Raw genomic sequence first — 115343 nt, forward strand, 5'->3', positions numbered from 1 at the left:
GGCGGTGTTCTGGGAGAGGCCGGCCAGCGCCGAGGAGAGGATGTAGATCACCAGCGCGATCTGGACCAGCAGCTTCTTGCTGACCAGGTCGGAGAGCTTGCCCCAGATCGGGGTCGAGGCGGTGAGCGACAGCAGCGCGGCCGTGATCACCCAGGTGTAGGCGGACTCGCCGCCGTGCAGGTCGGTGAGGATGCGCGGCAGGGCGTTGGAGACGACCGTCGAGGACAGCACGGCCACGAAGAGGCCGAGCAGCAGCCCGGACAGGGCTTCGAGAACCTGGCGGTGCGTCATCGGGGTGGCGTCGGCGGCGGCTCCGGGCGGGGCGGTGGAGGTGACGGTCATCGGGGTCCTTCGGCACTGGTGCGAGAGTTCGTTGCCTTGAGCAACCATAAGGAGGATGGTTGACTAAGGCAACCTTCTTCAAGCCCGGGTCAAGGCGGCCGTCCGCACACCGATCAGTTCCGGCCGGGCTCCTCGGCCAGCTCGTTGAAGCGCCCCAGCAGCTCGGCGAAGCACTCGACATCCGCCTGCGGCCAGGTCTCCATCAGCTCCCGGTAGCGCTCCATCCGGGCGGCCCGCACCCGCAGGTACCGCGCGGCGCCGTCCTCGGTCAGTGACACCAGCGCCGACCTGCGGTCCAGCGGATCCACCTCACGGGCCACCAGCCCGAGCTCCTCCAGCGCCTTGATCTGGCGGCTCACCGTGGCCTTGCCGACCGCGAAGTGCGCGCCGACGTCCGTCACCCGGACCCGGCCGGCCTGCTCGATGTACGCCAGCATGCTGTACGCCGTGCCCTCCAGCTGCGGGTGCACCCGGCGCGACAGCTCCGCCACCCTCGCCCGCCCCCGCCGGAACAGCAGCGCCACCTCCCGCTCGACCGCCAGCAGGGCCTTCTCCTCATTCACCGCGCCAGTATCCCGCAGGCCACGGCGCGGCCGGCCGGGCGCCCGCCCCGGACCGGGACGACGGCTCGTCAGTCACGCGCCTGGGCGTAGCGGCCCGGGTCGGCGAGGACGGCCCGGACCACACCCACCGCCGCACCCAGCAGCGGCCCGCGCCGGCCGAACCGGGACGCCGTCAGCCACTCCTGCGACCAGGGGCGCACCGCCACCCGCGCGGCCAGTTCGGCGCGCATCGCGGGCAGCAGCCAGGGCGCCAGCTCGGCGTAGCCGCCGCCCAGCACCACCTCGGCCGGATCCAGCAGGTTCACCGCGCCGGCCACCGCGACGGCGAGCATCTGCCCGGCCCCGGCGAGCGCGGCCCGGACCTTCTCGTCCCCGGCCACCGCCCGCCCGGCCAGCAGCGCCACCCAGTCCCCCGGGGCGCCCGCCAGGCCCGCCGCCCGCAGCACCGCCCGCTCCCCTGCGTACTGCTCCAGGCAGCCGCGCGCCCCGCAGGAGCACGGCGGACCGTCCGGCCGCACGGGTACGTGGCCCAGCTCGCCGGCGTAGCCGCGGGCGCCGCGCAGCAGCCGCCCGCCGACCACCACGGCCGCGCCGATGCCGGCCTCGGCCGACACATGGAGGAAGTCCTCGGCCCGCCCGCCGAGCCAGAGCTCCGCGAGGCCGCCGAGGTTGGCGTCGTTGTCCACGTCGATCGCCAGCGCGGAGAGCTCGTGCGCCCCGGTGGCGCGCAGCGAGCTTCGCAGCTCGGCCGCGGCCGGCACCCCCTCCCAGCCGAGGTTGGAGGCCCGCTCCACCACCCCCTCGGCGGCGCCCACCAGGCCGGGTACGGCGAGGGCGAGCCCGGCCGGGTGCAGGGCGGCCTCCCCGGCGGCGCGGCGCACCAGCTCGGCGAGGTCGGCCAGCACCGCGGCGGGCAGCCGGCCCCGGTTGCGGATCTCCATCCGGTGCCAGCTGCGGACCTCGCCGCGCAGGTCCACCACGCAGGCGGCCAGGTGATCGACGCCGACCTCGGCGCCGATTCCGCCGGGCCCCTGCGGGTCGAGGGCCAGCGCCGTCCCGGGGCGGCCGACCTTGCCGCTGGGCGCGGCCGGGCCGCTCTCGGTGAGGAGCCCGGTGTTGAGCAGCTCCTCGGCCAGGGAGGAGACGGCCGCGCGGGTGAGGCCGGTGGCCGCGGCGAGCTCGGCCCGGGAGCGCGGCTCGCGGGCCACGTGCCCGAGCACCAGGGCGAGGTTGGCACGTCGCATGCCCTGCTGGCTGGCGGGCCCGCCCCGCGTCACGTCCGTGTCCCGCATGACCGTCACCCTGCTCCTCGACCGGCGTCGAACGTTTGCAGGGTAACCGCGATCATCCGGTGCGGCCCGGCTCAGTAGGCCTCTTGCCGCTCCTGCTCGGGCCGGGCGGCGGCGCGCTGGACGAACACCCACTGCCGCATCGCCCAGAAGCGGAAGAGCATCGCCAGGAAGGTCCCGACGATCATGCCGCTGAAGAAGTCGGCGAACTCCTGGGTGAGCGCGCTGACCTCGGGCTCGCGCAGGTTCAGGGCGTAGCGCGAGATGATCAGCGGCAGGTCGTTGACGGCGATCGCGACGGCACTGACCCCGAAGAAGAGGACCATCTCGCGCTGGCGGCCCTTCGCCCGGAAGGACCACTGCCGGTTCAGGACGTACGACAGCGCGGTGGCGATCACGGTGGCGACGGTCAGTGCCACCACGGGCTTGTGCTCCAGCACGGTGAGCTTCAGCGACAGGTTGATCACCATCGTCAGCGCGAAGCAGGTGCCCCCGACCAGCAGGAACTTCACGAGTTCGCGGTGCCGCACCAGGAACGGTCGCACTCCGGCCGGGACTCTGGCCAGGACTCGCTGGGTGGGGGACGGCATCTTGGCAGTGTCGCACGACGGGGGCTTGTTCCTTCTTTGGGCGCCCGCTCGCCTCCGGGGCGCTCTTGTCCGGCGCCGACACTCGGCGCTCCGGCACTCGCTTCGCTCGCTTGTCGCTCCTCCCTTTCGGCACCGGCGCGCCCCTTCGGCTCGGGGCGCGATCGGCGGGGGTGGGCGTCAAGGCGCCGGGGCGCTCGGGGCGCGGCCGGCGGCGTGAGCGTCAAGACGTGGGAGCGGGGCGAGGCGGGGCTGACGGTCGTCGCTCCGGCACTCGCTTGGCTCGCTTGTCGCTCCTCCCTTTCGGCACCCGGGCGCGGCGGCGCCCGGCGGGGTCCGCTGGGATCCCGCCGGGCGCCGTTGTGCGCCGCCGCGGGCGCTACGCCGCGACCAGCATGTCCGCCGGTTCCAGAGCCAGCGTCAGCACCTCGCGCACGTCGGCCACCGGATGGACCGTCAGCCGCTCCAGCACCTCGGCCGGGACGTCGTCGAGGTCCGGCTCGTTGCGCTTGGGGATGATCACCGTGGTGACCCCGGCGCGGTCGGCGGCGAGCAGCTTCTGCTTCACCCCGCCTATCGGCAGCACCCGGCCGGTCAGCGACACCTCACCCGTCATCGCGACGTCCGTGCGCACCTTGCGCCCGGAGAGCAGCGAGGCCAGCGCGGTGGTCATGGTGATTCCGGCACTCGGCCCGTCCTTGGGCACGGCCCCGGCCGGTACGTGCAGGTGCACGCCCCGGTCGCGCAGCGAGGTGACCGGCAGCTCCAGCTCGGCGCCGCGCGAGCGCAGGTAGGAGAGCGCGATGTGCGCGGACTCCTTCATCACGTCGCCCAGCTGCCCGGTCAGGGTGAGCCCGGTGCCGCCGGTCTCGGCGTCGGCGAGCGAGGCCTCGATGTAGAGGACGTCGCCGCCGGCGCCCGTCACCGCCAGGCCGGTGGCCACGCCGGGGACGGCGGTGCGCCGCTCGGCGGGTTCCTGGGCCGCCTCCGGTACGTGGTGCGGGCGGCCGATCAGGGCCCGCAGGTCGTCGGGGCCGATCACCACCGGCAGCTCGCGCTCACCGAGCTCGCTCTGCGCGGCGATCTTCCGCAGCACCCGGGCGATCGAGCGCTCCAGACTGCGTACGCCCGCCTCCCGGGTGTACTCGCCCGCCAGCCGGCGCAGCGCCGCCTCGTCGAGCGTGACCTCCTCGGGTTTCAGGCCGGCCCGCTCCAGCTGCCGGCCCAGCAGGTGGTCCCGGGCGATGACGATCTTGTCGTCCTCGGTGTAGCCGTCCAGGCGGACCAGCTCCATCCGGTCGAGCAGCGGCTCGGGGATGGCCTCCAGCACGTTGGCGGTGGCGAGGAAGACCACGTCGGAGAGGTCCAGCTCGACCTCCAGGTAGTGATCGCGGAAGGTGTGGTTCTGCGCCGGGTCCAGCACCTCCAGCAGGGCGGCCGCAGGGTCTCCCCGGTAGTCGGAGCCGACCTTGTCGATCTCGTCGAGCAGCACCACCGGGTTCATCGAGCCGGCCTCCCGGATCGCCCGGACGACGCGGCCGGGCAGGGCCCCGACGTAGGTGCGCCGGTGGCCGCGGATCTCCGCCTCGTCCCGGACGCCGCCGAGCGCGACCCGGACGAACTTGCGGCCCATCGCCCGGGCCACGGACTCGCCGAGCGAGGTCTTGCCGACGCCCGGCGGGCCGACCAGCGCCAGCACCGCACCGCCGCGCCGCCCGCCGACCAGGCCGAGGCCCTGCTCCTCGCGCCGCTTGCGCACGGCCAGGTACTCGACGATGCGGTCCTTGACGTCGTCCAGGCCCGCGTGGTCGGCGTCCAGCACCGCGCGGGCGCCGGCGATGTCGTACGCGTCCTCGGTGCGCTCGTTCCAGGGCAGTTCGAGGACGGTGTCCAGCCAGGTGCGGATCCAGCTGCCCTCGGGCGACTGGTCGGAGGCGCGCTCCAGCTTGTCGACCTCCTTGAGGGCGGCCTCGCGGACCTTCCCGGGCAGGTCGGCGGCCTCGACCCGGGCGCGGTAGTCGCCCTCCTCGTCGGCCGGCTCGCCGTTCAGCTCGGCCAGCTCCTTGCGGACGGCCTCCAGCTGGCGGCGGAGCAGGAACTCCTTCTGCTGCTTGGCGACCCCCTCCTCGACGTCCTTGCGGATGGTGTCGTTGACCTCCTCCTCCGCGAGGTGGTCGCGCAGCAGGGTCAGCGCGTACTCCAGGCGGGCGATCTGGTCCGCCTCCAGGAGCACCTTGAGCTTCTGCTCGGCGGTCGCGAACGGCGCGTAGCCGATGTTGTCGGCGAGCTCGCCGACGCCCTCGATCTGGGCCACCCGGTCGACGATCTGCCAGGCGCCGCGCTTGCGCAGCCACTGGGTGGAGAGGGTCTTGTACTCCTTGACCAGCTCGGCGGCCCTGGCGGGCAGCGGCTGGCCGACGGCGGACTCCCGGAACGGGGCCGTCTCCACCCAGAGCGCGGCGCCGGGGCCCGTGGTGCCGACCCCGATCCTGACCCGGCGCACGGCGCGGACCAGCGCGGCCGGATCCCCGTCGGCGAGCCGGCCGACCTGCTCGATGGTGGCCAGCGTGCCGGCCGCCGCGTACGAGCCGTCCACCCGCGGGACCAGCAGGACCTGGGGCTTGGCCGAGCCGGCCGCAGCCGACCTGGCGGCCTCGACGGCGGCGCGCACCTCGGTGTCGGACAGGTCCAGCGGGACGACCATGCCCGGCAGGACGACCTCGTCGTCCAGCGGCAGTACGGGCAGGGTGAGCGGTGTGGACGTCGATGCCATGATCTCTCCCCAGTCAGCGAACTTGAGTTGACCTGACTAAGGTTTGGCGGGCACCGGTTGTTCCCCGGCAATTGTTCGCCGTGAGCGAAAGGACGAATGCGCAGGCGAGAGGGCCTCTGAAGGCTCCCTGGACGGACCTTCGAGGGGGGCCGGGAGCAGGCCCGAGGGGCGAGGCGCCGGGCAACGCCCGACGAGGCGTGCGACGGAGACCACCGGACCCGGCGAGCCCATGGCGCCCGGTGCGCCGGGCCTGACCGGCAGGCCGCCGCACCGGACGTGTCCGGCGTGCCCGCTACGCCCGGTCGAGGACCGCCGCCCGCCCGCGCCGCGCGGACTGCACCCGCTTCGGCCCGCGCGCCCGGGTGGGCCGGCCGGGCCCCCGCCGCAGCCAGCGCCAGAGCGAGATCCCGACCAGCAGCGCGGCGGGGTGCCCCACCCCGGTGACCAGATCCTGGTCGGAGACGATCTGGTCGACGATCATCAGGCCCGCGCCACCCAGCGCCAGCAGCCGCCCGCGCGGACCGAGCAGCCCCGCGAGCGCGCCGAGGCTCGCCAGCACGCCGTAGCTGACGCCGATGTCGAGGGAGTCCAGCGCCTGCGGGTCCAGTCGCCCGGTGCACACCGCGACCAGCACCACCGCCTGCGAGAGCAGGGTGGCGGCCACGTGCCCGGCCGCGAAGACCGCAGCCGCCCGGGCCGACCCCACCCGCCGCTCCAGCGGGGCGACGGTGAAGGCGAACGCCCACAGGTACGGCATCCAGACCGGCCCGGCCACCCAGAAGCCGCTCAGCAGCAGCGCGCGCACCGGGTGGTGCAGCAGGTTGTGCCCGTCCGAGCTGGAGAGCTGCTGGAGGTGGCGCACCAGCTCGGGGTCGGCGAGGCAGGAGAAGCAGGTGGTGGCCGCGAGCACGGCCAGGTATCCGAGGGCGAAGGGGTTGCGGCGTGGCGTCGGCACCCGGCTCAGCACCCAGCCGACCACGCCGATGCGCAGCCCGTACCGCAGCGCGCCGTACGGCGGCCCGGCCGGCGCGGCACCGTCGGGTCCGGGGGCGCGCCCTGGAACCGCCATGCCGCCTCCACTCCGCACCCGTCGCGCGCCGCGCACGATGCGTCCGGTGCCCTGCTCCGCGCCCTCTGACGCCGCCCGCATGGCCGCCGGGATGCCCGGCGGCGAGCTTGTCGTGCTCACGATACGTCCACTACCTGGGAGATACCTGTGTATTGCCCGTGAGGATCACCGGGCGCATGCCCGGAACACGGGCCCGAAGTTGGTCCGGACCAGCGGTCTGTTTACGCACGAGTAGCAATACTTCACGTGAGTCTGCCATCAACTCGACGGCATACGCACAGTTCCAGGGGATATTTTCGCCGGGTAAGGTATCGGCCCGTGCCCTCTCCCGAGCGGCGCGGATCCGGCCACGAGGCCGGTCCACGGGTCGGAAATGTCCGGTCCACCTGCCGGGAAGCACCCGCTGTCCGTACGCTGCGATGTGCGTGAGAGGTGAGCAGCCCACACCTGCGCACCTGTCACGCCGGGCAGGGACGGCGGGCGGCCCGGCACAGTCCACGACGGAACAAGACTACGAGCGGAGCCCCGCCATCCCCACAGATGGCCGGCCCGCAGCCCTGGGGGCGGTGGCGTGACCGTGACAGAAATACAGCAGGACAACAGCAACACCAGCAGCGCGGTGAGCAGCCAGCGCAGAGTGCTGGTCGTGGAGGACGAGCCCACGATCGCCGAGTCGATCGCGGCCCGGCTGGGCGCGGAGGGCTTCAAGGTCGCCGTGGCCCACGACGGCCCGGGCGCCGTCGACGGCTTCCACACCTGGCAGCCCGACCTCGTGGTGCTCGACATCATGCTGCCCGGCTTCGACGGCCTGGAGGTGTGCCGCCGGATCCAGGCGCAGCGCCCGGTCCCGGTGCTGATGCTGACCGCCCGCGACGACGAGACGGACCTGCTGGTCGGCCTCGGGGTCGGCGCGGACGACTACATGACCAAGCCGTTCTCGATGCGCGAGCTGGCGGCCCGGGTGAACGTGCTGCTGCGCCGCGTCGAGCGCGCCCAGCAGGCGGCCAGGACGCCCACGCTCGGCTCGCTGCGCTTCGGCGAACTGGAGATCGACCACGTCCAGCGCCGGGTACGGCTCGCCTCCGGCGACGTCCACCTGACGCCGACCGAGTTCGATCTGCTGGCGTGCCTCGCCGCGCAGCCGCGGGCGGTGCTCACCCGTGAGCAGCTCCTGGCCGAGGTCTGGGACTGGACGGACGCCTCCGGCACCCGCACGGTCGACAGCCACGTGAAGGCGCTGCGCCGGAAGATCGGCGCGAGCTGGATCCGCACCGTGCACGGCGTCGGCTACGCACTGGAGGCACCGGTCGCCTAGCGGCCCGCAACGCACGACCGGCTGGGCCACCGGGGGGCCCATGCCGTCGCACCGCTCGCTCCGAGCACCGCTCGCCGGGCGCCGCTCATCCTGGGCACCACGCGCCCTGAACGCCACGCGTCCCGAGCACCGCTCGTCCCGAGCACCACGGGGGATCAGTCAGAGGACACATGACCTTTCCACAGCAGCGCAACGGGGACACCGAGGGCGCCCGCCCACCGAGCCTGGCCAGTCGGGCCGCGAGCCGCGTCTGGGCCGACATCCGGCCACTGGACCCGGTGCGGTCGATCAAGGGCAAGCTCGCCCTGCTGGTGATCGTCTCGGTCTTCCTGGCCACCGGCATGGTGGTCGTCGCGATCCGGTCGGAGACCCAGATCCGGATCATCATGATCTTCTCGATGATCGCCTCCCTGCTCTTCATGCAGTTCCTCGCCCACGGGCTGACCGCCCCGCTGCGCGACATGACCGCCGCCGCCCGCGCGATGGCCGGCGGCGACTACAGCCGCCGGGTCGAGGTCTCCTCCCGCGACGAGATCGGCGAGCTGGCCGCGACCTTCAACAAGATGGCCGCCGACCTGGAGGCCGCCGACCGTCACCGCCGTGAGCTGGTCGCCAACGTCTCGCACGAGCTGCGCACACCGATCGCCGCGCTGCGCGCCGTGCTGGAGAACGTGGTCGACGGCGTCGTCCAGCCCAATCCGGCCACCCTGGGTGCCGCGCTGGAGCAGACCGAGCGCCTGGGCCGGCTGGTCACGCACCTGCTCGACCTCTCCAAGCTGGACGGCGGCGTCGTGCCGCTGGACGCCCGCCCCTTCGAGGTACGGCCCTTCCTGGACGGCGTGCTGCGCGGTGTGACCGTGGACGGCGCGACGGCCGGCGGGGCGTTCTCCCGGCGCGGCGACGTCCGCCTGGCACTGGAGGTCAGCCCGGTCGGGCTGAGCGCCGTCGCCGACCCCGAGCGGTTGCACCAGGTGGTCGCCAACCTGGTCGACAACGCCTGCAAGCACTCCCCGCCCGGTGGCACCGTGACGGTCCGGGCCCGGCCCGGCACGGAGCCCGAGGGCCTGCTGTTGGAGGTCGAGGACCAGGGGCCCGGCATCCCGCTCCAGGACCGCGACCGGGTCTTCGAGCGGTTCAGCCGCAGCGGCACCGCGACCGCGCAGGGACCGGGCAGCGACGGCGGCACCGGCCTGGGGCTGGCGATCGCGCGCTGGGCGGTGGACCTGCACGGCGGGCAGATCGAGGTGGCCGAGGCCGCCCGGGGCTGCCGGATCGAGGTCCGGCTTCCCGGCCCGCGCTGAGCGGGCCCGGAGACCGGCCGGGCCGGGCGCGGATCACGCACCCGGCCATCCAATGTCACAAACGTGGGACAAAGGGCGGCGGACCCTGGAATCCTGACCCCAGGGCGACAAGGGTAGGCTTTGTCCTAGTTTGAAGGGGAAATAGCCTTGATCAGACTCGATCGCTTCCCCACCTGTGGAACTTTCTAACGTTCAATTTCGGCCAAACTGCAGGTCGGGACTGTGATCTGGACGACGCCTGGCCCCCGGGGACTGCGCGATCACTGGTCAGGGGCGTAGCCTTAATCCCCGCTGTCCAACCATCCCAAAAGGAAGCGGAAGAGGGCGGTTGCCGCCGTGTCGCCACAGTCCCCTGAAACCCCCAACAGCTCGGCCCCACGCACCAGGCCGGAGCCCACCGGCTTCGGACCCAATGAGTGGCTCGTCGACGAGATCTACCAGCAGTACCTCCAGGATCCCGACTCGGTCGACCGAGCCTGGTGGGACTTTTTCGCCGACTACAAGCCCGGTACCGAGGTGACTCCAGTGACCCAGGCCGCGACCCAGGTCGGCCCCACGCCGACCACCGTTGCCGCCCCTGCCCCTGCCGCCGCTGCGACGGCGGCCCCGGCCGCCGCTGCGCCCGCCGCACCCGCGGCCGCGCCGGCCGCCGCCGCACCGCTCGCCGCGGTGCCGGCCGCGCCCCCGGCCCCGAAGGCAGCGGCCCCCGCCGCCGCGCCCGCGGCTGCCGAGGCCGGCCCGGAGCTCGTCCCGCTGCGCGGCCCCTCCAAGGCCGTCGCCACCAACATGGACGCCTCGCTGGAGGTCCCCACCGCGACGTCCGTGCGGGCCGTGCCGGCCAAGCTGCTGATCGACAACCGCATTGTCATCAACAACCACCTGCAGCGCGCCCGCGGCGGCAAGGTCTCCTTCACCCACCTGATCGGGTACGCCCTGGTACAGGCCATCAAGGCCAGCCCGGGCATGAACCACAGCTACGTGGTCAAGGACGGCAAGTCCTTCCTGGTGAAGCCGGACCACGTCAACCTCGGTCTGGCGATCGACCTGGTGAAGCCCAACGGCGACCGCCAGCTCGTGGTCGCGGCCATCAAGAAGGCCGAGACGCTCGACTTCTTCGGCTTCTGGCAGGCCTACGAGGACATCGTCCGCCGGGCCCGCGCCAACAAGCTGACCATGGACGACTTCACCGGCGTCACGGTCTCGCTGACCAACCCCGGCGGCATCGGCACCGTGCACTCCGTGCCGCGCCTGATGCAGAACCAGGGCACCATCGTCGGCGTCGGCGCGATGGAGTACCCGGCCGAGTTCCAGGGCTCCGCCCCGGACACCCTGGCCAAGCTCGGCATCTCCAAGATCATGACGCTCACCTCGACCTACGACCACCGGGTCATCCAGGGCGCGGCGTCGGGCGAGTTCCTGCGCACCATCCACCAGCTGCTGCTGGGCGACCACGGGTTCTACGACGAGATCTTCGAGTCGCTGCGGATCCCGTACGAGCCGGTCCGCTGGGCCACCGACGTCGCCGCCACCCACGAGGACGAGGTCAACAAGACCGCCCGCGTGATGGAGCTCATCCACGCGTACCGCGTGCGCGGCCACCTGATGGCCGACACCGACCCGCTGGAGTACAAGCAGCGCAAGCACCCCGACCTGGACGTCGTCCAGCACGGGCTGACGCTGTGGGACCTGGAGCGCGAGTTCGCGGTCGGCGGCTTCGGCGGCCAGCGGATGATGAAGCTGCGCGACATCCTCGGGCTGCTGCGCAACACCTACTGCCGCACGGTCGGCATCGAGTACATGCACATCCAGGACCCCAAGCAGCGCAAGTGGCTGCAGGAGCGCCTGGAGAAGCCGTACACCAAGCCGGAGCGCGAGGAGCAGCTGCGCATCCTGCGCCGGCTGAACTCCGCCGAGGCCTTCGAGACCTTCCTGCAGACCAAGTACGTCGGCCAGAAGCGCTTCTCGCTGGAGGGCGGCGAGTCGCTCATCCCGCTGCTGGACGCGACGATCGACGCCGCCGCCGAGCACCGCCTGGACGAGGCCGTCATCGGCATGGCCCACCGCGGCCGCCTCAACGTGCTGGCCAACATCGTCGGCAAGCCGTACGGCAAGATCTTCGGCGAGTTCGAGGGCAACCTCGACCCGAAGTCGATGCACGGCTCGGGCGACGTCAAGTACCACCTCGGCTCCGAGGGCACCTTCACCGGCCTGGACGGCGAGACCATCAAGGTCTCGCTCGCCGCGAACCCCTCCCACCTGGAGACGGTCGACCCGGTCGTCGAGGGCATCGCCCGCGCCAAGCAGGACATCCTGGACCAGGGCGGCACCACCTTCCCGGTGCTGCCGATCCAGATCCACGGCGACGCGGCCTTCGCCGGCCAGGGCGTCGTCGCGGAGACCCTGAACATGTCGCAGCTGCGCGGCTACCGCACCGGCGGCACCGTGCACATCGTGGTGAACAACCAGGTCGGCTTCACCGCCGCCCCGGCGTCCTCGCGCTCCTCGATGTACTGCACCGACGTGGCCCGCATGATCGAGGCCCCGATCTTCCACGTGAACGGCGACGACCCGGAGGCCGTGGTCCGCGTCGCGCGGCTCGCCTTCGAGTTCCGCCAGGCGTTCCACAAGGACGTCGTGATCGACCTCATCTGCTACCGCCGCCGCGGTCACAACGAGGCCGACAACCCCTCGTTCACCCAGCCGCTGATGTACGACCTGATCGACAAGAAGCGCTCGGTGCGCAAGCTCTACACCGAGGGTCTGATCGGTCGCGGCGACATCACCATGGAAGAGGCGGAGCAGGCGCTCCAGGACTTCCAGGGCCAGCTGGAGAAGGTCTTCTCCGAGGTCCGCGACGCGGCCCAGACGCCGGCCACCGCGGCCGGCGGCAAGCCGCAGGCGGACTTCCCGGTCAACATCCAGACCGGCATCTCCCAGGAGATGGTCAAGCGGATCGCCGCCTCGCAGGTCAACCTGCCGGACTGGCTGACCGTCCACCCGCGTCTGCTGCCGCAGCTCCAGCGCCGCTCGGCCTCGGTCGAGGACAACACCATCGACTGGGCCATGGGCGAGACGCTCGCCATCGGCTCGCTGCTGATGGAGGGCCACCCCGTCCGGCTGGCCGGCCAGGACAGCCGCCGCGGCACCTTCGGCCAGCGCCACGCGGTGCTGATCGACCGGGTCACCGGCGAGGACTACACCCCGCTGCTGTACCTGACCGAGGACCAGGCCCGCTACACCGTCTACGACAGCCTGCTGTCGGAGTACGCGGCGATGGGCTTCGAGTACGGCTACTCGCTGACCCGGCCGAACGCGCTGGTCATGTGGGAGGCGCAGTTCGGTGACTTCGTCAACGGCGCGCAGACCGTCGTCGACGAGTACATCGCCTCCGCCGAGCAGAAGTGGGGCCAGCACTCCGGCGTCACCCTGCTGCTGCCGCACGGCTACGAGGGCCAGGGGCCGGACCACTCGTCCGCCCGCCCCGAGCGCTTCCTGCAGCTGTGCGCGCAGAACAACATGACGGTCGCGATGCCGACCCTGCCGTCGAACTACTTCCACCTGCTGCGCTGGCAGACGCACAACCCGCACCACAAGCCGCTGATCGTCTTCACCCCGAAGTCGATGCTGCGTCTGAAGGCCGCGGCGAGTGCCACGGAGGAGTTCACCTCCGGCTCGTTCCGCCCGGTCATCGGTGACACCACCGTCGACCCGGCGAACGTGCGCAAGGTGGTCATCACCGCCGGCAAGTTCTACTACGACGTGGCGGCGGCCCGCGCCGAGCGCGGTGTCACCGACACGGCGATCGTCCGGGTCGAGCGGCTCTACCCGCTGCCGGTGGCCGAGCTCCAGGAGGAGCTGGCCAAGTACGGCAACGACGTCCAGTTCGTCTGGGCGCAGGAGGAGCCGGCCAACCAGGGTGCCTGGCCGTTCATCGCGATGAACCTGGTCGACCACCTCCAGGTCGTCGTCGGCCGCGCCGGCGGCGAGTCCCGGCTGCGCCGGGTGGCCCGCACCGCGTCCTCCGCCCCGGCGGTCGGCTCGGCCAAGCGGCACGCCGCCGAGCAGCAGGCGCTGCTGGAGGAGATCTTCACCCTCTGACGTTCCGTCAGTCATCTCGGCCCCCGGCCCGGGTTCCGCTCAGCGGAGCCCGGGCCGGGGCGTTTCGTTTCGCCCCTCCCCCGCCCCCCGGCGCCCGCGTGCCCCAGGTGCCCCCAGGTGCTCCCGGGCGCTTCCGGGCGCTTCCGGGCGCACGGATCCGGCCGCGGCGGCCGGCAAGGTCGCAGCTCTGCAACCAAATGACCGGCGGCATGCGGCGACGCACGACGGATCGATAGGTTATGGGGCGTCACACCGCTGCTGACGTGCGCTCACCCGCTCGCCGGTGGCCGTACCTCACCACATCCAGGGGGAACACCCGCATGACCGCCGACACGCCCAGGGACTCCGCCTCCCCGCCGCTGCCTCCCGTATTCCAGCCCCTGCTGCCCGAGGATCCGCGCGAGGTGGGCGGGTACCGGCTGTTCGCCCGGCTGGGTGCGGGCGGGATGGGCCGGGTCTATCTCTCGTACACGCCGGGCGGGCGCCCGGTGGCGCTCAAGGTGGTGCGTCCGGAGTTCGCCGAGGACCCGGAGTTCCGGCGGCGCTTCGGCCAGGAGGTCAGGAACGCCCAGCGTATCCACGGGCTGTACACCGCGCAGGTGATCGACTCCGGGCTGGACGCGGACGCGCCCTGGCTGGTCACCGCGTACGTACCGGGCCCCTCCCTGCAGCAGGTGATCCGGGAGCACGGCGCGCTGCCGATCCGTACCGTGCTGCTGTTGATGGGCGGTATCGCCGAGGCGCTCCAGGCCATCCACAGCGTCGAGGTGGTGCACCGAGACCTCAAGCCCGCCAACGTCCTGGTGGCCGGCGACGGCCCGCGCGTGATCGACTTCGGCATCGCCAGGGCCGCCGACGCCACCGCCCTGACCGGCACCGGGTTCCGGATCGGCTCGCCCGCCTTCATGGCCCCCGAGCAGGCCCAGGGCCGGTCGGTCACCCCGGCCACCGACGTCTTCGCGCTCGGCGCGCTGGCGGCGTACGTCGCGGGCGGCGCCCCGCCGTTCGGTGAGGGGCCGGAGACGGCCGTGCTCTACCGGGTGGTGCACGAGCCGCCGGAGCTCGACGGTGTCCCGGCCGACCTGCGCGAACTGCTGCTGCGCTGCCTGGCCAAGTCCCCGGAGGACCGGCCCAAGCCCGCCGAGATCATCGAGATCGCCCGCAACCACCCCTCGGTCGGCGGCCAGCTGCGGTTCGGCGACGACTGGCTGCCGCGGCAGATCAACACCGAGATCACCCGCCGCTCGGACCTCCCCAAGACCCCGCCGACCCCGCTGCCGGTGCCCCCGGCCGGCCCGCCGACCACCCCGCCGGCACCGGCCGGCCCGCCGACCGCACCGGCCACCGCGCCGTCGTTCGCGGCCCCGCCGCAGCACCCCGGGCAGCCCCCGGCCGGTTTCGTCCCCCCGCCGCTCGGCGCGTACGGCGTGCCGCAGCCCGCCAACGAGGCCCCGACCGGCCCGGTGCTGTCGGCGCCGCCCACCGTGCAGCTGCGCCAGGACCCGCCGAACTTCGACACCCCGCCGCCCGGCCCGGTGGTCGCCACCGTGCCCGCCGCGGCGCCGGAGCCGAGGCGCAAGGGCGTCTCCTGGAAGGTACTGCTGACCGTCGCCCTGGTGATGGCGGTCGGCGGCACGGCCGGTGGCGTGGTGCTGGTCAAGAAGCTGGACGACAAGAAGGACAGCTCCTCCTCCGCCTCCGCGGGCACCCCGGCCGCCAACACGTCCAACCCCCAGGCCGCCCCCACCCAGAGCCAGGCCGCCGACGGCCCCGCACCGAGCAGCCCCTCCCCGAGCAGCAGTCCTTCGGCGAGCACCGGCAAGACCGGGTCCAGCCCGAAGGCCACCGCCTCGCACTCGCCGAGTGCGACCGCGAGCACGCCCCGGACCGCGGTCTACACCAAGGTCTACGCCGACGTGGAGCTCTTCGCCCCCAGCACCAGCTACAACTTCGACCTGATGGCCGGGAAGGTCGTGTCGAACTCGATCAACCCGCCGTGGTCGCTGAACCCCGGCTACAGCGGGTTCGACTGGGACGGCGCCTCGGACGCCTTCATCAGCCACGACACCACGCTCACCCCCGAGCAGTGCTCCGCGGCCATCGACACCGAGCCGGTGGCCGATCTGAAGTACGCCAACCTGCCGCCCGGCAAGCCGTTCTGCCTGCGCAACCGCGCCAACCTCGGAGTGCTGATCGGCAAGATCGTCGAGCGGGGCAACACCAGCACCGGCGAGGTGAAGGTCTCCCTGACCTACTACCGCAACGACGGCTGATCCTTCCGGTCTATCCTGACCTGGTCGAAATCCCTTCGGACCGGAGCGCACCGTGTACTTCACCGACCGCGGCATCGAGGAGCTGGAGAGCCGGCGCGGCGACGAGGAGGTCACCTTCGAGTGGCTGGCCGAGCGTCTGCGTGAGTTCGTCGACCTCAACCCGGACTTCGAGATCCCGGTCGAGCGGCTGGCCACCTGGCTGGCCAGGCTCGACGACGAGGACGACGAGTAGGCGACCGGGCCACAGCTGGGCCGCAGCCGAGCCGAAAGGTCCGGGAGGCAACCGCCTCCCGGACCTTTCGCGTACCCGGCGGCCGGTGCGGTACCCGACGCCGGTGCGTACCGGGCCCACGCGACCGCTTGACTTCCCCGGCACGCGATATATCGTGTTAATCGAGAGAACGCGATACATCGCGAATTCCAACGGGAGGCGGCACACCATGAGCCAGTGGACGATCAGCGGGCCCGACAGGATCACCATCGACGAACCGGTCAGCGCGCTGCACGTGCGAGTCGTCGCCGGCGCCGTGAACGTGGTCGCCGCCGAGGGCCCGGCCCGGCTGGAGGTCACCGAGCTGGAGGGCGAGCCGCTGCACGTGACCCTGGTGGACGGCGTTCTGACGGTCACCTACAAGGACTTCAGCTGGGGCGAGTTCACCGAGTCGGTGAAGTCCGTGGAGTCGGTCAAGTCGCTCTTCTCCTCGCTGCGGCGCAAGCACCGCGCGGTGGTCTCGCTGGCCGTCCCGGCCGGCTCCGAGGTCAAGGTCGGCACCGTCTCGGCGGGCACCACCATCTCCGGGATCGCCGGTCCCGTCTCCGTGCACGGCGCGAGCGGCGGGGCGACCCTGGTCGGCCTCTCCGGCCGGATCGAGGCCCACACCGTCTCCGGCGACATCGACGCCCAGTCCGTCTCCGGCGAACTGCGGGTCAAGACCGTCTCCGGGCCGCTCACCGTCGTCGCCGGCACCGCCGACAAGGTGCAGGCCCACACCGTCAGCGGGGCCATCACCCTGGACCTCGACGTCGAGACCCCGACGGACATCAAGGTCAACACCGTCAGCGGCGCGGTCGGCATCCGGCTGCCCTCCCTCGCCGACGCCAAGGTCGAGGCGGGTACCAACAGCGGCGACGTGTCCAGCACCTTCGAGGAGCTCGCGGTCGGCGGCAGCTGGGGATCCAAGCGGCTCTCCGGCCAGCTCGGCTCCGGCAAGGGCAGCCTGGTCGTCACCACCGTCTCCGGCGCCATCACGGTGCTGCGCCGCCCGGACACCGACGAGGACGGCCCGGCCGTCGTCAAGGAGCTCCCGGCCGGCCCCGACCTCACCAAGGAGGCCTGACATGAGCCCCGTCTTCGGTCACGGCCGGCTGCGCCTCTACCTGCTGAAGCTGCTGGACGAGGCACCCCGGCACGGCTACGAGGTGATCCGCCTGCTGGAGGAGCGCTTCGAGGGCCTGTACGCGCCGTCCGCCGGCACCGTGTACCCGCGGCTCGCCAAGCTGGAGAAGGAGGGCCTGGTCACGCACAGCACCGAGGGCGGGCGCAAGATCTACCGGCTCACCGACGCCGGGCGCACCGAACTGGCCGAGCGTCAGGGTGAGATCGCCGAGCTGGAGGTGGAGATCCGGGACTCGGTGGCCCAGCTGGCCGGGGCGATCCGCGAGGACGTCCGGGACAGCGCCAAGGACCTGCGCGAGGAGCTCTGGGGCGCGGCCAGGCAGGCCCCGCGGGCCGAGCCCGCCGGCGGCGGGGATCCCTGGGCCGGGCCGTGGGGCGACAAGGACGCCTGGCAGCGGGCCAAGGAGGAGTTCGCCCAGTTCAAGGCGCAGGCCAAGGAGCAGGCCAAGCGGGCCAAGGAGCAAGAGAAGGCCGCCAAGGCCAAGGCGAAGGCCGCCGAGGAGGAGGCCCGCCGGCTGCGCGAGCAGTCCCGGGCGGCGCGTACCGCGGCGCAGGCCGAGGCGCTGCGGATCAAGCGCCGGGTGGAGCAGCAGGTACGCGAGCACGCCGCGAAGGGCGACTGGCCGACGGGTCTGGCCGAGGGCCTGTCGGAGCTGACCAAGGGGCTGTCGGGCCTCGCGGACGCCGCCAGGTGGGGCCACCACCCGCAGGCTCCGGCCGAGCCGGGTGCGGCCCCGGCCGGATCCGCCGCCGCGGGCGAGGAGATCACGGTCACCCGGATCGACCTGGACAAGGACGAGAGTCCGGCGCCCGCCGACCTTCCGGCGTGGACGGCCACCGACCCCGCGGGCGACCCGGCCCGCGAGCTGGAGCGGCTGCTGGACCGCTTCCGCGACCAGGTCAGGGACGCGGCCCGGGACGGCGGCGTGACGGCCGCTCAGCTGGCGCAGTCCCGGTCGGTGCTGGGCACCGCCGCCGAGCGGCTGCGCGGCCTGCTGGGCTAGCCGCCCGGCCGGGCGCACTTCCGGGCCCGTCGCTCCCCTCGGGGCGGCGGGCCCGGAAGTGTGTCCCGGGGATTCCGGAGGTCAGGAGGTCCGGAGGTCCGGAGGTCAGGGAGCCACGGGGTCACGGGGTCACGGGGTCACGGGGTCAGGACGATCTTCCCGAAGACGTCGCCCTTGGCCAGCCGTGCGAAGCCCTCCCTCGCCTCGGTCAGCGGCAGCACGGAGTCGATCACCGGCCGGATGCCGCTGTTGGCGCAGAGCGCGAGCAGCCCGGCCAGCTCGTCCTTGCTGCCCATGGTCGAGCCGACCACCTTGAGCTCCAGGAAGAAGATCCGGTTGAGCTCGGTGGCGCTCGGGTTGGCACCCGAGGTGGCGCCGGAGATGACGATCGTCCCGCCGGGGCGCAGCGACTTGACGGAGTGGGACCAGGTGGCGGCGCCGACGGTCTCCATCACCGCGTCCACCCGTTCGGGCAGCCGGGCGCCGCTCTCGAAGGCCGCGTCGGCGCCGAGCTCGACGGCCCGGGCCCGCTTGACCTCGTCCCGGCCGGTGACCCACACCCGCAGCCCGGCGGCCTTGGCGAGCACCACCAGCGCGGTCGACACCCCGCCGCCGGCGCCCTGCACCAGCACGGTGTCACCCGGGCGCACCCCGGCGTTGGTGAAGAGCATCCGGTACGCCGTCAGCCAGGCGGTGGGCAGGCAGGCGGCCTCGGCGAAGGAGAGTTCGGCGGGCTTGGGCAGCAGGTTCCAGGTCGGCACGGCGACGCGCTCGGCGAAGGTGCCCTGGTAACGCTCGGTCAGGATGGAGCGCGGCTCGTCGGGGCCCACGCCGTGCCCGCTCTGGCCGATCACCGAGTGGATGACCACCTCGTTGCCGTGCTCGTCGATGCCGGCGGCGTCGCAGCCGAGGATCATCGGCAGCCGCTCCGCGGGCAGCCCGACGCCGCGCAGGGACCACAGGTCGTGGTGGTTGAGGCTGGCGGCCCGGACGGTGACCACGCTCCAGCCGGGGCGGGCCTGCGGCTCGGGGAGCTCGCCCAGCTCCAGCGCGCTCAGCGGGTCGGTGGCGTCGATGCGGGCGGCATAGGCAGCAAACATGGTCCGGACGATAGCGGCGCGGGCCGCGGCCCGGAACCACGCGGCGGTGTGACCTCCACCGCGTGTCCGGGCCACGGCCCGCCTGCCCGCACGCGTGCGACCGCGTACGAACGCGGGTACTACCGCCGGGCGACGCCCTCGGCGCGGGCGGCCTCGGCGACGGCCTTGGTCACGGCCGGGGCGACGCGCTCGTCGAACGGCGAGGGGATGACCTTCTGCGCCGTCAGCTCGTCGGCGACGACGCCGGCCAGCGCCTGGGCGGCGGCCAGCTTCATGCCCTCGGTGATCCGGGTGGCCCGGACCTGGAGCGCGCCGGCGAAGATGCCGGGGAACGCCAGCACGTTGTTGATCTGGTTCGGGAAGTCGCTGCGCCCGGTGGCGACCACGGCGGCGTACTTGTGCGCGACCTCGGGGTGGATCTCCGGGTTGGGGTTGGCCATCGCGAAGATGAAGCAGCCCTCGGCCATGGTGGCGACGGCCTCCTCGGGCACGGTGCCGCCCGAGACGCCGATGAAGACGTCGGCGCCGTTCAGGGCGTCGGCCAGCGAGCCCTTGAGGCCGGCCCGGTTGGTGATCGCGGCGATCTCGGCCTTGACGTCGGTGAGGTCGCCCCGGCCCTCGTACACCACGCCGCGGCGGTCGCAGACGGCCACGTCGCCGATGCCGGCGGCGACCAGCATCTTGGCGATGGCGATGCCGGCGGCGCCGGCGCCGGAGATGACGGCGCGCAGGTCGCCGATCTCCCGGCCGGTGACCTTGGCGGCGTTCCACAGCGCGGCGGTGGAGACGATCGCGGTGCCGTGCTGGTCGTCGTGGAAGATCGGGATGTCCAGGGCGTCCTGGAGCCGGCGCTCGATCTCGAAGCAGCGCGGGGCGGAGATGTCCTCCAGGTTGACGCCGCCGAAGGAGGGCGCCATCCGGACCACGGTCTCGACGATCTCGTCCACGTCGGTGCAGGCCAGCGCGATCGGCACGGCGTCGACGCCGCCGAACTGCTTGAACAGGATCGCCTTGCCCTCCATCACGGGCAGCGAGGCCTCCGGGCCGATGTCGCCGAGGCCCAGCACCGCGGTGCCGTCGGTGACGACCGCCACCACGTTGGACTTCCAGGTGTAGTCGTTCACCAGCTCGGGCTGCTCGGCGATCGCGGTGCAGACCCGGGCCACGCCGGGCGTGTAGGCGAGGGACAGGTCGTCCGCGTCGCGGACCGGCACCGTGGCCCGGACCTCCATCTTGCCGCCGCGGTGGAGCGCGAACACGGCGTCGACGGGGTCGTCGGTGTCCTGGGTGTTGGTCTGGATGATCTCCGCTGCCACGATGACCTCTTCGTCATGATCAGCGAGAGCGCGCGGCCGACGGGCGGACGACCCCGCCGGGGATGCAGAAGCCGGGTACGCGCGAGCGGACCCGGGGCGGGATCGGGGCGCTGCCGTCGGGCGGCGCCCTCGGGGTGAGGGTAGTTGAGTTCTGTCTGCGCTGTGCTTCCGGGCCGAGCGTAGGTCGGACGAAGGCATCGCACCTATGCCTTTTTGTCCTCGTCGCGCACTCTTCATCCCTTTGTCGGCCACTTGACGAAAGCTCCAGGTTTTGGAAACACCCAGGTCCGGCGCCGGCGAGGGGATGCGAGCACACGTACTCGCAGGAGTGAACGCAGACCCGAAGGGGAGCTGGTGCTTCGGCTACGGAGTCGGCGTTCGGACTTCCGGTCCATACGCACCCCGGGTCCGACCCCTGCGCACGGTGGAAGGGGGGATCCGGCGGTCTGTGTTCGGCATCGGGGGTCACCCGCTACCAGATTCTGACACACCCGCCGCCCGGCCCATCAGAGCGGGATGGGAGGATCCAACTTCGCCACCGCCCACCCAACCACGCGTCGGCCAGGTGGCACGACCTCTCCCACAGGAGGAGCACCACCATGCACCGCCGTACCACCCCGCAGGCCTCCGGGCACCGTCGCGGGCACCGCAGCATGCCCACCGTCGCCGCACTCACCACCGCAACCGCCCTGCTCCTGAGCGCCTGCGGCGGCAACGGCGGCGAGGCCAAGAAGGACCCGGCCGAGGAGGTCCGCGGCAAGGTGCCGCAGGCCATGCGCGCCGCCGGAGTACTGAAGATCGGCTCGGACCTCAACTACGCGCCCGTGGAGTTCCGCGGCTCCGACGGCAAGCCGCAGGGCCTGGACCCGGACATCGCCGAGGCGCTCGGCAAGGTCCTGAACCTGCGCATCGAGATCGTCGACACGCCCTTCGACAAGCTGCTCCCGAGCCTGGAGAACAAGCAGTTCGACGTCGCGATGTCGGCCATCAGCGACACCCGCCAGCGCCGCGAGGGCACCGACGACAAGGGCAAGCCGGTCACCAAGGGCGTCGACTTCGTGGACTACTTCATCGCCGGCACCTCGATGCTGGTGCAGAAGGGCAACCCCAAGAACATCAGGACCCTGGACGACCTCTGCGGGATGACCGTCTCGCTCCAGCAGGGCACCACCCAGGACGAGATCATCGACCGCCAGGTCGGCGCCTGCACCCGGCTCGGCAAGCCGCTCCAGGTGCACAAGTTCGACAGCGACGGCAAGGCGATGGCCGATGTCGTCTCCGGCGCCGCCGTGGCCGTGTTCAACGACTTCCCGGTGGCCGCGTACGCCGCCAAGACCGTCGAGAACGGCAACCGGTTCCAGGTGACCGGCTCGCAGTCGGCGTCCAGCCCGTACGGGATCGCCGTCTCCAAGACCAACACCGAGGTCCGGGACATGATGGCCAAGGCCGTCGACCAGCTCATCCGCAGCGGCGAGTACGACAAGATCCTGGCCAAGTGGAACGTCAGCGCCGGCGCGGCCCAGGCGGCGGTGATCAACGGGGGCATCTGAGGCATCCGCGCGGGCATGCCTCCGGGCGCGACGGCAGAGGGTCTGCATACTTATACAAAGGGTGACAGGGGAACGGAATTCGTCCGAATAGCGGATAGCTAGGCCCCCCGTTATCCGATTTTGATCTGGATAGGGGCCATCCGACCGTCATCAGATGGCAGGATTCCCCCCAACTCGGAACGACTCGGCCACCGGTCGGTGCGGTCCGGTCCAGGCCCACCTCGGCGGAGGGTGGAGGACGCACTACCAGGCACCACCCCCTGCACCTGCAGACCCCTGCACGACCCGCTCGGCCCGTACGACACAGCCCGTACAGCGCTGTACGGGCTGCCGGACCCGGTGCGCCGCTCCCCCGGCGGCGTGCTCCGCCCGATGCTCTCCCTCCAGGAGGAGAACCCCCTCATGACGTCTCGCACCCCGCGCACCCGCCTCCTCGCAGCCTGTGCCGTCCTCGCGACCGCTTCCCTGGCCCTGACCGCGTGCGGCAGCAGCGGCGGCTCCACCTCCAGCAGCGCCCCGAACCCGAGCACCTCGGTGGCCTCGGTCAAGGCCGACGAGAAGCTCACCTCGCTCGTACCGGCCGACGTGAAGTCGAGCGGCAAGGTGATCATCGGCTCTGACGCCTCGTACGCGCCCAACGAGTTCCAGGACGACAAGGGCAACATCGTCGGCATGGACGTCGACCTGGCCAACGCCGTCGCGGCCAAGCTCGGCCTCAAGGCCGAGGTCCAGAACGCCGGCTTCACCGCGATCATCCCCGGCATCGGCGCCAACAAGTACCAGCTCGGCATGAGCTCCTTCACGGACACCAAGGAGCGCGAGCAGCAGGTCGACATGGTCACCTACTTCATCGCGGGCACCGGTGCCGCCGTCAAGAAGGGCAACCCGGACAAGATCTCCGCGGACGACCTGTGCGGCAAGAAGGTCGCCGTGCAGACCGGCACCACCCAGGCCACCCAGATCACCGAGGTGATCAACCCGGCCTGCGCCAAGGCCGGCAAGCCGCCCGTCCCCAACGACGGCGACAAGTTCGACCTCCAGACGGACGTCACCAACGCCGTGGTCTCCGGCCGCGACCAGGTGATGCTGGCCGACTCCCCGGTCATCGACTACGCGCTGAAGCAGACCGGCGGCCAGCTGGAGAAGCTCGGCGCCACCACCGACTCGGCCCCGTACGGCATCGCGCTGGCCAAGGGCTCGGCGCTCACCCCGGCGGTCCAGGGCGCGGTGCAGTCGCTGATGGACGACGGCACCTACAAGCAGATCCTGCAGAAGTGGGGTGTCGAGGCGGGCGCGATCGACAAGGCGCAGCTCAACGGCGCCACCAGCTGATCCTCGCCCTCGTCCTGCAGCGACCCCGTTCTGAGGCCACAAAGTGAACTCTCTCCACAAGGGGCCGGCGACCACGGGACGGCCTGAAGCCATCAAGGCCGTCCCGGTCCGCCACCCCGGACGCTGGGTCGGAGCCGCCGTCATCGGCGTGCTCGCGGCCATGCTGATCCACGCCGTCTTCACCAATCCCGCCTTCAAGTGGGACGTCGTCGGCCAATACCTCTTCGACGACCGCATCACCCACGGTCTGGTGGTCACGCTCGAGCTGACCGCGCTGGCCATGGTCATGGGTGTGGCCGGCGGCATCCTGCTCGCGGTGATGCGGCTGTCCCCCAACCCGCTGCTCTCCGGCACCGCCTGGGTCTACATCTGGGTCTTCCGCGGTACGCCGGTCCTGGTGCAGCTGGTGTTCTGGAACTTCCTCGGCGTGCTCTGGGCCAAGCTCTCGATCGGCATCCCGTTCGGCCCGGAGTTCTGGTCCGAGCAGACCAACGTCCTGATCCCCACCTTCGTGGCGGCGCTGCTGGGCCTGGGCCTCAACGAGGCCGCCTACATGGCGGAGATCGTCCGCGGCGGCATCCAGTCGGTGGACGAGGGCCAGCAGGAGGCCTCGCACGCGCTGGGCATGAGCCGGTTCGCGACCATGCGGCGGATCATCCTGCCGCAGGCGATGCGGGTGATCATCCCGCCGACCGGCAACGAGACCATCTCGATGCTCAAGACCACCTCGCTGGTCAGCGTCATCGCCCTGGAGGAACTCTTCCGGGCCGGGCAGAACATCTACTCCCGCAACTTCCAGAGCATCCCGCTGCTGATCGTGGTGAGCCTCTGGTACCTGTTCCTGACCTCGATCCTCACCATCGGCCAGTACTACGTCGAGCGGTACTACGCCCGCGGCTCCAACCGCGCCCTGCCGCCCACCCCGCTGCAGCGGATCCGAGGCCTCTTCCGGGGCAACCCCACTCCGCCGGCCGCGCCCGTCGTCATCCCCGGTGCGCCCAATACTGGAGACACGGGAGGCACCCACTCATGAGCGATCTGACCAAGACCCCGGCCGACCAGACCCCCACCGGCGAACACCCGATGGTCAAGGCCGAGGGCGTCCACAAGTCCTTCGGCCTGCTCCAGGTGCTCAAGGGCATCGACCTGGAGGTCAAGCAGGGCGAGGTGTTCTGCCTGATCGGCCCGTCCGGCTCCGGCAAGTCGACCTTCCTGCGCTGCATCAACCACCTGGAGAAGATCAACGCCGGCCGCCTGTGGGTCGACGGCGAGCTGGTCGGCTACCGCCAGAAGGGCGACCGGCTCTACGAGCTCAAGGACCGCGAGGTCGCGCTCAAGCGCCGCGACATCGGCATGGTGTTCCAGCGCTTCAACCTCTTCCCGCACATGACCGCACTGGAGAACGTGGTCGAGGCCCCGGTGCAGGTCAAGGGCGAGAGCAAGGGCGACGCCCGGGAGCGGGCGATGGCCCTGCTGGAGCGCGTCGGGCTGGCCGACAAGGCCAAGAACTACCCCTCACAGCTCTCCGGCGGCCAGCAGCAGCGCGTGGCGATCGCCCGGGCACTGGCCATGAAGCCCAAGCTGATGCTCTTCGACGAGCCCACCTCGGCGCTGGACCCCGAGCTGGTCGGCGACGTGCTGGACGTCATGCGCGGCCTGGCCGAGGACGGCATGACGATGGTCGTGGTCACCCACGAGATGGGCTTCGCCCGCGAGGTCGGCGACGCGCTGGTGTTCATGGACGGCGGCGTGGTCGTCGAGTCCGGCAACCCGCGCGAGGTGCTCACCAACCCGCAGCACGAACGCACCAGGGCGTTCCTCTCCAAGGTGCTCTGAGGCACGGCAAGGTGCTCTGAGGCACGGCAGGACCCGCGCGGGCTCCCGGCACACCGACCCGGTGTGTGCCGGGAGCCCGCGCGTGTGCGCCCAGGCGGGCCCACCCGGCCGACCGCAGCGGGAGGGCGGCCGGAGGTAATACCCTGGGGGCAGCTCGTCTCGTTACCGGCCCTTCGGAAGGACCTTCGTGGAGCTCGCCCTGTACGCCGACTTCGCCGTTCGCCTGGTGAACAGCGAGGAGCCCGAGCGCGGCACCGACGCCCTGACCTCGGTCGAGGCCGTACGGGGCCTGTTCGGCGCCTCCACCCGGGCCGCGTCGCTCGCCGACGAGTCCGACCTGCCGCGACTGCGGGCCGTACGCACCCGGCTGCGCGGGGTCTTCGAGGCCGCCGCCGAGGGCGACGAGGTCCGCGGCATCGACCTGCTCAACAGCCTGATGATCGAGTACCCGGTCAGCCCGCTGGTCTCCGGGCACGACGACCTCGACGAGCACGGCCGCCCGCGCTGGCACATGCACCTCGCCGACAACGCGCCCACCGCCACGGCCAACTACACCGCCGTCGCCTGCATGGGCCTGGCCATCCACCTCACCGAGCTGGGCGCCGACCGGCTCGGCATCTGCCAGGCCGCGCCCTGCCGCAACGCCTACCTGGACACCTCCACCAACCGATCCCGCCGCTACTGCTCCGACCGCTGCGCCACCCGCGCCAACGTCGCCGCGTACCGGGCCCGCAAGCGGCAGGAGGCGCTGAGCGCCGCCGCTACCGCTCAGGGCTGAGCCAGACCCCCAGCCTGCGGGCCAGCCCGGGCACCCGGGCCAGCGGCGTGGCGAGCAGCGCGCGCTCCAGCGCGCGCGCCGGCGCCAGCCAGGCCGGGCGGGGCCGCAGCCGCAACAGCACCCGGCCGAGTACCAGATCGTCCGGGACCACACCGAACTGACGGCTGTCGCTGTCCACCAGCCTGTTGTCCGACAGCAGCCACCAGCCGCCCGGGCGGCGCCCGTCGGCCCGCTTCACCACCAGCAGGTCCTGCTGGAACGGGTGCCGGACCACCACCACCGCCCCGGGCCGGATGCGAGCGCCGTACCGGACGACCAGCCGGTCGCCCTCCGCCAGCGTCGGCACCATCGAGGCGCCCGCCACATCGATCAGACCGAACGGAAGTACCCCGCCACCAGGGGTACCGCCCTCCGGCTCCACCGTCCGAGCCACCGCTGCCTCCTGAAAGTCGCCGCGTCCAGTGTCGCGTACGGGCGCCCGACCGACCGTGTCCGGATTCGGGTGGTTCCGGCTCCACCTTTTGTCCTAGGCGCCCGGCCCAACCGCGAAACCCGGCGCCCGGCGAGGTAACCTCAGCCGCGGGAAGACGATCTAAGGAAGGACTCCCATGTTCTCTCGTCTGTTTGCACCGCGCGCCACCGCCCACGCCCACTGCGACCTGCCCTGTGGTGTCTACGACCCCGCTCAGGCCCGCATCGAGGCCGAGTCCGTGAAGGGCACTCAGGAGAAGTACCAGGCCAACGAGGACCCGGCCTTCCGTACTCGCGCCCTGATCATCAAGGAGCAGCGCGCCGAGGCCGTCAAGCACCACATCTCGGTGCTCTGGAGCGACTACTTCAAGGCCCCGCACTTCGAGAAGTACCCGCAGCTGCACCAGCTGATCAACGACACCCTGAAGGCCGCCTCGGCCGCCAAGGCGTCGACCGACCCGGCCACCGGCCAGGCCCTGCTCGACCTGATCGCCGAGGTCGACAAGATCTTCTGGGAGACCAAGGCGGCCTGATCGCCGGTCTCCTCCCGCTCCGGCTCCGGCCGGACGGCCCCGATGCCCCCCGCTCAGCCCGAGCGGGGGGCATCGTGCGCTCCGCGGGCCGGGCCGGCGGCGCCGTCGCCCGCAAGCGCCTGGCGGTCGGTCACGTCCATCATGTGCGCCCTGAGTTCCGGTCGGCCCGCCGCCCCGTGGCCCGGGCGGGCGGCCGGTGGGCCGGCGGGGCGAGCACAGGCGGAGCGGGCTGTGAGCGCCGAGGGTCCGGGGGTGCGCGGGACCGCGGATTCGGCGGCGACCGGCCGACCCGGCGGGCGTAGGCTCGAAGGTACGGACCGCACCATCGAGGGAGACGCATCATGACCACCATGGCGGCACCGTCCGCCTTCGACACCAAGACGCTGCGCGAGGGGATCGAGCACCGCGACGCCGATGCCCTGCTCGCGCTCTACGCGGACGACGCCGAGATCCGCATGGTCGACCACAAGACGCAGCCGAGCCACCCGTTGGTGATGCACGGGCGGCCGGAGATCAGCGCGATGCTGAACGACGTCTACGGCCGGGAGATGACCCACAAGCTGGAGCAGGTCGTGGTCCAGGGCGATCATGTGGCCTTCATGGAGTCCTGCGTGTACCCGGACGGGGTCAAGGTGCTCTGCACCTCGATCGCGGATCTGCGGGACGGCCGGATCGTCGGCCAGACGTCCATCCAGGCGTGGGACGAACAGTGACCCTGGCACCGGCCCGGCGGCCCCGCCGGCGCCGGTGGCGAAATCGCCTTTCCGCCCGGTCGGCGCCTCCGAGTACGCTCGACACATGATCCGTACAGCCGAAATCACCGATGTCCCGGTCATCCACGCGTTGATCCGCGAACTGGCGGACTACGAGAAGGCGCTGCACGAGGCCCAGGCGACCGAGGAGCAGCTGCGGGCGGCGCTGTTCGGGGCGAACCCAGCCCTGTTCGGGCTGATCGCGCAGGACGACAGCACCGGTGAGGTGGTCGGTTTCGCGCTCTGGTTCCTCAACTTCTCCACCTGGCGCGGCACTCACGGGATCTACCTGGAGGACCTGTACGTCCGCCCGGAGGCCCGCGGCGGCGGCCACGGCAAGGCGCTGCTACTGGAGCTGGCGCGGATCGCGGTCGAGCGCGGCTACTCGCGGGTCGAGTGGTCGGTGCTGGACTGGAACGAGCCCTCGATCAACTTCTACAAGGCGCTGGGCGCGGTCCCGATGGACGAGTGGACGGTGTACCGGCTCACCGGCGAGGCGCTGACCACCGCCGGCACCCGCTGACGACCACCGGGTAACTTCGGTCGGGCCTCTGCCACCCTGCGTCGCGAGGACCTACCATGAGTGACCCCCGGTACCGCAGTCGCTCGTTCCCGTGACGACGGACGGAGATCGCGACATCCGCCCGCTGATCGCGGTAACGTCTCGGGCGGATGCGCGGCGTTCGGCCACCCCCGGCGGGGTATGACCGGTACGTACCGCACCACCCCTCTGGACAGTTGGGGCGAAGCAGTTGAGCCAAGCAACAGACAGTGCCGCGGCCCCGGGGCCGGAAGCACAGCGCGTCACCCAGGAGGTGAGGGTGTCCCAGATCGACGGCGAGCCCGAAGTGAAGGACTTCGTCGAAGTCCGGCTGCCCGCGGCGGGAGCCTACCTCTCGGTGCTGCGAACAGCGACGGCCGGCCTCGCGGCCCGGCTGGACTTCACTCTGGACGAGATCGAGGACCTGCGGATCGCGGTGGACGAGGCCTGCGCCATCCTGCTCCAGCAGGCCGTGCCGGGTTCGATCCTGTCCTGCGAGTTCCGTCTGGTCGGCGACTCGCTCAGGGTCACCGTCTCGGCGCCGACCACCGACGGCCGGGCCCCCGAGCGGGACACCTTCGCCTGGACGGTGCTCTCCGCACTGGCCGGCGAGGTGGACTCCTCGGTCGGCGCGGACCGCACGGTCTCGATCAGCCTGCACAAGAAGCGTGGCGGGTCCCCGGCCCAGCCGTAGCCGCGGACGAGGACGCAGCACCACCGAGCAAGGGCCGTACGCCCGGCACGACCGGGCCGAGCGTACGGCTCCCGGTACCGCCCACCGCGGTACGACCAACGAGATGACTCCGGGGCCGTGCCCGCGGCTCCGGTGCTCCCGGAACGGAACGGGGGAATGGCCGTGAGTGATCTGGACCGTACCGGTGCCGACCGACGCCCGGCCGGCTCTGCCGACGTGCCCGCCACCGCGGGCGCGGGGGCGGCGGGCCTCGCGACAACCGCACCGGCCGTACCGCCCCAGGCGAGCGTTCCCGGCCTCGCCGCCCACGACGACGCGCACCCGAAGGACGCCCACCGGATGAGCCAGCCGACCGAGCCGACGTCTGATCCGTCGCCCGTGCAGCCGCCCTCGGATCCGCCCGCCGCCCCGGCGGAGGAGGCCGCCGCCGAGGCGGTACGCGGTGTGGTGCCGGCCCAGGCACCGCACCGCTCGGGGGCGCCGGACCGGGAGGCGGCGCGAGCGCTGTTCGTCCGGCTCTCGGCGCTGCCCGAGGGCTCGGCCGAGCGCGTCGAGCTGCGCAACCAGCTGGTACGGATGCACATCCCGCTGGTCGAGCACCTCGCCCGGCGCTTCCGCAACCGCGGCGAGCCGCTGGACGACCTGACCCAGGTCGCCACCATCGGCCTGATCAAGTCGGTGGACCGCTTCGACCACGAGCGCGGGGTCGAGTTCTCCACCTATGCCACGCCCACCATCGTCGGTGAGATCAAGCGGCACTTCCGGGACAAGGGCTGGGCGGTGCGGGTGCCGCGCCGGCTCCAGGAGCTGCGGCTGTCGCTGACCACGGCGACCAGCGAGCTCTCCCAGCGGCACGGCCGCTCCCCAACCGTGCACGAGCTGGCGGAGCATCTCGGGATCTCCGAGGAGGACGTGCTGGAGGGCCTGGAGTCCGCCAACGCGTACAGCACGCTCTCGCTGGACGTCCCGGACAGCGACGACGAGTCGCCGGCCGTGGCGGACACCCTTGGCACCACGGACGAGGCGCTGGAGGGCGTGGAGTACCGCGAGTCGCTCAAGCCGCTGCTCGCCCAGCTCCCGCCGCGCGAGCAGAAGATCCTGGTCCTGCGGTTCTTCCGGAACATGACCCAGTCGCAGATCGCCGCCGAGGTGGGGATCTCACAGATGCACGTCTCACGGCTGCTCGCCCGCACGCTGGCACAGCTGCGGGAGAAGCTGCTGGTGGAGGAGTAGCGCTGAGGCGCCGTCAGGTGCTTCTGAAGCATTGAGGGGCGCGCAGCCTTGGCTGCGAGCCCCTCAATGTTGTTTCCTCGTGGCCTCAGGCCCCCCGGGTCGACGGCGCCACCTGCGCCGGTACCGGCACCCCGGGTCCGGCTTCCTCAGCCCTCGGCCGGCGCGTAGAGCGCGGCCGTCACCCTCGGGTTGAGCAGGGCGCCGATACCGGCGAGGCCGAGCAGCGCGACGGCCACCGCGGCGGCGGCCAGCGCGCCCCCGCCCGGCCACATGTAGTACGCGACCGGCAGGCAGATCGAGTTGGTCAGCACGGCGGGGCTGCGGCCCCACCGGCGCAGCCCGAGCAGGGCCCGGCCGGCCAGCAGCGGCAGCACGCCCAGCAGCACGATGAGCAGCCCGCCGAACTCCGTCAGCCCGCGGTCGATCGGATCGCCCACCAGACCGGCGACCATGTCGTAGAGGCCCCAGGCGACCAGCGCGGCACCCTCCAGGGCCGTGATCGCGGCGCCGACGAGCAGCGCGGTGGGCCGTCCGGCGGCGGCCCCGGCGGGCCCGGCGGCGGAGTCGGTGTCGTCGGCGGTGGTGCGCACTGCGCCTGCGCGGCGGGCGGCGGCGGGCTTCGGGCGGGATTCTGCGGTCACTCAAGCAGGGTAGCCGCCGCTCCCCCTGTACCGACCCGTAGGCTGAGCCCATGCGCGCTCTCCTGGTCGTGAACCCGAAGGCGACCACCACCAGTGGCCGCACCAGGGACGTGCTCACCCACGCCCTGCGCAGCGACCTCAAGCTGGAGGTCGCCCACACCGAATACCGGGGCCATGCCCGCGATCTGGCCCGGCAGGCCGCCGACGACGGCTCGGTGGACCTCGTGGTGGCCCTGGGCGGCGACGGCACGGTGAACGAGGTCGTGAACGGTCTGCTGGCGCACGGCCCGGGCGAGAAGGTGCCCCGGCTGGCCGTGGTGCCCGGCGGCAGCACCAACGTCTTCGCCCGCGCACTGGGCCTTCCCAACGACCCGGTGGAGGCCACCGGCGCCCTGCTGGACGCGCTGGATCGCCGCAGTGAGCGCCCGGTCGGCCTGGGAAAGGCGATGACGGAGGGGCTGCCGGACCGCTGGTTCACCTTCACCGCGGGCCTCGGCTTCGACGCCGGCGTGGTGGGCCGGGTGGAGGAGCAGCGCAGAGCGGGGCGCAAGTCGACCCACGCGCTGTACGTCAACCAGGCGCTCCGGCACTACGTCACCGAGCGTGAGCACCGCCGGAGCGGGCAGGTGACCCTGGAAATTCCGGGCCGCGCACCGGTTTCGGGCCTGGTGCTGACCATAGTCAGCAACACCTCGCCGTGGACGTTCCTGGGCAACCGCCCGGTGTACCCCTCGCCGCTCGCTTCCTTCGAGACGGACCTTGACATCTTCGGCGTCACCCGGATGACGGCGTTCGGCACGGCTCGAACGGTCCGTCAGATCCTGCGGTCGCACACCCCTTCGAGCGAGGATGCCCCGGCCACCGGCCCGGGCGGCAAGCACGTCGTCTCCTACCACGACCTCCGCCACTTCACCTTGGTTTCACAGGAACCGGCCCCGTTTCAGGTCGATGGGGACCACCTTGGAGACAGGAGTCGCGTCAGTTTCACAGGCGTACGGCGGGCACTGCGTGTGATTGTGTGACCAGAAGGGGGTCTTGCCCTTCTTCTCGAACGCACAAGCCCCCTTCACTCCATAGAAGTACGGGCTGTGAGCTAGGCGACACCGAAGAATCAAAAATTCCTCGCCGAAGGGGGTTGTATCCGAGCCCGAGGTTTGCGAACCTCTACATGGCGATCGGGACGCATCGCAGCGGCAACAACGTCAGAACCTGACAAGCGTGGCCGTGGCGCTTCCCCTGAGTCGCCCGAACCCCACCCCAGCACAGACCACCCGGGCCCGATGGGCCTTTGGTCCCTTTTGCTGTTGCGGGATTCGTGAAAGCGTTCACATTCACAAGCCATCGATTATGCCGATCGGGTCACCACCTGCCGGCAGGAGGAGTTGGACGACCATGGACTGGCGCCACCGCGCTGTCTGCCGCGAAGAGGACCCCGAGCTGTTCTTCCCGATCGGGAACACCGGTCCTGCTCTGCTGCAGATCGAGGAAGCCAAGGCCGTGTGCCGCCGCTGCCCCGTCATGGAGCAGTGCCTCCAGTGGGCACTCGAGACCGGCCAGGACGCCGGCGTCTGGGGCGGTATGAGTGAGGACGAGCGTCGCGCGATGAAGCGCCGTGCTGCCCGCAACCGCGCCCGCACCGCCTGATCTTCCGCAGTACGCAGTACAGGCAGCAGCATCCGCTACATCCGATCAACACATGATCAAGGGCTTCCCTGCCACTCCTGGTGAAGCCTTCCGTATGACGGACCGCGCTCAGTACGGTTCAGCGACGCCGACCGGCCCAGGCACTTGATACTGTTCACTTAGAGCAATATTGTGGTCCTAGGGCGCTCACCGTGTGCAACACATCGGTGGGGCGTCGCACCACCCAGAGCCCCCGTTCCGGCCGACTCCCCCCGACGGCCGGAGCGGGTTGAGAGGCCCTGTCGACCCACCCCCCCGGTCGACAGGGCCTCGTTTCTTTGCCCGCGTACTTTCCGCCCCCGTCCCCCGGCCGCCGGCCGCCGGGTCAGGGCCGGACGCCCCGGTGCTAGCGCACCGGGATCTCCAGGACGACCTTCGTACCGCCGTCCGGCGCGGCCACCATGTCGAAGGTCCCGCCCAGCTCCCCCGTGGCCAGGGTCCGGACGATCTGCAGCCCCAGATTGCCGGCCTGCTGGGGGTCGAACCCCTCGGGCATGCCACGGCCGTCGTCCTGAACGGTGATCAGCAGGTACTCCTCCGGCTTGGCCCCGCCGTTCCAGCTGTCCGACCAGCCGATGCCGGTGGCCGGCGCCCGCCCGCGCAGCGCGCTGACCTCCAGGTTTCCGGCGTCCTTGCCGCCGAACGCGTGCTCCAGCGCGTTCTGCAGCAGTTCGGTCAGCACCATCGCCAGCGGTGTCGCCACCTCCGCCGAGAGGATGCCGAAGCTGCCGCTGCGCCGGGTCGCCACCCGGCCGTCCTGGGACAGCTCCATCACCATCGCCAGCACCCGGTCGGCGATCTCGTCGAAGGCCACCTGCTCGTCCAGCGTCTGCGACAGCGTCTCGTGCACGATCGCGATCGAGCCGACCCGGCGGACGGCCTCGTCCAGCGCGGCCCGCCCGGACTCCGACTCCATCCGCCGCGCCTGAAGACGCAGCAGCGCGGCGACGGTCTGCAGGTTGTTCTTCACCCGGTGGTGGATCTCCCGGATGGTGGCGTCCTTGGTCATCAGCTCGCGGTCCCGCCGGCGCAGCTCGGTGACGTCGCGGGCCAGCACCAGCGAGCCGGTGAGCACGCCCTTGGGCTTGAGCGGGATGGCCCGCAGGGTCACCACCCCGCCCTGCGCCTCGACCTCGGTCTGCCGCGGGGCCCACCCGCTGGCCAGCTTCACCAGAGCCTCGTGGACGGCGCCGCGCGAGGGCGGGGCCAGCTCGGCGGTGCTCCGGCCGAGGTGGCTGCCGACCAGGTCGGTGGTGAGGCCCAGGCGGTGGTAGGCGGAGAGCGCGTTGGGGCTGGCGTAGGTGACGATGCCGTCCGCGTCGAGGCGGATCAGGCCGTCGCCCACCCGGGGCGCGGCGTCCATGTCGGTCTGCTCGACGCCCGGGTAGGGAAACGTTCCGGCAGCGATCATCTGGGCCAGGTCGGAGGCGCTCTGCAGGTAGGTCAGCTCCAGCCTGCTGGGGGTGCGCACGGTGAGCAGGTTGGTGTTGCGGGCGATGACTCCGAGCACCCGGCCCTCCCTCCGGACGGGGATCGACTCGACCCGTACCGGCACCTCCTCGCGCCACTCCGGGTCGCCCTCGCGCACGATCCGGCCCTCGTCGAAGGCCGCGTCCAGCAGCGGCCGGCGGCCGCGCGGGACGAGGTGGCCGACCATGTCGTCCTGGTAGGAGGTGGGGCCGGTGTTGGGCCGCATCTGGGCCACCGAGACGTAGCGGATGCCGTCCCAGGTGGGGATCCAGAGCACCAGGTCGGCGAAGGAGAGGTCGGAGAGCAGCTGCCACTCCGAGACCAGCATGTGGAGCCACTCCACATCGGCACCGGTCAGGGTGGTGTGGCGGCGGACGAGTTCGTTCAGCGAGGGCACAGGGCGAGCGTATCCGCAGCACCGGCCGGTGGGCCTGCCGGAGGGGCCTGCGCCGGGCAACCGAGCGGCGCCCGTCAGATTGTCCAGACCAATTCTCGGACACCCCTGGACAGCCCAGATTGGTCTAGTCCACAATGAAGGAGCACCAAGGAGAAGCCTCCGCGCAACTGCCCTGACCGCGCGCGGGCACTCCGCGGTCGGGCACCACCGGGCGAGGACCCCGCACAGTCCTCGGCCGGGCAAGGCGTCCGACGACAGCTCCGGGCTGCGGTGCCGCACGGGTTGAGGGTCCCGTGCCGGCGCCGTGGCCCGTAGTGCTCTCCGGGCCGCGAGCGCGGCTCCCCGGAACCAGCCGCTCAGAGAACCGCGAACCCCCGTCCACAGCCTGTGGACGGGGGTTCGCCGCTCCGTCCGCCGACGGGCGGCGGGCCGGAGCGGCGGGCGGCGAGCTCAATGCGTCTCGGTGACCTTCGCCAGCGCGCGCGGCGCGTCCGGGTCCTGGCCGCGGGCGATGGTGACCTCGTACGCCAGCAGCTGGAGCGGCAGGATCTCCAGGATCGGCTGGACCTCCTCGGGCACGCCGGCCGGCAGCGCGAAGCCCGCCGAGGCAGCGTCGACCTGCTCCTGCTGGCCGATCACCACCAGGTCCGCGCCACGCCCGCGCAGCCGGTCCAGCACGGGCTGGAGGGCTTCGCCGCCCTTGCCCTCGGGCACGATCGCGATGACCGGGGAGACGTTGTCCACCATGGCCAGCGGGCCGTGCAGCAGGTCGGCGCCGGAGAACGGCGAGGCCGGGATGTAGGTGGTCTCCATCAGCTTGAGCGCCGCCTCGCGGGCGGTCGGGTAGCCGTAGCCGCGCGAGGTGATCACCAGACGCTGGGCAAAGCGGTAGCGCTCGGCCAGCACCCTGACCTCGTCCCGGCGGGCGAGCACCCCGGCCGCCAGCTCGGGCAGCCCCTTGGCGGCCGCGCCGTCGCCCCCGCGCAGGCCCTCGACCAGCAGGTACAGCGCCAGCAGCTCGGCGGTGTAGGTCTTGGTGGCGGGCAGCGCCTTCTCCGCGCCGGCCAGGACGTCGATGTGGAACTCGGAGACCTCGGCCAGCGGGGAGTCCGCGTTGTTGGTCACCGACAGCGTGATGGCGCCGGCCTCCCGGGCCGCCTTGGTGGAGGCCACCAGGTCGGGCGAGCCGCCGGACTGGCTGACGGTGATCACCAGCACGTCGGTCAGGTCCGGCTTGGCGCCGTAGGCCGTGGTGGTCGACATCGAGGTCAGGCCGGCCGGCTTGCCGAGCAGGATCTCGACCAGGTACTTGGCGTACAGCGCCGCGTTGTCCGATGTGCCGCGCGCGGTGAGCAGGACGAAGCGCGGCTTGCGGGAGGCGATCTCGGCCGCGATGTCACGGATCCTCGGGGCGCCCTCGTCGAGGATCCGCTGCAGGACGGCCGGCTGCTCGGCCATCTCCGCCGCCATGATCCGGCCGGGCACGGAACCGGTCTGAGTGTCGGACATCTGAATGTGCCTCCGATGAGATGGTTCCACCCGCGCGCGGGCGGCTGCCCGGCGGGGACCTCTACGGCGGCGAGTCCGCACACTCGCTGCGGTGATTCCTGCGGCAATCCTAAGCGGGGCGCCCCGGCCGGGCACATCCGTTCGTCAGGACGGCCTGTTGATCAACTGATCGATCCGGGCGTCCGCCTCCTTGGCCGCCTGCTCCACCGGCTCGCCCTTGAAGACCGCCGTCAGCATGTCGGCCAGGACGTTCTGCTTCTCCACCGCGCCCCAGCCGGGAGCCAGCGGGGTGAACCAGGCGTCGGGGACGGCGTTGGCGGCGGCCGCGGTGGCGGGCTTGGACTTGAGCGGGTTCAGCTGGGCCAGGTTGTTCGGCAGGATGTCCCGGTCGGCCAGGTACTGCTCCGACCTGCTGCTGGTGAACATCCGGATCCAGTCCGTGGCCAGCCCGGTGACCTGCGACTTCGCGGTGACGGCGAGGTCCGAGCCGCCGATGAAGGAGGGCAGCGGCTTGCCGCCGGGGCCGGGCATGGTGGCGACCTTGACGACGTCCTTCAGGCCCGGGTCGCCGGTGACCGGGGCGACGATCCCGGCGGCCTCCCAGCCGTTGCCGTAGACCATCGCCGCCCTCTGCCCGGCCAGCACGGCGGCCTGGTCCTTCTCGTTGACCGAGAGGTCGCCCCGGTTGTACCTGCGCACCAGCTCGGCGAAGTGCGTGATGCCCTGGACGGACTTGGGATCGCTCAGCGCGCCGTGCCAGTTGCCGGAGCCGTCGAACCTGGCGATGTTGCCGCCGTACGCGTGGACGTAGGACATCGCCGCGTACCAGTACGGGCCGGGCAGGTAGAAGGGCGAGAAGGTCTTGTCCGCCCTGTACTTGTCCTGGACCTTGTCGAGGGCCGCGCGCAGCTCGTCCTCGGTCTTCGGGAAGTCGGCACTGCCGGTGGCCTGCCGGAGCACCGCCGAGTTGTAGATGCCGACCCGGGCGCCCGCGTAGTAGGGGACGCAGTACATCGTGTCCTGGTAGCTGCAGGTGTTGACCAGGCCGCGGATCCAACTGTCGGAGTTGTCGAAGGTGGTGCGGTCCACCGGCGCGAGCGCGCCGTTGAGGATGTACTTCATCGTCTCGCTGTTGCCGAGCTCGACCACGTCCGGGGCGCCGCCCTGTTCGAGTGCGGTGTCCAGTTTGGTGATCTTGTCGGACCAGTCCCGGTAGGCGAGCTTCAGCGTGACCTTCGGGTACTTGGCCGCGAACTCGTCGTTCACCCGCTGCACCAGCTCCGGCCAGTTGGCCTGGGCGTCCCGCATCAGCCAGACGGTGACGGTACCGCTGACGGATCGGGGGTCGGCGGTGGCGGATTCACCGCCGTGCCCGGGGGCGCCGGATCCGCACCCCGACAGCGCCGCGGCCAGTGCCGCGATCCCGACCGCCGCCATCAGCTTGCGCTTCACGCCATCCTCCCGAGGGGTGCCTGAGGGTCTCCAGCGGGCGCTGCTGGGGCCATGAGTGGTTCAGACCAGAAGTGGTCCAGACCAGACTCCCGGAGCGTGGCCCAGACCAAATCGGCTGTCAACGAGCGGGCGACGGCTACCCGCCAGTCGTTGCAGACCCGTTGTCAGGCGACTTCGGAGTGTCGCCGGGCGATCACCCCTGGTGCATTTAAGGCCCTGTTCAGACCGACTTGAGGGTCCGTTAGGCCTCGGTGCGGACAGCGCGGCGAATGTCCGGTATTGCTGGGGTTGCTCCACCCGCCGGAGGGCGGTTTCGGCTGGTCAGAAGCCCAGTCGCGGCCTGTAGTACACGTTCGTGTCAAGCGTTGATAACGGCTTGTGCAGACCGGCCGAGAACCCTTGACGCTCTTCATTGGTCCATGCCAATCTCCAACCGTTGGTCTACACCAATGGTCTAATCCGCCCTCCTGGCCCCCGCCCGGCAGGAGGGGCACACGGCAGGTTGCGGCAGCACCCAGGGACACCTCGCAACCCCGCCTTTTCCGGTGACATTCCCCCCAGGCACAACGACGCTCAGGGCCTCGGCCCAGCAGCCCGGTGCCACACCTTGCTCATCCCTCTGGAGGATGGTTTGAACCGCAAGATCGCCGCCGTGGCCGCCGTCGCCACCGTGCTCGTCGCCTCGGCCTGTTCCTCGTCCGGCTCCTCCGGCGGTGACAGCGCCAAGGCCGCCACCCTCAGCAAGGACGGCAAGGGCAAGACCGTCACCGTCTGGCTGATGGACGACGCGCAGAAGGGCTGGCCGGGCGTGGTCGACGCTGCCAAGAAGCAGTTCGAGGAGGAGACCGGCGCCACCCTGAAGATCGAGTGGCAGACCTGGACCAACTACACCACCAAGCTCGACACCGCGCTGCTCTCCGGCAACGCCCCCGACGCTCTCGAGGTCGGCAACACCCAGTCCGCCAAGTACATCGACGCCGGCTCCTTCGTCGACCTCACCCCGGTCAAGGCCCGGTTCGACAACTCGGACAAGTACCTGGACTCGCTCGCCGCCTCCGGCATGACCGGCGACGGCAGCAAGACCTACGCCATCCCGTACTACGCCGGCGCCCGCGTCCTGATCTACCGCAAGGACCTCTTCGCCGCGGCCGGTGTGACCACCCCGCCGACCACCCTCGCCGAGCTGAACGACGCGCTGACCAAGGTCAAGGCCGCCAACGCCGCCACCCCGGACTTCTCCGCGCTCTACCTCCCGGGCCAGAACTGGTACACCGCCGCCTCCTTCGGCGCCGGCACCTACGGCGTGAAGAACGTCTTCGCCGCCAAGAGCGGCGACAAGTGGACGGGCACGCTGACCGACCCGAAGTTCATCGAGGGCGTCAAGACCTGGAACGAGCTCCAGAAGAACTTCTCCGTCGGCGCCACCACCACCGACGAGGCCACCCAGGACGCCCAGATGGCCAAGGGCAACATCGCCGCCGTCATCGGCGCCGGCTGGGAGCTCGCCTCGGTCATCGACCCCAAGCTGGGCAACCCGGCGCTCGCCGACAAGCTCGCCACCATCGCCGTCCCCGGCACCACGGCCGGCAAGCCCACCCCGGCGTTCCTCGGCGGCTCCAACCTGGCCGTGCCGAGCAAGGCCGCCAACGCGGGCCTCGGCGCGACCTTCGTGCAGATCTACACCAACTCCAAGCAGCAGACCGAACTGGCCAAGTTCGCCATCCCGAACAACAAGGCCCTGGTCAGCGCCTACAAGGCCGCCAAGCCGGAGAACAAGGCCGCCGGCGACGCCGCCGAGGGCGAGACCTGGTACATCCCGAACTCGCCGATGTGGTCCGGCGCCGACGAGACCACGCTGAAGACCGCCTTCGGCGCCATCGCGGCGGGCGGCGACCCGGCCGCCGAGCTGAAGAAGGCCCAGGACCTCGTGGTCAAGGACCTGAACGGCTGATCAGGCCGAGCGCGCCGGCCCGCCCGCAGCGGGCCCGCCGGCACCGAGTGCACGCGCCGGTGGGCAGTCCGCACAGCGCGGACTGCCCACCCGCACGCGCCGGCCACCGACCAGTTCCGCGGGCCCGGGAAGGACCCTGATGAGTGTGACAACCAACGACACGTTGGCCGAGGCGGCCGCGCCCGCGCCCGCCCCCGCGCCGCCCCGGCGCCGAGGCCTGAGCGCCGGCGACCGCTACATCCCGTACGTCATGATCCTTCCGGCGGCGGCCGCCCTGGTCGCCGTCATGGGCTACCCGCTGTTCAAGCTGCTCGACCTGGCGCTCCAGAACATCAACCGGTACGCCGCGTTGGTCAACCCCGACCTGGCCCGGTACATCGGCCTGGAGGGCTTCACCAAGGTCTTCTCCGACGACCAGTTCTGGGAGGTCGTACTCCGCAGCTTCGTCTTCACCGGCGAGCTCGTCGCCCTGTCGATGGGCCTGGGCATGACCTTCGCGCTGATCCTGGGCCGGGTCTCCGCCTGGGTGAAGATCGTCGTCGTCACGGTGCTGATGTTCGTCTGGGCCGTCCCCGCGCTGGTCTCCGGCACGATCTTCCGGTGGATCTTCGCCGGCCGCGGCGGCATCGCCGACTACGTGCTCTACCTGTTCGGCGCCGACGGCATGAAGAACTACGAGTGGGTCGCGCACCCGGCCGTCGGGCTGTACGTGGTGGGCGCCGCCGTCATCGTCTGGGGCGCGCTGCCGTTCCTGGTGATCGGCCTGCACGCCGCGCTGACCCAGGTGCCCAAGGAGCTCGTCGAGGCGTCAAAGCTGGACGGCGCCAACGTCCTGCAGACCTTCTGGCACGTGGTGATCCCGGTCATCAAGCCGTTCCTGCTGGTCTCCGCCTCACTCAGCTTCATCTGGGACTTCCAGGTGTTCGCGCAGATCTACTCGCTGCGCAACAGCGCCCCCGAGCCGGAGTACTGGACCATCGGCACCTACCTCTACCAGAACGGTGTCGTCTCCTCGCACTACAGCAACAGTGCCGTGATCTCGATCTCGATGATCGTCCTCATGCTGGCGGTGCTGGTCTTCTACATCCGCCAGGTCATCAAGATCGGAGCGCAGGACTGATGACTGCCGTCGACACCGCCCCCCGCACCAGCGCCGCCCCCGGCGTCCCCAAGGTCAGGAAGAAGGCCCGGGCCGCCGGCCGCAACCCGGTGATGACCTGGGTCTGGAACACCGTCGCGCTGCTCTTCGCCGCCGTGATGGGCTTCCCGGTCTACTGGATGGTCATCACCACCTTCAAGACCAACAAGGACCTGCTCAGCAAGGACCCGACCTTCTGGCCGAGCACCTTCTCCTTCGAGAGCTACAAGGTCGTCTTCGACGACCCCGCGTTCGTGCCGGCCCTCCGGAACACCCTGCTGATCACCGTCGGCGCGGTCATCCTCGGCCTGATCGTCGGCTTCCTCGCCGCCGTCGCCGTCGCCCGCTTCAACTTCCGCGGCCGGAACTTCTTCATCGTCACCATGCTGATCATCCAGATGGTGCCGCTGCTGGCGATCATCATCCCGCTGTTCATCGTGATGAACAACGCCAACATGACCGGCACCGTCTTCGGCGTGATCCTGGCCTACCTGGTCTTCACCATCCCGTACGTGGTCTGGACGCTGCGCTCGTTCATCGTCAACATCCCGGCCGAGCTGGACGAGGCCGCGATGGTCGACGGCTGCACCAAGTGGGGCGCGTTCTTCCGGATCATCCTGCCGCTGACCATGCCCGGCCTGGTCACCACCGGCGTCTACACCTGGATCCAGGCCTGGAACGAGTTCATCGTCGCCAACACCCTGCTCAGCAGCGGCGGCAAGCAGACCTCGATGATCTGGCTGACCTTCTACTCCACCACCCCGACCCGGGGCGCCGACTACGGCGCCCAGATGGCCGGCGCGCTGCTCGTCTCGCTGCCCGTGATCATCCTGTTCGTGATCTTCCAGAAGAAGGTGTCGGCGGGTCTCACCGCAGGTGCGGTCAAGGGCTGACACCCTCCGTACCCCAGACCCACCTCCAGCACCACACCCCAGGGAAGGAACCATGGCGACTCCCGGCACGGAAAGCGTCGAACTCCTCAGCGACGCCGGAGCGGTCCTCCAGCCCGGTTTCGGCGGTCTGACGCCTCCCGACTGGCTGCGCCGCAGACTCGGCTCGGGCGAACTCGGCGGGGTCGCGCTGTTCGGCCGCAACATCCGCACGCCGCAGCAGGTCGCCGAGCTGACCGGGCAGATGTACGCGCTCAACCCCGAGCTGCTGATCGCCACCGACGAGGAGGGCGGCGACGTCACCCGCCTGGAGGTCGTCAGCGGGTCCTCCTACCCCGGCAACCTCGCCCTCGGCGAGGTGGACGACCTCGACCTCACCGAGCGGGTCGCCCGCTCGATCGGCTTCGACCTCGCCAGTGTCGGGATCAACCTCAACTACGCGCCCGACGCGGACGTCAACTCCAACCCCGACAACCCGGTCATCGGGGTGCGCTCCTTCGGCGGCGACGGCGAACTCGCCGCCCGGCACACCGCCGCGTACGTCCGGGGCCTGCAGTCGGCCGGCGTCGCCGCCTGCGCCAAGCACTTCCCCGGCCACGGCGACACCGCCGGCGACTCCCACCTCGGACTGCCCCGGATCGACCTGACGCCCGAGCAGTTCGCCGAGCACCTCAAGCCCTTCCGGGCCGCCGTCGCCGCCGGGGCCAAGGCCGTCATGACGGCCCACATCCTCTTCTCCGCGTACGACCGCGAGCTGCCCGCCACCATGTCGCAGCGGATCCTGACCGGCCTGCTGCGCGAGGAGCTCGGCTTCCAGGGCCTGATCGTCACCGACGGCATCGAGATGGGCGCCATCTCCGGCACCCACGGCGTCGCCGCCGGCTCGGTCAAGGCGATCGCGGCCGGCGCCGACACCATCTGTGTCGGCGGCGGACTCCAGGACGAAGCGGCCTTCCTCTACCTGCGCGACGCCCTGGTCTGGGCCGTGCGCGAGGGCCGGCTGCCCGCCGAGCGGCTGCACGAGGCCGCCGAGCGCAACCGCGCCGTCGCCCGCTGGTCCGCCGGCGTACGCCGGTCCCAGGTCGGCGCACACGGCGAGGTGGGCATCGGCCTCACCGCCGCCCGGCGAGCCCTGCGGGTGCACGGCGAGCTGGTGCCCGTCACCGGGGTGCCGCACGTGGTCGAGTTCTCCCCCGGCGCGAACATCGCGGTCGGCGAGGAGACCCCGTGGGGTGTCGCCGGGCCGCTCGCCGAACTCGTCCCCGGCACCACGCTGACCCGGATCGGCGCCCCCGCCACCCGCCGCGAGGGCTCCGGCCTGCTGCACATCGAGGTCGCCGCCGACGGCGCCGAGGTGGACGTCGCCCCGGTGCTCGGCGCCGCGGTCGGCCGCCCGCTGGTGATCGTGGTCCGCGACCCGCACCGCCACGCGTGGATGAAGCGCGCCGCGCTGGCACTGGTCACGGCACGCCCGGACGCGGTGCTGGTGGAGATCGGCACGGCCCACGCCGTCGCCGAGACCTTCCACTCCCGCGGGGTCACCGTCCTCGCCACCCACGGTGGAGCCCGGGTCTGCGGCATCGCCGCCGCCGAGGCGCTGGCCGGGCTGCGCCGGGGCGCGGCCAGGGTCGGCTGAAGCAGGCGGCCGGGGCCGCCCGGATTCCACGGGCCGCCCCGGCCGCCGCCACACCCCCGCGGCGCGGGCCGCGAGCCCGGCCCGCCCGGCACCTGCCGCATCACGGCCGGCGCTCACACCTGCGGGCCCGCGCATGCAACCATGTGCTGATACAAGACGGAGGAGCCGGTGACGGCTGCACGGCGAGGAGTGAGAGCGGCCATGAGCGGCGACAGGGGCACGGCGGCCATTGGGGAGGGCACCACGGCGGTGCAGACCGGTCCGGCCGCGGCGGGCGGGGCGGGCGCCCGCGTCCCGAAGTACTACGGCCTCAAGCGCCATCTGCTCCAGCTCACCGAGACCCAGCCGGCCGGCACCCCGGTGCCGCCCGAGCGGGCGCTCGCCGCCCAGTTCGACACCTCCCGCACCACCGTCCGCCAGGCCCTGCAGGAGCTGGTGGTCGAGGGCCGTTTGGAGCGCATCCAGGGCAAGGGCACCTTCGTGGCCAAGCCCAAGGTCGCCCAGGCCCTCCAACTCACCTCCTACACCGAGGACATGCGCGCCCAGGGGCTGGAGCCCACCTCGCGGCTGATCGAGGTCGGCTACATCACCGCCGACGACCACCTCGCCCCGCTGCTGGACATCAAGCCCGGCGGGCGGGTGCTGCGTATCGAGCGCCTGCGGCTGGCCAACGGCGACCCGATGGCCATCGAGGTCGCCCACCTCTCCGCCAAGCGCTTCCCCGCGCTGCGCCGCAACCTGGTCAAGCACAACTCGCTCTACACCGCGCTGCGCGAGGTGTACGGGGTCACCGTGGCCGAGGCCGAGGAGACCATCGAGACCACCCTGGCCGACCCGCGGGAGGCCGGCCTGCTCGGCTCGGACCTCGGCCTGCCGATGCTCCAGCTCTCCCGGCACTCCTTCGACGCCGAGGGCAACCCGGTGGAGTGGGTCCGCTCGATCTACCGCGGCGACCGGTACAAGTTCATCACCCGCCTCCAGCGGCCCGAGTAGTTCACCCGCAGGCGTCCGATATCCGGGACGTTGCGCGCTACCTAGTGACACGGGCCACACGGCGCACTACATTTCGCAGCCGTAGTGACTGCCGATCACCAGTGGTGCTGCTCGGCGGGCTCGCGCGGGGCCGACCCCTCGCGGGCTGCGGCGCCGACGGGGTGACCCCACTTCAGCCGGAGCCGCAATGTCCTCAGATGTCGCAGTGTCAGAACAGGCGGGCGAGCAACCACCGGGCCCGCTCCCCACGGTGACCCCGGAGCGGGTACTGGCCGTGCTCGCCCTCGTCGTGCCGATCGTCGCCATGATCTGGGTCTCCTCCTACGCCAAGGCCGGCCCCGAGGTCGGCGGAGTGCCGTTCTTCTACTGGTACCAGCTGCTCTGGGTGCCGGTCTCGGCCGTCTTCACCGTCGCCGCGTACCTGCTGATCAACCGTGACGAGAAGGCCCGCCGGGCCGCGAAGGCGGGTGGGCCGCGATGAACCACGGCGTGAACGTACCGGCCCTGACGGTCTTCGTGCTCTTCTTCGTCCTGGTCACCGTGATGGGCTTCCTCGCCTCCCGCTGGCGGCGGGCGGAGAACGCGCTGCACCTGGACGAGTGGGGCCTGGGCGGGCGCAGCTTCGGCACCTGGGTGACGTGGTTCCTGCTCGGCGGGGACCTCTACACCGCGTACACCTTCGTCGCCGTTCCCGCGGCGGTGTACGCCACCGGCGCGGCGGGCTTCTTCGCGGTGCCGTACACGATCATCGCGTACCCGCTGGTCTTCCTCTTCCTGCCGCGGCTCTGGTCGGTCTCCCGGGTGCACGGGTACGTCACCCCGGCGGACTTCGTGCGCGGGCGGTACGGCTCCAAGGCGCTGTCGCTGGTGGTCGCGCTGACCGGCATCCTGGCCACCATGCCGTACATCGCGCTCCAGCTGGTCGGCATCCAGGCGGTGCTGGACGTGCTGGGGATCGGCGGCGGGGCGGACTCCAACTGGTTCGTCAAGGACCTGCCGCTGTTCCTGGCCTTCGGCGTGCTGGCCGCGTACACCTACTCCTCCGGGCTGCGGGCGCCGGCGCTGATCGCCTTCGTCAAGGACACCCTGATCTACATCGTGATCATCGTCGCGGTGATCTACATCCCGCTGCGGCTCGGCGGCTACGGGCACATCTTCGACGCGGCGGCGCAGAAGTTCAGCGCGCCCAAGTCGGCCGGGGCGCTGGTCAGCCCGGAGAGCAAGCACTGGACGTACGCCACGCTGGCGCTCGGCTCGGCGATGGCGCTGTTCATGTACCCGCACTCGGTGACGGGCGTGCTGGCCTCCAAGTCCCGCAACACCGTGCGCCGCAACATGGCGATCATGCCGGCGTACTCGCTGATGCTGGGGCTGCTGGCGCTGCTCGGCTTCATGGCGATCGCGGCCGGGGTCGGCAGCGGGGTCAAGGGGTTCAACGCGCAGCTGTCCGTGCCGCAGCTGTTCGAGGACATGTTCCCGGACTGGTTCACCGGGGTGGCGTTCGCCGCGATCGGGATCGGTGCGCTGGTACCGGCCGCGATCATGTCGATCGCGGCGGCCAACCTGTTCACCCGCAACGTCTACAAGGAGTTCATCAAGCCGGCGGCGACCCCGGCGGACGAGACCAGGGTCGCCAAGATCGCCTCGCTGCTGGTGAAGGTCGGCGCCCTGCTGTTCGTGCTCAAGATGGACAAGCAGGCGGCGATCAACCTCCAGCTGCTCGGCGGCCTGTGGATCCTGCAGACCTTCGTGTCGATCGTCGGCGGCCTGTTCACCCGCTGGTTCCACCACTGGGCGCTGTTCGCAGGCTGGGCGGCCGGGATGATCTACGGCACCTGGCAGGCGTACGGCATCGCGAGCCCCGCCACCAAGCACTTCGGCGGCAACGCGGCCGAGATCCCCTGGATCGGCGAGATCGGCTACATCGGCCTGACCGCGTTCGTGCTGAACCTGGGTGTGTCCGTCCTGCTGACGCTGGTCCTGCGGGCCGTGAAGGCGCCGGAGAACCCGGACGAGACCCGGCCCGGCGACTACAGCGCCGAGGCGGGCGACCAGGAGCTGGAGAACGCGCCGGTGCCGGTGGCGGCGCACTGATACGCCCTGCGCGCGCCCTGTGATCGCGCCGTCCTCTCCGTGAACACTGGAGGGGGCGGCGCGATCATATGTATGAAGCGTTCATCCAGAGAACGACCGCCGCCCGGATCGGCCAGCATCGATCATCGATCGGATCAGTCGAACGATCAGGACAGCGACGACGGGGAGAAGCGGCCATGGCAGAACTCGGCACCACCCTCAACGGCCAGCACCACCGGACCGCCGCCACCCGGCTGCCGTCCCTGCTTATCGCCACCCGGCACGGCGAGTCCACCGCCAACGTGGAGTTCCAGCTGGCCGAGGCGGCGGGCGCGCTGAGCGTGCCGATCAACTGCCGGGACGCCGACATCCCGCTCTCGCTGCACGGCCGGCAGCAGGCGCACGCACTGGGCCGCTGGTGGGCCGGCCTGCCGGCGGCCGACCGCCCGCGCAGCGTCTGGTGCTCCCCGTACGTCCGCACCGCCGAGACGGCCCGGATCGCGCTCGCCCAGGCCGCCGGACTCGGCGCCGTACCCGTCTCGCTCCCGGTGCGCTACGACGAACGGCTGCGCGACCGCGAGCTCGGCATCCTGGAGATGCTGCCCAAGGCGGCGATCGAGGCCAAGCACCCGGAGGAGGCGGCCAGACGCCGCAAGATGGGCGAGCTGTACTACCGGCCACCCGGCGGGGAGTCCTGGTCGGATGTCGCGCTGCGGGTGCGCAGCCTGCTGCGCGACCTGTGCGCGGAGGAGGCCGGGCGCCCGGTGCTGCTGGTCGCGCACGACTGCACGGTGCTGATGCTCCGCTACGCGCTGGAGCGGCTGACGGAGCAGCAGCTGACGGCGCTGGAGCCGGTCCGCAACTGCGCGGCCAGTGTCTGGCGGGCGGCCGACGGACGGCTGCGGAGCGAGCGGTGGAACGACGTCGGCCACCTCACGACGGGCGGCTGAACACGCCGCCGGCCGCGTCAGGTGTCCGGGTAGGAACGCGCCGGGTGGGGCCCACAAGGCCCGTGAGGCAAGTGAGGCCCGTGAGGCGCCCGCCGAAGTCCGTCAGGTGCCGGCGAAGCAGCGGCGGTAGGCCTGCGGGGTGGTACCCAGCCATCTGCCGAAGTGGTGGCGCAGGGTGGCCGCGTTGCCGAAGCCGCAGCGGGCGGCGATGACGTCGACCGGCTCGGTGGTGCCCTCCAGCAGGCGCTGGGCGAAGAGCAGCCGTTGGCCGGTGAGCCAGCGGTGCGGGGTGGTGCCGGTCTCCTGCTGGAAGCGGCGGGCGAAGGTACGCGGCGCCATGTGCACCCGGGCGGCGAGCTGCTCGACCGTCAACTCCTGGTCCAGGTGGTGGCGCATCCAGTCGAGGAGGCCGGCGAGCGAGTCCCCGCCCTCCTGCGGCAGCGGCCGGGCGACGAACTGGGCCTGCCCGCCCTCCCGGTGCGGGGCGACCACCATCCGCCGGGCGATCCCGCGGGCCACCTCGGCGCCCTGGAGCTTGCGGACGAGGTGCAGGCAGGCGTCGATGCCGGCCGCCGTGCCGGCCGAGGTGATCACCGGGTCCTCGTCCACGTAGAGCACGTCCGGCTCGACGCTGGTGAGCGGGAAGCGGCGGGCGAGTTCGGCGGCGTGCCGCCAGTGGGTGCTGGAGCGGCGCCCGTCCAGCAGACCTGCCGCGCCCAGCAGGAACGCGCCGCTGCAGATGGAGAGCACCCGGGCGCCCCGCTCGGCGGCGGCGCGAAGCGCCTCGATGATCCGCGGCGGGTACTCGTCGCGGATGTCGGTGGCGGTGGCGATCACCAGGTCCGCCTCGGCGAGCCGCTCGGGGCCGTGCGGGACGTCGACGGTGAAGCCAGCGTGGGTGCGGTGCGGGCCCGGGGCGGCGCCGGCGATGGCGAAGTCGTAGACCGGCAGCCCCTCCTCACTGCGGTCGAGGCCGAACACCTCGCAGGCCACGCCGAGTTCGAACGGGTGGACCTCCTCCAGCACGATCGTCACGACGTTCTTCAGCATGCCCACCAGCATGGCGCGCCGCCCGACGGACCGCCAGAGCCCCAGTGGCAGCATTTCGATGCAAGAGGGCATTCCTGCCACTCGTCCGGCCGTCGCGGCCGGACGAGAGTGGAGGCATGAACTCCTCCACCATCTCCGCCTTCTCCGGCGCGCTGGGCGTGCTCGGTACCGTCGCCGGCTTCGGTCTGCTCGGTCTGCTGATCGGCCGCGACCTCTCCCGCACCCGTGGCCACGGCCGGGACAACTGGCACCGCCCGACCGGGTACCCCGCCGACCCCGACACCGCGGACCGCTTGCACCGCCACCCCGACCGGCCCGACCCCGCGGCCCTCCCCACGTCCCTCCCCGCGGCCGACCGCCTCTACGGCACCCTTCCGGCCGCCTCCGCCGGGCCGTCCGGCACACTTGGCGGATGGACATCATCATTCGCCGGGCCCGCGAGGAGGACCTCGAAGCCGCAGGTGAAGTCACCGTCGAAGCCTTCGTCGGGGACGGCCACACCGCACCGGGCGCCGCGTACATCACCCTCCTGCGCGATGCCGCCCGCCGGGCCAGGGAAGCCGAACTCCTCGTCGCGGTGGACGCGGGAGACGAATCGGTCCTCGGCTGCGTGACCCTCGCCGTCGGGGGTACCGAGTGGGCCGACATAGCCCTGCCGCACGAGAGCGAGATACGGATGCTCGCGGCCGGCGCCACGGCCCGCGGCCGCGGCGTCGGCGAGGCGCTGGTCCGGGCCTCGGTCGCCCGCAGCCGCGAACTCGGCCTGACGGGGATGGCGTTCTCCACCCGCCCGGCCATGAAGGCCGCTCACCGCATCTACGAGCGGGTGGGCTTCAGCCGGGCCCCCGAGCGGGACTGGGCCCCCCGCCCGGGGATCGACCTGCTGGTCTACGCCATGGAGCTCTGACCCGGGCCCGCCCGGCCGCGGCTCAGCCGCCGCCCGGCCGCCCTCAGCCCTTCGGCTTGGCGGGGGTGCGCTCCAGCAGGACCAGCCGCAGGTTGGGCAGCCGGTCGGTGCGGACCGTCTTGAACTGCTTCAGCTCCTTGGACACCTTGTCGGAGACGGCGCCGTACGGCCGCTTGTCCCCGGTGCCCAGCAGCAGCCAGACCCGCTGGACCTTCGCCAGGCAGGGCGCCGGCTCGAAGCACTCGATCGCACCGAAGCCCTTGGCCTCCTGCGGCGTACGGGACATCAGGGCGTCCAGCGGGGCCGTCCTTCCCCTGAACTCGTAGGCCATCGCCCGGCGCAGCGAGGTGCCGGGCTCGAACACCATGGCGTCGCCGGGGCGCTGACCGGCGTCGATCACCCGGGCTGCGGCGCGGCTGTCCATCTCCCAGTTCAGGTCCTTCCTGACCTCGCCCTGGTCCGGCCAGGCCACCCCGACGGCCAGCAGGAAGACCAGCAGCAGCGGAACGGGACCGACCACCCAGCGGGGCGGCGTCCGGGAGACGGTCGTCAGCGAGGCCAGGCCCGGCACCCGGCCGATCGCGGCCGCCACCAGCAGCGTCCAGGCGGGCACCGTGAAGAGCAGGTACCGGTCGAGGAACAGGTGCAGCCACGGCGCCGTCGTTGCGGTCGCGGCGACCGGCAGCAGGGCCCAGCAGGCCAGCAGGCCCACCGGCTGGCGCAGCGACAGCAGGGCCGCGATACCGAGGACGCCGAGTACCAGCAGCACCCAGCCGAGCGACTCCGAGCCGGCGAGCTTGGACGGGAGCTCGCCGAGGTCCTTCCAGTCCTTGTGGTTCCAGCCGATCTGGTCGCTCTGGCCGGCCCCCAGCACCACCACGGGGGCGAGCAGCAGCAGCGCGCCTGCGGTGGCCAGCGACCACCGTCCGAGCGGGGCCGGGAAGCGCAGCAGCGGGCCGGTGCGCCGGGCGGTGTGCGCGATCATCAACAGGTGTCCGGCGAGGATCGAGAGCGTCACCAGGTGGGTGAGGCCCATCGCCACGACGGTCGCCGCGTAGCCCGCCCAGGAGAGCACCAGCGGGCCGTTCCACCGCACCCGCCGGGCGCTCGCCGCGGCCACCGCGTGCCGGCGCACGGGCTCGGCCCGCTGGAGGATCCGGGTCAGTACGAGGGTGCTGACCACGGCGGCGAGGACGGCGAAGGCGTAGGGCCGGGCGTCCTGGCCGTACCAGGTGATGGCCGGGCAGATCGCGAACAGGAGGCCGGCCAGGACGCCCAGGCGGGGCGTCAGCAGCCGGCGGCCGAGCAGGGCGACGGCGGCGGCGGCACCGGTCATGGCCAGCGCGGTGGGCACCCGGAGGGCGGCCTCCGAGTCGCCGAACAGGTCGATCCAGAGGTGCATCAGCACGTAGTAGGGCGCCAGCACCAGGTCCATGTGGCCGATCAGGTCACCGAGCTGGCTCCAGCTGAGCTCGGAGGCCCACCAGGTCGCGTGCTCGTCCCGCCAGAGCTGGCGCCTGCCTATGCCGTACAGGCAGAGCACCAGGGTCAGCGCGGCCGGGGGCAGCGCGACCGCGAGGGTGGCGAGCAGGGCCCGGGTGGGCGGCTCGGGCTCGGCGGGCAGCGGGCGGACGGGCGGCGGACCGGCGAACGGCAGTGTGGTCGGCGACAGCGCGCCGGGCGGCATCCCCGTGGGCGGCATCCCGGCGGTCGGCATCGCGGGCGGCCCGGCCGGAGGCGGCGGCGGCACCGCGCCCCGGGCCCCGAGCGGCTGGGCGGGCAGCTGGAAGGCCGGCTGGACCGGAGCCTGGGCGGGCTGCTGGACGGGCTGCGGCGGCGGTCCGGGCGGCCAGGGCGCCGGCGAGTGCAGGTCGTTCGCGGAGGTCGTCACTGCTTCACCCAAATCCGGTAGTGGCCGGTCCCACCCGTGGTGGTGAACGGCACGGTGCCGAGGAGGCGGTAGCGCGGGCTCTGGGCGACGGCCGCGGCGACCACCCTGTCCATGTCCGGCGTGGCGACACCGTCCAACACGATCATGTCGAACCAGCCGTCGGCGATGGCGGTGCGGTAGCCGTCCTCCGCCGAGTGCAGCGTCCCCGCCTTGTCCAGGTAGCCGATCCCGTACGTCGAGGTCCACTGGTCCTGGCGGGTGAGGTCGCGCAGGTAGTAGCTCGGCACGTTGGAGGCCGAGGCCAGGTACCGGCCGTGGTCGTTGACGTACGGCCGCAGGGCGCCGATCAGCCGCGTGGAATCGGGCCAGGTCTCGAAGCGCCAGGCGGACTGGGAGAGCCCGAAGGACAGCATCACCACCCAGAGCAGGATGCCCAGCTGGGGGTGGCGGAAGTGCGGACCGATCAGCCGGGCCATCCCGATGCCCGCCATCGGCGCCGCGAAGAGCAGCCCGAAGCCGACGTGCTTGTAGAGCGCCACCGAGGTGTTCAGGTGCATCTGGTACGCCGGCGCCAGCGACGCCGTCCCCACCAGCAGCAGCCCGAGCAGGACCCGGCGCCGGCGGCCGGGGCCGGTCATCGAGCGCACCAGCGGCGACTCGTTCATCCGCCCGCGCATCGCGTACGCCACCGCGCCGCCGCAGGCGGTGACGAACACCAGCCCGCCGTACTCGACGCACTCGCGCAGCAGGTCCAGCGCCGGCTCGCTGCCGTGGGCGCGCGCGGTGGTGGTGGCCCGGACCCCCGCGAGGACGCTGGTGAAGCTCAGCCCCGCCCAGAGCAGCCCGCCCATCGCGCCGCCCAGCAGGACACCGCGAAGCAGCGGTTGCCGGAGCCGGTTGCGGCGCCCGGTGAGGACGGCCAGCAGGACGAGGGTGGGCAGGTAGAGCGCGGCCGCGTACTTGAGCCCGACGGCCAGCACGCCGACCGGCGCGGCCAGCAGCACCACCGCGGCGGGCGCGCGGTCGGTGCGGACCACGATCCAGGCCGCGAGGGCCAGCAGCAGGACGGCCGGTGCGTCGTAGGTCGCGAAGAAGCCGAGCACCACGGTGGACTGGGTGACGGCGAATATCGCGGCAGCGCCCAGGGCCACCCGCTCGTTGAACAGCCGGCGGCTGAAGGCGTACAGCAGCGAGGTCGCGCCGAGCATGCAGAGCAGGCTGAAGACCCGTACCCCGAGCACGCCGAAGTGGTTCTCCAGCACGGCCGCGGCGATCGGGTAGAGCAGCGGGGAGCCGGAGAAGTAGCTGTTGTAGTCCTTGGGCAGCGGGATGTCCCACAGGAAGTGCGCCAGCTCCGCGTGCCCGGCGTACATGTAGAGCGCCTCGTCCTGGAACGCGCTGTTGGACAGCCGCAGGGACAGCGCTGCCTGGAGCCCGAGGATCAGCAGCAGCAGGGCGCGGCTGAGCCAGGCCCGGCGGCGGCCCGGGTCCAGCGTCCAGCTGGCCTCCGGGGTGGGCGCGAGGGTGTAGCCGGGGGACGTGTCCGCCGGGTCCTCGGCGGCGGGCGCCGTCCGGGCCGCGAACCAGGAGCCGCCCGGGTCGGGGTTGCGCACCGGAGCATCGATCGGGTCCGGGTCCTCGATCGGGTCCGGGTCCTCGGCCGGGTGCGGGGCCACCGCCCGGTGCGGAGCCTCGGCCTCGTCCGGCTCCCGGAACGGCCTCGGCTGTTCGGCCGGGTCCGGCTCCGGGCCGGGGAGGGTGCCGACGAGCTCGGCCGGTTCTTCCGGACGCGGCGCGGGGATACGGCCACGGCGACGGCCGCTGTGCGCGGGGGAGGAGGTCATCAGGGGCTCTTCACATCGAAGCCGAAGCGGCTGTCGGCCGCGATTTGCTTGAAGGCGGCCAGCGCCTGCGGGTCACTGTCGATCCGCCAGTCGGCCTCCTTCCTGATGTTGAACCAGACGAAGCCCAGACAGTCGGGGCGCGCGAGGACACCGCCGGCGAGGTTGAGGATGTCGTTGCGCTTGCGCGCGCCCGGCTCGGCGCCGGTCTCGGCGATCAGGAACGGCTTGTCGGTGAAGGCGCGGATCTGGGTCAGCGTCGGGGTGTAGAGGGTGTCGAAGGTGCCGGCCTCAAGATGCGTGTAGTACGCCACGATGCCGACCCAGTCCACGTAGTTGTCACCCGGGTAGTAGGGCTGGAGCTGCACGCCCTTGGTCGGGTTGACGCTGTTCGGACTCCACACCCAGATCACCGACGCGGCGCCGATCTCGGAGAAGAGGTCGTGGATGTGGCGGTACGCCGCCACGAACTCCTCGGCGGTGGCGTGCTTGGTGCCCCACTCGTACCAGAAGCCGTTCATCTCGTGCGCGAAGCTGATCGCCACCGGGGCGTTGAAGTCCCGGACGGCCCAGGCGTAGCGCTTGATGTAGTCGTCGCCCTTGCCGGCCGCGATGTCGGCCAGCGTCATGGTGTACGGCTCCCAGGCGACCAGCGGGATCGCGCCGGACTCCCAGGCGTTGCGGGCGCCCTTGGTGTCGAAGTCGTCGCCCCAGCCCGAGTAGTACTCGATCAGGTTGGGCGTCTTGCCCGCCTTGGCGGTGAAGTCCGCCACCGCCGTCATCGAGTTGGGCGCGCCCTCGGCCGCGATCCCGAGGATCTTCTTCGCCGGCCGGAGCAGCGGCCGCACGTCGTACGGGCTGAAGGCGTCGGAGGTGCCCGCGGCGGCCGGCCTGGCGGCCGTGGAGGGCTTTGTGGAGGAGGAGGCCGAGGGCAGCGCCACCCCGGGGCCGATCCGCTGTTCGCCCAGCAGCGCGGCGCAGCCCGTCAGGGGCAGCACCAGCGCGACCGCCGCCAGCAGCCGGCCCACCGCGCCCGCCCGGGCCCGCCCGGGGCCGGTCCGCGGGTTCGATCGGATCATGGTGCGACGTCCTGGGTTCGGGGTTGGATGAGGATGCGGCCGACGGTGACGGCGTAGAACAGGCCGGACGAGAGCACCAGCGCGAAGTCCGGCGGGTGCAGGGTGAACATCCGGTACACCGCGGCGAAGACCCAGAGCAGCGCGGTGCCGCCGCCCCAGACGACGACCCCGATCCAGAACCGGCGCTGCTTGTTGCGCGCGCTGCTCGACCCGGTCGGCTGCCAGGTCTGCTGCCTGCCTCGCAGCAGGTCCCAGACGGCGAAGAAGTGCGCCCAGCCGTACATCATCCGCCCGGCCCACGCCTCCAGGCGGTACGGCGCCCGGTGCCAGAGCGGGAAGATGACGGTCGCGTAGAGGATGCTGGGCACCACCAGGACGAGGTGCTTGACCTGGAGCAGGTCCGGCTCGGCCAGCAGCAGCATGATCGGCAGCACCGGCAGCGCGAAGGTCATCAGCGCGGTGTGGACGTAGTAGAGGAAGCCGGAGACGTAGCAGAGCCTGGTCACGAACGGCAGCTTCGCCTGCCAGAACTTCTTGCTGGTCAGCAGCGACATCGAGCCCATGCACCAGCGGTACTGCTGGTTCTGGAAGGCCGCGGCGGTGTCCGGGCAGACACCCGTGGAGAGCGCGACCGGCACGTACTGCAGGTTCCAGCCGAGCGAGCGCAGGTCGAAGCCGGTGTGCACGTCCTCGGAGTGCGCGATCAGCGTGGTGCCGCCGTTCTCCTCCAGCGCCGCGCGCCGGTAGACCGCGCAGCTGCCGACACAGATCGCCCCGTCGTTGCGCTGCCGGGCGACCTGGACCGAGCGGTAGAACAGCTCCTGGATGGCGCCCGCGCCACGCTCGATCCAGTTCTGCGAGTCCAGCACCCGGAAGAACTGCGGGGACTGCACGATGCCCAGCTTCGGGTCCTGCTCCAGGTACGGCAGTACCTCGTCCAGCAGGTCGTGGCGTGGTGCGAAGTCTGCGTCCAGGATCAGGATGTATGAACCGTCGGAGCGGCTGAATCCGTAGTGAAGATTGCCGGCCTTCTTGAACCACCCGCGGTTCTCCCGTACGCCGTAGCGAAAGCCGAAGTCCCCGGCCATCGCTTCGACCTCGGGAGAGGCCGCGTCGTCCAGGACGTACGGCATGACCAGGCCCGGATAGTGCTCGGTCAGCCTGCGCACATGCGTCCAGGTGTTGTGCAGGACCTCGATCGGCTCACCGCAGACGGGCAGGAAGACGTCCACGGTCGGGTAGCGGCCGGGCTGCCACTGCCGCACGAGCCGGCGGTGCGCCTTGACGTCGAAGTTGGGCGTGAAGCTGTTCACCCGAAGTGAGACGAGGTAGTAGATCACGGTGAAGAGCAGGAACGGCAGGCAGGCCCAGAACCAGGGGGACGCGCGGTACAGCTGGATCTGACTGACGACCAGGCATCCGAAGCTGACGACCGAGCAGAGGGTCAGGATCCACTGACGGCGGATCGTGTAGCTGTACTTCTCCTGGGCGTTGGGCGGAGCCGGCAGCAGCAGGGTGTGGGTGTCCTCGACCGGGTTGCTGCGCCGCCGCCCCGCCGCCCTGCGCCGTCGGCCGGTGGCACTGGTGGCAGCGCTCACGGCGCGGCACCTCCTGAATGGGGTCGTTCACGGCCTTCAGGGGTGAACTGGCAAGCCAGAGCCGCCCCCGGGTCGGCCATCTTATCGGACGCTTACTTGCGCGCTGAGGCGCCTGGAAGCCGGACCGGGCAGGCCCGGGGCCGGGCGGGCCGACGGCCCGGCAGGACCGCCACCGCCCACCCCGGATGACACCGGCTCAGTGTCCGGCGCCGGTGCCCTTCGCCCTCGACAGCAGGGCGTCCTTGGCGTAGTCGGAGAGCGCGGGCGCGGCCGCCGCCGCCAGCGGGTCCGCCAGGCCCGCGCCCTGCTTGAGCGTGCCGGCCACCGTGAAGTAGCCGTACCGCCCGACGTAGCCGTGCGTCTCCGAACAGCCGGACTCGGTGCAGAACGGGCCCACGCCCTGACCGGGCAGGCCCTGGATGGCACCGATGTGCTTGGCGAGGGCCACGTCGGCGGTCGCCTTGTTGTCGAAGACGGCGATCCCGATGGTGACGGCGCTGTCGCCCGAGACGTACGTCGCCCGGACGAGTGAGCGGCAGGCCTCGTCGCTGATCGCCTTGCCCAGACCGCCGGTGGTGGCCTTGGAGCACGGCGTGGTGATGCCGGTGCCCTTGCGGGTCCAGACCTTCCCGTCGATGGTGCGGGTCTGGTCCGCGAAGAGCACCGCGGGGTCGACCGGCGCCTTGTCGGTGCCGGCGTCCGAGATGAACGTCACCGGGTCGGCGGACGGCGTGCCCGGGCTGCTGGCCGCGGTGGTCGGCTTGGTGTCGCCGCCCTTGTCGCCCTTGTCGGTCATCATCAGGCCGGCCGCCACCCCGCCGCCGACCAGCACCAGAGCCAGCGCCGTGGCGCCGATCCAGAGCTTGCGGCGCTTACGGGACTCGCTCTCGTGCCGGTCCGCCAGCGCGGCCCAGTCCGGCTCGCCCAGCGCCGGCGCGGGCGGGCCCGGCTGCCACTGCTGCGGCTGCGGCTGGACGGGCTGCGGCACCGTCGGCGGGATCTGCTGCTGCGGCGGGACCTGCTGCCCCGGCGCCGTCTGCCCGTACGGCACCGGCGGCGGCCCGAAGCCCCCGACCGGCGGCGGCGCAGGCTGCTGACCGCCCTGCCCGGCCACCGGAGGGGCGGGCTGCGGCGCCTGGGGTACGGGAGGCTGCCCCTGCGGCGGCTGACCCTGCGGCAGCGGCCCCGCCGCCCCCGGCTGCTGACCCTGCACCGGCTGTGCGGGCTGACGCGTCCACTCGGCCGGTACGCCCGTTCCCTCGCTCATGAGGCGAGATCGTATGGCATGCCCATCGGGAGCGGCCCAACCGGTAACCAATCCGTTCCCAAATCCGGACCCGCCGGGGCCGCCGGGCCCGCGCCCCCACACCGCCGGTTATCACCCCGACACGCCACGCTGCACAACATGTGGGTGCAACATCGGGGTGGCACCACTAGATGTATGCTCACTCCTGCTGTCGAACGCAGGGGAACCCGGTGGGAGTCCGGGACTGCCCCGCAGCGGTGTGCGGGGGGCCGATGCCGTCCCCGCGAGTCCGAATACCTGCCGACGGCGTGCCACACGGCTTCCCCGCAGAGGCCTTGAAGCACGGAAACACTTCCGGACCTCGCGGGCGGGCCGGGGGATGACACCGTTGCGCGACGCCTCCCGGCGTACGCGCCGTGCTCCCCTGCCCGCACCGGTCCGGTGATCTTGAGTCGTCCGCCGCCCGATCGCCGCCAGGAGAGAGCGCCTTGACCATCGCTGCCTCAGTCGCCCTGCCCAACCAGGGCACCAGCACCGCCCCCGCCGACCGGCCCGACCCCGGTGCGGCGCTCCTCCGGCTGCTCACCGACCGCAGCGTCGACCTCCCCGAGGTCGACCCCGGCCACGTCGCCGCCGCCGCACTGCGCGGCCGGCACGCCGGCTCCGACTTCGCCGAGCTGCGCGGACTCGCCGTGGAGGCCGCGGCCTCGATGATCGCCGAGGACCCGCAGTACTCCAAGCTGGCCGCCCGCCTGCTCGCACTGGAGATCTCGGACGAGGCGATCGGCCAGGGCGCGGTGTCCTTCGCCGCCTCGATCGCGGTCGGCCACGCCGAGGGCCTGATCGGCGACACCACCGCCGCGTTCGTCGCCAAGCACGCCGACGCCCTGGACGCGCTGATCGACCAGCGCGGCGACGACCGCTTCGAGTACTTCGGCCTGCGCACCGTGCAGTCCCGCTACCTGCTGCGCCACCCGATCACCCGCAAGGTCATCGAGACCCCGCAGCACTTCCTGCTCCGCGTCGCAGCCGGCCTGGCGGTCGGCGACAACGAGCAGTCGGTGCGCGAGGTGGCCGAGCTGTACGCGCTGATGAGCGCGCTCTCCTACCTGCCGTCCTCGCCGACGCTCTTCAACTCGGGCACCAAGCACCCGCAGATGTCCAGCTGCTACCTGCTGGACTCCCCGCTGGACAACCTGGACTCGATCTACTCGCGCTACGCGCAGATCGCCCGGCTCTCCAAGCACGCCGGCGGCATCGGCCTGTCCTACTCGCGCATCCGCTCGCGCGGCTCGCTGATCCGCGGCACCAACGGCAAGTCCAACGGCATCGTGCCGTTCCTGCGCACCCTGGACTCCTCGGTCGCCGCCGTCAACCAGGGCGGCCGGCGCAAGGGCGCGGCCTGCGTCTACCTGGAGACCTGGCACGCGGACGTCGAGGAGTTCCTGGAGCTGCGCGACAACACCGGTGAGGAGGCGCGGCGTACCCACAACCTGAACCTCGCGCACTGGATCCCGGACGAGTTCATGCGCCGCGTCAACGCGGGCACCGACTGGTCGCTGTTCTCCCCCGCCGACGTGCCCGAGCTGGTCGACCTGTGGGGCGCCGACTTCGACGCCGCGTACCTGAAGGCCGAGGCCGAGGGCAAGGCCGTGCGCACCATCCCCGCGCAGACCCTGTACGCCCGGATGATGCGCACCCTGGCGCAGACCGGCAACGGCTGGATGACCTTCAAGGACGCCTCCAACCGCGCCGCCAACCAGACCGCCGTCCCCGGCCGGACCGTCCACTCCTCCAACCTCTGCACGGAGATCCTGGAGGTCACGGACGACTCCGAGACCGCGGTCTGCAACCTCGGCTCGGTGAACCTGGGCGCCCACGTGGCCCCCGGCGCCACCCCCGCCGACCTGCTGGGCGCGATGGACTGGGACCGGCTGGACGCCACCGTGCGCACCGCCGTCACCTTCCTCGACCGCGTGGTGGACATCAACTTCTACCCGACCCCCGAGGCCGGCGCCTCCAACTCGCGCTGGCGCCCGGTGGGCCTGGGCGTGATGGGCCTCCAGGACGTCTTCTTCAAGCTGCGGATCGACTTCGACTCCGCCGAGGCCAAGCAGCTCTCCACGCTGATCGCCGAGCGCATCATGCTGGTCGCCTACGAGCGCTCCAGCGAGCTGGCCGAGCGCCTGGGCCGCCACGAGGCGTACGAGGAGACCCGCGCCGCCCGCGGCCAGCTGCACATCGACCACTTCGAGACGGCCCCGCAGTGGACCGAGCGCTGGGACGCGCTGCGCGCGCGGATCGCCGAGACCGGCCTGCGCAACTCGCTGCTGCTCGCCATCGCCCCGACCGCGACCATCGCCTCGATCGCCGGCGTGTACGAGTGCATCGAGCCGCAGGTGTCCAACCTGTTCAAGCGCGAGACCCTCTCCGGCGAGTTCCTCCAGGTCAACCCGTACCTGGTGCGCGAGCTCAAGGAGCTGGGCGTCTGGGACCAGCAGACCCGGGACGCGCTGCGCGAGGCCAACGGCTCCGTCCAGGAGCTGGGCTGGCTGCCCGGCGAGGTCCGCTCGCTCTACCGCACCGCGTGGGAGCTGCCGCAGCGTGCCCTGATCGACCTGGCCGCCGCCCGGCAGCCGTACATCGACCAGAGCCAGTCGCTGAACCTCTTCATGGCCGCGCCGACCATCGGCAAGCTCAGCTCGATGTACGCCTACGCCTGGAAGGTCGGCCTGAAGACCACCTACTACCTGCGTTCGCGCCCGGCCACCCGGATCGCCCAGGCCGCCTCCGGTGCCGCCCGTACGGCCGCCCCGGCGCCCGTGCCGGTGGCCACCCCGACCCTCACCCCGGAGCAGGAAGCCGCGCTCGCCTGCTCCCTGGAGAACCCCGAGTCCTGCGAGGCCTGCCAGTGAGTTCCGAAGACCGTCAGAAGATGCTGCTCGACCCCGGCTTCGAGCTGACGCTGCGTCCGATGCGCTACCCGTCGTTCTACGACCGGTACCGGGACGCGATCAAGAACACCTGGACCGTCGAGGAGGTGGACCTGCACTCCGACGTCGCCGACCTCGCCAAGCTCAGCGAGGGCGAGCGGCACATGATCGGCCGGCTGGTCGCCTTCTTCGCCACCGGTGACTCGATCGTCGCCAACAACGTGGTGCTGAGCCTCTACAAGCACATCAACTCCCCCGAGGCCCGGCTCTACCTGTCCCGGCAGCTGTTCGAGGAGGCCGTGCACGTCCAGTTCTACCTGACGCTGCTCGACACCTACCTGCCCGACCCGGACGACCGCGCGGCGGCCTTCGACGCGGTGGAGAACATCCCCTCCATCCACCAGAAGGCGCAGTTCTGCTTCAAGTACATGAACGCGGTCGACCACCTGGACTCGCTGCAGACCAAGGAGGACCGCCGCGCGTTCCTCCTCAACCTGATCTGCTTCGCGGCCTGCGTCGAGGGCCTGTTCTTCTACGGCGCCTTCGCGTACGTGTACTGGTTCCGCTCCCGCGGTCTGCTGCACGGCCTGGCCACCGGCACCAACTGGGTGTTCCGCGACGAGTCGATGCACATGGACTTCGCGTTCTCCGTGGTGGACACCGTCCGCGAGGAGGAGCCCGACCTCTTCGACGACGAGATGGCCAAGCAGGTCACCGCGATGCTGGAGGAGGCCGTCGAGGCCGAGCTCCAGTTCGCCCGTGACCTGTGCGGCGAGGGCCTGCCCGGGATGAACACCGAGTCGATGCGGGAGTACCTGCAGGCCGTCGCCGACCAGCGCCTGGCCCGGCTCGGGATGCCGATCCGCTACGGCTCCAGCAACCCGTTCGGGTTCATGGAGCTGCAGAACGTGCAGGAGCTGACCAACTTCTTCGAGCGCCGGGTCTCGGCGTACCAGGTCGCGGTCGAGGGCACGGTCGCCTTCGACGACGACTTCTAGACCCGACCCGCTCCGGACCCGGCGCCTTCGGGACCGGATGTGCCAAGGGCCCGGCACCGCGATGCGGTGCCGGGCCCTTCGTCGTGCGGTGCGTCAGTCGTTGGGGACGGTCGCGTAGCGCGCGGTGCCCTCGGCCATCTGCCGCAGCGCGTCCTTGCGGTCGCGCTTGGAGAGCCGGTCGATGTACAGGTAGCCGTACAGGTGGTCGGTCTCGTGCTGGAGGCAGCGGGCGAAGAAGCCGGTGCCCTCGACCCGGATCGCGTTGCCGTCCTTGTCCTGGCCGGTCACCGCCGCGTAGTCGGGCCGGGCCAGCTCGGCGTACGCGGTCGGCACGGAGAGGCAGCCCTCGTTGCTGTCGTCCAGCACCCGGCGCCCGGCCGGGAGCTCCTCCAGAACCGGGTTGATCACATGGCCGATGTGGCGCACGCCGTCGTCGTCCGGGCAGTCGTAGACGAAGACCTTGGCGTCGACGCCGATCTGATTGGCCGCCAGGCCCACACCCTCGGCCGCGTACATCGACACGAACATGTCGTCGATCAGCGCGGCGAGGTCGGCGTCGAAGGAGGTGACGTCCTTGCACTCGTGGTGCAGAACGGGGTTGCCGACCACGGTGATCGGACGGGCCGTACCCCTGGAGAGGTCGGGCTCCTCACCGACCACCTTCAGCGGGGCCTGCGGGGTCTCGTCGTGCTCGTGGTCGTGCTCGTGGCCGTGGTCGTGGCCGTGCTGGTCCGCCATCGCTGCTTCCGCTTCCGTGGGTCTACCGAGGTATACCGATCAAGGGTACGGCCCCGGCGAGGCCGCCGATCCTTACTCTCGGGGGCCGGGCCCGCGGCGCTCCCGCTAGCAGACCTCTTCGAGGTCCCGGTAGGCGCGGGTGCCCGGGCTCGCGATCACCCAGCGCTCCAGCAGTCCGCGCACCAGCGCGGCCGGAGCGGCGATCCCGCACTCCCGCTCGGTCAGCCAGGACATCCCTCCGGCGCCCTGGCTGAGGTGGCTCAGGTGGCCCGGGTGGGCGGCGTCACCGTCGTCGTGCGGATCGTGGTGGGCGGTGTGGCCGTCGTCGGCCGCCATCCGGCTCTCCGAGCAGGCGCGGCACAGCAGCCGCACGGAGGACGTCCAGTCCTCGGCCGCGTAGCCGGCGTCCGCCACCAGCCGCTCCAGCGCGTCCCGGTCCCCCGCCGTGGCGGCCTGGAGCAGCACCACGTAGGTCGGCACCGGGGACGGCGCCCACAGCTCGATCTCGTCGAAGACGGGGTAGGCCACGCCGTCCGCGACCCGCTCGCCGTGCGGGGCGCCGTCGTGCAGCACCACCTCCCCCCAGCGCCGGCCGGAGGAGGGCAGCGGGATGGACAGCACCTCGATCCGGGCCGGGTCCAGCCGGCGGCCCCACACCACCTCGGACTCGCCCTCGGGGGAGAGCCGCACCGGGGTGGTGCCCAGGTCCAGGCTGACCGGGCCGTCAACCGGCCCGCCCGTACCGCCGGGCAGCCGCAGGCCGTACGCCTGCCAGGCGCGGCGGGCCAGCGGCCAGTCCTGCAACGCGGTGGCGGTGATGCCGAGGTTCCACCAGTCGGGGGCGCCGTGCTCGCGGTCGAGCAGCGCGACCGCTCTCAGGCCGGCGGCTCTGGCCTGCTCCCAGTCGCGGCGGAACTTGTGCAGCAGAGCCAGGTTGAACCAGGAGTCGGACAGCCACGGTTCCAGGTCCGCGGCCATCACGAGCAGCGCGCCGGCGTCCTCGTAGCGGCCGTCGCCGATCAGCGTGAAGGCCCGGTCGGTCGTCTGCCGCCAGGTGGCGGAGGGCCGGTGCCGTGTCCGGTGGAAGATCCTCACGTTCGTCCCTGCCGTTGTCGTCCGCTAAGTCCCGCACCGTCGTCCCGCAGTTGCAGGAACGGTCCCGCACCGCAGCACCAGTCCCGCACCACAGGACCCGGACCGCAAGCCCTGCGCCTCACATCGTGCGCCTCACACCCCGCGGCGGCTGTCGGAGCCCCGGATCGGGTGTTCCACGCTACGACCGCATCCAACCACGGCCGCCACGGAGCGCGCTCCCCGCAGGCGGGGTTCAGCCGGGTTCCCTGGCCCTGCTGCCGACCCGGGCCAGCGCCTCGACCACCCTCGGGTCGTACACCCGGCCGCGTTCCAGCCTCAGGCGCTCCAGCGCCTCCAGCCGGCCTGCCGGGTCGGGCAGGCCGCGGCTGCGGGCGGCGGTGAGCAGGTCGTCGTGGGCGTTGGCCACCCGGATGATCCGGGCCGCCAGCGGCAGCGTCCGGTCGTACCCGCCGTCCGGGCCGTGACAGGGATCGGCCAGCCGGGCGACCTGCTCGGCGACCTGGCGGGGCACCCCGGTACGGCGGATGACCTCGCTGCCCAGCCGGGCGATCCGCTGCTGCTCGGCGGCCGGCAGCAGCGCCGTCGCGCCGTCCGGGACGGGCTCGACCAGGGAGAGCTGGCCGATGTCGTGCATCAGCGCGGCGTACTCCAGCAGGGCGAGGTCGCGGGTGCCCAGGCCCAGCTCGCGGCCCAGCTCGCAGGCGGTGTCGGCGACCCGGCGGGCATGCCCGGGCGGGGTGTAGCCGGCCACCTCGGTGGCCCTGGAAAGGCTGGCGATGGTCTGGCCGGTGGTGGCCCGGGCGGCGGCCGCCCGCCGGAAGGACACCTGGGCCAGCAGCAGCGGGGCGCAGAACAGCGGCAGCGCCCACAGGCCCACCTCGCCGGCCGCCAGGCTGACCAGCATGCCGGTCGCCATGATCGCCGAGCCGATCCCGGGCAGCGCCCGCAGCTCGTCCTCCAGCGAGGCCGGCAGCCGAAGGCCCGTCCGGGCCCGGTGCAGGACGGCGGCGAGGGTGGCGTCGCAGAGCGCGGACAGCGCCGCGACGACGGTCAGCAGGACCCCGTACGCGGGGCCGCCGAGCGCCAGCCGGTCGATGATCCCGCCGTTGTACAGCGGCTGGAAGACGCTGGCGGCGAAGCCGACGGTGAGCAGCCGGCGGGCGGCGGTGTCCCACCGGACGGCGTCGGCCCGCGGCCGGCCGCGGCGCCGGCGCGTCACCTGCCCCAGCTGGGCGATCGCCGTGCCGGCCGCGGTGACGGCCACCACCTGGAGCACCCCGTGCGAGGTCGGCAGTCCGCGCAGCGGCCCCAGCAGGGCGTACGCGAGCGAGGCGGCGGCCCCGATCGGCGCCTGCTCACGATCGCCCGGCAGGGTGATCCGCACGCTCTCGCCGAGGGCGATCAGTGCCAGGAAGACCAGCGCCACGTCCGGCTCGGCGATCCCCTGGAGCAGCGTCGCGCCGACCCCGGCCAACAGCAGTGCGCCCGCCGCGCCGTACACCGCGCGCACCGGCCAGCGGCCGCCGGAGCCGGGCGGGCGGGGAGGGCCGGCCGGGCGCCGGACCCGGGGTCTCATGTCGGCCCGGCCGTCGCCGCGGTGCCGCCCTGCGAGGAGATCCGGGGCGGTGCCGCACGGGCGGGCTCGGGCACGCCGAGCGGGATGTCCGGCACCTCGCCCGCCCAGCCGCCGGGCGGTGGCAGCGCGGGCTGCCAGCCGTGCCGGGCGACGGCGGCGACCAGCGCCCGGACCATCACCGGGTCGAACTGGCTGCCCGCGCACCGCTCCAGCTCGGCGACGGCCTCGGCGACCGGGCGGCCGCGCCGGTAGGAGCGGGTGGAGGTCATCGAGTCGAAGGCGTCGGCGACCGCGATGATCCGGGCGAACTCCGGGATCTGCGCCCCGGCCAGCCCGGCCGGGTACCCGCGCCCGTCCATCCGCTCGTGGTGGTGCAGGATGCCCGCGTGCGCCTCGCCGAGGAAGGCGATGCCGCGTACCAGCTCGTGCCCGTACACCGGGTGGACCTCGACGGCGTGCCGCTCCTCCTCCGTCAGGGGACCGTTTCTTCGCAGCAGCTCGGTGGCGACCCCGAGCTTGCCGACGTCGTGCAGGACGCCAGCGAACCGCAGTGTCCGCAGCCGCTCGGGCTCCATCCCCAGCTGGCGCGCGATCAGTACGGCGGCCTTGCCGACCCGTTCGCTGTGCCCCCGGGTGTACGCGTCCTTGATCTCCACGGCCTGCACCAGTGCCTGGACGGTCGCCTGGTGCGCGTCCCCCTCACGGTGGCCCTGGGAGAACACCCAGGCCGAGATCGACAGTGGGAGCAGCGCGAGCAGCGCCGCGAAGGCCCCGTACGGGCCCTGCCAGAGCACGGCCAGCATCAGCCCGCCGGCCGCGTGCACCAGCACCGGCGGCCCGACGGCGGTGGTCAGGCCGCCCAGCAGGACGCCGGGCGGGCGGTGTTCGGCCAGCATCAGCATGCCGCCCACCAGGACGCCGTTGACCAGGCAGAACGCGGCGACGGCGGCGAGCGCGGGCAGCAGCGCGCCGGGGAAGCTCGAACCGAGCAGCAGCCGCGGCCCGGCCAGCAGGTGGAACACCGCGGCGGCGGTGAAGGCGCAGACCGCGAGCTGGGCGGCGTTCCAGCGCGCGCGCAGCCGGCTGCGCGCGGCGCCCGGCCCCTGCGGGTTGCAGAGTGCGGCCGGCAGCGCGACCAGCGCGGCGGCGGCCGCGGGGAGCATCAGGATCCCGGCGAAGAGCACCGGGAAGAAGGCGTTGACATCCGGGTGCACCGGCGGCCGCTCGCGCAGCGCAGGGCGGCGCAGCAGTCTGCGGCCCAGCCGCCGGCAGGGGGTGGGCAGTCCCTGGGAGAGCGCCTCCCAGCACGCGTGCAGGAAGGCGAGCAGACCGACCTTGGGCCAGTCCACCGGTGTGCCCAGCCAGGGTGGCAGCCAGTCCGGGGTGGCCCCGGGCAGCAGCGGCAGCAGGCAGCAGAGCGCGGCGACCGGTACCGCGACCAGGTACCGCACCGCGCCGGCGGGCAGGTCCGCGCCTGCGCTGTCGGTAGCGATCTCGACCTCCCCGCCCTCTCGGCCCGCACCGCGCCGGCGCGCCGGGGCGGCCCGCAGTGAGCGTTCGTCAGGAGGATAGGGCTCAGCCCCGGCGCGGGGACGCATGATCGCGTAATGCCGCAGCTGGCACACCGCCAACTCACTCGAAAGAGTGAGCAAAGGTCACCTCGGGAGCGCACGGCCCGCAGACGTGAAACGCAGACAGGGCCCCGGGAGCACTCTCCCGGGGCCCTGCCGATGTCACGTCCGACCGGTCATTCGGCCGAGCTGGTCAGCTCCACCGCGGCGACGTAGGGCACCGGGGCCCGGTGGCCCTCCGCGCCGGAGTCGACGGACACCACCAGCGCCTCGCCCGGCCGCTGCCCGGCCCGGATCGAGTCGATCCTGGCCAGCACCTTGCCGCGCAGGTCGGACGGGGTGTCGTCGCATCCGCAGGAGCGCTTGATCAGCGCCTTGATGGCCTGCTCCAGGCCGTACTTCTCCAGGCAGGGCGAGCACTCCTCGAAGTGCTCGCGCAGCTTGGCGCAGTCGCCTTCCGCCATCTCGTTGTCGAGGAATTCATAGAGGTGGTCGAGCACCTCGCCGCAATCGGTGTCGTGCGGATCGCCGCAGCTCATGAACCCGCGCCCTTCACTTCCTGCGCTGCCCCGCTGCCGGCCGGGACGAGCCCGCGCTCGCGGGCGTAGTCCTCCAGCATGCCGCGCAACTGACGGCGGCCACGGTGCAGCCGGGACATCACCGTACCGATGGGTGTACCCATGATGTCCGCGATCTCCTTGTACGCAAAGCCCTCTACATCAGCCAGATACACCGCGATCCGGAACTCCTCCGGGATGGCCTGGAGGGCGTCCTTCACATCGCTGTCGGGGAGGTGGTCCAACGCCTGGGTCTCCGCGGAGCGCAGGCCGGTCGACATGTGCGACTCGGCCCGGGCCAGCTGCCAGTCCTCGATCTCCTCGGCCGCCGTCCGCTGGGGCTCCCGCTGCTTCTTGCGGTACGAGTTGATGAAGGTGTTGGTGAGGATGCGGTACAGCCAGGCCTTGAGGTTGGTGCCCTCGCGGAACTGGTGGAACGACGCGTACGCCTTGGCGAACGCCTCCTGGAGCAGGTCCTCCGCGTCGGCCGGGTTGCGGGTCATCCGCAGCGCGGCCGAGTACATCGGGTCCAGGAAGCCCAGGGCATCGCGCTCGAAGCGCTCCCGCCGGGCCTCCTCGCTCTCGGCCGCGGACACCCTGAAGGTGTCCTCGCCGATCGCCTCGGCCAGCTCCTCACCGGAGAGCGCCTCGCCCGCGGGCACCCCGCCGCTCAGGCCCGTACCCGGCTCGGCCTCGTCCTCGGTCCCGACGACCGGACCCACCTCCTTGGCACTCCGGGGCCGGTCCACAGCGGGCCGCCCCGAGATGGAGGATATAGGGCTGACGGGCTTCTCGCCCGCGACAAGCCAGTCCGACCATGAAGGGGTGAGGCTGCTTCCGGCCTCGCGCTCCTCCGGCCGCTCGGGGCACGCGATCGAACCCATCTGACCTGCCTTCCACCGGGATTCAAGCTGACGAGGGTGTTAACCACGCCGTCGCCGCACACATTCCCGGCCCGGTCACAGCAGTGCGAGCACCCAGCGGCCGACCGCCCCGGTGATCAGCTCCAGCACCTCCGCCTGCCCCATGGACGCGCGTTTGGGCACGTCGAAGCCGTGGCCGCCGTACGGCAGGGCGACCAACTCGTGGCTCCCGGGCAGCTCGGGGAACTCCTGCGGCCCGCCGAAGGGGTCGGCCGCGCCCTGCACCACCAGGGTCGGCAGGCCGCTCTCCAGCAGCTCCGCGGCCCGGCTCCTCTCCGGCCGGCCCGGCGGGTGCAGCGGGAAGGCCAGCGCGAGGACCCCGACCGCGCCGGTCGCCGCACCCGTGCGGCAGGCCACCCGGGCCCCGGCGCTGCGTCCGCCCACCACCAGCGGCAGGCCCTCCTCACGCAGCCGCTCGGCGACCGGCACCCAGCCGGTGTCCAGCGTCCTGGGGGCCGGTGCGACCTTCTTCCCGGCCACCCGCCAGGGCTGCTCGACCAGCGCGACGGTGATCCCCAGCGGCGGCAGCGCCTCGGCCAGCGCCCGCAGGTCCCGGGCCTCGATGCCGCCGCCGGCGCCGTGGCCCAGCGCGAGCACCGCCCTGGCGGTGCCGGCGGCGGGGGCGTAGCTGATCCGGGCGTCGCCGGCCGGGGTGGGGACGAGACTCTGCATGACGGCGAACTCCAGGGGCGGGGCTTGCGAGGGCGGGGGCCCAGGGCAGGGTGGCGGCTTCAGAACAGCGTGCTCTCGCGCTCCTCCTCGGCCGGGAGCAGCAGCTCGGGCCCGTTGTTGCGGATGCTGCCGACCGCGGGCCCGACCGGCCTGGCGTTCAGCGCGCCGGGTGCGGGCGCCACCAGCAGCGGGCGCAGCTCGTCCGGGTCGCTGAGGGCCGGGTCGAGCCAGTCGCCGACGGTGGCGCGGTCCAGGAACAGCGGCATCCGCTCGTGGATCGGGGCGAGCGCGGGCTCGGCGGCGGTGGTGATGACGCTGCACGTCACCAGCCAGGCCCGCGGGTGGTCGGCCGGGCGGGTGCGGTCGCGCCAGAACTCGTACAGGCCGGCGAGGGCGAGCACCCCGCCGTCCGTCCGGCTGACGAAGTACGGCTGCTTGCGCGGCTTGCCCCCGGGCCCGGGCGAGGTCTGCCACTCGTAGTAGCCGTCCACCGGGAGGACGCAGCGCCGGGAGGCGAAGGCCTGCCGGTAGGAGGGCTTCTCGTGGACGGTCTCGGCCCTGGCATTGATCATCTTGACCGCCGACTCCGGGGACTTCGACCAGGCCGGCACCAGGCCCCAGCGCAGCACCCGCAGCTGGCGCACCGGCCGCGAGCCGTCCTTGGGCTGCCGCTCCAGCACCGCGAAGGCGCCGTCGGTGGGGGCGACGTTCCAGCTGGGCGCCAGCGTCTCGGCCGGGTCCCACTGCGCCACGTCGAAGAGCTCGACCAGGTCCTCGGGCTTGTTGGTGGAGGCGAAGCGACCGCACATACCGTCAGCTTGCCACGGGCACCCCGGTCGGCACTTCCTCATCTCACGAACAGAACCGGGCGCTACCGCGGGGCCGTCCTCCCGTGGGAGGCTGCCAGCCGCACGCTGCCACCGCGCCCGCCACCGGCCCGGCGGGGAGGCGGCGGGCCGACCGCGAGACCGACCGGAGGCGAGACCCGCAGGCATGGACGGACACAGCATCGGCGAGGTCTGGGACCGCGTCCTGGGGACCCAGCCCGACCCGCCCACCTGGATCGCCCTGGGCGCCGCCGCCGTCGCGCTGCTGGTGGTGCTGCCGCACCCCGTCTGGCGGCTCAGCCGCAACGTGGTGACGATCGCGCACGAGGGCGGCCACGGCCTGGTCGCGCTGCTGACCGGCCGCCGGCTGTCCGGCATCAGGCTCCACTCGGACACCTCGGGGCTGACCGTCTCCTCCGGCCGGCCGACCGGCCCCGGCATGATCCTCACCGCCGCCGCCGGCTACACCGCGCCCTCCCTGCTGGGCCTGGGCGGGGCGGCCCTGCTGGCGGCGGGCCACATCACCGCGCTGCTGTGGATCTCGATCGCCCTGCTGGCCGCGATGCTGATCATGATCCGGAACGCCTTCGGGCTGCTCTCGGTGGTGGTCACCGGCGCCGCGTTCTTCCTGATCTCCTGGTACGGCGGCAGCGAACTGCAGGCCGCCTTCGCCTACCTCGGCGTCTGGTTCCTGCTGCTCGGGGGCGTGCGCCCGGTCGCCGAGCTGCAACGCAAGCGGCGGCACGGCGGCGCGCGCGACTCCGACGCCGACCAGCTGGCCCGGCTGACCGGAATCGGCGCCCTGGTCTGGGTGACGGTGTTCCTGCTGGTGGCGATCGTCAGCCTGCTGCTCGGTGCCAGCTGGCTGCTCACGCCGGTCCCACCATTCGAGTAGGCGCGAGGGCCCTTCCCGTCCGGCCCCTAAACTGGCCCCTATGACCGAGACCCTGTGGCCCGCCCCCGTCGCGACCACCGCCGTTGACGCGACCGTCACCATCCCCGGCTCCAAGTCGGTCACCAACCGAGCCCTGCTGCTGGCCGCGCTCGCCGGCGAGCCCGGCTGGGTACGCCGGCCGCTGCGCAGCCGCGACTCCCAGCTGATGGCCGACGGACTGCGGGCGCTGGGCGTCGGCATCGAGGAGACGGTCAACAACGCCACCGGCGGCACCGGCGGCGGCGAGGCCTGGCGGGTCATCCCGGCCCCCGCCCTGCGCGGCCCGGCCCGGATCGACGTGGGCAACGCCGGCACGGTCATGCGCTTCCTGCCGCCGCTCGCGGTGCTGGCCGACGGGCCGGTCCACTTCGACGGCGACCCCCGCTCGTACGAGCGCCCCCAGCACGGCGTGATCAACGCCCTGCGCACGCTGGGCGCCCGGATCGACGACGGCGGGCGCGGCTCCTTCCCGCTCACCGTGCACGGCACCGGCGCGCTGGACGGCGGGCCGGTCGAGCTCGACGCCTCGTCCTCCTCCCAGTTCGTCTCGGCGCTGCTGCTCTCGGGCGCCCGCTACAACCAGGGCGTCGAGGTCCGGCACGTCGGCGGCCCGGTGCCCTCGCTGCCGCACATCCGGATGACGGTCGACATGCTGCGCCTGGCCGGCGTCCAGGTCGACGCCCCCGAGGACGGCGGCGAGAAGGACGTCTGGCGGGTCACCCCCGGGGCGCTGCTCGGCCGGGACATGGTGGTCGAGCCCGACCTCTCCAACGCCGCGCCGTTCTTCGCCGCCGCGCTGGTCACCGGCGGCCGGGTGACCGTCCGCGACTGGCCCAAGCACACCTACCAGCCCGGCGACCAGCTGCGCGAGATCTACACCCGGATGGGCGGCTCCTGCCGCTTCACCGACGAGGGCCTGGAGTTCACCGGCACCGGCCGGATCCACGGCATCGAGGCCGACCTGCACGACGTGGGCGAGCTGACGCCCGTGATCGCGGCGGTCGCCGCCCTCGCGGACTCCGAGTCCCACCTGTACGGCATCGCCCACCTGCGGATGCACGAGACGGACCGGCTGGCCGCGCTCGCCAAGGAGATCAACGACCTCGGCGGCGACGTCACCGAGACCGAGGACGGCCTGCGGATCCGCCCACGCACCCTGCACGGCGGGATCTTCCACACCTACGAGGACCACCGCCTCGCCACCGCCGCCGCCGTCCTCGGCCTGGCCGTCGAGGGCGTTCAGGTGGAGAACGTCGCCACCACCGCCAAGACCCTCCCGGACTTCCCGCTGATGTGGGACGACCTCCTCACGGGGGCGGCGGCGGACGCCTGAGCGGAGAGTTGAGCACATGCGCCGCTACGGCAAGGACGCCGACGAGGACGACATCCGCAACCGCCCGGGCCGCAAGGGCTCCCGGCCACGGACCCGGATCCGCCCCAAGCACGAGGACGCCGCCGAGGCGATGATCCTCACCGTCGACCGGGGCCGGCTGACCTGCCTGGTCGACGCCGGGACGAAGCACGAACGCGAGGTCCTCGCGATGAAGTCCCGCGAGCTGGGCCGCAAGGGCGTGGTGGTCGGCGACGTCGTGCACGTCGTCGGCGACCTCACCGGTGAGCCGGACACCCTGGCCCGGATCGTGCGGGTGGAGGAGCGCACCTCGGTACTGCGCCGCACCGCGGACGACGACGACCCGTACGAGCGGATCGTCGTCGCCAACGCCCAGCAGCTGGCGATCGTCACGGCCCTGGCCGACCCGGAGCCCCGGCCCCGGCTGATCGACCGCTGCCTGGTCGCGGCGTACGACGCCGGCATGGAGCCGCTGCTGGTGCTCACCAAGTCCGACCTCGCACCGGCCGAACCGCTGCTGGAGGCGTACGCGCCGCTGGGCATGAGCCACGTGGTGACCAGGCGGGACGAGCTGGCCACCGAGGGCGCCGAGGCCGTCCGGGCGTACCTGCGCGGGCGCTCGACCGTCTTCATCGGGCACTCCGGGGTGGGCAAGACCACCCTGGTCAACGCGCTGGTGCCGCAGCACCAGCGGACCACCGGCGTGGTCAACGCCGTCACCGGCCGGGGCCGGCACACCACCGTCTCGGCGCTCGCCCTGCGGCTGCCGCCGCCCCCGGGCGCCAAGCCCGGCTCGAAGAAGGCGCTCGACCCGGGCTGGGTGATCGACACGCCGGGGTTCCGCTCCTTCGGTCTCTCTCACATCGACCCGTCCCGGGTGATCCTCGCGTTCCCCGACCTGGAGCCGGGCACCGTCGACTGCCCGCGCGCCTGCAGCCACGACGAGAAGGACTGCGCGCTGGACGCCTGGGTCGCGGACGGCCACGCCGAGCAGGCCCGGCTGTACTCGCTGCGCCGGCTGCTCTCCAGCCGGGAGGCCCGGGAAGGTGACTGACCGGTAGTTCGGTGCGTCGAGGTGTTGGAGCACCCCGCCCTGGCGATCATAGGAAAGTCGGCCGACAACGCCCGACCGGCCGACGACACGACAGGGAGGCAGCCCGATGGCATGGGCCCTGGTGATCCTCGCCGGCCTGCTGGAGACCGGCTTCGCGATCAACCTCAAACTCAGCGAGGGTTTCACCAAGCTCTGGCCGACCATCGGGTTCTGCGCGTTCGCCCTCGGCAGCTTCGGCCTGCTCACCCTCTCCCTCAGGACCCTGCCGGTGGGCAGCGCCTACGCGGTCTGGACCGGCATCGGCGCGGCCGGCACCGCGATCTACGGCATGGTCTTCCTGGAGGAGTCCTCCTCGACGCTCAAGCTGGTCTCGATCACCCTGGTCATCGCGGGCGTCGTCGGGCTCCAGCTGAGCGGCAGCGGGCACTGACCACTCCCGGATTCCACCCTGTTCCGGCAGGCGAGCCCGACTGTCGGGATCGGGGGTCGCTCGCTACTGTTCGACCATGGCCGACTACCACGACGATCTCCGACTCGCCCACGTCCTCGCCGACTCCGCGGACTCGGTCACCCTGGAGCGCTTCAAGGCGCTGGATCTCAAGATCGAGACCAAGCCCGACCTCACCCCGGTCAGCGACGCCGACAAGGCCGCCGAGGAGCATGTGCGCGGTGTCCTCCAGCGTGCCCGCCCCCGGGACGCGGTGATGGGTGAGGAGTTCGGCCTCCAGGGCACCGGCCCGCGCCGCTGGGTGATCGACCCGATCGACGGCACCAAGAACTACATCCGCGGCGTGCCCGTCTGGGCGACCCTGATCGCGCTGCTGGAGGTCGGGCCCGACGGCGTCGAGGAGCCGGTGGTCGGCATCGTCTCGGCCCCCGCGCTCAACCGCCGCTGGTGGGCGGCCAAGGACCTCGGCGCGTACGCCGGGCGCAGCCTGGCCAAGGCGAACCGGATCCAGGTCTCCCGGGTGTCCCGGATCGAGGACGCCTCGTTCTCCTACTCCTCGCTCTCCGGCTGGGAGGAGCGCGGACGCCTGGACGCCTTCCTCGACCTCACCCGGTCGTGCTGGCGCACCCGCGCCTACGGGGACTTCTGGTCGTACATGATGGTCGCCGAGGGTGCGGTGGACATCGCGGCCGAGCCCGAGCTGAGCCTGTGGGACATGGCCGCCAACGCCGTCATCGTCCAGGAGGCCGGCGGCCGCTTCACCGGCCTGGACGGCATTCCGGGCCCCGGGGGTGCCGACGCGGTCGCCTCCAACGGCATCCTGCACGAGGAGGCCCTGCGCCGCCTGACCGTCTGAGCCGCGAGCCCCCGGACATGGGTGCGGGCCCGCTGCGACCGGCGGTCCGGTCGCGGCGGGCCCGCTGCTCTTGGGAGTGCCGCTACTGCTGCGCCTGCTTGCGCAGCTCGCGCACCGCCGCCTCCAGGCGCCGGCCGTAGTCGGCGTCGGCCCGGCGGAAGTTCTCGATCGCCCGCTCGACGATGTCGTCGCGGTCGGCGGAGACCTTGGCGATGAAGCCGGCCAGGTTGGCGATCAGGCGGGCCTTCTCGTCCTCGCCGAAGAGGCGGTAGAGGTTGCCGGCCTGGACGAAGTCGTTGTCCTCGCTGTGCAGCGGGGCCTCGTGGGTGCCGGTCGCGCCGGTGACCGGGGTGGCCGCCCACAGCGGGCGGCCGCTCTGCACCGGGCCGCCGAAGCTGTTCGGCTCGTAGTTCTTCTGGCGGCCGTGACGGCCGTCGTAGAGGTGGCCGTCGCGGCTGTTGGTGCGCGCCTCGGTGGCGTGCGGGCGGTTCACCGGCAGGTGGTCGGCGTTGATGCCGACGCGGTAGCGGTGGGCGTCCGCGTAGGCGAACAGGCGGCCCTGGAGCATCTTGTCCGGGGAGGGGCCGATGCCCGGCACGAAGTGCGCCGGGGAGAAGATCGACTGCTCGACCTCGGCGAAGACGTTGTCGGGGTTGCGGTTGAGCTCCAGCTTGCCGATCTCGATCGGCGGGTAGTCCGCGTGCGGCCACACCTTGGTCAGGTCGAACGGGTTGAAGCGGTACTGCGCGGCGTCGGCGGCGGGCATGATCTGCACCTGCACCGTCCAGCTCGGGAACTCGCCGCGCTCGATCGACTCACGCAGGTCGCGCTGGTGCGAGTCGGGGTCGGCGCCGGCCAGGGCCGCGGCCTCGTCGGCGGTCAGGTTCTTGATGCCCTGGTCCGTCTTGAAGTGGTACTTCACCCAGAAGTACTCGCCGGCCTCGTTCTGCCACTGGTAGGTGTGCGAGCCGTAGCCGTTGAGGTGGCGGTAGCTGGCCGGGATGCCGCGGTCGCCGAAGAGCCAGGTCACCTGGTGGGTCGACTCGGGCGACAGACCCCAGAAGTCCCAGACGTTGTCCGCCTCCTGGGAGCCGGTGTAGGGGTCACGCTTCTGGGTGTGGATGAAGTCCGGGAACTTGACGGCGTCCTTGATGAAGAACACCGGGGTGTTGTTGCCGACGAGGTCGTAGTTGCCGTCCTCGGTGTAGAACTTCAGCGCGAAGCCGCGCGGGTCACGAACGGCGTCGGCCGAACCGAGGTTGCCGGCCACGGTCGAGAAGCGCAGGAACGTTTCGGTCTGCTTGCCCACCTCGGAGAGGAACTTCGCCCGGGTGTACGGGGTCAGGTCCGCCGTCACGGTGAAGGTGCCGTACGCGGCGGCGCCGCGGGCGTGCACCACGCGCTCCGGGATCCGCTCCCGGTTGAAGTGCGCGAGCTTCTCGAAGAGCTGCTGGTCCTGGATGAGCGCGGGGCCGCCTATGCCCGCGGTCTCGGTGTTCTGGTTGTCGGCAACGGGCGCGCCCGCCTCCGTGGTGAGCGTGGGCCGCAGCTCGTCCTGTGCAGTCATCGGGGAGACCTCCGCGTTATCCGGTCGTGATGACCTTCAGCCTAGCTTGGACTTTGTCTAAGTCAATACCGTGACCAAGCTCGGATGCGTTCCGGAGTGAGCGGGCCCTTTGCTACCCTTGCCCCATGAGTGACCTGCTGGAACGACTCCGAGGACGCGGCTGGCGCCTGACCGCCCAGAGACGGGTCGTGGCCGAGGTACTCGACGGTGACCACGTCCATCTGACGGCCGACGAGGTGCACGCGCGCGCCGCCGCGCGGCTGCCCGAGATCAGCCGGGCGACGGTCTACAACACCCTCGGCGAGCTGGTCGGCCTGGGCGAGATCATGGAGGTCTCCACGGACGGCCGCGCCAAGCGGTACGACCCCAACGCACACCACGCCCACCAGCACCTGATCTGCTCCGGCTGCGGCGCCATCCGCGACGTGCACCCCGAGGGTGACCCGGTCGCCGCCCTCCCCGCCGACCAGCGCTTCGGCTTCGCCGTCTCCGGCGCCGAGGTCACCTACCGCGGCCTCTGCCCCGACTGCGCCTGAGCCCACCACCGCCCGGCGCGGCCGCCCGGCCCGCCCCGGCCGCACCAGAAGTCGGCCCGGCCGACTTTCCACTCCCCCGTCGTACCCCGCCGCCGCAATCGCCGGCACCCGCCCGCCGCACTCCACGGCCCGTCAGGCCGGACCACCGGCCGTCAGGCTGCCGCTCGGCCGCGCCGCCGTCGGCTCAGGCGCTCAGCTCCGCGTGCAGCGCGCCCAGCAGCCGCCCGGCCCGCTCCGCGACCTCCGCGGGGCCGTAGTCGGCGGCCCGCCGGCACCAGTTCTCCGCCTGGACGGGCTCGCCCCGGCGCAGCGCCAGCAGGGCCAGCCGCAGGGCGGCCCGCCCGTGACCGGCGTCGGCCGCGCGGGTGTACCAGAGCATCGCCTCCGCCTCGCTGTCCTGACGGGCCAGCAGCAGGCCGAGGTTGAAGGCGGCGCTGCGGCTGCCGGCCTCCGCCGCCCGCCGGTACCAGCTCTCCGCGATCTCCAGCGCCCCACGCTCGGCCGCCCGGACTCCCATCCGCACCTGCGCCCGGCGGTGGCCGGCGTCGGCCGCGACGGCGTACCAGTGCTCGGCCTCCGCGTCCGCGTCACCCCGGCGGTCCAGCACCGAGGCCAGCCGGAACGCGCCCTCGATGGAGCCGCCGGCCGCGGCCTGGCGGTAGCGCTCCAGTGCGCCCGGCAGGCTGCCGCGCTGCTCCTGCGCGACGGCCAGCTGAAGCGCCGCCTCACCGTGCCCCTCGGCGGCGGCGCGCGCGTACCACTCGTGCGCCTGCCGCTGCTCGCCGCGCCCGGCGTGCAGGACGCCCAGGTTGAAGGCGCCGTCCACGCTGCCGGCCTCCGCGGCCTTGGAGAACCACGGCTCCGCGCCGGACTCGTCCCCGCGCTGGAGCAGCACCACGGCCAGCGCGTTGCAGGCCTCCCGGTGCCCGGCGTACGCCGCCCGCCGGTACCACTGCTCGGCCTGCTGGTCCCGGCCGGCGCCCGCGCAGAGCAGGCCGAGGTTGAAGGCGCCGTTCTGATCGCCCGCGTCCAGCGCGGTGCGGTACCAGTGCTCGGCGGTGGCGGCCTCGCCCCGGCCGGCGTGCAGCGCGCCGAGCGCGTTGGCGGCGTTGCCGTCACCGGCCTCGGCGGCCTCCTGCCACCACTCGGCGGCCGCGTCGAGGTCCCCGGAGTCGCGCAGCAGGAAGCCCAGGGCGCACGCCGCCCGGGGCTCGCCGTTCTGCGCCGACTGGCGGTACCAGCGGGCGGCCTCCTCCGGCTCGCCGCGCTCCTCCAGCAGCACGCCGAGCCGCAGCGCCGCGCGGGCGTGGCTGCGGGCGGCGGCGGTGCGGTACCAGGTCTCGGCGGTGTCCTTGTCCCCGGCGGCCTCGCGCATCCGCGCCAGGCGGTACGCGGCCTCGCGGTGCCCCGCGTCGGCGGACACCTTGAACCAGCGCTCGGCGCGCACGTCGCGCCGGTGCTCCATCAGATCGCCCAGCGCGTACGCCCCGAGCGGGTGGCCGTGGTCGGCGGCGAAGTGCAGCCAGTACTCGGCGGCCTCCTCCTCGCCCTGGTCGCGCATTTGCAGGCCCAGGGCGTGGGCGGCGGGCGCGCTGCCGGCCACGGCGGCCTGGCGCCACCAGTGCGCGGCCTCGGCCCGGTGGCCCTGCTGGTGCAGCAGGACGCCCAGGTTGTTGGCGGCGGCGCGCAGCCCGGTGGCGGCGGCGCTGCGCAGGTACGGTTCGGCGTCCTCCAGGTCACCCCGGCGCAGCAGCAGGGCACCGAGCCGGCTGGCGGCGTCGGTGTCCCCCTCGTCGGCGGCCTGGCGGTGCCTGGACTCCAGCGCGGCCTGCTCCCGGGCGGCGAGCGCGGTCTCGAAGCTGGCGCCTTCCTGGTCGGGCTCGGGGGCCGCGGCGGCGGCCACCGCGTACGGGCCGACGGCGACGGCGAACTGACGCGCCGAGACGTGCACCAGGCTGTCCGGGCCGGTGCCGCCGGTGGGACGGCGGTCGGCCAGCCCGCTGGTGCGCTGGGCCGGCAGGGCACCCGGCCGCTCGTCCTGGCTCTCCGCCCAGGCGTCGGTGTCCGCCTCGGTGACTACGGGCTTCGCTCCTGGTCCGTTCTTGCCGATCAGCTTCATGCCGACTCCCGCTCCCCCAGAGTGTCGCGGCATCCGCCGGGGACGCGCCGGACTCGGCGACTGCCGATCCCCGCTCGCCTCCGAGCGTTCTTGACCCGCCGTCGGCACTCCCCGCCCCCGACGACGGCACGCCCTCCGGCTCGCGAGAGAGTCAACCGCCGTGCGGCGTCCCCCATGTGTTCCATCGTCGCATCACCCGCAACCCGCGTACACCTGCCCCGGCCAATTTTGGTGGAGCGGGCCGAAGCCGGCGAGATTGCTTCAGCGCTTTGTCGATTTCCCGACACTCAGGCCTCACAAACCCCTGTGGCGGGGCGGAAGCGAAAGAGCCGGCGTCGGCGTCATTGACGACGTTCGATCCTACCGGAGGCGGGGTGACGCCCCGGGGACAAACACCAGAGGCCCGGAGGAAGAATCCTCCGGGCCTCTGGCCTTTGTAGCGGGGACAGGATTTGAACCTGCGACCTCTGGGTTATGAGCCCAGCGAGCTACCGAGCTGCTCCACCCCGCGTCGGTGAACCAACCATAACACGATCAGCGCAGCGCCCGTGCACCGTGCCGGGCCGGGTGGGCCCGGCACGGTGCGGGGCGGCCGGCTAGGGAGTGCCGCTCGGCGCGGGCGCCGGGCTTCCGGAGGGAGCAGCCGAGGGCGAGGCCGAGGGCGAACCAGCGGCCTTCTGCTCGGCGGCGATCGCCGCGTCCAGTGCGACCTGAGCCGCCTTCTGGGCCTCGCCGTACTTGGCCCAGTCGCCCGCCCGCTGCGCGTCCTGTGCGTCCTTGAACGCCTTCTGCAGGTCCTGCAACGCCTGCTGGACGGCCGGGTCGCCACCGCCGGTGGGCGGCGTGGTGGGCGAAGGCGTCGGCGTGGCCGGGGTGGTGGGCGTGGTCGGCGTCGTCGGCGTCCCGGGCGAGGAGGTGCCGGGCGCCGGCGGCGTGACCTGCGCACCGGCCGCGGCCGCGCCCAGCACCTTCGCCAGCGCCTTCTCCAGGTTCTCCTCCACCGCGACGACGGCGTGCTCGTTGCCGTACGTCGCCAGCACCCGCTTCAGCACCGGGACCTTGGCGCTTCGCCCGATCAGGTAGACCGGCTCGACGTTGAGCAGGCCGCCGCCGACCGGCAGGGTCAGCAGGTTGCCGTACTCGATGTCGGAGTCCGTACCGGTCTTCAGCAGGGTGAGCTGGTTGGCGACGGTCGGGTCCGAGTTGAACTTCGCCTGGGTCTGCTTCGGCCCCAGCGCCCCGGAGCCGCTCGGCACCTTGGTGATCCGGATCTTCCCGTAGTCCGGCCCCGGGTCCGCGCTGACCGCCATGAAGGCGGCCAGGTTGTCGCGTCCGCTCGGGACGAAGCTGGTGGTCAGCGAGAAGCTCGCGGCCTTGGCGTCGGGCATCCGGACCGTCAGGTAGTACGGCGGCTGCACCTCGCCCGTGTTGGTGGTCGGGTCGGCCGGCACCTGCCAGATGTCGGTGCCGTTGAAGAACCCGTTGGCATCGGTCATGTGGTACTCGGCGAGCAGGTCGCGCTGCACCTTGAAGAGGTCCTGCGGGTAGCGCAGGTGCGGCATCAACGCGGCCGGGATGTCGGCCTTGGGCTGCACCGATCCGGGGAAGGCCTTCATCCAGGTCTTCAGTACCGGGTCGACCTCGTCCCACTGGTACAGCGTCACCTCGCCGGTGTAGGCGTCGACCGTCGCCTTCACCGAGTTGCGGATGTAGTTGACCTTGTTCACCGGGGTGAGCGTGCGCCCGCGCTGGTCGGTGAGCGAGTCCTTGGTGACATCGCCCAGGGCCGTCTTGGACGCGAACGGGTAGCCGTCCGAGGTGGTGTAGCCGTCCAGCACCCAGACCAGCTTGCCGTCCTGCACCACCGGGTACGGGTCGGCGTCGATGGAGAGCCAGGGCGCGACCTTCTCCACCCGCTCCTTGGGCGTCCGGTCGTAGATCACCTTGGCACCGCCGGTGATCGCGCCCGAGTACAGCATCTGCGGCTCCGCGAACTTCACCGCGTACGCCGCCCGCGTCAGCGGGTTGTCCAGCGAGACGCCGCTGCCGCCGTCGTAGGTGAAGGTCTCGGGAGCGCCCGACTCCGAGGTGTAGTCGATCTCCTTGTTGCCGCCGCCGACGATCGAGTACGTGCTGGTCTTCTCGCCGTAGTAGACCCGCTGCTGGTACGGGCCGAAGGCGCCCTTGGTCGGCAGCGCGGACTCGGTGTAGACCGGGTTGCCGTTGACGTCGACCTGGTTGCCCTTGGCGGCGACGGCGCCGTAGCCGTGGGTGTACTTGAAGTGGTCGTTGATCCAGTTCCGCTGGATGCCGTTCAGGTCGAGCTCACGGACACCGAGCACGGTGTCCTGGGCGCCGTACCGGTCGACGTCCAGGGACTTGGGGAACGCGTAGTACTTACGCAGCGCCTCGTTCTGCTGGAAGGTCGGCGCCACCACGTTCGGGTCCAGCAGCCGGATGTCGGCGATGGTCTGGGCGTCCGGCTTCAGCGCCTCGGCACTGGTGGCGTTCTTGGGGTCGTACTGCTGGGTCTCGCTGTCCGCGATGCCGTACGCCTGCCTGGTGGCGTCGATGTTCTTCTGGATGTACGGCGTCTCCTTGGCCTGCTCGTTCGGCTTGACCTGGAACTGCTGCACGATCGCCGGGTAGACCCCACCGATCAGCACCGCCGAGAGCGCCATCAGGCCGAAGCCGATCAGCGCCGGGGCCCAGGTGCGGCGCACCGGCGTGAGGAAGAAGAGCACCGCGCAGATGACCGCGACGAAGAACAGGATGGTCTTGGCCGGCAGGAAGGCGTTGGCGTCCACGTAGCGCAGGCCCGTCCAGCCCTCAACGCCCTTGTAGGTGCCGGACTTCACCGCCAGCGCGTACCGGTCCAGCCAGTACGCGACGGCCTTGAGCAGGACGAAGACACCGAGCAGCACGGCAAGGTGACCCTGCGCCCCGGCGCTGGCGCGCCGGCCCGGGCCCTGCAACCGCAGGCCGCCGTAGAGGTAGTGCACCAGGATCGAGATGAGCAGCGCGACGATCACCGCGCTGAACGCGAAGCCCAGCAGGAACTCGTAGAAGGGCAGGTCGAAGGCATAGAAGGAGACGTCCAGATTGAACTGGCTGTCCTTCACCCCGAAGGGCGTCCCGTTGACCCAGAGCAGCCAGGTCCGCCACTGGCCGGCCGCCGCCGCGCCGGACACCAGGCCGATCACCACCGAGACGCCGATCAGCACCCAGCGCTTGAACGGCGCGATGCCCGCCCGGTAGCGGTCCAGGCTCTGCTGCTCGACCGACATCGCCGACAGCGGCGGCCGCAGCCGGTGGGCGAGCCAGATGTTGGCACCGACGAAGAGCGCCATCAGCAGGCCGGTGACCGCGAAGAGACCGATCTTGGTCCAGAGCTGGGTGGTGAAGACCGAGGAGTAGTGGACGGACTTGAACCAGAGCCAGTCCGTCCAGAACCCGGCGAACATGACGAACAGCAGGAAGAGCACCGCGAGCACGCCCACGGTCAGCAGGAGCACCCGCGTCCGCCGCGAGGGCGGGCCCACTCTTGGCCGGAACCCCGGTCCTGAGCGGTCCGGCATCTGGAATACCACGGTGGCACCTCGGCTGTGTCGTCTGGAGTCGTTCGGTCGTCAATGCAACTTAATCAGTCTTTACCTGAGTTCCCGGGCCCGGTGGTGGGTTCGACCGGTTCTGCCGGTTCGGTCCCCTTCCCCGGCCGGGGTGGGGCGGCAGCTGGCACGGGCCGTGTGAGGATTGAGGCATGTCCGATTCCCCCAACACCCCGTCCGACGTCTCCAGCCTCCCGGCCGCGACCCCGCTGACCCGTGCCGCGCTGGAGATCGACGAGTACTCCGCCACCCTGGGCTGGGACCAGCCGGCCCGGCTGTTCGCCCTGGTGGACAGCGCCCAGCTGCGCAAGGCCGACCCCAAGCTCGCCAAGCAGCTCGGTCTCGCGGACTCCGAGGAGCCCGGCCTCACCCCGATCGAGCAGGACGAGCTGCCGGCCGGAATGGAACTGGACAAGTTCCTCGGCACGATCGCCTGGCCCGACATGATCGCCGGCTGCGCGCTGGTGGTCGAGCGGCTGATGCTGCCGCCGGGTGCCGAGCAGTCCCGGCCGAAGAACGCGACCGAGGCCCAGCTCGCGGAGTGGGTGGCCGCCCACCCCAAGCGCGAGGAGGTGCGGATCACCGCCGCCGTCCTGCGGGGCGGCAAGCGGGAGACCGCGCTGCGGCTGCGCTCCAAGGACGTCGCGCGTGAGGTGCTGACCGGCCCCGACCTGGTGCCCGGTCTGACCGACGCACTGCTGGCGACCTTCGCCTGAGCCCTCGGGCCGCCCCGGGCCCGGCGCGTGCCGGGCCCGGGTCCGCTCGGGCTCGGGTTGAGCGGGCTCGGGCTCGCGTCGGTCGGGCTCGGGTTGAGCGGGATCAGCCCCGAGCGCAGGACGGCAGCGCCGAGGTCTGCCCGGAGCGGACCTGCTCCAGCGACTTCAGCGCGCCGTCCAGGGTGTCCGCCTTGATCAGGGTCAGGCCGCTGGGGGTGTCCTTGACAGCCTCGGCGCAGTTGTCGGCCGGGGTGAAGAAGTACTCGGCGCCCGCGTCCCGGGCCGCGATCAGCTTCATCGCTATCCCGCCGATCGGGCCGACCTTGCCCTCGTCGGTGATGGTGCCGGTGCCGGCGATGAACTTGCCGCCGGTGAGGTCCTCGGGCGTCAGCTTCTCGATGATGCCGAGCGAGAACATCAGGCCCGCACTGGGGCCGCCGACGTCCTGAAGGCCGATGTCGACCTGGAACGGGAAGGTGTGGCGGGTGTCGGGGCCGATGCCCACGATCGCCCGGTCGGAGTCGGCCGCCTTGACGGTGGTGACGGTGACCTGGCTCTCCTTGGCCGGGTCGGCCGTGCCCGAGTCCTTGGCCCGCGGCACCACGGTGAAGACCACCGGCTCGCCGGGCTTGTGCGAGCTGACCTGCTTGGCGACCTGCTCGACCGCCGTGATCCGGTTGCCGTCCACCGCGACGATCTGGTCGCCCGCGTGCAGCTTGCCCTCGGAGGGGCTGCCGGCCACCACCGTGGAGACGATCACCTCGCTGCCGACAGGGATGCCCAGCTGGCTGAGCGCCGCCGTCCGCGCGCTGTCCTCGGAGGAGGCGAACTCCTCGGCGTTCTCGTTCCGGGCCTGCTCGTCGGTCTGGCCGGCCGGGTAGACGTTGTCGTGCGGCACCACCAGCACGTCGCCACGCAGCCAGCCGACCACCGCGGAGACCAGGCTGGGCTCGTACTTCGCCCCGGTGACCTGGACGGTCGTCATGTTGAGGTGGCCGGTCGCCGGGTACGACTCATGGCCGGTGATGGTGATCACCGGCTTCCCGGTCTTCTCCTGCGCGCCGAGCGTGTCGTACGTCGGCCCTGGGCTCATCTCCGTGTACGGCACCTTCATCAGCACGGAGGCGCAGAGCAGCCCTATGAGCAGCAGGGTGGCGGCGAGCATCGTCGCAGAGCGGCGTGGCATGGCACGACAGTACGGGACGGCACCCGTCGCGCGCCCCCCGGGTCACCGACCCGGGCGCTCGCCGGGTGCGGCACCGGAGCCGGCCGTGGTGCGTTCCATCGCCGCCATGAAGCGCTGGTGCTCGGCCAGTGAGGCCGGGTCACCGGTCGCCTTGGGCGGGCGGGCGGCCCAGCCTGCCCAGACGGTGGCGAGCAGGGCGGCGACAACCGGAATGATCAACCAGGCGAGCGCAGCCATATCCGTACTCCCAGCTCGTCGTGTCTATGAGCAGATTAACCACTCGGTCGGACAACGGGCATGGCGCCATCCGGGTTACGGCCCCCCGATCGGCTCACCGGTGCGGAGTACGCCTCCCACCGGCCTGCCGCCGAACGGGTGAGCGGGGGTGCGACACCCCCTCGGCCCTCGGCCCTCGGCCCTGGGCCCTGGGCCATCGGTCAGCAGGAGCCGGCGCCGACCCACTCCTCGTCACCGTTGGAGAAGACCTGGTGCTTCCAGATCGGCACCTCGTGCTTGAGGTCGTCGATCAGCCGGCGGGCGGCCGCGAAGGCCTCGCCTCGGTGTGCACAGGACACCGCGACGATCACCGCCTTGTCGGTGATCTCCAGCCGGCCTATCCGGTGCACCGCCGCCAGCGCGCGGACGGGGAAGTCCGCCACGACCTTCTCGGCGATCCGGCGCATCTCCTGCTCGGCCGTCGGGTGGCAGCTGTACTCCAGCGCCGCGACCGACTTGCCGCCGTCGTGGTCACGGACCGTCCCGACGAAGACGGTCGTGCCGCCTGCCGCGTCGTCCCCGACCGCCTCGTACACCTCGTCGAGGGAGAGCGGGGTGTCGCGGATGGCGAGGAGACGGATGGGGTCGTGGTTCTCGGACATGCCTCCATGATTCCTCATCATGGGTGGGCTTCGACAAGAGCCTTCCGCATCACGATTGTGAAATTTCGCATCGTGAGAAGTCGGCGGCAGGGATGCCGGCGACCGGGCCGGTCGTACACCGCCGAGGGCGGGCGCCAGGCCACCGCGCCTGCACCTTGCTACTGCGGGCGCGGCTCAGAAGCGGCCACGCTCAGCTCTGCGGGCGCGGCTCAGAAGCGGCGGCGCTTGCGGGCCCTGCGGACCAGGGCGGCGGTACCGACCAGGGCGACCGTCGCACCCGCGGCGCCGAGGCTGGTGGCGGCCTCCTTGCCACCCAGGCGGCGGCCGGCCACCGCATGCTTGCCGGAGACCTGCGCCAGCAGCTCGGCGAGCACCTGCTCGTTGGAGAACAACGGACGCCAGCCCGCCTCGTGCAGCCGGCTGCCGGAGACCACCCACGGGTACATCGTGTAGGCCAGGTCGCCCGCCGGGGCCGGGGTCAGGCCCAGCCGGTGCAGCCGGGCCGCGGTGCCCAGCGCCAGCGCGGCCGGCAGCTCCATCCGCCGGATGCCCGAGAGCGCCTCGACATCCTCCTGCTCCAGCCAGCCGTCGCAGCCGACCGTCACCTCGCCCTCGACCAGTCCGAGCGCCGCGTACTCCAGAGCGGTGGCCAGGTCGTCGACGTGGCAGAACTGCCAGCAGGGCCGGGAGCCAGCCACCACCAGCAGGCGCGGCGCCTCGAAGTGCCTGGTCAGCACGGTGTCGATGCCCGGGCCCACCACCACGGCCGGGCGCAGCACGGTGACCTGGAGGCCCGGGTGGGCGCGCGGCGCCCGCCGGGCGAGCCGCTCGATCTCCAGCAGGTCGCCGACCAGTGAGGCCTCCTCGGTGGCCCGCAGCTCGGAGTCCTCGGCGAGCGGCACCTCGTTGTCCGGCAGGGCGCCGTAGACCATCGCCGAGGTGCAGAGCACCACCCGGTGCACCCCGGCGGCCGCGGCGGCGGTCAGCACCGTCTGCGCGCCCCGCACGTTGTACGCGCTGCGGGCCCGCGGGTCGGACTCCATGCCGAGGTCCATCGCGAGGTGGACGACCACGTCGACCCCGGCGAGGCGCTCGGCGACCGCCGGGTCGCGCACGTCCAGGACGCGCCACTGCACGCCGGGCACGTCGCCGCGCCGGTCGTCGATCGCCAGCACCTTCCTGACCCCGGGGGAGGCCACCAGGCGGGCCGCGACCCGCTCACCGAGCACGCCGGCGGCCCCGGTGACGGCCACGGTCAGCGGCCTGCCGCCGTAGGCTGGAGGCGGCGACGCCGTGGTGTCCGGGGCGTCCTCACCTCCGGTCAGCCCAGAGCGAACGTCCGAAGGCGGGGAACTCACCGGCCATCCTCCACGGTTAGCTTATGTGCGTACGTACGAGTGTCACGTACGGTCCATCCTGCCCGAGGCGAAGGCCCGGCGGTGCACCCGGCGCGGTCCAGACCGCGTGGGAGCCGCCCACCGGCCGCGAGTCCCCCGCTCCGTCCACCGTCCCGGGCCTGCAGACTTTCCCGCCACACCACCCGCGTGACGGCCGACCAGATCGAGGAACCCGTGAGCGACCTTCCCTTCGGATTCGGCGTTCCGCCAGAGGAGCCCGAGGACGGCAAGGCCAAGCGCGACAAGGCCGACCGCGACAAGGCCGGCGAGCAGGGCGGCCAGGGCGAGCCCGGCGGCACCCCCCAGCAGCCCTTCGGCTTCGGTGGCAACCCGCTGGGGGCGCTCTTCGGCATGGGCGCGCCGGGCGGCGCGCCGGGGGCCGACAATCCGTTCGGCGCGATGCTGGGCGGCCTGAACCCCAGCGACCTCGGTGCGGCGTTCCAGCAGCTCGGGCAGATGCTCTCGTTCGAAGGCGGCCCGGTGAACTGGGAGCTCGCCAAGGACATCGCCCGCCAGACGGTCGTCGCCGAGCCCGCCGACGGCAAGAGCAAGGACCGCTCGGTGAGCGCCGCCGAGCGCTCGGCGGTGGCCGAGGCCGTCCGGCTGGCCGACCTCTGGCTGGACTCCGCCACCGAGTTCCCCTCCGGCGCCGGCACCGCCGTGGCCTGGAGCCGGGCCGAGTGGATCGAGGCGACCCTGCCGGTCTGGAAGGACCTGGTGGACCCGGTCGCCGAGCGGGTCGGCAACGCGATGGGCGGTGTGCTGCCCGAGGAGATGCAGGCCATGGCCGGCCCGCTGATGGGTGTCATGCGCTCGATGGGCGGCGCGATGTTCGGCACCCAGATCGGCCAGGCGCTGGGCGCGCTGGCCGCCGAGGTGGTCGGCTCGACCGACGTCGGTCTGCCGCTCGCCCCGGCCGGCAAGGCCGCGCTGCTGCCGCAGAACGTCGCCGAGTTCGGTGAGGGCCTGAGCGTGCCGGCCGACGAGGTCCGGCTCTACCTCGCCCTGCGCGAGGCCGCCCACCAGCGGCTCTTCGCCCATGTGCCGTGGTTGCGGGCCCACCTGTTCGGCGCCGTCGAGGCCTACGCCCGCGGTATCAAGGTCGACACCACGCGCATGGAGGAGCTGGTCGGCCAGCTCGACCCGACCAATCCGGAGGCCATGCAGGAGGCGCTGGCCGGGGGCCTGCTCCAGCCCGAGGACACCCCCGAGCAGAAGGCCGCGCTGGCCCGCCTGGAGACGGCGCTCGCGCTGGTCGAGGGCTGGGTGGACGCGGTCGTGCACGCCGCCGCCGAGCCGCACCTGCCGCAGGCCGGCGCCCTGCGCGAGACGGTCCGCCGCCGGCGCGCCGCCGGCGGCCCCGCCGAGCAGACCTTCGCCACGCTGGTCGGCCTCGAACTGCGCCCGCGCCGGCTGCGGGACGCCTCGCGACTGTGGGCCTCGCTGGCCGACGCGCGCGGCGTGGACGGCCGCGACGCGCTCTGGCAGCACCCCGACATGCTGCCGACCGCCGCCGACCTGGACGACCCGGACGGCTTCGTCCACCGCGAGAGCGCCGACGCCGCCGAGGGCGGCATCGACTTCGCCGCGCTGGACAAGCTGCTCGGCGAGGCCGCCGCGGGCGAGAGCCCCAAGGGCAAGCCGCAGGGCGGGTCGGAGCAGGGCGGGTCGGAGCAGGGCCAGGGCGGAGAGGACGACCCCAAGGCATGACGGTCACCGAGACGAGCGCGACGGCGCTGCACACCGATGCCGTCCGCGCGCTGAAGGGCTGGCACGCCCCCGACGCGGAGCAGGAGCAGCTGCGGCGCGACTACCTGGAGCACCTCGCCGGGCACCCGGACGGCCTGTTCCGGGCCTGCCTGCCGGCGCACATCACCGCCAGCGCCGTGGTCGTCGACCCGGCCGCCGGTCGGGTGCTGCTGACCCTGCACCCCAAGGTCGGCATCTGGCTGCAGATGGGTGGCCACTGCGAGCCGGGCGACCCGGCCCTGGCCGCTGCGGCGCTGCGGGAGGCGACCGAGGAGTCCGGCATCCCGGACCTCACGCTGTTCGCGCCGGACGGCTCGCCCGCGCCGGTACTGCTCGACCGGCACCTGGTGCGCTGCACCGGCAAGGACCGCCCGGAGAACACCCACCTGGACGTCCAGTACGTCGCGGTGGCCCCGCCCGGTGCCGAGGCGCTGATCAGCGAGGAGTCGCTGGACCTGCGCTGGTTCGACTTCGACCGGCTGCCCGAGCTGACCGACCACTCGGTGCGCGCACTGGTCACGCGGGCCCGCGAACTGACGGCCTGAGCCGGCCGACGCGGTGAGGGGGCCCGGCCGGGCCCCCTCATGCGGTCCGGCCCGGGCCGGACCGCTCCGGGCGGGTCCGGTTCGGACCGCCACCCGCGCTGCCCCGCCGTCGGCCGTTCGGCGCCGGCGGCCGGTCGTCAGCGGACCGGAACGCGCCGCGGCGTGAGCAGCTCGCTCGGCTGCACCAGGACCATGCCGCTGCCGGTGAACGCCATCTCCCAGCCCTCGGTGGCGGTGCCCCGCCGCCGCCAGGCCTCGGTGTTGCTGCTCTGCGCCTGGAGCTGGACCTCCAGCCCGGAGGACCAGCCGACCACCGCGTCGGCGTCCGCGTACACGTACCGGCCGGGCTCCACCCGCATCACCAGCGGCTGGCCGGAGGTCATCAGCACCAGCCGCCCACTGCCGGAGAGCTCCAGGCTGTGGGTGCCCATGCCGGAGATCCGTTCGCCGCCCTCGATGTTCACCACCTGCCAGCTGACGGTGGAGTCCAGCGCCAGCACGTAGCTGCTGGTCACCGTGAGCCGCTCGCGCTGGAGGTCCAGGATGTGCAGGTGCTGGGCGAGGTTGGCCAGGTAGACCGTGCCGTGCCCGGTGCAGCGCATCAGGTCCAGGGCCGTCGGGGAGTTGCCGCCACGGCCGCGGCGGCCCGGCGGTGTCCACCCGGTGAACTGGACCCGGCCGGTGTGCGCGACCATCGCGCCGCTGCGGGCCAGCACGTCCGGCCCGCCGTCCAGGACGACCCGCAGCATCTGCGGGTTCTGCAGGGCGTAGCGGTCGTCGCCGGTCAGGGCGGTGTGGTCGAGAAGGGGGCTCTGCACGGTGCTCTCCTCAGCCGCGGATCAGCCGCGGATCTTGAGTCGGTCGGAGGTGTCCTCGCTGGGCTGGACGACGACGAAGCCCGAGCCCCTGAAGCCCAGCTGGAGTGCCTCGCCGCTGCCACGGCCGATCAGCGCGCCGACCTTGACGGTACGGCGGGTCCTGATCTCCAGTCCGGTGGTCCAGGCGACCAGCGCGTCCGGGTCGACGTAGGTCTCGGCCTCGGCGCAGTCCAGCACCACGGGCACTCCCCGGGAGGTGACGGAGACCCAGCCGGAGCCGGCCACCGTGACGTTGAACAGCCCGGTACCGGCCAGCATCGCCGGGCCCTTCACCTTCTCGACCGTGCAGCTCAGCGCGGCGTCCAGGGCCAGCAGGTGCGAGCCGTTGACGGACAGCGACTCGTCGTCGAGCTGGAGGTTGAGAACGTCCGCGCCGAAGTCGGCGAGGTAGAGGGTGCCGTCACCGGACCAGCGCAGCAGCGGGCTGCGCTCGCCGGAGGCCCACTCGCCGAGGGCACGCCGGAAGGTCTGGGACACCGCCTCGTACTGGAGGTAGCCGTCGTACGCGACCATCGCCCCCGGCTTGGCCAGCACGTCCTGGCCCGAGGTGACCGCGACCTTGCACATCGCGGCGCCGTGGTTGCTCATCCTGGCCGTCGCCGGCGCCTCCGCGTATCCCTCAAGGTACGTACCCGAGAGCGTCTGCCTCTGCATGAATACCCCGCCTACCCACCCCGGCCGCGCCGGGGAATCTCTCAGACCTCGAACGGCTGGACGACGATGAAGTTCCCCGGGCCGCCGCGGAACTGCAGGCTGTACGACTCCGCCGCATGCCCCGCGTACGCCGAGCGCCTGATCCGCACCGGCGCGGTGGTGATCACCTGCGCGCCGCGCGACCACGCCACCAGGGCGTTCACGTCGGCGTAGGTCTCCGGGGCCGGTGTCACCGGCAGCACGACGGGGATGCCGTTGGTCTTGACGACCACGGTGCCGTGTCCGGCGAACTGCAGGGTGAAGAAGCCGCCGTGCGGCAGCCCCTCGCCCTCGATCCGGCGGACCTCGTGCTCCAGGCCCGCGTCGAAGGCCAGCACCCGGTCGGCGCTGACGCAGATCGAGTCGCCCTCCAGCCGGACCACGTGCAGGTGGCTGGCCTCGTCGGCGAGGAAGACCTGCCCCTCGCCGGAGACCCGCATCAGCTTCAGCTGCTGACCCGTCAGATTGCCGGTGAGCTTGCGGAGCATGCCCGAGCTCTCGTGGGCGAAGTCCGCGGCGCCCTGGTAGGCGACCATGCTGCCCTGCAACGCCAGGACGTCCTGGCCCTTGGTGAGGGTGAACCGGACGAGATGGTCGTTCTGCTTCAGCCAGCCCGTCTGTTCGGGGAGCTCGGCGTACTTGACCAGCGAGAGCTTCACACCGGGGGCCTGCGGCTGGGCCGGGATCGGGAGCGTGGGTGCCTGCGGCACTGCGGCGGGCGCCGTTGCGGGCGTCGGCAGAGGTGTGAAGGCGGGCAGGGTGGCCTGCGCGGGAATCGGCGCGGGAATCGGCCCGGGGACGGGCGCGGCGACGGGCGCGGGTGTCGGCGGCACGGGTTCGTCCTCCAGGACCTCGCCGCCGAAGTTCTCCAGCAGCGCCTGCAACCCGCCGTCGAAGCCCTGACCGACCGCCGAGAACCGCCACTCGCCGCTGCGGCGGTAGAGGTCCGCCAGCATCACCGCGCGTTCGGTGCTGAACTCGGCGCCCGTGAAGGAGTACCGGCCGACCTCCTGGCCACCCGCCACGATCCGTACGTACCCGGAGGCCACCTGCGACATCCGGCCGTCGCCGTCGATAGTCGCGGTCAGGCTGAGCTTGTGGATGGACTCGGGCACCTGCGGCAGCACGACGCGCAAGGCCTCATGGTCTCCGGACTGCGCGCCGAGGAGCTCCACCGACTTCTCGGGTGTGGCGGGCTGGTTGAAGAAGACGAAGTACCGGTCGTCGCTGAGCCGCTCCTCGGCGTCCAGCCCGAAGCAGCTGATGTCGAAGGTGAGCCCCGGTGCGGTCAACTGCACGCCCAGGTAGAGCTCGGTACCCGAGGTGAGGTCACCGATGCGGACGCGGGACGCCTTGGCGAGTTCCCTGGTCATGGCGCTGAGATCGCCCTCCCCTGTGTACCGGCCTGGTCCCCGCGACCCTATCCCAGCGGTGCCGCTCCGCAGCAGGGTTGCAACCGCCCCGACCGCCCCGGCCCGCCTGCTCCGGCCACACGGCCGGCCGGCTGGGCGGCTGGGCGGCCGGACGTGCTCCTAGGCGCAGGGATCCCCGGCGGCCGGACGGCTGGGATCCTGCCCCTCGGACTGGCGGTCCCCGCGGGCGCCGGGGATGTGCGGCAGTCGGGCCGCCGACACCACGCCCTCCAGGTAGCCGCGGGCCCGCTCGGTGCGCGGGTAGGACTCCAGCAGCGCCCAGAAGCCCGGCCCGTGATCGGGCACCAGCAGGTGGGCGAGCTCGTGCAGCAGCACGTAGTCGACGACGTACTCGGGCATCCCCTGCAACCGGTGGGAGAGCCGGATCGTCCGCTCGCTCGGGGTGCAGGAGCCCCAGCGGGAGTTCTGGTTGGTCACCCAGCGGACCTGGTCCGGCCGGGCCCGGCCGCCGAGGTAGCTGGTGGACAGCTCACGCGCCCGGGCGGCGAGCGCGTCGTCACCGAGCACCCGGCGGCTCTCCTGGGCGGCCAGCTTCTCCAGCATCTGGGCCACCCAGCGCTGCTCCTCGGCCGACGACATCCGGGCCGGGATCAGCACCACGGTGCGGTCGCCCTCGCGGTACGCGGAGACGGTACGGCTGCGCCGGGCGCTGCGGCGGACCTCGACCCTGGAGCGGTCCACCGTCTGCTCCTTGCCCGGGCCGCCGGGCGGCTGGCCCCCGGCGAGGGGCTGGACGTGGGGCTGGGCGCCGTGGGGCTGCTGGGTGTTCTGGGGCGTCATCGGCTGGACGGAATTCGGACGGCCACGCGTGCTCGGCGCCGCGACTCCCGACCCGGACGCTGCACGGGCACGCCGACGCGACGCCGAGGGATGGGAGTCCCGTTCGGCCGCCATGGCACACGACGTTACCTGTTCCCCATGACAGAAGTCCGCTGCCGTGGCCGAAATCTTTCGTGGAGTGATCGCTAACGAAAGGCCGACGACCAGTGACGGGAGGGGGTGGCCGAGTCAGCCGGCAGGTTATCCACAGGGTGTGCGAAGGGATCTTCCGATCATCGGTGCGAGCCTGTGGACAACCGTGCGCGGCGGCCCCTGCGGATCGGGCATTCTGCGGGGGCGGCGATGGACCTCGCCGTACCTGCGACGGCCCCACCGGGAGGGAATCCCCAGATGCGACCCGTGCTCAAGCCCGTGCTCAAGCCCGCCCTCGCCCGCACCTGGCGGGACACCGAGACCCTGCAGTTCGGCGCCGTCCACCGGCACGCGCGCGTCGTCGAGCGGGCCGACACCGCCGTCTGCTCCTTCCTCTCCCTGCTCGACGGCACCCGTGAGCGGCCCGCGCTGCTGGCGGCCGGCGAGCGCCTCGGCCTCGGCCGGGATCCCACCGGCGACCTGCTGGACGACCTGGAGAAGGGCGGCCTGCTCGACGACGCCGCGGCCACCTGGGAGGCCCTGGAGTGCTATCCGCAACCACGCCGCGAGCTCCTGGGCCCGGATCTGGCCTCGCTGTCCCTGGTACGCCCCGAGCCCGGCGCCGGCCCCGCCGCGCTGCGGGGCCGGGCCGCGGCCCGGGTCGAGGTGCGCGGCGCGGGGCGGGTGGGCAGCGCCGTGGCGGCCGCGCTGGCGGCCGGCGGGGTCGGCATCGTCACGGTCGTGGACACCGGCCGGGTCACCCCGGGCGACTGCTCACCAGCCGGCCTGGCGCCGACCGAGGTCGGGCGGCTGCGGGCGACCGCCGCCCGCGAGAGCGTCCAGCGCGCGGCGGGCTTCGCCCCGGGCGGCTCACGCACGGCGGCCGCCGGCCGTTCGGCTCCACCCCCCACGCTCGTGGTGCTGGCACCCCGCAGTGGCAGCGGGGCCTTCGCCGGCGGCGCGTACGGGGCCCGGCCACTGATGCGGGCCGGGGTGCCGCACCTGTACACGGGGGTGGTCGAACACCTCGGGGTGGTCGGCCCGCTGGTGCTGCCCGGTACCTCGGCCTGCGGTGGCTGCCTGGCCTTCGCCCGCACCGAGGAGGATCCTGCCTGGCCCCGGCTGCTCCCCCAGCTGGCCGAGGACGGCCCGGGCCCGGCCCGCACCCCGGCCTGCGACGGCGCACTGGCGACGGCTGTCGCGGGGCTGGCGGCCCTGCACGTCCTGCTCCACCTGGACGGCACCGGGCCGCCCAGCGTCGACGGCTGGTGCGAGCTCTCCGCCGCCGACGGCATGGCCCGGCGGCTGCGGCTGCGGCCACACCCCGACTGCGGCTGCCAGTGGCAACCCGGGGCACCGGCCTGACCCCCGCGGACCCGGCCGAGCACCGGGCTCGGGGCACCGGGCTCCGGGCGCGGGGCTCCGGGCGCGGGGCTCGGGGCACGTACGGCCGGTGGTAGGGCCGGTGCGCGAGACAGGACGGGCAGCCGCTCGGGCGCCTGACCGGGCGGGGCCGGTGGCCCGGAGCACCCGCCCGGCCCGGCGCTGGTCGGGGCGCGATCAGGACAATCGTCAATTCGACCGAGGTGCCACCGGGAGCGGGCACAATGGCGTAGTGACCAACGTCCCTCAGGCCCGCGCGGCTCGCGCCGGCCACCGTGGGCGTCTGACTGGGAGGCCCGGGTGAGCGATCTTCCGCGCAAGGCAGTGACCCGTACGGCAAGGCTCGCTGCCCTGCCGCTGGGGATAGCCGGTCGGGCCACACTCGGTCTCGGCAAGCGGATCGGCGGCCGCTCCGCCGAGGTGGTGACGGCCGAACTCCAGCAGGCCACCGCGGACCAGCTCTTCAAGGTCCTCGGCGAGCTCAAGGGCGGGGCGATGAAGTTCGGGCAGGTGCTGTCCGTCTTCGAGGCCGCGCTGCCGGAGGAGGTCGCCGGGCCGTACCGGGCCGCGCTGACGAAGCTTCAGGACGCCGCGCCCCCGATGCCCGCCGCCAAGGTGCACAGCGCACTCGCCGAGCGGCTCGGCGAGGACTGGCGCAGCCGCTTCAAGAGCTTCGACGACAAGCCGGCCGCCGCCGCCTCGATCGGGCAGGTACACCGGGCCGTCTGGCACGACGGCCGGGAGGTCGCCGTCAAGGTGCAGTACCCGGGCGCCGGGGAGGCTCTGCTGGCGGACCTCACCCAGCTGAGCCGGGTCGCCTGGCTGCTCGGCCCGCTGATCCCCGGGTTGGACATCAAGCCGCTGATCACGGAGCTGCGCGAGCGGGTCTCCGAGGAGCTGGACTACGAACTGGAGGCGAAGGCGCAGCAGCGGCACGCCGAGGAGTTCGCCGGCGATCCGGACATCCAGGTGCCGGGCGTGGTGGCCCAGGCCGACCAGGTGCTGGTCACCGAGTGGATGGGCGGCACCCCGCTGGCCGAGGTGATCGCGGGCGGCACCCAGGAGGAGCGGGACCGCGCCGGGCACCTGCTCGCCCGCTTCCTGTTCGCCGGTCCGTCCCGGACGGGGCTGCTGCACGCTGACCCGCACCCGGGGAACTTCCGGCTGCTCAAGGACGACGGCCCCGCCGAGGGCTGGCGGCTCGGGGTGCTCGACTTCGGCACGGTCGACCGGCTGCCGGGCGGTCTGCCCTCCCCGATCGGGGACTCGCTGCGGATGGCTCTGGCCGGCGACGCGGCCGGGGTGCTGGAGATGCTGCGTGAGGAGGGCTTCGTCAAGCCCTCGATCGCGCTCGACCCGGACGCGGTGCTCGACTACCTGCTGCCGATCATCGAGCCGGCTGCGGTGGAGACCTTCCACTTCACCCGCAGCTGGATGCGCTCCCAGGCCGCGCGGATCGCCGACCCGCGCTCTCCCGCCTACAACCTCGGCAAGCAGCTCAACCTGCCGCCGGCGTACCTGCTGATCCACCGGGTGACGCTCAGCACCATCGGGGTGCTCTGCCAGTTGGGCGCCAACGCGCCGTTCCGGGCGGAGATGCTGGAGTGGCTGCCGGGGTTCACCACCGAGGGCGCGGCCGGCCGGGTGCTCGACGGCGAGCCGCTCGTCAAAGCCGCCGTCGGGAAGCCCGCCACCGGCAGACGGCCCGTCAGGAAGAGCTGACGGACCTACCGGAACACGACCGATGGCCGCTCCCCGCAAAGGGGGGGCGGCCATCGGTACGACGGGGGTGAAGCGTGCGCCGGCGCCTGTTACATCAGTGCGACGGCAAGGGCCTTGCGGGCCCGCAGCGAGGCGCGCTCGGCCCGCAGCTTGAGCCTGCGGGCGCGCACCACCCGGGTGACCACGCGTTCGTGCTCCGCCTCCTGGAGGCGGTCTTGCATATGGGCACGGGCCAGGGCTTCGTGGAGAAGTTGCATCTCAAGGGTCCTGTTCTGGATCTGAAGTTCAGCGGTCTGCTCGGCGCGGACGGTCGGATCGATGGCGGCGGCGGTCATTTCGTGGTCCTGCTCGTGGTGCGTGGCGGGGAAGGGGATGCTGCGGGCAACGTCCGCCTTGGCGGCGGCGAGGCGTACGGAGTCGCGCAGGGCACTGTCCAGCGGGGGCTGCTCTCCCCGGCGGACGGCCTCGGCTGCGAGCGCGGGGGTCACGCTGCGACCTCGGTCTTGCGCGGGCGGCCACGCGGCCGCTTGCGGGCCACCACGACGCCCTGGACGAAGAGCTCGCCACCCCAGACGCCCCACGGCTCACGCCGCTCCAGCGCACCGGCCAGGCAGGCCTCCTTGACCGGGCAGGTCCCGCAGAGGGACTTCGCGTACTCGACGTCCGCCGGGGTCTCGGCGAAGAAGACCTCCGGGTCGAAGGCGCGGCACGGGATGGGCAGGCCCAGGGCCTCGGCGTCGTCGATCGCGGTGAGCTGCATAAGGGTTACCTCCGGGGGGTCGGCCTGGTCGGCCTTGGTGGTCTGGTCTGTCGTCGGTACGGACGGGAGGGGCGGTGTGATGACCGTGGACACTGTGGGCGTCTTCCTCGTCTTCTCAGTGGGTCCGGCTCAGCTGACTGGTGGGGCTGGGCCGGAGGCCCCGGGGGGCCTGGGTGGTCTTGCGTACCGGACAAAACAGAAGGGCCGCGGATCCCGGTGTGACGGGTTCCGCGGCCCTGGAGGCGCCGACCTGAGGCTGGCTCAGGTTCGTTCTCTCCAGGGTTCAGGCCCGCGGAAGGCCCGCATCCGGATGGCCGAGGCTCCGATGAAGGCGGCCTTGACCTGGTTGATCTGCTGCTCGTTCTGCTTCTGGGCGTTTCCGGCACCGATGACCCGCGCATAGTCGCCATGCTTGGCGGCCGCTACTGCTGCCTTCGATGCCTGGGTCGGTCGCTCGTCACGCATATCGCGGGACTCGCCCACCGGTGCCCAGTCGCCGGACAGACCGGTCTCGACGAAGCTGCCGGTGACGCCCGTCGTGCTACCGCCAGTGTTCCCAAGGGCACTGACAACGGCGGCGACGGAGACACCGGTGGCGTCGAGAACCAGACCGGCTTCGGCGAGCACGACCTCACGGCGCACAAGCGCAGCGGGGATCGAGGTGCCGAGGGTGCCAACCGGCGCGAGAACGCCCACGGGGGCGGCGCACAGGGAGGCAGCGTTGACGGTCTGGCCAGTCAGTTTGGTGATCATCGTCGTGGTTTCCACTGTCTTCGCCTCCTCTCGGCGTCTCGCGGTGCCCAGTCCCCCGGGCTCCGGCTGTTCGGATGTCTGTCTCGGTGAAGCAATCTGCGATGAGGCAGATGTGAAGCTGTTGGTGCGCAGGGGAAAGCCGTGGCAGGAGTGACCCCGTCCGGCTCGCGGTCTCGTCCCCTTGACCGCTCCGGCAGGCTATTGCGCGTCACGTACGGCGCGCAAACTATTTTCCCGGCGAGTTTCGAAGTGTCCGTCGTCGGCCGCTCAGGCCGGCTCGTCCGATCCGGTGTCCGGCTCGGCCTCCGAGTCGTCCACGGGCTCTTCCCCCGCACACAACGAGAGCACGGCGGCCCCGTACTTGTCCAGCTTCATGGCGCCCACGCCCGAGATGACGGCCAGTTCACGCTCACTGGCCGGCACGTCCTCGGCGATCGCCATCAGCGTGGCGTCGGTGAAGACGACGTAGGCCGGCGCGCCCTGCTTCTTGGCCTGCTTGGCGCGCCACTCGCGCAACCGCTCGTACAGCGCCTCGTCCATCGAGGAGGGGCAGCTCTCGCAGCGGCGCAGCTTGCGCTCGACCGCCTCGGTCAGGGTGCGGTCGCAGACCCGGCACTTGACCGGGCCGCGCGCCCTGCGGGCCGCCGAGCGCTCCCCGCCGTGCTCGACGCCGCCGCGCCCGCCCCTGGCGCCGGAGCGGGCGCCCGGGGCTCCGGAGCCCGGGCGCAGCCCGTCCAGGAACCGGGTGGGCTTGCGGCTGGCCCGGCCGCCGGGCGAGCGGGAGAGCGCCCAGGAGAGCGAGAGGTAGCGGCGGGCGCGGGTGACGCCGACGTAGAGCAGCCGGCGCTCCTCCTCCACCTGCTCGTCGGTCTTGGCGTAGATGATCGGCATGGTGCCCTCGGTGAGGCCGACCAGGAAGACGGCGTCCCACTCCAGGCCCTTGGCGGCGTGCAGCGAGGCGAGCGTGACGCCCTCGACGGCGGGGGCGTGCTGGGCGGCCGCGCGGGCGTCCAGCTCGGCGACGTAGGCGCTCAGGTCGGCGCTCTCGCCGGCCCGCCGCCTGGCCGCCTCGAACTCCTCGGCCAGCCGCACCAGCGCGGCCAGCGACTCCCAGCGCTCGCGCACCGCGCCCGAGCCGCCGGGCGGGGTCGCGGTGAAGCCGCGGGTCGCCAGGACGGCGCGGACCTGCGAAGCGAGGTCGGGGGCGTCGGCGGTGAGCGGGTCGGAGCCGGCCCGGGCGGCGCCCTTGAGCAGCACCCCGGCCTCGCGGACCTCCGGCCGCTCGAAGAACCGCTCGGCGCCCTTGAGCTGGTAGGAGATCCCGAGGTCGGCGAGTGCCTGCTCGTAGACCTCGGACTGGCCGTTGGTGCGGAACAGCACCGCGATCTCGCTGGCCCGGTAGCCGCCGTCCCGGGCGGAGAGCAGCTCCTTGATCCGGTGCGCGGTGCTCTCCGCCTCGGTCGGCTCGTCGGCGTACTCGACGTAGACCGGCTCTGGGCCGGCCTCGCGCTGCGAGATCAGTTCGAGCCGGTGCTGGGCGGCCTGGCCGCGCGCCTGGGCGAGCAGCCCGTTGGCGAGGTGGACGACCTGTGGCGTGGAGCGGTAGTCGCGCACCAGCTTGACCACCGTCGCCTCGGGGTGGCGGGTGCGGAAGTTCAGCAGGTAGTCGGGGGTGGCGCCGGTGAAGGAGTAGATGGTCTGGCTGGCGTCGCCGACCACGCACAGGCTGGCACCGGGGCCCGTCCACTGGTCCAGCAGGCGCTGCTGGAGCGGGGAGACGTCCTGGTACTCGTCGACCGTGAAGTGCCGGTACTGGGCGCGGACCCGGTCGGCGATCTCGGGGCGGTCCTCCAGGATGGCGGCGGTCAGCAGCAGGACGTCCTCGAAGTCGATGACGCCGCGGTCCCGCTTGGTCTGCTCGTACGTGGCGTAGACCCGGGCGATCTCGGCCGGGTCGCGCGGGGCCTCGCGGCCGGCCTTGACGACCGCGGCCGCGTAGTCGTCGGGCACGATCTGGGTGACCTTGGCCCACTCGATCTCACCGGTGAGGTCGCGCAGCTCGGTGCGCTGGACCCGCAGGCCGCAGCGCCCGGCCGCCTCGGCGACCAGCTGGACCTTGCGCTCCAGCAGCCTGGGCACCTCGCCGCCGACCGCCCGCGGCCAGAAGTACTGGAGCTGGCGCAGCGCGGCGGAGTGGAAGGTGCGCGCCTGCACGCCCTCGGCGCCGAGTTCGCGCAGCCGCCCGCGCATCTCGCCGGCGGCCCGGGCGGTGAAGGTGACGGCGAGCACCTGCTGCGGCTGGTAGACGCCGCTGCGCACGCCGTAGGCGATCCGGTGGGTGATGGCCCGGGTCTTGCCCGTACCGGCGCCGGCCAGCACGCAGACGGGCCCGTGCAGGGCGGTGGCCACGGCCCGCTGCTCCGGGTCGAGCCCGGCCAGCACGGCGTCTGCGCCGGTCACGGCCGGGTGGTCGTCGTACGGGCTGCCGCTCAAGAGGTCTTCCTGCATGCAGTCCATCCTCTCGCAGCGTCGGGTCCGTCCGGACATCTCCGCCCGGACAGCTTCGCCGGGCACGGTTCGGTCCGGACATCCTGGCAGGGGTCTCTGACAGCCGGGGGTGAGTTGTCCACAGCTCCGGTGTGATCGGAGGATGATCCCTCCACGGGCAGGCGTGCGCGTTCGCCCGCGCCGGCGTGCGCGGAATGACCGGTGCTCACCGTGCGTTCTGCCCTGTGACCGTACGCCCCCTTCCGAAGGAGTCCCGAGCGATGTCCGGCAGCGTCACGATGTACAGCACGACCTGGTGTGGGTACTGCACCCGGCTGAAGGGCCAGCTGCAGCGCGAGGGAATCGGCTACAGCGAGATCAACATCGAGGAGGACCCGAAGTCGGCGTCCTTCGTCGAGTCCGTGAACAACGGCAACCAGGTCGTCCCGACCGTGCTGGTGACGCCCGCCGGCGGCGGTGAGCAGGTGGTCCTGACCAACCCGAGCCTGCGCCAGGTGCAGGCCGCGCTCGCGGGCTGACCCCGGCGCGGACGCCCGGCGGCCCGCGCACGGCCCGCCGACCCCTGCCCCCGCCGCCCGGCCGGCGCCGGGGGCAGGGCGTTCCGGGGGGCGCAGGGCGGCCCAGTGGGAGCGGCGGGGCGGCTCAGCAGGAGTCGGCCACCGCTCCGGTGTCGGCGGGCGAGGCCGGCGCGGGGAGCACCGTGCGGGCACCGAGGTCGCCGACCCCGTAGACCAGCCGGCAGCGATCCCCCGAGTAGCGCGTCTCGATCACCCGGACCGGCCCGCGCCGGTCGTAGGTGACCCGGGTCTGCACGACCAGCGGGACACCGGGGCCGCCCTGGAACCACTGCGCCTCCTCCGGCCCTGGCATCCGGGCCACCAGGTGGTCCACCGCACCGATCTCGGTGCGCCCGAGCCCGGCGAGCACCGCCTCGTCGCCGCCCTCGACCTGGTCCGGCTCCATCAGCGGGGTGCCCGCGGCCAGGCCGGCCCGGTAGTGGCTCTCCTCGATCGAGTACGGCTCGCGGTCCAGCATCCGCAGCTGCCGCCGGACCACGATCGCCTCGCCCGGCCGCAGCCCCAGCCGCTCCGCGATGTCCACCCGGGCGCGGACGATCAGCATCTCGAAGTCGACCGTCAGCTCACGGCCCGCCGCCAGCGCCTCATGGGCGTAGATCCCGCTGGGGACGGCCAGGCAGTCCTGGCGCCCGGGCAGCGGGCTGGGGCCGTAGGCGCGGTGGTCCAGGACGGGGTGCTCGCGCAGGTAGGTGCCCTTGCCCTGGAGCCGGACCAGCCGGCCCTCGTTCACCAGCACGTCCACCGCCAGCCGGACGGTGTTGCGGGCCACCCCGTACTGCTGCTCCAGCACCCCCTCCACCGGCAGCGGGGCCTCGGCGGTGAACTCGCCGGCGGCGATCCGGCGGCGCAGATCGGCCGCGAGTCGCTGGTACTTGGGTGATTGGGCACTGCCCCGGGGGATTGTCACCCCAGTGAATGTAGCGATTCAGTCAGCATCATTTCAGTCAAACCCGCCGGTATTGGCCGGTCCGGAGATTCCGGGATTGATTCCCATCAGATCGATCGTGACCGAATTCCTACCATTCGGCCGCCCTGCCTCGGACCGACCCCGAGCCTCCGACCAGCGCGGCAATCCGGCGACGGCAACCCGGGCGGCCAGCTCCTCCGGATACCGAGGATCGCCGGGGCAATTGCCGAGCATTCCGGTGGTGGAATGAACTGAGGGGCGCGCAGCCCATGCCGCGCGCCCCTCCAACCGCGAAATCGGCTACCAGCGGGCCGCCGAGGGCAGCGGCTCGCCGTACCAGAGTTCGACCAGGTGCCGGGCGATCGAGATTCCCGACGGCGGAAGGATCTCGCCCGCCGCCATTCCCGCCCTGAGCTCCTCGCGGGAGAACCAGCGCGCCTCGGCCAGCTCCTCGCCGTCCACCGTGATCGCGGTGCCCGTTGGGTCCGCCCGGCCGATGAAGCCGAGCATCAGGCTGGACGGGAACGGCCACGGCTGGCTCGCCACGTAGGAGACCTCGGCGACCTTGACGCCCGCCTCCTCCAGCACCTCGCGGGCCACCGCCTGCTCGATCGACTCACCGGGTTCGACGAACCCCGCCAGCGTCGACCAGCGGCCCTCCGGCCAGAGTGCCTGTCGGCCGAGCAGGCAGCGGTCCTCCTGGTCGGTGATCATCATGATCACCGCCGGGTCGGTGCGCGGGTAGTGCTCGGCGGCGCAGGAGGTGCAGCGCCGTACGTGCCCGGCCCCGGCCTTCTCGGTGGGGTGCCCGCAGCGGGAGCAGAAGCTGTGCAGCCGGTGCCAGTGCTCCAGCGCCACGGCGTGCACCAGCAGGCCCGCGTCCCGGTCCGAGAGCAGCGCGCCCACCTCTCGCAGACCGGCCGGGCGGGCGTCGCCGTCCAGCCGGCCCGGCAGGCTCTCGCCGGCCAGCGCGAAGTAGGAGACGCCGTCGTCGTCGGTGCCCAGGAAGTAGCGGTCCCCGGTCTGCGGCGCCTCGAAGGAGGGCATCAGCACCAGCTCGGTGCCCTCGTCGGTGTCCACCACGAAGGCCTCGCCGCCGGCGATCGGCAGCACCTTGGTCGTCGGGTGGCTCCAGGCCGCCGCGAGCCAGGGCTCGTCGAACCGGTGCTGCGCCGCCCGGTCCACCCCCGCGCGGGCCAGCGCGAGGTGCTTCGGACGTTCGGTCTCAGGCACGGTGCTCACTCTGTTCCATCCCCACGTGATGAATCGTCAGGTCCGTCAGACGTTCTCGGCGCCCGGCCGCCAGTTCTCCGCCAGGTCGCCCCAGAGGTACGCGGCCGTCTCCACACCCTTGCGCAGCAGGTCCAGCTCGACCTTCTCGTTGACCGAGTGCCACCCGTCCGAGGGCACCGAGATGCCGAGGAAGAGCACCGGCGCACCGAGAACGTCCTGCAGGTCGGCGGCCGGCCCGGAGCCGCCTTCCCGGGTGAAGAGGATCTTCTGCTCGAACGCCCGGGCCATCGCCCGCACGGTGGACTGCAGCGCCGGGTGGTCCAGCGGCGTCAGGCAGGGCCTGGTCGCACCGGGAAAGACCAGCTCGTACCGGATGCCCTCGGGCACCCGGGCCGCGACCCACGCGCGGACGGCCTCGCGGACCTTCTCCACCTCCTGACCGGCCACCAGCCGGAAGGACAGCTTGAGGTGCGCCGAGGACGGCACGATGGTCTTGCCGCCCGGGCCGGTGTACCCGCCCCAGATGCCGTTGACCTCGGCGGTCGGCCGCGCCCAGACCCGCTCCAGGGTGCTGTAGCCGGCCTCGCCCAGGGTGCCGTACGACTTGGCGACCCGCAGCCACTGCGCCTCGTCGAAGGGCAGCTCCGCGAAGAGCTCGCGCTCACGGTCGGTCAGCTCGACGATGCCGTCGTAGAAGCCCGGGATGTCCACCCGGCGGTCCGCGTCGTGCAGGCCGGCGGCCAGCTCGGCGGCGACCGCGGCCGGGTTGGGCACCGCGCCGCCGAAGGAGCCGGAGTGGATGTCGGTGTCCGGGCCGAACAGGTCGATCTGGGCGTCCGCCAGGCCGCGCATGCCGGTGCAGACGGTCGGGGTGTCCTCGGCCCACATACCGGTGTCCGAGATGATCACCACGTCGGCGGCCAGCCGGTCGGCCTCGCGGCGGACCAGGTCCGCGAAGTGCGGCGAGCCGGACTCCTCCTCACCCTCGATCAACAGCTTGAGGTTGACGGCCGGCGCCGTGCGCCCGGTCGCGGCCAGGTGCGCCCGCAGGCCCAGGGTGTGGAAGAACACCTGGCCCTTGTCGTCCGCCGCGCCGCGGGCGAACAGCTGCTTGCCGGCCACGGTCGGCTCGAACGGGTCGCTCGCCCAGCCGTCCGACTCGGCGGCGGGCTGCACGTCGTGGTGCCCGTAGACCAGCACGGTCGGCGCGTCGGCCTCCCCGGACGGCCACTCGGCGAACACCGCGGGCAGGCCGTCGGTCTCCCAGACCTCGGCCACCGGGAAGCCCGTCTCGCGCAGCTTCGCGGTCAGCCACTCGGCCGACCTGCGGACCTCACCGGCCAGGCCGGGGTCGGCGGAGACGGAGGGGATGCGGAGCCAGTCGCAGAGGTCGGCCAGGAAGGCGGCCTCGTGCTGGTCGATGAAGGATCGGACGACGCTGTCCGGGGTTCTCGTCATACGGACGACTTTAGTTCGCCGGTGCCGGTGCTCGCCCCGGCCGTCCGATCACCGGGCGCCCCGGCGGCTGTAACATGCGTCACCCCCGGCCACGGGGAGTGCGGCCGGGGGTGACGCGGACGGGGAGCCGGGCTCAGCCGGACTGGCGCAGCAGGGCGATCCGGGAGCGGGTGAACAGGGTCGCCAGGGCCACCGCGATCAGCGGCAGGACCAGCAGCGTGAGGCCCATGTTCAGCCAGGGGAAGACCACGACCGTGTGGTCCACGGCCTCCGAGGGATCCATCCCCGGGTACGGCACCGTGTTGCCCTGCACCTTGCGCAGCGCCACCGCCGGCACCACACCGCAGATCGTGCCGAGCACCGCGCCCATCGCGGCGATCACTCCGCACTGGAAGCCGGAGAGCGTCCGGCGGATCCGCGGGGCCGCGCCGACCGCCGCCAGGGTGGTCAGGTCACGCTGCGAGTCGGCGGCCGCCAGGCCGGTGGCGATGCCCGCCGCGCCGAGTGCGACCAGGCCGGCGAAGCCGGTCAGGGCCAGGCTCACCAGGTCGTTCTCCGACTGGTAGCCGCGCTCGACCTCGAAGAACACGCTCTCACTGATCCTGTTGACGGCGGCCGAGGTCTTCTGCTCGGAGGTGCTGCCCGGCGCCTTGGCGGGGAGCCAGACCGAGCCGCTGTCGGACACCGTCAGGCCCAGCCGGACCGCCGTCTCCGGGCTCATGAACGCCTCGGCGGTGGGCGAGGAGGCGGAGGCCAGGACGGCGTCCACGCTCACGTGGTGGACGACCGGCTTCGGCGCGTCCTGCGGCCCGTCCGGGCCGGCCGGCACCGGCCGGGGCGTCGCAGCGGCCGAGGCCGCGGGCGTGGCCCCGGCGGTCGCGGTCGGCGTGGGCGTGGCGCCGGCCTTCGCGCTCGGCGTGGGCGTGGCACCGGGGACGGCGCCGGCCGTCGGCGCCGACGTGGCACCGGGGGTACCGGCCGTCGGCGTGGGCGTGGCACCGCCCTTCGGGGTCGGTGAGGGCGTCGCCCGGCCGGGCGACTCGTCGTCCGGCGTCGGCTCGGTCAGGTCGAACGTGATCTTCCCGTCCTTGAGGTACTTCTCGTCGAAGACCACCGCCTTGCCCGTGGTCAACGCCTGCTCCGCCGCCTGGTCACGGACTCCGAACAGGTTGCGCAGCGCATTGGCGTCACCGGCGGGGACGGACCCGAACCAGCTGGTGCCGTAGCGGGCCGAGCCACCCGCCGGCGCGCAGCGCGGGTCACCCTTGCTCAGCCGCGCCCGATCCTCCCGCGACTTGTCCTCGTTGTCCGGGTCGTCCCTCGGGCAGCGCCGCTCCTTGGGAACGGAGACCGACACGCTCCCGCAGCTCCCCTGCTGGCAGTCGCCCATGAAGTGGACAGTGCTGAGGTCGGCGCGCGGGCCGAGCTCCGGCACGCCGGCCTCCACCGTGGTGCGCAGCTTCGGCAGCAGGTTGCCCTCCGAGGCCGGGCCCCAGCCGGAGGCCAGGGTGACGGCGCCGGCGGGGGCCGTGGCGACGTACTCCTGGCGGTGCTGCTCGTCGCTGCTGGCGCCGTACACGCCGACCGCGACCGAGCCCGCGACCGCGGCCATCACCGCGGCCACCGCCGGAGCGGTGCGGCCCCGGTGGCGGACGGAGTCACGCAGCGCCAGCCGGGGGCCGAGCGGCAGCCGGCGGCCGAGTCGGCCGAAGAGTCCGACCAGGATCGGGGTGAGGACCACCATGCCCAGCTCGGCGATCATCGAGCCGCCGAGTACGGCCACGGTGCGGCTGGCCTGTCCGGTGGTCGCGCCCAGCAGCGCCAGAGCCGCGCCGCCGGCCAGCATCAGCAGCCCGAGCACGGCGAGCTTCTTGTTCGCGGGCTTGACCGAGCCGCGCCCGGTGAGCGCCGAGACGACGTCCTGGCGAGAGGCCTGGACGGCCGGGACGACGGCCGCGAGCAGGCCGGTGACCAGGCCGATGCCCATCACGCCGAACAGGTCCAGCGGCTGGAGGTCGAAGTGCCCGAAGCGCCGGCCGGCGAACTCCTCGGCGGGCGTCTGCAAGGCCGCGACCAGGCCGATCGCCAGCACCAGCCCGACGGCCGCGCCGGTCACACCGAGGACGACACCGCCGCCCAGCACCACCGAGCGCACGTGCGAGCGGTCACCGCCTCCGGCCGCGAGCAGGCCCAGCTGCCGCCGGGAACGCCTGGCCCCGACGGCGAAGGCGGGGCCCGCGAGCAGCACGATCTCCAGCAGCGCCATACCGGCGACGGTCAGCAGGATCACCACGGCGGTCTGGTCGAAGTAGCTGCCCCGGAACTGGTGGCCCTCCCGGTTGTAGAAGGGCACCTCGGAGCGCGGGGGCGGGTCGAGCAGCACGCTGCGCGAGGCCGCGGAGAAGCCGTACTTGTTGAGCTCGGTCACCTTCGGCCAGTCGAGCCCCCCGGCCGGGAGCTTGACCAGCCAGCGGTCCTCCCCGGTCCGCTCGGACCTGCCGAACCGCTGGGCGGAGGGCAGCGCCTGGAGCGCGGGGATCAGCTCACCCGGGCGGCCGATCAGCTCCTTGCCGCCCAGGTCGCTCGGGTACTCCACGGCGGCGGTGATCGTGTAGGGCTTGCCCTCCAGGCCCCGGGGCGTGGTGGTGTCGCCGATCCTCAGGTGCGCGCTGTCCAGGAAGGCCTGGGTGGCGGCGATCTCGCGGGGGGCGCCCGGCACCCGGCCACCCAGCACCGTGACCCTGCCACGCCAGAGGGGGTCGGCCAGGTCGGCCTCGCTGGTCGGGGTCTGGATCAGGCCGTCCGCGCTGGTGGTGGAGATGTACGGGCCCGAGCTGACGGGCACGACGGCGCTGCCCGCCGGCAGCAGCTGCCTGATCAGGACGCCGCTCTCGGTCTCGGAGCTGCGGCGCTGTTCGGCGCTCGGGATCTCGCCCTGCTTCGGTCCGTTCGAGATCGTGCCGTCGTCCGGGTCCGGCGCCTGGAACACCGTCAGACCGCTGCCGAGCAGCCTGACCTCGGCGTCGGCCTGGCCCATGGTGCGTACCACCCGCTCGCCCGGGTCGAGCTGGGCGCTGCGGAAGACGACGTCCGCGCCGGCCACCCCGAGGACGGGCAGCGCGACCATCGCGACGACCAGGGCACTGCGCCCCTTGGCACGCAGGGCGTCCCGACGGGCTATCCGCAGGGCGACCCGCCAGGCGGTGAGCTTCACTGGTCGGTGCCCTTCACGCTGTTGGTCGCGGCCGAGATCAGCAGGCTGGCGGGGTCCTGGCTGGCGCTCTCGTCGACCATCCGGCCGTCCCGCAGGAAGACCACGCGGTCGGCCCAGGCGGCATGCCGGGCCTCGTGGGTGACCATCATCGCGGCGGCGCCGGCGTCGCAGCGGGCCCGCATGACGGCGAGCACCGCCTCACCGGTGGTGGAGTCGAGCGCGCCGGTCGGCTCGTCGGCGAGGACCAGGCGGCGGTCGCCGATCAGCGCGCGGGCGATCGCCACCCGCTGCTGCTGGCCGCCCGACATGTCGTCGGGGAAGCGGTCGGCGAGCTCGGGTATGCCGAGCTCCTCCAGCGCGGTGAGCGCCTCCCGGCGGGCGGCCCGGCCGGAGAGGCCGTCCAGCTCGCGGGGCAGCGATATGTTCTCGGCGGCGGTCAGCGCCGGGATCAGGTTGTAGTCCTGGAAGACGTAGCCCACGGAGCGGCGGCGCACCTGGGCGAGCGCCTTGCGGGAGAGCCCGCCGAGCGGGACGCCCTCCACCAGCACCCGGCCGCCGGTCGGCGTGTCCAGGCCGCCCGCCAGGGTGAGCAGCGTGGACTTGCCGGAGCCGGAGGGCCCCATCACCGCGACGAACTCGCCGGGGTGCACCTTGAGGTCGATGCCGCGCAGGGCGTGGACCTCCGAGGCCCCCTGGCCGTGCACCCGGGTGACCTGTTCGAGGTGCAGCACCGCCCCCGTGGCGCTCTTGGTCGGATCGGTGTTGCTCAACGTTCCCCCTGCTGTTCTTGGCTCGGGTGGTGCGGGCCGCCTGGGGCCGGCTCTGTCGGGCGGGCCCTGCCGGCGGATCTCGGCGGGTCGTGCCGGTGGCGGCGCTCGGTCGGCCGCTCCGGGTGTGCGGGTCAGGCGCGGGTCGAGCGCCGCCCGCCGGGGCGCAGCCGGGGCCGGGTGGGCTGCTCGTCGCCCGCCCGGGCCGCGGCCCGGGCGGCCGCGGCCTGCTGGGTCTCGGCGTGCTGGACGAGCCGGCTCTCGCAGTGGTCCAGCCACCGGATCTCGGCCTCGGTCTGGAAGATCAGCTGCTCCAGGACCAGCAGCCAGGCCAGCTCCGAACTCGCGTCCTCGGCCGGCGAGGTACCCGGTGGGCGCTCGCCGGCCAGGGCGCGGCCCTTGAGCCGGGTGTAGTCCTGGAGCGCCTTGATGCTGTGCCGGCGCTGGGCCTGGACGACCGCGGGGACGTCCACTCCCGGGACGGTCACCGCCATCGCCAGCTTGATCGCCAGCTCGTCCCGGGGCGGGTTGGTCCGGGGCACGGGAGTGTCGAACCAGTTCCGCAGTTCTGCGCGTCCTCTCTCGGTGACGGCGTAGAACTGGTGCCCCTCCTCGTCCTCACCGGCGGGCTCCACCATCCCGTCCCGCTCCAGGCGGCCCAACGTGGTGTAGACCTGGCCGACGTTGAGCGGCCAGGTGGACCCGGTACGGGCCTCGAACTCGGCGCGCAGCTGGTAGCCGTAGCGGGGGCCCTGGTCGAGCAGGGCGAGCAAACCATGGCGGATGGACATACCGAGTATGTATACCCGGTATGTGCCCCGGTCTCAAGCGCCGCCTCCCGGCGCGCCGCCCGCCGTGCACACCGCCCGTCATGCGCACCGAGCCGCCGGGCGCGGGCGCCGCCCGGCCCGCCCCGGCCCGCGGACCGGGTACCGTCATGCGGTGTGAGCCAGCTGCGCATCGCCACCTTCAACCTGTTGCACGGTCAGCCCCTGGCCCCGGACGGCAGCCCGCTGCCGTTCCCGGCCGAGGCCGGCGACCCGCTCACCGAGGCGGTCGCCGCGCTGGACGCCGACGTGCTGGCCATCCAGGAGGTCGACCGCCACCAGGACCGCTCCGGCCGGGTCGACCAGGCCGCCGTCGCCGCCAAGGCGATGGGCGCGGCGGACTGGCGCTTCGCCGCCGCCCTGCACGGCCGCCCGGCCCCGGTCGCCGGCTGGCTGCCCGAGCCGTCCGTCACCGGGCTCCAGGTGTACGGCCCGGCCGAGGTCGCCACCGCCACCGACCTGCCCTCGTACGGCACGGCACTGCTCACCCGGCTGCCCGTCCTGCACTGGAGGGCCCGCCGCTTCGCCCCGGCGCCGTTCGGGCTGCCGCTGCGGGTGGCCGGGCGGCGCGGGCTGACCCCGGTGCCGGACGAGCCCCGGGCGGCGCTGGCCGCCGTCCTGCAAGGCGACCGCGGGCCGTTCACGGTGGTCGCCGCGCACCTGTCCTTCGTGCCGGGCTGGAACATGGCGCAGCTCGCCGGCATCCGGCGCTGGATCTCCGACCTGCCGCAGCCCTACCTGGTGCTGGGCGACTTCAACCTGGTCGGCGCGGTGCCGCGGACGGTCCTGGGCGGGGCCACCGCGCTGGAGCGCTCGAACCCGCGCGAGCGGGTGCGCGAGCTGCGCGCCGCCCGGCGGACCAGGGCCGTACAGCTGGAGCCGCGGCGGCGGCGGGTACGGGAGCCGAGGGCGCGCCTCCAGGGCTGGTACGACCTGGCGCGCACCCCCACCTACCCCTCGCACCGCCCGGCGGTGCAGTTCGACCACGTGCTGGCGATCGGCGTCCCGCGCTCGGCCGTCGGCCCGGCCAGGGCGCCGCGCGCCGGGGTCTCCGACCACCGCCCGCTGGTGGTGGAGGTCAGCCTCTGACCGACGGGCGCGGCCATGCACGGTCACCGACGGAGCGGCCACCGACGCCACGGTCACCGGCGGCGGGCTCACGGGCGGCGGGCGAGCCGGCCGTTCTGGTGCGGCAGCTGGGGGCCGCCGGCCAGCGGATCGTAGTGCAGCAGGAGCATTGCGGCGTCATCGCCCAGCTGCCGGCCGACATGGCGCACCACGTCCTCGTGCAGCCGGTCCAGCACCACCACCGGGTCGCCGCCGCGCGCGCACAGCGGCAGCCGCTCGACCAGCGGGTAGAAGGTGCCGGCGCGGTCCCGGGCCTCGATCACACCGTCGGTGAAGAGCAGCACCCGGTCACCGGGTCGCAGCGCCACCCGCTGCACCGGCGGGCGGACGTCGGCCGGGTCGAGCACACCGAGCGGCGGCACCGTCTCGGTCAGCTCCAGCGCCCGCACACCGCCCCCGTCGCCCTCGCGCAGCAGCAGCGGCGAGGGGTGGCCGCAGTTGACGATCTCGGCGCTGCCGTCGGCGGCCACCCCGATCAGCACCAGGGTGACGAACTCCTCCTCCACACCGGGGTGGTCGTTCTCGTGCAGTGCGCGGTCCAGGCTGACGGCCAGCCAGCCGGCCACCCGGTCCAGCGCCGGCTCCTGGTGCGCGGCCTCGCGGAAGGCGCCGAGCACGGCGGCCGCCGTCTCGACGGCGTTCAGCCCCTTGCCCCGGACGTCGCCGACCACCGCGCGCACGCCGTGCCGGGTGTTGACCACCTCGTAGAGGTCTCCGCCGATCCGGGCGTGCGCGGCGGCCGCGGCGTAGTGGACGGCCGCCCGGACGCTGCCGACCCGGTCGGGGACCGGCCGCAGCAGCACCCGGCGGGCGATCGAGGCGACCAGCTCGGCGTCGGCCAGCGCCTTCTCCTGACGCAGCCGCAGGGTCGCGCTGACCCAGCTGATCGCGGCGACCAGCACGATCGCGAACACGGTGGCGCTGTGCACGGACTCACCCAGCGAGTCGCTGTAGCCCGCCATCACGAAGGCGACGGCCTCGGTGCACAGCCCGATCGCCAGTGGGTACCAGGTACGGCGGCTGACCACGGCGGCCAGCGCGGGAACGGCGGTGAGAGCCGGTTCGACCGTCACCTCGGTGTTGCTGAAGTAGTCCAGGGCGACAATGAGCGCCATGCCGATGAACGGCAGCCCGAGCGCCGTCCTCGGCCACGTGCCCTGCGGCCCGGCCACACCTGCGTCGGCCCCCGGGATCGGCCCGGCGAACCGCTCTCTGATCCATCCGGTCGCGCTCAACTTCGGTCTCTCCAGCAGAAGATGCCGGTGCACCACACGGGGGCACCTGCGGCGATGACTGAGGGTCAGGCACTACGGGCCTTGCTGGCGGCCGGAGTACGGGGGTGACCGGTTACCGACCCCACAATAGGCGCGAAACGTGCGCAGCGCACAGGTTTCACTTGATCCAGTGATGAGTTGAATGCTCTCCGTGACTCATTCTTCACTCTTCCCGATCAGGAGCCGTTCCAACTCTTTTCGGTCAGGAAGTCCTGACGGTTGTTCGATCCGGCCACTGCGCACATACAGGAAGGAAGCCGTGACCTGGTCCAGCGGCAGCCCCAACTGTTCGGCCCAGGCCACCCGGTACACGGCGAGCTGGAGCGGGTCCGCCGTCTCCTCCCGGTTGGTCTTCCAGTCCACCACTTCGTAGCGTGACACCTGGCCCCGCCCTGACACGCCGTCACGCTCACGGTAGACCGCGTCGATCCGGCCGCGCACCACCCGGCCCGCCAGCACCAGTTGGAACGGCGCCTCGACCCGGTACGGCGTCCGGTTCGCGTACGGCGTTCGCAGGAAGGCGTCCTTGAGCCGCTCCAAGTCCCGCTCGTCCTCGATCCCCTCGTCGTCCATGCCCGGCAGCGCACCGGGCTCGATCAGCATCAGCGGCTCGATCCTGGCCTGCACCCAGGCGTGGAAGCGGGTGCCCCGGCGGGCGGCGGGCTGCGGCGGCCTGGGCATCGGGCGGGCGAGGTCCCGGGCGAAGCCGTCCGGATCGGCGGCCAGGCGCATCAGCTGGGTGGCGGAGAGCGCCGGGGGCAGCGGCACCTCGCGCACCGTCCGGCGGGAACGCTCCAGCTCGCCCAGCAGCGCGCCCAGGTCGCGGTCCCAGGAGTCGGCCTGGCGCTGGTCCTCCGCCGCCATCCGCTCCGGCTCCGGCGCCGGCTGCCCGGCGAGCCTGCGCCGCACCACCTCGGCGACCCGGCGGCGGGCCGACTGGGCGGCGCCGTCCAGCGGCAGCGGCCAGGGCAGCTCCAGCGACACGGCCAGCGCCGGGTTCTTCGCGTCTTCGACCGGCTGCTCGGCCCACTGCTCGATCTCGCCGTTGCCGGGCCGCTCGCAGTGCGCCCGCAGCCGCAGCAGGAAGTCGGACGGGCCGCGGGGGCGCTTCTGGCTCGGCCCCCACCAGTGGCCGGAGGCCAGCAGCAGCGAGCGCGGGCGGGTGAACGCGACATAGCCCAGGCGCAGCTCCTCCGTCGCGGAGTGCGCCGTCATCGCCTCCTTGAAGGCCTTCATCCCCTTACCCGTCCACTGGCCGTGCACGTCGGGCAGGGTCGCGCCGTCCCCACGCAGCGCGTGCGGCAGCACCTTCTTGGTGCTCGTCCAGCGCTCGCGCGAGGTGGTGGACGGGAAGGCGCCCTTGACCAGGCCCGGGACGGCGACCACGTCCCATTCCAGGCCCTTGGACTTGTGCGCGGTGAGCACCTTCACGGTGTCCTCGCCGCCGGGCAGGCTGTTGTCCAGGCCGCGCTCGTACTCCTCGGCGGCGTGCAGGAACGCCAGGAACGCCGAGAGGCCCGGATCACCGTCGAGGTCGGCGAAGCCCGCGGCGACGTCCAGGAAGCCGTGCAGCGTCTCCCGCCGGCGGGCGGCCAGCGCGAGCGGGGAGGCGGACAGCTCGACCTCCAGACCGGTGACGGCGAGCACCCGGTGCAGCACGTCCATCAGCGGCTCGGCGAGGGCCCGGCGCAGCTCGCGGATCTCGCGGGCGAGGCGGGCGAAGCGGACCCTGGCCTCGGGGGAGAACGGCAGCTCGTCGGGCTGCTCGGCGTCCAGGAAGGTCTCCAGCGCGTCGGCGAGCGAGACCACCTCGGTCGGGTCCGTCCCCGCGACGGCCGCGGCCAGTGGCTCCAGCCCCTCCGGGCGGGCGGTGCGCACCAGCTCGGCGGCACGGCGCCCGAGCAGCGCCAAGTCCCGCGGGCCGATCCGCCAGCGCGGGCCGATCAGCAGCCGCACCAGGGCGGCGTTGGCCGTCGGGTCCTGGAGCACCTCGCAGACGGCGACCAGGTCGGCGACCTCGGGCAGCTGGAGCAGCCCGCCCAGGCCCACCACCTCGACCGGCACCTCCCGGGCGACCAGCGCGGCATGGATGTCGGGGAAGGCCGCGCCGCCCCGGCAGAGCACGGCGATCCGCCCCGGCGCGGTGCCGGTGCGCACCAGGTGCGCGATGGAGTCGGCCAGCCAGGCGACCTCCTCGGCGTGGGTGGGCAGCAGCGCCGCCCGGACGAAGCCGTCCAGCTCGGCGCCCGGCGCCGGGCGCAGTGCCTCGACACCCTCGTGCATCTGCCGCAGGCCCGCGGCGAGGTCGTTGGCGAATGCCAGCAGCCGGCCGCCGCTGCGGCGGTTCTCGCTCAGCGAGTAGCGGGCGGCCGGGGCGCCGTCGCGCCGCGGGAAGTGCACCGGGAAGTCGTCCAGATTGGCCACCGAGGCCCCGCGCCAGCCGTAGATCGCCTGACACGGGTCGCCGACGGCCGTCACCGGGTGCCCGGGCGCGCCCGGGCCGCTGCCGAAGAGTCCGGCCAGCATCAGCCGCTGGGCGACCGAGGTGTCCTGGTACTCGTCCAGCAGCACCACCTTGAACTGGCCGCGCAGCAGCTCGCCCACCTCGGGACGCTGCTGGGCGAGCCGGGCGGCGGCGGCGATCTGGTCCCCGAAGTCCATCAGCCCGGCGGCCCGCTTGCGCCGGCGGTACTCCTCGACCAGGTGCAGCAGCTCCTGCCGGGCCCGCGCCGCCACCGGGACACCGCGCAGCTCCTCGTTGGTGAGCCGCACGGTGGCGAGGGTGTCGAGCAGTTCGCCGTCGTACCCGCGCAGCGCCTCGGGCTCGACCAGGTGCTCGGCCAGCTCGCCGTCGAGCGCGATCAGGTCGGCGACCAGTGCGGAGAACGTCCCGGTCAGCCCGGGGAAGGGTCCGCGGGCCGAGCGCAGCACCTTGGCAGCCAGCTGGAACCTGGTCGCGTCGGCGAGCAGCCGCACGTCCGGCTCGATGCCGATCCGCAGGCCGTGCTCCTTGAGCAGCCGCCCGGCGAAGGCGTGGTAGGTGGAGATCTCCGGCTCGCCGATCGCCTCGACGTCCTGCGGGTCGACGATCCGGGCGCTGAACAGGGCCGACCGCACCCGCTCGGCGAGCTCGCCGGCCGCCTTGTTGGTGAAGGTCAGCCCGAGCACCTCCTCCGGCCGGACCGCGCCGGACCCGACCAGCCAGACCACCCGGGCCGCCATCACCGTCGTCTTGCCCGACCCGGCGCCCGCGACGATCACGGCCGGCTCCAGCGGGGCGCCGATGGCGAGCATCTGCTCCCGGTTGAAGGGGATGCCGAGCAGCTCCTTGAGCTGGTCGGGGTGGCTGAGCACGGCGTTCACGCCGACAACGCTAACCGGAGCCACCGACAACCACGGCCCGCCGAGGAGCACCCCTAGTCGATGAGCTGCGCGCCGTCGCGCTGCGCGGAGCAGCTGCGGCGGAACGAGCAGCGGTCGCAGCCGGTGCCCGGCCCGGGGACGAACCGTTCGGCGATCACCTTGCCGGCCACGTCGGCGAGCAGGTTCTCGATCCACGGCTCGCTCTGCGCCGGCGCCTGCTGCTGCACCTTGGGCCCGTCCGGCGCGGCCTTGTCGGGCTTGCGCAGCTGCACCAGCTCGGCGCCGCCCGGCTGCGGGGCGACGCCCTCGAAGGCCGGCAGCTCGTTCAGCGCACCCGCGCGGACGGCCAGCTGGTAGACGGCGAGCTGGCGGTGCTCGGGCAGCGAGGAGTCGGCGGGGAGGTTCTTGCCGGTCTTGAAGTCGACCACGTACGCCCGGCCCGCGGCGTCCTGCTCCACCCTGTCCATCGAGCCCCTGATCTGCACCGCGATGCCGCCCACGTCCAGCGTGACGTCGAAGCCGTGCTCGGTGGCGACGGTGCTGCGCCCGCGGTCCAGGACGTGCCAGTTCAGGAAGCGCTCCAGGGCGGCCCGGGCCTCGGTCTTCTCCTGCTTGGACTTCCAGGGCGCGTCGAAGGCGAGCGCGTCCCAGACGGTGTCCAGGCGCTCCATCAGCACGGCCAGGTCCGCGGGCGTGCGGCCGGAGCCGACCTCGTCGGCCAGCGCGTGCACCACGTTGCCGAAGCCCTGCGCCGCGGAGCTGGTGGTACGCGCCTTGACCTCCTTGTCCAGGAACCACTGCAGCGAGCAGTTCTCCAGCTGCTCCAGCCCGCTGCCGGACAGGCCCACCGGCAGCTCGGGCCGGCGCAGCGGCTCGGACGCCGCCGTCGCGTCGTCCAGGCCCCACCAGCGGTCCGGGTGCGCGGCCGGCACCAGCGGGACGCCGTCCTCGTCGGCGGCGCCGGCCAGCACGGCGAGCCGCTCGGCGGCGGCCCGGCGCAGCTCGGGCGAGCGGCGCGGGTCGACGGTGACCGCGCGCAGCTCCGCGACCAGCGCGGGCACGGACAGCGGGCGGCGCGGCCGGTGGGTGACGTCCTCGACGGCGACCTGCGGGGTGCGGCGCAGCACCTTGCCCGTACGCGGGTCCAGCTCCTCGCGGTACAGCTCGCGCAGGAAACGGGAGGGCTCGTCGCCGTCCTCGGCCGGCGCCTTGACGGCGGTGACGATCAGGCGCTCCTTGGCCCGGGTCGCGGCGACGTAGAAGAGCCGGCGCTCCTCACCGAGCAGCGCGGCGGGCGAGAGCGGCTCGGCGAGACCGTCGCGGCCGATCCGGTCGGCCTCCAGCAGCGAACCGCGGCGGCGCAGGTCCGGCCAGAGGCCGTCCTGGACGCCCGCCACCACCACGACCCGCCACTCCAGCCCCTTGGAGCGGTGCGCGGTCATCAGCCGGACGGCCTCGGGGCGGACGGCGCGCACGGTCAGGGTGTCGGCGGCGATGTCCTGTGCCTCGACCTCGGCGAGCAGGTCGAGCGCGCTGCGGTGGCCGGTCACCTGCTCCTCGGCGCGGGCGGCGGTCTCGAACAGCGCGCAGAGCGCGTCCAGGTCCCGGTCGGCGTTGCGGCCGGCCGCGCCGCCGCGCAGCGCGGACCGCTCCAGCCGCTCGCGCCAGCGCTGGCTGCCGTCCCAGAGCGCCCAGAGCGCCTCCTCCGCGGTGCCGCCGCCGGCCAGCAGCTCGCGGACCTTGCGCAGCAGTACGCCGAGGTCACGGGCCCTGCGCGCGTACCCGGGGTCCATCGCGACCAGCCGCTCGGGCTCGGCCAGCGCCTCCCGGATCAGCTCCTGCGCGGGCCGGACGGCGGCCGCCGGCAGCTGCGCCTCGCGCAGCGCCTGCCGCTCCTCCTCCCGCAGCACGCGCCCGAGCCGCCGCAGGTCCGAGCCGTCCATCCCGCCCAACGGCCCGGTCAGCAGCGCGTGCGCCACCTCGGCGGTGAGCGGGTCGGAGTGGGAGGTCGGCGGGGCCGACTTCTGGTGCGGGACGGGTGCGGGAGCAGCGGCCTCCGCCTCCTCGTCGCCGCCGGTACGGGCCGCCGGTACGAAGGGGACGGCGGCGGGGTCGGCCGTGCGGTCGGCCGTGGCCACGGCGACCCGGGCCCCCGCCTCGGCCTCGGCCCGGTTATC

General features: G+C 72.6%; 94 protein-coding genes, 1 tRNA gene and 1 riboswitch (2 of these 96 running past the window's edge). Of the genes, 43 read left to right on the forward strand and 52 right to left on the reverse strand.

The window, feature by feature from the left end:
* The 6 genes from ACIBH3_RS00470 to ACIBH3_RS00495 all read right to left on the reverse strand — a co-directional run.
* Window positions 1–342, reverse strand: the 5' portion of a protein-coding gene (locus ACIBH3_RS00470) for an MDR family MFS transporter (protein ID WP_396309602.1). 1215 nt of this gene lie to the left of the window's left edge; the window shows 342 of its 1557 coding nt (coding positions 1–342); it begins with the start codon at window positions 340–342; the stop codon falls past the left edge of the window.
* A gap of 113 nt (window positions 343–455) precedes the next feature.
* Entirely contained in the window at window positions 456–905 is a 450-nt protein-coding gene (locus ACIBH3_RS00475; protein WP_396309603.1) for a MarR family winged helix-turn-helix transcriptional regulator, read from the reverse strand.
* A 68-nt stretch (window positions 906–973) separates the two neighbouring features.
* Window positions 974–2197 carry an ROK family protein gene (locus ACIBH3_RS00480; protein WP_396309604.1) on the reverse strand — a complete coding sequence of 408 codons (1224 nt, stop codon included), beginning with the start codon at window positions 2195–2197 and terminating at the stop codon, window positions 974–976.
* Window positions 2198–2268: 71 nt separating this feature from the next.
* A complete protein-coding gene (locus ACIBH3_RS00485; RefSeq protein ID WP_396309605.1) occupies window positions 2269–2784 on the reverse strand; it encodes a GtrA family protein in 516 nt (171 codons plus the stop codon).
* 376 nt (window positions 2785–3160) lie between these two features.
* On the reverse strand, window positions 3161–5554 hold the full coding sequence (gene lon, locus ACIBH3_RS00490) for an endopeptidase La (RefSeq protein ID WP_396309606.1): 2394 nt from the start codon (window positions 5552–5554) through the stop codon (window positions 3161–3163).
* A 292-nt stretch (window positions 5555–5846) separates the two neighbouring features.
* Window positions 5847–6623 (reverse strand): rhomboid-like protein, encoded by a 777-nt coding sequence (locus tag ACIBH3_RS00495; protein ID WP_396309607.1) that lies wholly within the window; start codon window positions 6621–6623, stop codon window positions 5847–5849.
* 577 nt (window positions 6624–7200) lie between these two features.
* Between ACIBH3_RS00495 and ACIBH3_RS00500 the strand changes: the two genes are divergently transcribed.
* The 7 genes from ACIBH3_RS00500 (at window position 7201) to ACIBH3_RS00530 (ending at window position 18010) form a co-directional block, all read left to right on the forward strand.
* Complete coding sequence (locus ACIBH3_RS00500) at window positions 7201–7938, forward strand: response regulator transcription factor (protein WP_396309608.1); 738 nt, start codon at window positions 7201–7203, stop codon at window positions 7936–7938.
* A gap of 170 nt (window positions 7939–8108) precedes the next feature.
* A complete protein-coding gene (locus tag ACIBH3_RS00505; protein ID WP_396309609.1) occupies window positions 8109–9239 on the forward strand; it encodes a sensor histidine kinase in 1131 nt (376 codons plus the stop codon).
* Window positions 9240–9575: 336 nt separating this feature from the next.
* A complete protein-coding gene (locus ACIBH3_RS00510) occupies window positions 9576–13337 on the forward strand; it encodes a multifunctional oxoglutarate decarboxylase/oxoglutarate dehydrogenase thiamine pyrophosphate-binding subunit/dihydrolipoyllysine-residue succinyltransferase subunit (RefSeq protein ID WP_396309610.1) in 3762 nt (1253 codons plus the stop codon).
* 320 nt (window positions 13338–13657) lie between these two features.
* On the forward strand, window positions 13658–15610 hold the full coding sequence (locus ACIBH3_RS00515; RefSeq protein WP_396309611.1) for a serine/threonine-protein kinase: 1953 nt from the start codon (window positions 13658–13660) through the stop codon (window positions 15608–15610).
* 52 nt (window positions 15611–15662) lie between these two features.
* Window positions 15663–15842, forward strand: coding sequence for a DUF6104 family protein (locus ACIBH3_RS00520; protein ID WP_030235677.1), 180 nt, complete (start codon window positions 15663–15665; stop codon window positions 15840–15842).
* 208 nt (window positions 15843–16050) lie between these two features.
* On the forward strand, window positions 16051–16947 hold the full coding sequence (locus ACIBH3_RS00525) for a DUF4097 family beta strand repeat-containing protein (protein WP_396309612.1): 897 nt from the start codon (window positions 16051–16053) through the stop codon (window positions 16945–16947).
* A 1-nt stretch (window position 16948) separates the two neighbouring features.
* Window positions 16949–18010 carry a PadR family transcriptional regulator gene (locus ACIBH3_RS00530; protein WP_396309613.1) on the forward strand — a complete coding sequence of 354 codons (1062 nt, stop codon included), beginning with the start codon at window positions 16949–16951 and terminating at the stop codon, window positions 18008–18010.
* A 137-nt stretch (window positions 18011–18147) separates the two neighbouring features.
* Here the strand turns inward: ACIBH3_RS00530 and ACIBH3_RS00535 are convergent, their stop codons facing one another.
* Both ACIBH3_RS00535 and ACIBH3_RS00540 read right to left on the reverse strand, forming a co-directional pair.
* Entirely contained in the window at window positions 18148–19110 is a 963-nt protein-coding gene (locus ACIBH3_RS00535; protein ID WP_396309614.1) for a zinc-binding dehydrogenase, read from the reverse strand.
* A gap of 119 nt (window positions 19111–19229) precedes the next feature.
* Entirely contained in the window at window positions 19230–20426 is a 1197-nt protein-coding gene (locus ACIBH3_RS00540; RefSeq protein ID WP_396309615.1) for an NADP-dependent malic enzyme, read from the reverse strand.
* Between the two features lie 599 nt (window positions 20427–21025).
* Here ACIBH3_RS00540 and ACIBH3_RS00545 point away from each other — a divergent pair.
* From ACIBH3_RS00545 to ACIBH3_RS00565, 5 genes are all read left to right on the forward strand, one after another.
* Entirely contained in the window at window positions 21026–21976 is a 951-nt protein-coding gene (locus ACIBH3_RS00545; protein WP_396309616.1) for an ABC transporter substrate-binding protein, read from the forward strand.
* Window positions 21977–22378: 402 nt separating this feature from the next.
* Window positions 22379–23308 (forward strand): ABC transporter substrate-binding protein, encoded by a 930-nt coding sequence (locus ACIBH3_RS00550; protein ID WP_396309617.1) that lies wholly within the window; start codon window positions 22379–22381, stop codon window positions 23306–23308.
* 43 nt (window positions 23309–23351) lie between these two features.
* Window positions 23352–24341 (forward strand): amino acid ABC transporter permease, encoded by a 990-nt coding sequence (locus tag ACIBH3_RS00555; RefSeq protein WP_396309618.1) that lies wholly within the window; start codon window positions 23352–23354, stop codon window positions 24339–24341.
* Entirely contained in the window at window positions 24338–25144 is an 807-nt protein-coding gene (locus ACIBH3_RS00560; RefSeq protein WP_396309619.1) for an amino acid ABC transporter ATP-binding protein, read from the forward strand. Before ACIBH3_RS00555 ends, ACIBH3_RS00560 begins: the two co-directional genes overlap by 4 nt.
* Before the next feature lie 187 nt (window positions 25145–25331).
* Complete coding sequence (locus ACIBH3_RS00565; RefSeq protein WP_396309620.1) at window positions 25332–25922, forward strand: CGNR zinc finger domain-containing protein; 591 nt, start codon at window positions 25332–25334, stop codon at window positions 25920–25922.
* Here ACIBH3_RS00565 and sodX read toward each other — a convergent pair.
* Window positions 25906–26355 (reverse strand): nickel-type superoxide dismutase maturation protease, encoded by a 450-nt coding sequence (gene sodX, locus ACIBH3_RS00570; RefSeq protein WP_396309621.1) that lies wholly within the window; start codon window positions 26353–26355, stop codon window positions 25906–25908. The two genes, ACIBH3_RS00565 and sodX, sit on opposite strands and share 17 nt — an antisense overlap.
* Window positions 26356–26530: 175 nt before the next feature.
* Between sodX and sodN the strand changes: the two genes are divergently transcribed.
* The 5 genes from sodN to ACIBH3_RS00595 all read left to right on the forward strand — a co-directional run bounded on the left by sodN (window position 26531) and on the right by ACIBH3_RS00595 (window position 30146).
* Window positions 26531–26926, forward strand: coding sequence for a superoxide dismutase, Ni (gene sodN, locus ACIBH3_RS00575; RefSeq protein ID WP_396309622.1), 396 nt, complete (start codon window positions 26531–26533; stop codon window positions 26924–26926).
* A 341-nt stretch (window positions 26927–27267) separates the two neighbouring features.
* On the forward strand, window positions 27268–27639 hold the full coding sequence (locus ACIBH3_RS00580; RefSeq protein WP_396309623.1) for a nuclear transport factor 2 family protein: 372 nt from the start codon (window positions 27268–27270) through the stop codon (window positions 27637–27639).
* Between the two features lie 85 nt (window positions 27640–27724).
* A complete protein-coding gene (locus tag ACIBH3_RS00585; protein ID WP_396309624.1) occupies window positions 27725–28201 on the forward strand; it encodes a GNAT family N-acetyltransferase in 477 nt (158 codons plus the stop codon).
* Between the two features lie 298 nt (window positions 28202–28499).
* Window positions 28500–28913, forward strand: coding sequence for an anti-sigma regulatory factor (locus ACIBH3_RS00590; RefSeq protein ID WP_396309625.1), 414 nt, complete (start codon window positions 28500–28502; stop codon window positions 28911–28913).
* A 156-nt stretch (window positions 28914–29069) separates the two neighbouring features.
* Window positions 29070–30146 (forward strand): RNA polymerase sigma factor SigF, encoded by a 1077-nt coding sequence (locus tag ACIBH3_RS00595; RefSeq protein WP_396309626.1) that lies wholly within the window; start codon window positions 29070–29072, stop codon window positions 30144–30146.
* Window positions 30147–30292: 146 nt separating this feature from the next.
* On the opposite strand, the gene ACIBH3_RS00600 is transcribed toward ACIBH3_RS00595, so the two are convergent.
* Complete coding sequence (locus ACIBH3_RS00600) at window positions 30293–30787, reverse strand: hypothetical protein (protein ID WP_396309627.1); 495 nt, start codon at window positions 30785–30787, stop codon at window positions 30293–30295.
* A 50-nt stretch (window positions 30788–30837) separates the two neighbouring features.
* Between ACIBH3_RS00600 and ACIBH3_RS00605 the strand changes: the two genes are divergently transcribed.
* Together ACIBH3_RS00605 and ACIBH3_RS00610 are read left to right on the forward strand one after the other, a co-directional pair.
* Window positions 30838–31809: a diacylglycerol/lipid kinase family protein gene (locus ACIBH3_RS00605; protein WP_396309628.1), complete on the forward strand. Its 972-nt coding sequence runs from the start codon at window positions 30838–30840 to the stop codon at window positions 31807–31809.
* A 370-nt stretch (window positions 31810–32179) separates the two neighbouring features.
* Window positions 32180–32431, forward strand: a complete 252-nt coding sequence (locus ACIBH3_RS00610) for a WhiB family transcriptional regulator (RefSeq protein WP_014138019.1) — start codon at window positions 32180–32182, stop codon at window positions 32429–32431.
* Between the two features lie 385 nt (window positions 32432–32816).
* Here ACIBH3_RS00610 and ACIBH3_RS00615 read toward each other — a convergent pair whose 3' ends face one another.
* The 3 genes from ACIBH3_RS00615 to ACIBH3_RS00625 form a co-directional block, all read right to left on the reverse strand.
* Complete coding sequence (locus tag ACIBH3_RS00615; protein ID WP_396309629.1) at window positions 32817–34337, reverse strand: sensor histidine kinase; 1521 nt, start codon at window positions 34335–34337, stop codon at window positions 32817–32819.
* 450 nt (window positions 34338–34787) lie between these two features.
* Window positions 34788–35846, reverse strand: coding sequence for an SIS domain-containing protein (locus ACIBH3_RS00620; protein ID WP_396309630.1), 1059 nt, complete (start codon window positions 35844–35846; stop codon window positions 34788–34790).
* 144 nt (window positions 35847–35990) lie between these two features.
* The gene (locus tag ACIBH3_RS00625; RefSeq protein WP_396309631.1) at window positions 35991–37298 is read right to left on the reverse strand and encodes an extracellular solute-binding protein; all 1308 of its coding nucleotides are present in this window, start codon (window positions 37296–37298) and stop codon (window positions 35991–35993) included.
* A 631-nt stretch (window positions 37299–37929) separates the two neighbouring features.
* Here ACIBH3_RS00625 and ACIBH3_RS00630 point away from each other — a divergent pair.
* The 8 genes from ACIBH3_RS00630 to ACIBH3_RS00665 all read left to right on the forward strand — a co-directional run bounded on the left by ACIBH3_RS00630 (window position 37930) and on the right by ACIBH3_RS00665 (window position 46929).
* Window positions 37930–39249 carry an extracellular solute-binding protein gene (locus tag ACIBH3_RS00630; RefSeq protein WP_396309632.1) on the forward strand — a complete coding sequence of 440 codons (1320 nt, stop codon included), beginning with the start codon at window positions 37930–37932 and terminating at the stop codon, window positions 39247–39249.
* A 139-nt stretch (window positions 39250–39388) separates the two neighbouring features.
* On the forward strand, window positions 39389–40369 hold the full coding sequence (locus ACIBH3_RS00635) for a carbohydrate ABC transporter permease (RefSeq protein WP_396309633.1): 981 nt from the start codon (window positions 39389–39391) through the stop codon (window positions 40367–40369).
* The gene (locus ACIBH3_RS00640) at window positions 40369–41280 is read left to right on the forward strand and encodes a carbohydrate ABC transporter permease (protein WP_396309634.1); all 912 of its coding nucleotides are present in this window, start codon (window positions 40369–40371) and stop codon (window positions 41278–41280) included. Before ACIBH3_RS00635 ends, ACIBH3_RS00640 begins: the two co-directional genes overlap by 1 nt.
* Before the next feature lie 52 nt (window positions 41281–41332).
* Window positions 41333–42913, forward strand: a complete 1581-nt coding sequence (locus ACIBH3_RS00645) for a glycoside hydrolase family 3 protein (RefSeq protein ID WP_396309635.1) — start codon at window positions 41333–41335, stop codon at window positions 42911–42913.
* 201 nt (window positions 42914–43114) lie between these two features.
* Complete coding sequence (locus ACIBH3_RS00650; RefSeq protein ID WP_396309636.1) at window positions 43115–43906, forward strand: GntR family transcriptional regulator; 792 nt, start codon at window positions 43115–43117, stop codon at window positions 43904–43906.
* A gap of 205 nt (window positions 43907–44111) precedes the next feature.
* Window positions 44112–44387, forward strand: coding sequence for a DUF3311 domain-containing protein (locus ACIBH3_RS00655; protein WP_396309637.1), 276 nt, complete (start codon window positions 44112–44114; stop codon window positions 44385–44387).
* Window positions 44384–46000 carry a monocarboxylate uptake permease MctP gene (gene mctP / locus ACIBH3_RS00660; RefSeq protein ID WP_396309638.1) on the forward strand — a complete coding sequence of 539 codons (1617 nt, stop codon included), beginning with the start codon at window positions 44384–44386 and terminating at the stop codon, window positions 45998–46000. The genes ACIBH3_RS00655 and mctP overlap by 4 nt, the downstream gene beginning before the upstream one ends.
* A gap of 176 nt (window positions 46001–46176) precedes the next feature.
* A complete protein-coding gene (locus ACIBH3_RS00665) occupies window positions 46177–46929 on the forward strand; it encodes a histidine phosphatase family protein (RefSeq protein WP_396309639.1) in 753 nt (250 codons plus the stop codon).
* Window positions 46930–47031: 102 nt separating this feature from the next.
* On the opposite strand, the gene ACIBH3_RS00670 is transcribed toward ACIBH3_RS00665, so the two are convergent.
* A complete protein-coding gene (locus ACIBH3_RS00670) occupies window positions 47032–47979 on the reverse strand; it encodes a helix-turn-helix domain-containing protein (protein WP_396309640.1) in 948 nt (315 codons plus the stop codon).
* 412 nt (window positions 47980–48391) lie between these two features.
* Here ACIBH3_RS00670 and ACIBH3_RS00675 point away from each other — a divergent pair, with 412 nt between their 5' ends.
* Window positions 48392–48886, forward strand: coding sequence for a GNAT family N-acetyltransferase (locus ACIBH3_RS00675; protein ID WP_396309641.1), 495 nt, complete (start codon window positions 48392–48394; stop codon window positions 48884–48886).
* A gap of 43 nt (window positions 48887–48929) precedes the next feature.
* Here the strand turns inward: ACIBH3_RS00675 and ACIBH3_RS00680 are convergent, their stop codons facing one another.
* The 5 genes from ACIBH3_RS00680 to ACIBH3_RS00700 all read right to left on the reverse strand — a co-directional run bounded on the left by ACIBH3_RS00680 (window position 48930) and on the right by ACIBH3_RS00700 (window position 56562).
* On the reverse strand, window positions 48930–50777 hold the full coding sequence (locus tag ACIBH3_RS00680; RefSeq protein ID WP_396309642.1) for a glycosyltransferase family 39 protein: 1848 nt from the start codon (window positions 50775–50777) through the stop codon (window positions 48930–48932).
* Window positions 50774–52621 (reverse strand): glycosyltransferase family 39 protein, encoded by a 1848-nt coding sequence (locus ACIBH3_RS00685; protein ID WP_396309643.1) that lies wholly within the window; start codon window positions 52619–52621, stop codon window positions 50774–50776. Before ACIBH3_RS00685 ends, ACIBH3_RS00680 begins: the two co-directional genes overlap by 4 nt.
* Entirely contained in the window at window positions 52621–53697 is a 1077-nt protein-coding gene (locus ACIBH3_RS00690; RefSeq protein ID WP_396309644.1) for a glycoside hydrolase family 26 protein, read from the reverse strand. Before ACIBH3_RS00690 ends, ACIBH3_RS00685 begins: the two co-directional genes overlap by 1 nt.
* Complete coding sequence (locus ACIBH3_RS00695; RefSeq protein WP_396309936.1) at window positions 53694–55148, reverse strand: glycosyltransferase family 2 protein; 1455 nt, start codon at window positions 55146–55148, stop codon at window positions 53694–53696. The genes ACIBH3_RS00690 and ACIBH3_RS00695 overlap by 4 nt, the downstream gene beginning before the upstream one ends.
* Window positions 55149–55491: 343 nt before the next feature.
* Window positions 55492–56562 carry a hypothetical protein gene (locus tag ACIBH3_RS00700; RefSeq protein ID WP_396309645.1) on the reverse strand — a complete coding sequence of 357 codons (1071 nt, stop codon included), beginning with the start codon at window positions 56560–56562 and terminating at the stop codon, window positions 55492–55494.
* Between the two features lie 157 nt (window positions 56563–56719).
* Window positions 56720–56861, forward strand: a riboswitch (cobalamin riboswitch).
* Window positions 56862–57029: 168 nt separating this feature from the next.
* Between ACIBH3_RS00700 and ACIBH3_RS00705 the strand changes: the two genes are divergently transcribed.
* The gene (locus ACIBH3_RS00705; protein WP_396309646.1) at window positions 57030–59456 is read left to right on the forward strand and encodes a ribonucleoside-diphosphate reductase subunit alpha; all 2427 of its coding nucleotides are present in this window, start codon (window positions 57030–57032) and stop codon (window positions 59454–59456) included.
* Window positions 59457–59476: 20 nt separating this feature from the next.
* The gene (locus tag ACIBH3_RS00710; protein ID WP_396309647.1) at window positions 59477–60472 is read left to right on the forward strand and encodes a ribonucleotide-diphosphate reductase subunit beta; all 996 of its coding nucleotides are present in this window, start codon (window positions 59477–59479) and stop codon (window positions 60470–60472) included.
* Between the two features lie 93 nt (window positions 60473–60565).
* Here the strand turns inward: ACIBH3_RS00710 and def are convergent, their stop codons facing one another.
* From def to ACIBH3_RS00750, 8 genes are all read right to left on the reverse strand, one after another.
* Window positions 60566–61210, reverse strand: a complete 645-nt coding sequence (def, locus tag ACIBH3_RS00715) for a peptide deformylase (protein WP_396309648.1) — start codon at window positions 61208–61210, stop codon at window positions 60566–60568.
* Window positions 61211–61315: 105 nt separating this feature from the next.
* Window positions 61316–62305, reverse strand: a complete 990-nt coding sequence (locus ACIBH3_RS00720; RefSeq protein ID WP_396309649.1) for a tetratricopeptide repeat protein — start codon at window positions 62303–62305, stop codon at window positions 61316–61318.
* A gap of 232 nt (window positions 62306–62537) precedes the next feature.
* Window positions 62538–63881 carry an HD-GYP domain-containing protein gene (locus tag ACIBH3_RS00725; protein WP_396309650.1) on the reverse strand — a complete coding sequence of 448 codons (1344 nt, stop codon included), beginning with the start codon at window positions 63879–63881 and terminating at the stop codon, window positions 62538–62540.
* Window positions 63878–65479, reverse strand: coding sequence for an HD-GYP domain-containing protein (locus ACIBH3_RS00730; RefSeq protein ID WP_396309651.1), 1602 nt, complete (start codon window positions 65477–65479; stop codon window positions 63878–63880). Before ACIBH3_RS00730 ends, ACIBH3_RS00725 begins: the two co-directional genes overlap by 4 nt.
* A 149-nt stretch (window positions 65480–65628) precedes the next feature.
* Complete coding sequence (gene rsrA, locus ACIBH3_RS00735) at window positions 65629–65991, reverse strand: mycothiol system anti-sigma-R factor (RefSeq protein WP_396309652.1); 363 nt, start codon at window positions 65989–65991, stop codon at window positions 65629–65631.
* On the reverse strand, window positions 65988–66893 hold the full coding sequence (locus ACIBH3_RS00740; protein ID WP_396309653.1) for a sigma-70 family RNA polymerase sigma factor: 906 nt from the start codon (window positions 66891–66893) through the stop codon (window positions 65988–65990). The genes rsrA and ACIBH3_RS00740 overlap by 4 nt, the downstream gene beginning before the upstream one ends.
* Before the next feature lie 75 nt (window positions 66894–66968).
* Window positions 66969–67604, reverse strand: coding sequence for an alpha/beta family hydrolase (locus ACIBH3_RS00745; protein ID WP_396309654.1), 636 nt, complete (start codon window positions 67602–67604; stop codon window positions 66969–66971).
* A gap of 59 nt (window positions 67605–67663) precedes the next feature.
* Window positions 67664–68413 (reverse strand): SOS response-associated peptidase, encoded by a 750-nt coding sequence (locus ACIBH3_RS00750; protein WP_396309655.1) that lies wholly within the window; start codon window positions 68411–68413, stop codon window positions 67664–67666.
* A 184-nt stretch (window positions 68414–68597) separates the two neighbouring features.
* On the opposite strand from ACIBH3_RS00750, the gene ACIBH3_RS00755 reads away from it, so the two are divergent.
* The 5 genes from ACIBH3_RS00755 (at window position 68598) to hisN (ending at window position 73074) form a co-directional block, all read left to right on the forward strand.
* Window positions 68598–69326 carry a M50 family metallopeptidase gene (locus tag ACIBH3_RS00755; protein ID WP_396309656.1) on the forward strand — a complete coding sequence of 243 codons (729 nt, stop codon included), beginning with the start codon at window positions 68598–68600 and terminating at the stop codon, window positions 69324–69326.
* A gap of 40 nt (window positions 69327–69366) precedes the next feature.
* A complete protein-coding gene (aroA, locus tag ACIBH3_RS00760) occupies window positions 69367–70698 on the forward strand; it encodes a 3-phosphoshikimate 1-carboxyvinyltransferase (protein ID WP_396309657.1) in 1332 nt (443 codons plus the stop codon).
* Between the two features lie 16 nt (window positions 70699–70714).
* Complete coding sequence (gene rsgA, locus ACIBH3_RS00765) at window positions 70715–71770, forward strand: ribosome small subunit-dependent GTPase A (protein WP_396309658.1); 1056 nt, start codon at window positions 70715–70717, stop codon at window positions 71768–71770.
* A 106-nt stretch (window positions 71771–71876) separates the two neighbouring features.
* A complete protein-coding gene (locus ACIBH3_RS00770; RefSeq protein WP_396309659.1) occupies window positions 71877–72200 on the forward strand; it encodes a DMT family transporter in 324 nt (107 codons plus the stop codon).
* Window positions 72201–72276: 76 nt separating this feature from the next.
* On the forward strand, window positions 72277–73074 hold the full coding sequence (gene hisN, locus ACIBH3_RS00775) for a histidinol-phosphatase (protein ID WP_396309660.1): 798 nt from the start codon (window positions 72277–72279) through the stop codon (window positions 73072–73074).
* 82 nt (window positions 73075–73156) lie between these two features.
* On the opposite strand, the gene ACIBH3_RS00780 is transcribed toward hisN, so the two are convergent.
* Window positions 73157–74641 (reverse strand): catalase, encoded by a 1485-nt coding sequence (locus ACIBH3_RS00780; RefSeq protein ID WP_396309661.1) that lies wholly within the window; start codon window positions 74639–74641, stop codon window positions 73157–73159.
* A 125-nt stretch (window positions 74642–74766) separates the two neighbouring features.
* Between ACIBH3_RS00780 and ACIBH3_RS00785 the strand changes: the two genes are divergently transcribed.
* Window positions 74767–75177, forward strand: coding sequence for a Fur family transcriptional regulator (locus tag ACIBH3_RS00785; RefSeq protein WP_396309662.1), 411 nt, complete (start codon window positions 74767–74769; stop codon window positions 75175–75177).
* 184 nt (window positions 75178–75361) lie between these two features.
* On the opposite strand, the gene ACIBH3_RS00790 is transcribed toward ACIBH3_RS00785, so the two are convergent.
* From ACIBH3_RS00790 to ACIBH3_RS00800, 3 genes are all read right to left on the reverse strand, one after another.
* Window positions 75362–77296, reverse strand: coding sequence for a tetratricopeptide repeat protein (locus tag ACIBH3_RS00790; RefSeq protein ID WP_396309663.1), 1935 nt, complete (start codon window positions 77294–77296; stop codon window positions 75362–75364).
* A 437-nt stretch (window positions 77297–77733) separates the two neighbouring features.
* Window positions 77734–77807, reverse strand: a tRNA-Met gene (locus ACIBH3_RS00795).
* Between the two features lie 85 nt (window positions 77808–77892).
* Complete coding sequence (locus ACIBH3_RS00800; protein WP_396309937.1) at window positions 77893–80874, reverse strand: UPF0182 family protein; 2982 nt, start codon at window positions 80872–80874, stop codon at window positions 77893–77895.
* Between the two features lie 182 nt (window positions 80875–81056).
* Between ACIBH3_RS00800 and ACIBH3_RS00805 the strand changes: the two genes are divergently transcribed.
* Window positions 81057–81620 carry a PPA1309 family protein gene (locus ACIBH3_RS00805; protein ID WP_396309664.1) on the forward strand — a complete coding sequence of 188 codons (564 nt, stop codon included), beginning with the start codon at window positions 81057–81059 and terminating at the stop codon, window positions 81618–81620.
* A gap of 103 nt (window positions 81621–81723) precedes the next feature.
* On the opposite strand, the gene ACIBH3_RS00810 is transcribed toward ACIBH3_RS00805, so the two are convergent.
* The 4 genes from ACIBH3_RS00810 to ACIBH3_RS00825 form a co-directional block, all read right to left on the reverse strand.
* On the reverse strand, window positions 81724–82806 hold the full coding sequence (locus ACIBH3_RS00810) for a PDZ domain-containing protein (protein WP_396309665.1): 1083 nt from the start codon (window positions 82804–82806) through the stop codon (window positions 81724–81726).
* Window positions 82807–82848: 42 nt separating this feature from the next.
* On the reverse strand, window positions 82849–83043 hold the full coding sequence (locus tag ACIBH3_RS00815) for a hypothetical protein (RefSeq protein WP_396309666.1): 195 nt from the start codon (window positions 83041–83043) through the stop codon (window positions 82849–82851).
* 200 nt (window positions 83044–83243) lie between these two features.
* Window positions 83244–83684: a molybdenum cofactor biosynthesis protein MoaE gene (locus ACIBH3_RS00820; protein ID WP_396309667.1), complete on the reverse strand. Its 441-nt coding sequence runs from the start codon at window positions 83682–83684 to the stop codon at window positions 83244–83246.
* Window positions 83685–83893: 209 nt separating this feature from the next.
* A complete protein-coding gene (locus ACIBH3_RS00825) occupies window positions 83894–85042 on the reverse strand; it encodes an NAD-dependent epimerase/dehydratase family protein (protein WP_396309668.1) in 1149 nt (382 codons plus the stop codon).
* 213 nt (window positions 85043–85255) lie between these two features.
* Here ACIBH3_RS00825 and ACIBH3_RS00830 point away from each other — a divergent pair, with 213 nt between their 5' ends.
* Both ACIBH3_RS00830 and ACIBH3_RS00835 read left to right on the forward strand, forming a co-directional pair.
* Entirely contained in the window at window positions 85256–86791 is a 1536-nt protein-coding gene (locus ACIBH3_RS00830; RefSeq protein WP_396309938.1) for a zinc-dependent metalloprotease, read from the forward strand.
* Window positions 86788–87375, forward strand: a complete 588-nt coding sequence (locus ACIBH3_RS00835) for an NUDIX hydrolase (RefSeq protein ID WP_396309669.1) — start codon at window positions 86788–86790, stop codon at window positions 87373–87375. The genes ACIBH3_RS00830 and ACIBH3_RS00835 overlap by 4 nt, the downstream gene beginning before the upstream one ends.
* Window positions 87376–87512: 137 nt before the next feature.
* On the opposite strand, the gene ACIBH3_RS00840 is transcribed toward ACIBH3_RS00835, so the two are convergent.
* From ACIBH3_RS00840 to ACIBH3_RS00855, 4 genes are all read right to left on the reverse strand, one after another.
* Window positions 87513–88193 carry an AIM24 family protein gene (locus ACIBH3_RS00840; RefSeq protein WP_396309670.1) on the reverse strand — a complete coding sequence of 227 codons (681 nt, stop codon included), beginning with the start codon at window positions 88191–88193 and terminating at the stop codon, window positions 87513–87515.
* 21 nt (window positions 88194–88214) lie between these two features.
* Window positions 88215–88907: an AIM24 family protein gene (locus ACIBH3_RS00845; RefSeq protein ID WP_396309671.1), complete on the reverse strand. Its 693-nt coding sequence runs from the start codon at window positions 88905–88907 to the stop codon at window positions 88215–88217.
* A gap of 41 nt (window positions 88908–88948) precedes the next feature.
* Window positions 88949–90319 (reverse strand): TerD family protein, encoded by a 1371-nt coding sequence (locus ACIBH3_RS00850; protein WP_396309672.1) that lies wholly within the window; start codon window positions 90317–90319, stop codon window positions 88949–88951.
* Between the two features lie 159 nt (window positions 90320–90478).
* The gene (locus ACIBH3_RS00855) at window positions 90479–91159 is read right to left on the reverse strand and encodes a M48 family metallopeptidase (RefSeq protein ID WP_396309673.1); all 681 of its coding nucleotides are present in this window, start codon (window positions 91157–91159) and stop codon (window positions 90479–90481) included.
* Window positions 91160–91549: 390 nt separating this feature from the next.
* Between ACIBH3_RS00855 and ACIBH3_RS00860 the strand changes: the two genes are divergently transcribed.
* Window positions 91550–92656, forward strand: coding sequence for a ThiF family adenylyltransferase (locus tag ACIBH3_RS00860; protein ID WP_396309674.1), 1107 nt, complete (start codon window positions 91550–91552; stop codon window positions 92654–92656).
* Between the two features lie 318 nt (window positions 92657–92974).
* Complete coding sequence (locus tag ACIBH3_RS00865) at window positions 92975–94396, forward strand: ABC1 kinase family protein (RefSeq protein WP_396309675.1); 1422 nt, start codon at window positions 92975–92977, stop codon at window positions 94394–94396.
* 89 nt (window positions 94397–94485) lie between these two features.
* Here ACIBH3_RS00865 and ACIBH3_RS00870 read toward each other — a convergent pair whose 3' ends face one another.
* The 4 genes from ACIBH3_RS00870 to ACIBH3_RS00885 form a co-directional block, all read right to left on the reverse strand.
* Complete coding sequence (locus ACIBH3_RS00870; RefSeq protein WP_396309939.1) at window positions 94486–94731, reverse strand: hypothetical protein; 246 nt, start codon at window positions 94729–94731, stop codon at window positions 94486–94488.
* 149 nt (window positions 94732–94880) lie between these two features.
* Window positions 94881–95249, reverse strand: coding sequence for a WhiB family transcriptional regulator (locus ACIBH3_RS00875; RefSeq protein WP_396309676.1), 369 nt, complete (start codon window positions 95247–95249; stop codon window positions 94881–94883).
* A 168-nt stretch (window positions 95250–95417) separates the two neighbouring features.
* Window positions 95418–95924 carry a hypothetical protein gene (locus ACIBH3_RS00880; protein WP_396309677.1) on the reverse strand — a complete coding sequence of 169 codons (507 nt, stop codon included), beginning with the start codon at window positions 95922–95924 and terminating at the stop codon, window positions 95418–95420.
* A gap of 252 nt (window positions 95925–96176) precedes the next feature.
* Window positions 96177–98417 carry an ATP-dependent DNA helicase UvrD2 gene (locus ACIBH3_RS00885; protein ID WP_396309678.1) on the reverse strand — a complete coding sequence of 747 codons (2241 nt, stop codon included), beginning with the start codon at window positions 98415–98417 and terminating at the stop codon, window positions 96177–96179.
* 260 nt (window positions 98418–98677) lie between these two features.
* Here ACIBH3_RS00885 and ACIBH3_RS00890 point away from each other — a divergent pair, with 260 nt between their 5' ends.
* Window positions 98678–98935 (forward strand): mycoredoxin, encoded by a 258-nt coding sequence (locus ACIBH3_RS00890; RefSeq protein WP_396309679.1) that lies wholly within the window; start codon window positions 98678–98680, stop codon window positions 98933–98935.
* Window positions 98936–99059: 124 nt separating this feature from the next.
* Here ACIBH3_RS00890 and ACIBH3_RS00895 read toward each other — a convergent pair whose 3' ends face one another.
* From ACIBH3_RS00895 to ACIBH3_RS00920, 6 genes are all read right to left on the reverse strand, one after another.
* Window positions 99060–99902, reverse strand: a complete 843-nt coding sequence (locus ACIBH3_RS00895; protein ID WP_396309680.1) for a GntR family transcriptional regulator — start codon at window positions 99900–99902, stop codon at window positions 99060–99062.
* Between the two features lie 300 nt (window positions 99903–100202).
* Window positions 100203–101135 (reverse strand): NAD(+) diphosphatase, encoded by a 933-nt coding sequence (gene nudC / locus ACIBH3_RS00900; protein ID WP_396309681.1) that lies wholly within the window; start codon window positions 101133–101135, stop codon window positions 100203–100205.
* 45 nt (window positions 101136–101180) lie between these two features.
* On the reverse strand, window positions 101181–102593 hold the full coding sequence (locus ACIBH3_RS00905; protein ID WP_396309682.1) for a dipeptidase: 1413 nt from the start codon (window positions 102591–102593) through the stop codon (window positions 101181–101183).
* A 133-nt stretch (window positions 102594–102726) separates the two neighbouring features.
* Window positions 102727–105807, reverse strand: a complete 3081-nt coding sequence (locus ACIBH3_RS00910; RefSeq protein ID WP_396309683.1) for an FtsX-like permease family protein — start codon at window positions 105805–105807, stop codon at window positions 102727–102729.
* A complete protein-coding gene (locus ACIBH3_RS00915; protein ID WP_396309684.1) occupies window positions 105804–106577 on the reverse strand; it encodes an ABC transporter ATP-binding protein in 774 nt (257 codons plus the stop codon). The genes ACIBH3_RS00910 and ACIBH3_RS00915 overlap by 4 nt, the downstream gene beginning before the upstream one ends.
* Window positions 106578–106708: 131 nt before the next feature.
* Window positions 106709–107365 carry a PadR family transcriptional regulator gene (locus tag ACIBH3_RS00920; protein ID WP_396309685.1) on the reverse strand — a complete coding sequence of 219 codons (657 nt, stop codon included), beginning with the start codon at window positions 107363–107365 and terminating at the stop codon, window positions 106709–106711.
* A 153-nt stretch (window positions 107366–107518) separates the two neighbouring features.
* On the opposite strand from ACIBH3_RS00920, the gene ACIBH3_RS00925 reads away from it, so the two are divergent.
* The gene (locus tag ACIBH3_RS00925; protein ID WP_396309686.1) at window positions 107519–108490 is read left to right on the forward strand and encodes an endonuclease/exonuclease/phosphatase family protein; all 972 of its coding nucleotides are present in this window, start codon (window positions 107519–107521) and stop codon (window positions 108488–108490) included.
* 68 nt (window positions 108491–108558) lie between these two features.
* Here ACIBH3_RS00925 and ACIBH3_RS00930 read toward each other — a convergent pair whose 3' ends face one another.
* The 3 genes from ACIBH3_RS00930 to ACIBH3_RS00940 form a co-directional block, all read right to left on the reverse strand.
* Window positions 108559–109764: a PP2C family protein-serine/threonine phosphatase gene (locus tag ACIBH3_RS00930; RefSeq protein WP_396309687.1), complete on the reverse strand. Its 1206-nt coding sequence runs from the start codon at window positions 109762–109764 to the stop codon at window positions 108559–108561.
* 195 nt (window positions 109765–109959) lie between these two features.
* Complete coding sequence (locus ACIBH3_RS00935) at window positions 109960–113166, reverse strand: UvrD-helicase domain-containing protein (RefSeq protein ID WP_396309688.1); 3207 nt, start codon at window positions 113164–113166, stop codon at window positions 109960–109962.
* A gap of 53 nt (window positions 113167–113219) precedes the next feature.
* Window positions 113220–115343: the 3' portion of an ATP-dependent helicase gene (locus tag ACIBH3_RS00940; RefSeq protein ID WP_396309689.1), read on the reverse strand. It continues 1461 nt past the right edge of the window; 2124 of the gene's 3585 nt are visible here — the last part of the coding sequence; its start codon lies beyond the right edge, outside the window; it ends in the stop codon at window positions 113220–113222.

It is taken from the genome of Kitasatospora sp. NPDC050543 (genome assembly GCF_044457565.1).
GTDB lineage: Bacteria > Actinomycetota > Actinomycetes > Streptomycetales > Streptomycetaceae > Kitasatospora.

Bases quoted from the DNA above. Each gene is read 5' to 3' on its own strand.
- ACIBH3_RS00480 (WP_396309604.1), bottom strand. From the start codon at position 2,197: ATGCGGGACACGGACGTGACGCGGGGCGGGCCCGCCAGCCAGCAGGGC.
- ACIBH3_RS00485 (WP_396309605.1), bottom strand. From the start codon at position 2,784: ATGCCGTCCCCCACCCAGCGAGTCCTGGCCAGAGTCCCGGCCGGAGTG.
- lon (WP_396309606.1), bottom strand. From the start codon at position 5,554: ATGGCATCGACGTCCACACCGCTCACCCTGCCCGTACTGCCGCTGGAC.
- ACIBH3_RS00495 (WP_396309607.1), bottom strand. From the start codon at position 6,623: ATGGCGGTTCCAGGGCGCGCCCCCGGACCCGACGGTGCCGCGCCGGCC.
- ACIBH3_RS00505 (WP_396309609.1), top strand. From the start codon at position 8,109: ATGACCTTTCCACAGCAGCGCAACGGGGACACCGAGGGCGCCCGCCCA.
- ACIBH3_RS00515 (WP_396309611.1), top strand. From the start codon at position 13,658: ATGACCGCCGACACGCCCAGGGACTCCGCCTCCCCGCCGCTGCCTCCC.
- ACIBH3_RS00525 (WP_396309612.1), top strand. From the start codon at position 16,051: ATGAGCCAGTGGACGATCAGCGGGCCCGACAGGATCACCATCGACGAA.
- ACIBH3_RS00530 (WP_396309613.1), top strand. From the start codon at position 16,949: ATGAGCCCCGTCTTCGGTCACGGCCGGCTGCGCCTCTACCTGCTGAAG.
- ACIBH3_RS00535 (WP_396309614.1), bottom strand. From the start codon at position 19,110: ATGTTTGCTGCCTATGCCGCCCGCATCGACGCCACCGACCCGCTGAGC.
- ACIBH3_RS00545 (WP_396309616.1), top strand. From the start codon at position 21,026: ATGCACCGCCGTACCACCCCGCAGGCCTCCGGGCACCGTCGCGGGCAC.
- ACIBH3_RS00550 (WP_396309617.1), top strand. From the start codon at position 22,379: ATGACGTCTCGCACCCCGCGCACCCGCCTCCTCGCAGCCTGTGCCGTC.
- ACIBH3_RS00560 (WP_396309619.1), top strand. From the start codon at position 24,338: ATGAGCGATCTGACCAAGACCCCGGCCGACCAGACCCCCACCGGCGAA.
- sodN (WP_396309622.1), top strand. From the start codon at position 26,531: ATGTTCTCTCGTCTGTTTGCACCGCGCGCCACCGCCCACGCCCACTGC.
- ACIBH3_RS00580 (WP_396309623.1), top strand. From the start codon at position 27,268: ATGACCACCATGGCGGCACCGTCCGCCTTCGACACCAAGACGCTGCGC.
- ACIBH3_RS00585 (WP_396309624.1), top strand. From the start codon at position 27,725: ATGATCCGTACAGCCGAAATCACCGATGTCCCGGTCATCCACGCGTTG.
- ACIBH3_RS00595 (WP_396309626.1), top strand. From the start codon at position 29,070: ATGGCCGTGAGTGATCTGGACCGTACCGGTGCCGACCGACGCCCGGCC.
- ACIBH3_RS00605 (WP_396309628.1), top strand. From the start codon at position 30,838: ATGCGCGCTCTCCTGGTCGTGAACCCGAAGGCGACCACCACCAGTGGC.
- ACIBH3_RS00610 (WP_014138019.1), top strand. From the start codon at position 32,180: ATGGACTGGCGCCACCGCGCTGTCTGCCGCGAAGAGGACCCCGAGCTG.
- ACIBH3_RS00620 (WP_396309630.1), bottom strand. From the start codon at position 35,846: ATGTCCGACACTCAGACCGGTTCCGTGCCCGGCCGGATCATGGCGGCG.
- ACIBH3_RS00635 (WP_396309633.1), top strand. From the start codon at position 39,389: ATGAGTGTGACAACCAACGACACGTTGGCCGAGGCGGCCGCGCCCGCG.
- ACIBH3_RS00640 (WP_396309634.1), top strand. From the start codon at position 40,369: ATGACTGCCGTCGACACCGCCCCCCGCACCAGCGCCGCCCCCGGCGTC.
- ACIBH3_RS00645 (WP_396309635.1), top strand. From the start codon at position 41,333: ATGGCGACTCCCGGCACGGAAAGCGTCGAACTCCTCAGCGACGCCGGA.
- ACIBH3_RS00650 (WP_396309636.1), top strand. From the start codon at position 43,115: ATGAGCGGCGACAGGGGCACGGCGGCCATTGGGGAGGGCACCACGGCG.
- mctP (WP_396309638.1), top strand. From the start codon at position 44,384: ATGAACCACGGCGTGAACGTACCGGCCCTGACGGTCTTCGTGCTCTTC.
- ACIBH3_RS00665 (WP_396309639.1), top strand. From the start codon at position 46,177: ATGGCAGAACTCGGCACCACCCTCAACGGCCAGCACCACCGGACCGCC.
- ACIBH3_RS00670 (WP_396309640.1), bottom strand. From the start codon at position 47,979: ATGCTGAAGAACGTCGTGACGATCGTGCTGGAGGAGGTCCACCCGTTC.
- ACIBH3_RS00675 (WP_396309641.1), top strand. From the start codon at position 48,392: ATGGACATCATCATTCGCCGGGCCCGCGAGGAGGACCTCGAAGCCGCA.
- ACIBH3_RS00685 (WP_396309643.1), bottom strand. From the start codon at position 52,621: ATGACCTCCTCCCCCGCGCACAGCGGCCGTCGCCGTGGCCGTATCCCC.
- ACIBH3_RS00690 (WP_396309644.1), bottom strand. From the start codon at position 53,697: ATGATCCGATCGAACCCGCGGACCGGCCCCGGGCGGGCCCGGGCGGGC.
- ACIBH3_RS00700 (WP_396309645.1), bottom strand. From the start codon at position 56,562: ATGAGCGAGGGAACGGGCGTACCGGCCGAGTGGACGCGTCAGCCCGCA.
- ACIBH3_RS00710 (WP_396309647.1), top strand. From the start codon at position 59,477: ATGCTGCTCGACCCCGGCTTCGAGCTGACGCTGCGTCCGATGCGCTAC.
- def (WP_396309648.1), bottom strand. From the start codon at position 61,210: ATGGCGGACCAGCACGGCCACGACCACGGCCACGAGCACGACCACGAG.
- ACIBH3_RS00725 (WP_396309650.1), bottom strand. From the start codon at position 63,881: ATGAGACCCCGGGTCCGGCGCCCGGCCGGCCCTCCCCGCCCGCCCGGC.
- ACIBH3_RS00730 (WP_396309651.1), bottom strand. From the start codon at position 65,479: ATGCGTCCCCGCGCCGGGGCTGAGCCCTATCCTCCTGACGAACGCTCA.
- rsrA (WP_396309652.1), bottom strand. From the start codon at position 65,991: ATGAGCTGCGGCGATCCGCACGACACCGATTGCGGCGAGGTGCTCGAC.
- ACIBH3_RS00740 (WP_396309653.1), bottom strand. From the start codon at position 66,893: ATGGGTTCGATCGCGTGCCCCGAGCGGCCGGAGGAGCGCGAGGCCGGA.
- ACIBH3_RS00745 (WP_396309654.1), bottom strand. From the start codon at position 67,604: ATGCAGAGTCTCGTCCCCACCCCGGCCGGCGACGCCCGGATCAGCTAC.
- ACIBH3_RS00750 (WP_396309655.1), bottom strand. From the start codon at position 68,413: ATGTGCGGTCGCTTCGCCTCCACCAACAAGCCCGAGGACCTGGTCGAG.
- ACIBH3_RS00755 (WP_396309656.1), top strand. From the start codon at position 68,598: ATGGACGGACACAGCATCGGCGAGGTCTGGGACCGCGTCCTGGGGACC.
- aroA (WP_396309657.1), top strand. From the start codon at position 69,367: ATGACCGAGACCCTGTGGCCCGCCCCCGTCGCGACCACCGCCGTTGAC.
- rsgA (WP_396309658.1), top strand. From the start codon at position 70,715: ATGCGCCGCTACGGCAAGGACGCCGACGAGGACGACATCCGCAACCGC.
- ACIBH3_RS00770 (WP_396309659.1), top strand. From the start codon at position 71,877: ATGGCATGGGCCCTGGTGATCCTCGCCGGCCTGCTGGAGACCGGCTTC.
- hisN (WP_396309660.1), top strand. From the start codon at position 72,277: ATGGCCGACTACCACGACGATCTCCGACTCGCCCACGTCCTCGCCGAC.
- ACIBH3_RS00780 (WP_396309661.1), bottom strand. From the start codon at position 74,641: ATGACTGCACAGGACGAGCTGCGGCCCACGCTCACCACGGAGGCGGGC.
- ACIBH3_RS00785 (WP_396309662.1), top strand. From the start codon at position 74,767: ATGAGTGACCTGCTGGAACGACTCCGAGGACGCGGCTGGCGCCTGACC.
- ACIBH3_RS00790 (WP_396309663.1), bottom strand. From the start codon at position 77,296: ATGAAGCTGATCGGCAAGAACGGACCAGGAGCGAAGCCCGTAGTCACC.
- ACIBH3_RS00800 (WP_396309937.1), bottom strand. From the start codon at position 80,874: ATGCCGGACCGCTCAGGACCGGGGTTCCGGCCAAGAGTGGGCCCGCCC.
- ACIBH3_RS00805 (WP_396309664.1), top strand. From the start codon at position 81,057: ATGTCCGATTCCCCCAACACCCCGTCCGACGTCTCCAGCCTCCCGGCC.
- ACIBH3_RS00810 (WP_396309665.1), bottom strand. From the start codon at position 82,806: ATGCCACGCCGCTCTGCGACGATGCTCGCCGCCACCCTGCTGCTCATA.
- ACIBH3_RS00815 (WP_396309666.1), bottom strand. From the start codon at position 83,043: ATGGCTGCGCTCGCCTGGTTGATCATTCCGGTTGTCGCCGCCCTGCTC.
- ACIBH3_RS00820 (WP_396309667.1), bottom strand. From the start codon at position 83,684: ATGTCCGAGAACCACGACCCCATCCGTCTCCTCGCCATCCGCGACACC.
- ACIBH3_RS00835 (WP_396309669.1), top strand. From the start codon at position 86,788: ATGACGGTCACCGAGACGAGCGCGACGGCGCTGCACACCGATGCCGTC.
- ACIBH3_RS00845 (WP_396309671.1), bottom strand. From the start codon at position 88,907: ATGCAGAGGCAGACGCTCTCGGGTACGTACCTTGAGGGATACGCGGAG.
- ACIBH3_RS00850 (WP_396309672.1), bottom strand. From the start codon at position 90,319: ATGACCAGGGAACTCGCCAAGGCGTCCCGCGTCCGCATCGGTGACCTC.
- ACIBH3_RS00855 (WP_396309673.1), bottom strand. From the start codon at position 91,159: ATGACGCCCCAGAACACCCAGCAGCCCCACGGCGCCCAGCCCCACGTC.
- ACIBH3_RS00860 (WP_396309674.1), top strand. From the start codon at position 91,550: ATGCGACCCGTGCTCAAGCCCGTGCTCAAGCCCGCCCTCGCCCGCACC.
- ACIBH3_RS00870 (WP_396309939.1), bottom strand. From the start codon at position 94,731: ATGACCGCCGCCGCCATCGATCCGACCGTCCGCGCCGAGCAGACCGCT.
- ACIBH3_RS00885 (WP_396309678.1), bottom strand. From the start codon at position 98,417: ATGCAGGAAGACCTCTTGAGCGGCAGCCCGTACGACGACCACCCGGCC.
- ACIBH3_RS00890 (WP_396309679.1), top strand. From the start codon at position 98,678: ATGTCCGGCAGCGTCACGATGTACAGCACGACCTGGTGTGGGTACTGC.
- ACIBH3_RS00905 (WP_396309682.1), bottom strand. From the start codon at position 102,593: ATGACGAGAACCCCGGACAGCGTCGTCCGATCCTTCATCGACCAGCAC.
- ACIBH3_RS00920 (WP_396309685.1), bottom strand. From the start codon at position 107,365: ATGTCCATCCGCCATGGTTTGCTCGCCCTGCTCGACCAGGGCCCCCGC.